At 72.2% G+C, this 111430-nt stretch carries 116 protein-coding genes (2 of these 116 cut by a window edge); 57 read left to right on the top strand and 59 right to left on the bottom strand.

Translation table 11 applies throughout. The annotated features are described in order from the left end of the window. The 4 genes from ligD to AC0HI0_RS11775 form a co-directional block, all read right to left on the bottom strand. A protein-coding gene (gene ligD / locus AC0HI0_RS11790) for a non-homologous end-joining DNA ligase (RefSeq protein ID WP_480932351.1) crosses the window boundary here: on the bottom strand, window positions 1-1271 show its 5' portion. 226 nt of this gene lie to the left of the window's left edge; the window shows 1271 of its 1497 coding nt (coding positions 1-1271); the start codon lies at window positions 1269-1271; its stop codon lies off the left edge, out of view. A gap of 10 nt (window positions 1272-1281) precedes the next feature. Next, window positions 1282-2175 (bottom strand): non-homologous end joining protein Ku, encoded by an 894-nt coding sequence (ku, locus tag AC0HI0_RS11785; RefSeq protein ID WP_480932350.1) that lies wholly within the window; start codon window positions 2173-2175, stop codon window positions 1282-1284. Between the two features lie 118 nt (window positions 2176-2293). Then, window positions 2294-3103, bottom strand: coding sequence for a non-homologous end joining protein Ku (ku, locus tag AC0HI0_RS11780; protein ID WP_480932349.1), 810 nt, complete (start codon window positions 3101-3103; stop codon window positions 2294-2296). Window positions 3104-3224: 121 nt separating this feature from the next. Continuing rightward, window positions 3225-4235: a tyrosine-type recombinase/integrase gene (locus AC0HI0_RS11775; RefSeq protein WP_480932348.1), complete on the bottom strand. Its 1011-nt coding sequence runs from the start codon at window positions 4233-4235 to the stop codon at window positions 3225-3227. A gap of 867 nt (window positions 4236-5102) precedes the next feature. On the opposite strand from AC0HI0_RS11775, the gene AC0HI0_RS11770 reads away from it, so the two are divergent. From AC0HI0_RS11770 to AC0HI0_RS11750, 5 genes are all read left to right on the top strand, one after another. Continuing rightward, the gene (locus AC0HI0_RS11770; protein WP_480932347.1) at window positions 5103-5846 is read left to right on the top strand and encodes a TnsA-like heteromeric transposase endonuclease subunit; all 744 of its coding nucleotides are present in this window, start codon (window positions 5103-5105) and stop codon (window positions 5844-5846) included. Continuing rightward, window positions 5843-7918: a Mu transposase C-terminal domain-containing protein gene (locus AC0HI0_RS11765; RefSeq protein ID WP_480932346.1), complete on the top strand. Its 2076-nt coding sequence runs from the start codon at window positions 5843-5845 to the stop codon at window positions 7916-7918. The genes AC0HI0_RS11770 and AC0HI0_RS11765 overlap by 4 nt, the downstream gene beginning before the upstream one ends. Window positions 7919-7928: 10 nt before the next feature. Next, window positions 7929-9065, top strand: coding sequence for a TniB family NTP-binding protein (locus AC0HI0_RS11760; RefSeq protein ID WP_480932345.1), 1137 nt, complete (start codon window positions 7929-7931; stop codon window positions 9063-9065). Next, window positions 9062-10159, top strand: a complete 1098-nt coding sequence (locus AC0HI0_RS11755) for a TniQ family protein (RefSeq protein WP_480932344.1) — start codon at window positions 9062-9064, stop codon at window positions 10157-10159. The genes AC0HI0_RS11760 and AC0HI0_RS11755 overlap by 4 nt, the downstream gene beginning before the upstream one ends. A gap of 271 nt (window positions 10160-10430) precedes the next feature. Then, complete coding sequence (locus AC0HI0_RS11750; RefSeq protein ID WP_480932343.1) at window positions 10431-11342, top strand: hypothetical protein; 912 nt, start codon at window positions 10431-10433, stop codon at window positions 11340-11342. A 119-nt stretch (window positions 11343-11461) separates the two neighbouring features. Here the strand turns inward: AC0HI0_RS11750 and AC0HI0_RS11745 are convergent, their stop codons facing one another. From AC0HI0_RS11745 to AC0HI0_RS11725, 5 genes are all read right to left on the bottom strand, one after another. Then, a complete protein-coding gene (locus AC0HI0_RS11745; protein ID WP_480932342.1) occupies window positions 11462-12376 on the bottom strand; it encodes a hypothetical protein in 915 nt (304 codons plus the stop codon). Window positions 12377-12513: 137 nt separating this feature from the next. Further along, window positions 12514-13905, bottom strand: coding sequence for a hypothetical protein (locus tag AC0HI0_RS11740; protein WP_480932341.1), 1392 nt, complete (start codon window positions 13903-13905; stop codon window positions 12514-12516). 356 nt (window positions 13906-14261) lie between these two features. Beyond that, a complete protein-coding gene (locus AC0HI0_RS11735; RefSeq protein ID WP_480932340.1) occupies window positions 14262-16175 on the bottom strand; it encodes a DNA methyltransferase in 1914 nt (637 codons plus the stop codon). Window positions 16176-16336: 161 nt separating this feature from the next. Next, a complete protein-coding gene (locus AC0HI0_RS11730) occupies window positions 16337-17098 on the bottom strand; it encodes an LIM domain-containing protein (RefSeq protein ID WP_480932339.1) in 762 nt (253 codons plus the stop codon). A gap of 604 nt (window positions 17099-17702) precedes the next feature. Then, on the bottom strand, window positions 17703-18134 hold the full coding sequence (locus AC0HI0_RS11725; protein ID WP_480932338.1) for a VOC family protein: 432 nt from the start codon (window positions 18132-18134) through the stop codon (window positions 17703-17705). Between the two features lie 118 nt (window positions 18135-18252). On the opposite strand from AC0HI0_RS11725, the gene AC0HI0_RS11720 reads away from it, so the two are divergent. Beyond that, on the top strand, window positions 18253-19194 hold the full coding sequence (locus tag AC0HI0_RS11720) for a helix-turn-helix transcriptional regulator (RefSeq protein ID WP_480932337.1): 942 nt from the start codon (window positions 18253-18255) through the stop codon (window positions 19192-19194). Here the strand turns inward: AC0HI0_RS11720 and AC0HI0_RS11715 are convergent. Further along, complete coding sequence (locus AC0HI0_RS11715) at window positions 19182-19682, bottom strand: MarR family winged helix-turn-helix transcriptional regulator (RefSeq protein WP_480932336.1); 501 nt, start codon at window positions 19680-19682, stop codon at window positions 19182-19184. The genes AC0HI0_RS11720 and AC0HI0_RS11715 overlap by 13 nt on opposite strands. A 111-nt stretch (window positions 19683-19793) precedes the next feature. Between AC0HI0_RS11715 and pip the strand changes: the two genes are divergently transcribed. Further along, complete coding sequence (gene pip / locus AC0HI0_RS11710; RefSeq protein WP_480934289.1) at window positions 19794-20708, top strand: prolyl aminopeptidase; 915 nt, start codon at window positions 19794-19796, stop codon at window positions 20706-20708. 111 nt (window positions 20709-20819) lie between these two features. On the opposite strand, the gene AC0HI0_RS11705 is transcribed toward pip, so the two are convergent. Together AC0HI0_RS11705 and AC0HI0_RS11700 are read right to left on the bottom strand one after the other, a co-directional pair. Beyond that, window positions 20820-21434, bottom strand: a complete 615-nt coding sequence (locus AC0HI0_RS11705; protein WP_480932335.1) for a class I SAM-dependent methyltransferase — start codon at window positions 21432-21434, stop codon at window positions 20820-20822. A 2-nt stretch (window positions 21435-21436) separates the two neighbouring features. Beyond that, window positions 21437-21700: a helix-turn-helix domain-containing protein gene (locus tag AC0HI0_RS11700; RefSeq protein WP_480932334.1), complete on the bottom strand. Its 264-nt coding sequence runs from the start codon at window positions 21698-21700 to the stop codon at window positions 21437-21439. 47 nt (window positions 21701-21747) lie between these two features. On the opposite strand from AC0HI0_RS11700, the gene map reads away from it, so the two are divergent. Continuing rightward, window positions 21748-22542: a type I methionyl aminopeptidase gene (gene map, locus AC0HI0_RS11695; protein WP_480932333.1), complete on the top strand. Its 795-nt coding sequence runs from the start codon at window positions 21748-21750 to the stop codon at window positions 22540-22542. Between the two features lie 24 nt (window positions 22543-22566). On the opposite strand, the gene AC0HI0_RS11690 is transcribed toward map, so the two are convergent. From AC0HI0_RS11690 to AC0HI0_RS11675, 4 genes are all read right to left on the bottom strand, one after another. Then, window positions 22567-23832: a DNA sulfur modification protein DndB gene (locus AC0HI0_RS11690; RefSeq protein ID WP_480932332.1), complete on the bottom strand. Its 1266-nt coding sequence runs from the start codon at window positions 23830-23832 to the stop codon at window positions 22567-22569. A gap of 219 nt (window positions 23833-24051) precedes the next feature. Further along, window positions 24052-24768 (bottom strand): SDR family oxidoreductase, encoded by a 717-nt coding sequence (locus tag AC0HI0_RS11685; RefSeq protein ID WP_480932331.1) that lies wholly within the window; start codon window positions 24766-24768, stop codon window positions 24052-24054. After that, window positions 24753-25451 (bottom strand): alpha/beta fold hydrolase, encoded by a 699-nt coding sequence (locus AC0HI0_RS11680; protein ID WP_480932330.1) that lies wholly within the window; start codon window positions 25449-25451, stop codon window positions 24753-24755. Before AC0HI0_RS11680 ends, AC0HI0_RS11685 begins: the two co-directional genes overlap by 16 nt. 61 nt (window positions 25452-25512) lie before the next feature. Further along, a complete protein-coding gene (locus AC0HI0_RS11675) occupies window positions 25513-26028 on the bottom strand; it encodes a CGNR zinc finger domain-containing protein (protein ID WP_480932329.1) in 516 nt (171 codons plus the stop codon). A gap of 199 nt (window positions 26029-26227) precedes the next feature. Between AC0HI0_RS11675 and AC0HI0_RS11670 the strand changes: the two genes are divergently transcribed. Together AC0HI0_RS11670 and AC0HI0_RS11665 are read left to right on the top strand one after the other, a co-directional pair. Then, entirely contained in the window at window positions 26228-26860 is a 633-nt protein-coding gene (locus tag AC0HI0_RS11670) for a TetR/AcrR family transcriptional regulator (protein WP_480932328.1), read from the top strand. Window positions 26861-26945: 85 nt separating this feature from the next. Next, the gene (locus AC0HI0_RS11665) at window positions 26946-27092 is read left to right on the top strand and encodes a hypothetical protein (RefSeq protein WP_480932327.1); all 147 of its coding nucleotides are present in this window, start codon (window positions 26946-26948) and stop codon (window positions 27090-27092) included. A gap of 15 nt (window positions 27093-27107) precedes the next feature. Here AC0HI0_RS11665 and AC0HI0_RS11660 read toward each other — a convergent pair whose 3' ends face one another. Then, entirely contained in the window at window positions 27108-27980 is an 873-nt protein-coding gene (locus AC0HI0_RS11660) for a pentapeptide repeat-containing protein (protein ID WP_480932326.1), read from the bottom strand. A 102-nt stretch (window positions 27981-28082) separates the two neighbouring features. Here AC0HI0_RS11660 and AC0HI0_RS11655 point away from each other — a divergent pair, with 102 nt between their 5' ends. Together AC0HI0_RS11655 and AC0HI0_RS11650 are read left to right on the top strand one after the other, a co-directional pair. Beyond that, window positions 28083-28478 carry a DUF1707 SHOCT-like domain-containing protein gene (locus AC0HI0_RS11655; protein WP_480932325.1) on the top strand — a complete coding sequence of 132 codons (396 nt, stop codon included), beginning with the start codon at window positions 28083-28085 and terminating at the stop codon, window positions 28476-28478. A gap of 24 nt (window positions 28479-28502) precedes the next feature. Continuing rightward, complete coding sequence (locus AC0HI0_RS11650) at window positions 28503-29879, top strand: amidase family protein (RefSeq protein WP_480932324.1); 1377 nt, start codon at window positions 28503-28505, stop codon at window positions 29877-29879. A gap of 27 nt (window positions 29880-29906) precedes the next feature. Here AC0HI0_RS11650 and AC0HI0_RS11645 read toward each other — a convergent pair whose 3' ends face one another. The 7 genes from AC0HI0_RS11645 to AC0HI0_RS11615 all read right to left on the bottom strand — a co-directional run bounded on the left by AC0HI0_RS11645 (window position 29907) and on the right by AC0HI0_RS11615 (window position 35443). Then, the gene (locus AC0HI0_RS11645) at window positions 29907-30782 is read right to left on the bottom strand and encodes a hypothetical protein (RefSeq protein WP_480932323.1); all 876 of its coding nucleotides are present in this window, start codon (window positions 30780-30782) and stop codon (window positions 29907-29909) included. 180 nt (window positions 30783-30962) lie between these two features. Further along, complete coding sequence (locus tag AC0HI0_RS11640; RefSeq protein ID WP_480932322.1) at window positions 30963-32201, bottom strand: SPFH domain-containing protein; 1239 nt, start codon at window positions 32199-32201, stop codon at window positions 30963-30965. A 23-nt stretch (window positions 32202-32224) separates the two neighbouring features. Continuing rightward, the gene (locus AC0HI0_RS11635) at window positions 32225-32650 is read right to left on the bottom strand and encodes an NfeD family protein (protein ID WP_480932321.1); all 426 of its coding nucleotides are present in this window, start codon (window positions 32648-32650) and stop codon (window positions 32225-32227) included. 34 nt (window positions 32651-32684) lie between these two features. Next, on the bottom strand, window positions 32685-33503 hold the full coding sequence (locus tag AC0HI0_RS11630; RefSeq protein ID WP_480932320.1) for a DUF3097 domain-containing protein: 819 nt from the start codon (window positions 33501-33503) through the stop codon (window positions 32685-32687). Between the two features lie 75 nt (window positions 33504-33578). Continuing rightward, the gene (locus tag AC0HI0_RS11625) at window positions 33579-34055 is read right to left on the bottom strand and encodes a GNAT family N-acetyltransferase (protein ID WP_480932319.1); all 477 of its coding nucleotides are present in this window, start codon (window positions 34053-34055) and stop codon (window positions 33579-33581) included. Window positions 34056-34074: 19 nt separating this feature from the next. Beyond that, window positions 34075-34869, bottom strand: a complete 795-nt coding sequence (locus tag AC0HI0_RS11620) for an SCO1664 family protein (RefSeq protein ID WP_480932318.1) — start codon at window positions 34867-34869, stop codon at window positions 34075-34077. A gap of 7 nt (window positions 34870-34876) precedes the next feature. Beyond that, window positions 34877-35443, bottom strand: a complete 567-nt coding sequence (locus AC0HI0_RS11615; RefSeq protein ID WP_480932317.1) for a DUF3090 domain-containing protein — start codon at window positions 35441-35443, stop codon at window positions 34877-34879. 131 nt (window positions 35444-35574) lie between these two features. On the opposite strand from AC0HI0_RS11615, the gene AC0HI0_RS11610 reads away from it, so the two are divergent. The 3 genes from AC0HI0_RS11610 to AC0HI0_RS11600 are packed head-to-tail and all read left to right on the top strand — an operon-like array spanning window position 35575 to window position 39019. Further along, the gene (locus AC0HI0_RS11610; RefSeq protein ID WP_480932316.1) at window positions 35575-37491 is read left to right on the top strand and encodes a dipeptidyl-peptidase 5; all 1917 of its coding nucleotides are present in this window, start codon (window positions 35575-35577) and stop codon (window positions 37489-37491) included. Next, a complete protein-coding gene (locus AC0HI0_RS11605) occupies window positions 37488-38345 on the top strand; it encodes a S66 peptidase family protein (RefSeq protein WP_480932315.1) in 858 nt (285 codons plus the stop codon). The genes AC0HI0_RS11610 and AC0HI0_RS11605 overlap by 4 nt, the downstream gene beginning before the upstream one ends. Continuing rightward, window positions 38342-39019 (top strand): dienelactone hydrolase family protein, encoded by a 678-nt coding sequence (locus AC0HI0_RS11600; protein ID WP_480932314.1) that lies wholly within the window; start codon window positions 38342-38344, stop codon window positions 39017-39019. The genes AC0HI0_RS11605 and AC0HI0_RS11600 overlap by 4 nt, the downstream gene beginning before the upstream one ends. 13 nt (window positions 39020-39032) lie before the next feature. Here the strand turns inward: AC0HI0_RS11600 and AC0HI0_RS11595 are convergent, their stop codons facing one another. Both AC0HI0_RS11595 and AC0HI0_RS11590 read right to left on the bottom strand, forming a co-directional pair. Then, entirely contained in the window at window positions 39033-40625 is a 1593-nt protein-coding gene (locus tag AC0HI0_RS11595; protein WP_480932313.1) for an outer membrane protein assembly factor BamB family protein, read from the bottom strand. Window positions 40626-40845: 220 nt separating this feature from the next. Next, window positions 40846-41349, bottom strand: a complete 504-nt coding sequence (locus AC0HI0_RS11590) for a hypothetical protein (RefSeq protein WP_480932312.1) — start codon at window positions 41347-41349, stop codon at window positions 40846-40848. A 113-nt stretch (window positions 41350-41462) separates the two neighbouring features. Between AC0HI0_RS11590 and AC0HI0_RS11585 the strand changes: the two genes are divergently transcribed. Then, entirely contained in the window at window positions 41463-42011 is a 549-nt protein-coding gene (locus tag AC0HI0_RS11585) for a DUF6886 family protein (protein WP_480932311.1), read from the top strand. Here AC0HI0_RS11585 and AC0HI0_RS11580 read toward each other — a convergent pair. Beyond that, on the bottom strand, window positions 42008-42838 hold the full coding sequence (locus tag AC0HI0_RS11580) for an NmrA family NAD(P)-binding protein (RefSeq protein WP_480932310.1): 831 nt from the start codon (window positions 42836-42838) through the stop codon (window positions 42008-42010). The genes AC0HI0_RS11585 and AC0HI0_RS11580 overlap by 4 nt on opposite strands. A gap of 191 nt (window positions 42839-43029) precedes the next feature. Between AC0HI0_RS11580 and AC0HI0_RS11575 the strand changes: the two genes are divergently transcribed. Then, complete coding sequence (locus AC0HI0_RS11575; protein WP_480932309.1) at window positions 43030-43830, top strand: pentapeptide repeat-containing protein; 801 nt, start codon at window positions 43030-43032, stop codon at window positions 43828-43830. Here the strand turns inward: AC0HI0_RS11575 and AC0HI0_RS11570 are convergent. Then, window positions 43822-46041 carry a tetratricopeptide repeat protein gene (locus tag AC0HI0_RS11570; RefSeq protein ID WP_480932308.1) on the bottom strand — a complete coding sequence of 740 codons (2220 nt, stop codon included), beginning with the start codon at window positions 46039-46041 and terminating at the stop codon, window positions 43822-43824. The genes AC0HI0_RS11575 and AC0HI0_RS11570 overlap by 9 nt on opposite strands. A gap of 137 nt (window positions 46042-46178) precedes the next feature. On the opposite strand from AC0HI0_RS11570, the gene AC0HI0_RS11565 reads away from it, so the two are divergent. The 4 genes from AC0HI0_RS11565 to AC0HI0_RS11550 are packed head-to-tail and all read left to right on the top strand — an operon-like array spanning window position 46179 to window position 49551. Beyond that, entirely contained in the window at window positions 46179-46826 is a 648-nt protein-coding gene (locus AC0HI0_RS11565) for an HAD family hydrolase (RefSeq protein WP_480932307.1), read from the top strand. After that, entirely contained in the window at window positions 46823-47827 is a 1005-nt protein-coding gene (locus tag AC0HI0_RS11560; RefSeq protein WP_480932306.1) for a phosphotransferase family protein, read from the top strand. Before AC0HI0_RS11565 ends, AC0HI0_RS11560 begins: the two co-directional genes overlap by 4 nt. Then, window positions 47827-49038: an acyl-CoA dehydrogenase family protein gene (locus tag AC0HI0_RS11555; protein ID WP_480932305.1), complete on the top strand. Its 1212-nt coding sequence runs from the start codon at window positions 47827-47829 to the stop codon at window positions 49036-49038. Before AC0HI0_RS11560 ends, AC0HI0_RS11555 begins: the two co-directional genes overlap by 1 nt. A gap of 18 nt (window positions 49039-49056) precedes the next feature. After that, window positions 49057-49551, top strand: a complete 495-nt coding sequence (locus AC0HI0_RS11550; RefSeq protein ID WP_480932304.1) for a GNAT family N-acetyltransferase — start codon at window positions 49057-49059, stop codon at window positions 49549-49551. A 37-nt stretch (window positions 49552-49588) separates the two neighbouring features. Here the strand turns inward: AC0HI0_RS11550 and AC0HI0_RS11545 are convergent, their stop codons facing one another. Continuing rightward, the gene (locus tag AC0HI0_RS11545; protein WP_480932303.1) at window positions 49589-50578 is read right to left on the bottom strand and encodes an alpha/beta hydrolase; all 990 of its coding nucleotides are present in this window, start codon (window positions 50576-50578) and stop codon (window positions 49589-49591) included. Between the two features lie 644 nt (window positions 50579-51222). Continuing rightward, window positions 51223-51438, bottom strand: a complete 216-nt coding sequence (locus tag AC0HI0_RS11540) for a hypothetical protein (RefSeq protein WP_480932302.1) — start codon at window positions 51436-51438, stop codon at window positions 51223-51225. A 55-nt stretch (window positions 51439-51493) separates the two neighbouring features. On the opposite strand from AC0HI0_RS11540, the gene AC0HI0_RS11535 reads away from it, so the two are divergent. The 3 genes from AC0HI0_RS11535 (at window position 51494) to AC0HI0_RS11525 (ending at window position 53618) form a co-directional block, all read left to right on the top strand. Then, window positions 51494-51910, top strand: a complete 417-nt coding sequence (locus AC0HI0_RS11535) for an FAD-dependent oxidoreductase (protein WP_480934288.1) — start codon at window positions 51494-51496, stop codon at window positions 51908-51910. Window positions 51911-52063: 153 nt separating this feature from the next. Then, window positions 52064-52339 (top strand): hypothetical protein, encoded by a 276-nt coding sequence (locus tag AC0HI0_RS11530; RefSeq protein ID WP_480932301.1) that lies wholly within the window; start codon window positions 52064-52066, stop codon window positions 52337-52339. After that, window positions 52332-53618 (top strand): M20/M25/M40 family metallo-hydrolase, encoded by a 1287-nt coding sequence (locus AC0HI0_RS11525; RefSeq protein ID WP_480932300.1) that lies wholly within the window; start codon window positions 52332-52334, stop codon window positions 53616-53618. The genes AC0HI0_RS11530 and AC0HI0_RS11525 overlap by 8 nt, the downstream gene beginning before the upstream one ends. Before the next feature lie 30 nt (window positions 53619-53648). Here AC0HI0_RS11525 and AC0HI0_RS11520 read toward each other — a convergent pair whose 3' ends face one another. After that, the gene (locus tag AC0HI0_RS11520) at window positions 53649-54086 is read right to left on the bottom strand and encodes a MarR family winged helix-turn-helix transcriptional regulator (RefSeq protein ID WP_480932299.1); all 438 of its coding nucleotides are present in this window, start codon (window positions 54084-54086) and stop codon (window positions 53649-53651) included. Window positions 54087-54411: 325 nt separating this feature from the next. Here AC0HI0_RS11520 and AC0HI0_RS11515 point away from each other — a divergent pair, with 325 nt between their 5' ends. Beyond that, on the top strand, window positions 54412-54654 hold the full coding sequence (locus tag AC0HI0_RS11515) for a hypothetical protein (protein WP_480932298.1): 243 nt from the start codon (window positions 54412-54414) through the stop codon (window positions 54652-54654). A 754-nt stretch (window positions 54655-55408) separates the two neighbouring features. Here AC0HI0_RS11515 and AC0HI0_RS11510 read toward each other — a convergent pair. Both AC0HI0_RS11510 and AC0HI0_RS11505 read right to left on the bottom strand, forming a co-directional pair. Then, window positions 55409-56038 (bottom strand): AAA family ATPase, encoded by a 630-nt coding sequence (locus AC0HI0_RS11510; protein WP_480932297.1) that lies wholly within the window; start codon window positions 56036-56038, stop codon window positions 55409-55411. A 43-nt stretch (window positions 56039-56081) separates the two neighbouring features. Then, window positions 56082-56924 carry a PucR family transcriptional regulator gene (locus tag AC0HI0_RS11505; protein ID WP_480932296.1) on the bottom strand — a complete coding sequence of 281 codons (843 nt, stop codon included), beginning with the start codon at window positions 56922-56924 and terminating at the stop codon, window positions 56082-56084. Window positions 56925-56998: 74 nt separating this feature from the next. Between AC0HI0_RS11505 and AC0HI0_RS11500 the strand changes: the two genes are divergently transcribed. Beyond that, entirely contained in the window at window positions 56999-58333 is a 1335-nt protein-coding gene (locus tag AC0HI0_RS11500; RefSeq protein WP_480932295.1) for a DegT/DnrJ/EryC1/StrS family aminotransferase, read from the top strand. On the opposite strand, the gene AC0HI0_RS11495 is transcribed toward AC0HI0_RS11500, so the two are convergent. After that, window positions 58314-59282, bottom strand: coding sequence for a helix-turn-helix transcriptional regulator (locus tag AC0HI0_RS11495; protein WP_480932294.1), 969 nt, complete (start codon window positions 59280-59282; stop codon window positions 58314-58316). The two genes, AC0HI0_RS11500 and AC0HI0_RS11495, sit on opposite strands and share 20 nt — an antisense overlap. A gap of 343 nt (window positions 59283-59625) precedes the next feature. Between AC0HI0_RS11495 and AC0HI0_RS11490 the strand changes: the two genes are divergently transcribed. The 3 genes from AC0HI0_RS11490 to AC0HI0_RS11480 all read left to right on the top strand — a co-directional run bounded on the left by AC0HI0_RS11490 (window position 59626) and on the right by AC0HI0_RS11480 (window position 62403). After that, window positions 59626-60678, top strand: a complete 1053-nt coding sequence (locus AC0HI0_RS11490; RefSeq protein WP_480932293.1) for a winged helix DNA-binding domain-containing protein — start codon at window positions 59626-59628, stop codon at window positions 60676-60678. Window positions 60679-60745: 67 nt separating this feature from the next. Then, the gene (locus AC0HI0_RS11485) at window positions 60746-61267 is read left to right on the top strand and encodes a TetR family transcriptional regulator (RefSeq protein ID WP_480932292.1); all 522 of its coding nucleotides are present in this window, start codon (window positions 60746-60748) and stop codon (window positions 61265-61267) included. Then, a complete protein-coding gene (locus AC0HI0_RS11480; protein WP_480932291.1) occupies window positions 61264-62403 on the top strand; it encodes an FAD-dependent monooxygenase in 1140 nt (379 codons plus the stop codon). Before AC0HI0_RS11485 ends, AC0HI0_RS11480 begins: the two co-directional genes overlap by 4 nt. Here AC0HI0_RS11480 and AC0HI0_RS11475 read toward each other — a convergent pair. The 5 genes from AC0HI0_RS11475 to AC0HI0_RS11455 form a co-directional block, all read right to left on the bottom strand. Next, complete coding sequence (locus AC0HI0_RS11475; RefSeq protein WP_480932290.1) at window positions 62400-63560, bottom strand: hypothetical protein; 1161 nt, start codon at window positions 63558-63560, stop codon at window positions 62400-62402. The genes AC0HI0_RS11480 and AC0HI0_RS11475 overlap by 4 nt on opposite strands. A gap of 200 nt (window positions 63561-63760) precedes the next feature. Beyond that, window positions 63761-64195: a hypothetical protein gene (locus tag AC0HI0_RS11470; protein ID WP_480932289.1), complete on the bottom strand. Its 435-nt coding sequence runs from the start codon at window positions 64193-64195 to the stop codon at window positions 63761-63763. A gap of 279 nt (window positions 64196-64474) precedes the next feature. After that, window positions 64475-65965 (bottom strand): glycosyltransferase family 39 protein, encoded by a 1491-nt coding sequence (locus AC0HI0_RS11465; protein ID WP_480932288.1) that lies wholly within the window; start codon window positions 65963-65965, stop codon window positions 64475-64477. Then, entirely contained in the window at window positions 65962-67287 is a 1326-nt protein-coding gene (locus AC0HI0_RS11460) for a DUF1330 domain-containing protein (RefSeq protein ID WP_480932287.1), read from the bottom strand. Before AC0HI0_RS11460 ends, AC0HI0_RS11465 begins: the two co-directional genes overlap by 4 nt. A 374-nt stretch (window positions 67288-67661) precedes the next feature. Beyond that, entirely contained in the window at window positions 67662-68651 is a 990-nt protein-coding gene (locus AC0HI0_RS11455) for a helix-turn-helix transcriptional regulator (protein WP_480932286.1), read from the bottom strand. Between the two features lie 113 nt (window positions 68652-68764). On the opposite strand from AC0HI0_RS11455, the gene AC0HI0_RS11450 reads away from it, so the two are divergent. Next, window positions 68765-69232: a VOC family protein gene (locus tag AC0HI0_RS11450; RefSeq protein ID WP_480932285.1), complete on the top strand. Its 468-nt coding sequence runs from the start codon at window positions 68765-68767 to the stop codon at window positions 69230-69232. Between the two features lie 55 nt (window positions 69233-69287). On the opposite strand, the gene AC0HI0_RS11445 is transcribed toward AC0HI0_RS11450, so the two are convergent. The 3 genes from AC0HI0_RS11445 to AC0HI0_RS11435 form a co-directional block, all read right to left on the bottom strand. Then, window positions 69288-70364 (bottom strand): CU044_5270 family protein, encoded by a 1077-nt coding sequence (locus tag AC0HI0_RS11445; protein WP_480932284.1) that lies wholly within the window; start codon window positions 70362-70364, stop codon window positions 69288-69290. After that, a complete protein-coding gene (locus AC0HI0_RS11440; RefSeq protein WP_480932283.1) occupies window positions 70357-71046 on the bottom strand; it encodes an RNA polymerase sigma factor in 690 nt (229 codons plus the stop codon). Before AC0HI0_RS11440 ends, AC0HI0_RS11445 begins: the two co-directional genes overlap by 8 nt. 84 nt (window positions 71047-71130) lie before the next feature. Continuing rightward, window positions 71131-72135, bottom strand: coding sequence for an NADP-dependent oxidoreductase (locus AC0HI0_RS11435; protein WP_480932282.1), 1005 nt, complete (start codon window positions 72133-72135; stop codon window positions 71131-71133). Between the two features lie 129 nt (window positions 72136-72264). Between AC0HI0_RS11435 and AC0HI0_RS11430 the strand changes: the two genes are divergently transcribed. Continuing rightward, window positions 72265-73155, top strand: a complete 891-nt coding sequence (locus AC0HI0_RS11430; protein WP_480932281.1) for a LysR family transcriptional regulator — start codon at window positions 72265-72267, stop codon at window positions 73153-73155. Between the two features lie 46 nt (window positions 73156-73201). Here AC0HI0_RS11430 and AC0HI0_RS11425 read toward each other — a convergent pair whose 3' ends face one another. Next, window positions 73202-73792, bottom strand: a complete 591-nt coding sequence (locus tag AC0HI0_RS11425; protein WP_480932280.1) for a darcynin family protein — start codon at window positions 73790-73792, stop codon at window positions 73202-73204. 191 nt (window positions 73793-73983) lie between these two features. On the opposite strand from AC0HI0_RS11425, the gene AC0HI0_RS11420 reads away from it, so the two are divergent. The 3 genes from AC0HI0_RS11420 (at window position 73984) to AC0HI0_RS11410 (ending at window position 75099) form a co-directional block, all read left to right on the top strand. After that, on the top strand, window positions 73984-74190 hold the full coding sequence (locus AC0HI0_RS11420; RefSeq protein ID WP_480932279.1) for a hypothetical protein: 207 nt from the start codon (window positions 73984-73986) through the stop codon (window positions 74188-74190). Further along, window positions 74166-74291, top strand: a complete 126-nt coding sequence (locus AC0HI0_RS11415; RefSeq protein ID WP_480932278.1) for a hypothetical protein — start codon at window positions 74166-74168, stop codon at window positions 74289-74291. Before AC0HI0_RS11420 ends, AC0HI0_RS11415 begins: the two co-directional genes overlap by 25 nt. Before the next feature lie 247 nt (window positions 74292-74538). Beyond that, window positions 74539-75099, top strand: coding sequence for a YbhB/YbcL family Raf kinase inhibitor-like protein (locus AC0HI0_RS11410; protein ID WP_480932277.1), 561 nt, complete (start codon window positions 74539-74541; stop codon window positions 75097-75099). 66 nt (window positions 75100-75165) lie between these two features. Here the strand turns inward: AC0HI0_RS11410 and AC0HI0_RS11405 are convergent, their stop codons facing one another. Both AC0HI0_RS11405 and AC0HI0_RS11400 read right to left on the bottom strand, forming a co-directional pair. Further along, a complete protein-coding gene (locus AC0HI0_RS11405) occupies window positions 75166-76227 on the bottom strand; it encodes a hypothetical protein (RefSeq protein ID WP_480932276.1) in 1062 nt (353 codons plus the stop codon). 269 nt (window positions 76228-76496) lie between these two features. Further along, window positions 76497-77222, bottom strand: coding sequence for a ferritin-like domain-containing protein (locus tag AC0HI0_RS11400; protein WP_480932275.1), 726 nt, complete (start codon window positions 77220-77222; stop codon window positions 76497-76499). A gap of 159 nt (window positions 77223-77381) precedes the next feature. Between AC0HI0_RS11400 and AC0HI0_RS11395 the strand changes: the two genes are divergently transcribed. Continuing rightward, entirely contained in the window at window positions 77382-77957 is a 576-nt protein-coding gene (locus AC0HI0_RS11395; protein WP_480932274.1) for a hypothetical protein, read from the top strand. Window positions 77958-77991: 34 nt separating this feature from the next. Here the strand turns inward: AC0HI0_RS11395 and AC0HI0_RS11390 are convergent, their stop codons facing one another. Beyond that, entirely contained in the window at window positions 77992-79098 is a 1107-nt protein-coding gene (locus AC0HI0_RS11390) for a S1 family peptidase (protein ID WP_480932273.1), read from the bottom strand. 487 nt (window positions 79099-79585) lie between these two features. Here AC0HI0_RS11390 and rox point away from each other — a divergent pair, with 487 nt between their 5' ends. Next, window positions 79586-81010 (top strand): rifampin monooxygenase, encoded by a 1425-nt coding sequence (gene rox, locus AC0HI0_RS11385; protein ID WP_480932272.1) that lies wholly within the window; start codon window positions 79586-79588, stop codon window positions 81008-81010. A 44-nt stretch (window positions 81011-81054) separates the two neighbouring features. Here rox and AC0HI0_RS11380 read toward each other — a convergent pair whose 3' ends face one another. Further along, window positions 81055-82023 carry a hypothetical protein gene (locus AC0HI0_RS11380; RefSeq protein WP_480932271.1) on the bottom strand — a complete coding sequence of 323 codons (969 nt, stop codon included), beginning with the start codon at window positions 82021-82023 and terminating at the stop codon, window positions 81055-81057. Between the two features lie 55 nt (window positions 82024-82078). Next, window positions 82079-83542, bottom strand: a complete 1464-nt coding sequence (locus tag AC0HI0_RS11375; RefSeq protein ID WP_480932270.1) for an MFS transporter — start codon at window positions 83540-83542, stop codon at window positions 82079-82081. 107 nt (window positions 83543-83649) lie between these two features. Here AC0HI0_RS11375 and AC0HI0_RS11370 point away from each other — a divergent pair, with 107 nt between their 5' ends. The 6 genes from AC0HI0_RS11370 to AC0HI0_RS11345 all read left to right on the top strand — a co-directional run bounded on the left by AC0HI0_RS11370 (window position 83650) and on the right by AC0HI0_RS11345 (window position 87377). Further along, complete coding sequence (locus AC0HI0_RS11370) at window positions 83650-84138, top strand: MarR family winged helix-turn-helix transcriptional regulator (protein WP_480932269.1); 489 nt, start codon at window positions 83650-83652, stop codon at window positions 84136-84138. Window positions 84139-84438: 300 nt separating this feature from the next. Next, the gene (locus tag AC0HI0_RS11365) at window positions 84439-84771 is read left to right on the top strand and encodes a hypothetical protein (RefSeq protein WP_480932268.1); all 333 of its coding nucleotides are present in this window, start codon (window positions 84439-84441) and stop codon (window positions 84769-84771) included. A gap of 36 nt (window positions 84772-84807) precedes the next feature. Further along, window positions 84808-85554: a hypothetical protein gene (locus AC0HI0_RS11360; RefSeq protein ID WP_480932267.1), complete on the top strand. Its 747-nt coding sequence runs from the start codon at window positions 84808-84810 to the stop codon at window positions 85552-85554. An 18-nt stretch (window positions 85555-85572) separates the two neighbouring features. After that, window positions 85573-85887, top strand: coding sequence for a hypothetical protein (locus tag AC0HI0_RS11355; RefSeq protein ID WP_480932266.1), 315 nt, complete (start codon window positions 85573-85575; stop codon window positions 85885-85887). An 11-nt stretch (window positions 85888-85898) separates the two neighbouring features. Next, window positions 85899-86687 (top strand): hypothetical protein, encoded by a 789-nt coding sequence (locus AC0HI0_RS11350; RefSeq protein WP_480932265.1) that lies wholly within the window; start codon window positions 85899-85901, stop codon window positions 86685-86687. Window positions 86688-86798: 111 nt separating this feature from the next. Further along, on the top strand, window positions 86799-87377 hold the full coding sequence (locus AC0HI0_RS11345) for a hypothetical protein (RefSeq protein WP_480932264.1): 579 nt from the start codon (window positions 86799-86801) through the stop codon (window positions 87375-87377). On the opposite strand, the gene AC0HI0_RS11340 is transcribed toward AC0HI0_RS11345, so the two are convergent. Beyond that, complete coding sequence (locus AC0HI0_RS11340) at window positions 87374-88621, bottom strand: MFS transporter (protein ID WP_480932263.1); 1248 nt, start codon at window positions 88619-88621, stop codon at window positions 87374-87376. The two genes, AC0HI0_RS11345 and AC0HI0_RS11340, sit on opposite strands and share 4 nt — an antisense overlap. Window positions 88622-88672: 51 nt before the next feature. Here AC0HI0_RS11340 and AC0HI0_RS11335 point away from each other — a divergent pair, with 51 nt between their 5' ends. Beyond that, the gene (locus AC0HI0_RS11335; protein ID WP_480932262.1) at window positions 88673-89239 is read left to right on the top strand and encodes a TetR/AcrR family transcriptional regulator; all 567 of its coding nucleotides are present in this window, start codon (window positions 88673-88675) and stop codon (window positions 89237-89239) included. Between the two features lie 178 nt (window positions 89240-89417). Beyond that, the gene (locus AC0HI0_RS11330) at window positions 89418-90233 is read left to right on the top strand and encodes a nitroreductase/quinone reductase family protein (RefSeq protein ID WP_480932261.1); all 816 of its coding nucleotides are present in this window, start codon (window positions 89418-89420) and stop codon (window positions 90231-90233) included. A gap of 498 nt (window positions 90234-90731) precedes the next feature. On the opposite strand, the gene AC0HI0_RS11325 is transcribed toward AC0HI0_RS11330, so the two are convergent. From AC0HI0_RS11325 to AC0HI0_RS11315, 3 genes are all read right to left on the bottom strand, one after another. Continuing rightward, window positions 90732-92279, bottom strand: coding sequence for an eCIS core domain-containing protein (locus AC0HI0_RS11325; RefSeq protein ID WP_480932260.1), 1548 nt, complete (start codon window positions 92277-92279; stop codon window positions 90732-90734). Window positions 92280-93110: 831 nt separating this feature from the next. After that, window positions 93111-93596 (bottom strand): carboxymuconolactone decarboxylase family protein, encoded by a 486-nt coding sequence (locus AC0HI0_RS11320; protein ID WP_480932259.1) that lies wholly within the window; start codon window positions 93594-93596, stop codon window positions 93111-93113. 54 nt (window positions 93597-93650) lie between these two features. Then, window positions 93651-94133 carry a carboxymuconolactone decarboxylase family protein gene (locus AC0HI0_RS11315; RefSeq protein ID WP_480932258.1) on the bottom strand — a complete coding sequence of 161 codons (483 nt, stop codon included), beginning with the start codon at window positions 94131-94133 and terminating at the stop codon, window positions 93651-93653. A gap of 175 nt (window positions 94134-94308) precedes the next feature. On the opposite strand from AC0HI0_RS11315, the gene AC0HI0_RS11310 reads away from it, so the two are divergent. Beyond that, window positions 94309-95244: an RNA polymerase sigma-70 factor gene (locus tag AC0HI0_RS11310; RefSeq protein WP_480932257.1), complete on the top strand. Its 936-nt coding sequence runs from the start codon at window positions 94309-94311 to the stop codon at window positions 95242-95244. 147 nt (window positions 95245-95391) lie between these two features. Continuing rightward, window positions 95392-95838, top strand: a complete 447-nt coding sequence (locus AC0HI0_RS11305; RefSeq protein WP_480932256.1) for a GNAT family N-acetyltransferase — start codon at window positions 95392-95394, stop codon at window positions 95836-95838. Here AC0HI0_RS11305 and AC0HI0_RS11300 read toward each other — a convergent pair. Next, a complete protein-coding gene (locus AC0HI0_RS11300) occupies window positions 95816-96691 on the bottom strand; it encodes an alpha/beta hydrolase family protein (RefSeq protein WP_480932255.1) in 876 nt (291 codons plus the stop codon). The genes AC0HI0_RS11305 and AC0HI0_RS11300 overlap by 23 nt on opposite strands. A gap of 58 nt (window positions 96692-96749) precedes the next feature. On the opposite strand from AC0HI0_RS11300, the gene AC0HI0_RS11295 reads away from it, so the two are divergent. From AC0HI0_RS11295 to AC0HI0_RS11260, 8 genes are all read left to right on the top strand, one after another. Beyond that, entirely contained in the window at window positions 96750-97847 is a 1098-nt protein-coding gene (locus AC0HI0_RS11295; protein WP_480932254.1) for an epoxide hydrolase family protein, read from the top strand. Further along, window positions 97844-98929 (top strand): winged helix DNA-binding domain-containing protein, encoded by a 1086-nt coding sequence (locus AC0HI0_RS11290; protein ID WP_480932253.1) that lies wholly within the window; start codon window positions 97844-97846, stop codon window positions 98927-98929. Before AC0HI0_RS11295 ends, AC0HI0_RS11290 begins: the two co-directional genes overlap by 4 nt. Window positions 98930-98974: 45 nt before the next feature. Continuing rightward, window positions 98975-99523, top strand: a complete 549-nt coding sequence (locus AC0HI0_RS11285) for a PadR family transcriptional regulator (protein ID WP_480932252.1) — start codon at window positions 98975-98977, stop codon at window positions 99521-99523. Further along, the gene (locus AC0HI0_RS11280) at window positions 99523-100140 is read left to right on the top strand and encodes a GyrI-like domain-containing protein (protein ID WP_480932251.1); all 618 of its coding nucleotides are present in this window, start codon (window positions 99523-99525) and stop codon (window positions 100138-100140) included. The genes AC0HI0_RS11285 and AC0HI0_RS11280 overlap by 1 nt, the downstream gene beginning before the upstream one ends. A 25-nt stretch (window positions 100141-100165) precedes the next feature. Then, a complete protein-coding gene (locus AC0HI0_RS11275) occupies window positions 100166-100606 on the top strand; it encodes a MarR family winged helix-turn-helix transcriptional regulator (protein WP_480932250.1) in 441 nt (146 codons plus the stop codon). Between the two features lie 5 nt (window positions 100607-100611). Further along, window positions 100612-101574: a zinc-binding dehydrogenase gene (locus tag AC0HI0_RS11270; protein ID WP_480934287.1), complete on the top strand. Its 963-nt coding sequence runs from the start codon at window positions 100612-100614 to the stop codon at window positions 101572-101574. Between the two features lie 81 nt (window positions 101575-101655). Continuing rightward, window positions 101656-102003 carry a YciI family protein gene (locus AC0HI0_RS11265; RefSeq protein ID WP_480932249.1) on the top strand — a complete coding sequence of 116 codons (348 nt, stop codon included), beginning with the start codon at window positions 101656-101658 and terminating at the stop codon, window positions 102001-102003. Window positions 102004-102007: 4 nt separating this feature from the next. Then, on the top strand, window positions 102008-103228 hold the full coding sequence (locus AC0HI0_RS11260) for an RNA polymerase sigma factor (RefSeq protein ID WP_480932248.1): 1221 nt from the start codon (window positions 102008-102010) through the stop codon (window positions 103226-103228). Here AC0HI0_RS11260 and AC0HI0_RS11255 read toward each other — a convergent pair. Further along, on the bottom strand, window positions 103185-104228 hold the full coding sequence (locus tag AC0HI0_RS11255) for a threonine aldolase family protein (RefSeq protein ID WP_480932247.1): 1044 nt from the start codon (window positions 104226-104228) through the stop codon (window positions 103185-103187). The two genes, AC0HI0_RS11260 and AC0HI0_RS11255, sit on opposite strands and share 44 nt — an antisense overlap. A 111-nt stretch (window positions 104229-104339) precedes the next feature. Here AC0HI0_RS11255 and AC0HI0_RS11250 point away from each other — a divergent pair, with 111 nt between their 5' ends. After that, entirely contained in the window at window positions 104340-104939 is a 600-nt protein-coding gene (locus tag AC0HI0_RS11250) for a pyridoxamine 5'-phosphate oxidase family protein (protein ID WP_480932246.1), read from the top strand. A 241-nt stretch (window positions 104940-105180) separates the two neighbouring features. On the opposite strand, the gene AC0HI0_RS11245 is transcribed toward AC0HI0_RS11250, so the two are convergent. The 3 genes from AC0HI0_RS11245 to AC0HI0_RS11235 form a co-directional block, all read right to left on the bottom strand. After that, on the bottom strand, window positions 105181-106110 hold the full coding sequence (locus AC0HI0_RS11245; protein WP_480932245.1) for a hypothetical protein: 930 nt from the start codon (window positions 106108-106110) through the stop codon (window positions 105181-105183). A gap of 90 nt (window positions 106111-106200) precedes the next feature. Continuing rightward, window positions 106201-107085, bottom strand: a complete 885-nt coding sequence (locus AC0HI0_RS11240) for an SAM-dependent methyltransferase (protein WP_480932244.1) — start codon at window positions 107083-107085, stop codon at window positions 106201-106203. Next, window positions 107082-107828, bottom strand: coding sequence for a MerR family transcriptional regulator (locus tag AC0HI0_RS11235; protein WP_480932243.1), 747 nt, complete (start codon window positions 107826-107828; stop codon window positions 107082-107084). Before AC0HI0_RS11235 ends, AC0HI0_RS11240 begins: the two co-directional genes overlap by 4 nt. 94 nt (window positions 107829-107922) lie before the next feature. Between AC0HI0_RS11235 and AC0HI0_RS11230 the strand changes: the two genes are divergently transcribed. Continuing rightward, on the top strand, window positions 107923-108423 hold the full coding sequence (locus tag AC0HI0_RS11230; protein ID WP_480932242.1) for an NADAR family protein: 501 nt from the start codon (window positions 107923-107925) through the stop codon (window positions 108421-108423). Here AC0HI0_RS11230 and AC0HI0_RS11225 read toward each other — a convergent pair. Together AC0HI0_RS11225 and AC0HI0_RS11220 are read right to left on the bottom strand one after the other, a co-directional pair. Beyond that, window positions 108413-109339, bottom strand: coding sequence for an NADP-dependent oxidoreductase (locus AC0HI0_RS11225; RefSeq protein WP_480934286.1), 927 nt, complete (start codon window positions 109337-109339; stop codon window positions 108413-108415). The two genes, AC0HI0_RS11230 and AC0HI0_RS11225, sit on opposite strands and share 11 nt — an antisense overlap. Window positions 109340-109410: 71 nt before the next feature. After that, on the bottom strand, window positions 109411-110151 hold the full coding sequence (locus tag AC0HI0_RS11220; protein ID WP_480934285.1) for a metallophosphoesterase: 741 nt from the start codon (window positions 110149-110151) through the stop codon (window positions 109411-109413). 132 nt (window positions 110152-110283) lie between these two features. On the opposite strand from AC0HI0_RS11220, the gene AC0HI0_RS11215 reads away from it, so the two are divergent. Continuing rightward, on the top strand, window positions 110284-111430 hold the 5' portion of the coding sequence (locus tag AC0HI0_RS11215; RefSeq protein ID WP_480932241.1) for a hypothetical protein. The gene runs 128 nt beyond the window's last position; the window shows 1147 of its 1275 coding nt (coding positions 1-1147); its start codon is at window positions 110284-110286; the stop codon falls past the right edge of the window.

The raw sequence follows: 111430 nt of genomic DNA, 5'->3' as shown, positions 1-111430 counted from the left end.
CGCTCGGTCAACCCCGGCAACTCCGACTCCGCGAAACCCGTCCCCACCGACCCCACGAACACCAGACCCGCCCCGTCCGGCACCCCCAACAACAACGACCCCACCAACCCCGACCGCTTCCCCTCACCCGACCGCCACCCGCCGATCACCACCTCCTGCGCCACCACCCCCGTGATCTTCAACCACCACGGAGACCGCACCCCCGGCACGTACCGCGAATCCAGCCGCTTGGCCACCACCCCCGCCAAACCCTGCTCCCGGCTCGCCGCCAACACCTCCGCACCCGCACCCGGGAACGACCTCGGCACCAACCAGTGCGGCCCCACCAACCCCAACCCCTCCAACAACTCCCGCCGCCGCACGTACGGCAACCCCACCGTCGGCACCCCGTCCAGGTGCAGCACGTCGAACACCAGGAACGTCACCGGCACCCGCCCCGCCAACCGCCGCGCCTGCGCCCCGCTCGCCCGCGACCGCCGCTGCAACGCCCCGGCACTCGGCCGCCCACCCGCGAACGCCACCACCTCGCCGTCCAACAACACCTGCGTCGACCCCAACGCCCCACCCAACCCCTGCAACTCCGGGTACACCGCCGTGATGTCGTCACCCGCCCGCGACACCAACCGCACCCGGCCACCCTCCACCCGCGCGACCGCCCGCACCCCGTCCCACTTGAACTCGAACGCGAACTCCTCCGGACGCGCCGGCAACCCCGCCGCCGCCGTCGCCAACATCGGCTCCACCGACTCCGGCAACGCCACCCAGTCCGGCCGCACCGCCTCGTGCCGCCGACGCACCATCCAGTCCTTGCCCGACCCACCCCGACCGGCCCCGCCACGACCCGGCGAATCCCGCCGGAAGAACACGAACTCACCCTCGATCCGCGACCCGTGCAGCACCACGTCCACCTCGCGGTCGCTCCACTTCACCGTCTCGTACCGGCCCCGGTCCCACACGAACATCCGCCCCGCCCCGTACTCGCCCCTGGGGATCACCCCCTCGAACGACGCGTACTCCAACGGGTGGTCCTCCGTGCGCACCGCCAACCGGATCGTCCCCGGCTCCGCCGGCAACCCCTTCGGCACCGCCCACGACACCAGCACCCCACCCCGCTCCAACCGCACGTCCCAGTGCAGGCTCGACGCGTGGTGCTCCTGGATCACGAACGTGTCATCGGCACCGAGGGGGAGCGGCACACCCTCCGCGGGCACCGGCTCCGGCGTCCTCCCGACCGCCCGCTTGCCCCGGTACTCCGACAAGTCCCCGGACATCCCGCACCCCCTACGCGGGCTTCGCCTTCTTCTTCGGCGGAGCCTTCTCCGCCTTGCCACCCGACTTCGCCCCACCCGACGCCTTCGCCGACCGACCCGACGACCTCCCCGACTTGCGCCCGGACTCACCCCGCGCCGACCGCGCCTGCTCCACGCTGCGCTCCAACGCCGTCATCAGATCGATCACCTCACCCGAGTCCTCCGACTCCGGCTGCTCCGGCAGCTCCGCACCCTCCGCCTTCGCCTCGATCAACTTCTGCAACGCCACCGTGTAATCGTCCGAGAAATCACCCGGGTCGAACGACCCCGCCATGCTCTCCACCAACGACGACGCCATCCGCAACTCCTGCGGACGCACCTCCACATCGCCGTCCAGAAAATCGAACTCCGGCTTCCGCACCTCATCCGGCCACAACATCGTGTGCATCACCAGCAGATCCTCACGGGCCCGCAACATCGCCAACGTCTCCCGCTGCCGAATCGTGATCTTCACCACCGCCAACTGACCCGACTGCTCCAACGCCGTCCGCAACAGGACGTACGGCCGCGTCGCCGCCTTGTCCGGCTCCAGGTAATAGCACTTCTGGAAATAGATCGGATCTATCTCCTCCGCCGGCACGAACTCCAACACGTCGATCGCGTGATCGGTGCTGATCGGCAGCTTGTCGAAATCCTCGTTCTCCATCACGACCAACCGGCCGTCGTCCAACTCGTAGCCCTTGGCGATGTCGGCGAACGCCACCTCCTCGCCACACACCTGGCACACCCGCTTGTAGCGGATCCGCCCACCGTCCTCCCGGTGCACCTGGTGAAACCGGAAGTCGTGCTCCTCCGTCGCCGTGTACAACCGGACACCGATCGTGACCAGCCCGAAGGAGATCGCCCCGCGCCACACGGACCTCATTCCACGTGCGTACCCGCACCCGAGGAAAACCGCACCAGCACGTCACCCGAACGGACTACCGCCAGGCACGGCGCGCCACCACCCGAACCCCACCACGCACCCCAGGACGGCCCAACCGCTACTCCTCCCGATCCCGCCCCGCACGCCCCGACCGCACCCGATCCAGACTCCGCCGCAACGCACCCATCAGATCCACCCCACCCGGCTCCCCACCACCGGTCTCCTCCGGAGCCCGCGACACCGGGATCACCGCACCCGCCGCCTTCTGCTCGATCAACCCCGCCACCGCATCCCGATAACCGTCCGCGAACACCGTCAAATCCAACTCCGCCGTCATCGAATCCACCAACGACGCCGCCACCCGGACCTCCGGCAACCGCGACTCCACCGCCACGTCCAAAAACCCGAACTCCGGCTCCCGCACCTCGTCCGGCCACAACAACGTCTGCAACACCAACACCCGACCCCGCGGCCGCACCACCGCCACCACCTCCCGCCGCCGAATGGCCACCCGCACCACCGCCACCCGGAAAGCCCGCTCCAACGCATCCCGCAACAGGCAGTACGAAGCCACCGCCGACCGCTCCGGCTCCACGAAGAACGACCGGTGCAGGAAAACCGGATCGACCTCGTCCGCCCGCGCGAACTGCACCACCTCGATCGTGCGCCCCGAGGCCACCGGCAACCCCTCGAAATCCGCCGCCTCGAACAACGCCAACCTCCCGTCCGGCAGCTCGAACCCCTTCACCACCTCGACCAGCGGCACCTCCTCGGCGCACACCGAACACACCCGCCGATGCCGAACCCGCCCACCATCGGCCCGGTGCACCTGGTGGAACCGGAACCCGTGCGACCCGGTGGCCGAGAACAACCGCACCGGGAACGTCACCAACCCGAACGACACCGCCCCACGCCACACCGCCCTCATACGACCTGCGTACACCCGTGCGAACACGGACACACCCAAGTCACCCGGACAGCCCAGCACACCCCGCCACACCCGCCCCACCATGCAGGACAACCACACCGGGGGAGCGGCGACCCCGGAACTACTCCGACCCGGCGGTCCCCTCGGCCTGACCCGGCAACCGCGACAACGACACGTACGTCCGATTCCCCGCCACCGCCGCCCGACGCTCCCGCGCCGTCGCCTCGATGTAGTTCTGCGACGTCGCCAACGACGCATGACCCAACAACGCCATGATCTCCGACGCCGACGCCCCGTCCTCCGCCAACCGCGTCGCGAACGTGTGCCGCAACGCGTGCAGGTTCGCCCCCGACGGCACCCGGTCGTGCAGCCCCGCCCACCGGAAGCACGACCGCACCAGGTACTCCAACCCACCACGCCCGATCGGCTCACCGTGCCGGTCCCGCAACAACGCCGAACCCCGGTCGAACCGCCCCTGCGGGAACCGCGACCGGCACGAACCCAGGTACTGCTCGATGATCCGGTCCATCGCCGGCTCGATCGGCACCGACCGGTCCCGGTTCCCCTTGCCCGCCACGTGCACCCGCCGCTCACCCGCCCGACCCACCACCGACGCCAGCGTCAACGTCCGCATCTCCGCCGACCGCAGCCCCGCCACCAGGCCCAACGCCAACACCAGCACGTCCCGCTCCGGCCACGGGTCACGCCCCTGCCGCGCACCCTCCGCCGCCGCCGTCAACAACCGCTCCGGGGTGTCCTCGCCGCGCAACGGCTTCGGGACCAGGGGAGGGGTCTTCGGCCGCGCCACCGCGCCCATCGGGTTGCCCGGCACCAGGTCGTCCGCCACGCAGAAGGTCATGAACTGGTTCCAGGTCGACCACGCCCGCAACACCGAACTCTTCGCGTGCGAGTCGGCGAACACCCCGAACGCCGCGCGCAGGTTCCCGGAGGTGAGGTGGGCGATCTCCAGCCCGGCGGGGGGAGTGGCGCACACGTCGGCGAGCAGGGCCGTGATCCCAGCCAGGTCGCGCCGGTAGGCGGCTGTGGTGTGGGGGGAGTCCTTCCGGGGTCGGCGGGCGAGGAAGAACGACTCCTGGGCGTCGAGAACTCGCATTGGATCTTCATACCGCACGGCACCGACAATCCGGAGCAGCGCCGATCCCGCGCCAATCCCCCGTGTTGATCATGTCACCCGATATTCAACAACTGATGGATAATGGCGATTATCCATCACGCACCCGTCCGGACGGGTGTCCGGGAGCGGCCTGAGGCGGCGGTCGGCCCACCGGGGGATGCGACCTCTCGCGGGACGCCCGTCGACGCCTCCAGGGTCGTTCTCCGCAGTGTCGTCACGTGCTCCGCCGCCGACCGGCTCGCCGGGCGTCCCGGCCGGGCCGCGAATCGCGCCGGGTCGAACCCGGCGGGCCGCAGGGCGTGATCAACGGGCGTCAGGACGGCGTCGACGGGCCATCCCGCCACACCACTGTGGAAACGTCACGTGACGTTTCTTCGGCCGGGTCACCAGGTCCTGCCGTAACGCCGATAATCGACATTATGTTAAGTAAGCCGTTCGCGGGGTGCCGAGAGCGGTTCGCCGGCTGTCCTGTCTCAGGCAACCTGGCCACTCTCAACAAAGTTGGCCAGAAGCCCGGCCGGTGGCCAACTGGCCTGAGACTGTTGATCACCGCGCCGTAGGTGGTGCTCTTTCGGGTGAATCACCTGCGCTAGTCCCTGTCAGTCCGACAGACAGCCAGACGTACGGATAAGTTGCCGGAGCGACTAGCAGGCAGACCTGGGCTCTGCCCGGCCAGTGCCAGTTCTCGCAGGAGGCGACGTGTAGAACGAACTCGAAGAGGCCAAGACCCACGCAAACCCGAACGCAGAAGGATTGATCGTGCTGGCTCAGCTCAGATTAATGGGCTCACGGTCGACTCGACCCTCCTCAGGCCGCCCCACCCTCCCTCCTGGCCCTGAGTCTGCTGCCCTTTGCGACGCGACTGTGTCTTACGTCGACCAAGCCGGGACGCGGTTCACCCACCCACTGCTCGACGCCGACACCGCCGAACTCGGCGTTGCGGCACCACACCGCCGGTTCCACGCCTATCGAGGGCAAAAGCACTTCCCCGGCCTGTGGTGGGCCGCGACGACCCGCTCCCACGTCGGCTACGAGTCGTGGTTGGAGCGGTACTGGCTCGTCGAACTTGACCACGATCCCGAGGTCGTGCACATGGTGTCGCAGCCGTTCGTCCTGACGTGGCCGAGCCCGAACCGGCGGGGCTTCACCGAGCACACCCCCGACTATCTCGCACGCACGGTCGGAGGGGGCACCGTGGTCGTGGACTGCCACCGCGCCGAACGGGTCACCGGGGACGTCGCCAGGAAGTTCGCCGCCACCCTGACCGCCTGCCGGATGCGGGAGTGGTCCTACCTGCTGCTGGTCGAGCCGCACGACATCGGCCGGTACTCCAACCTGCGCTGGTTGGCTGGCTACCGCCACCCCAGGTTCGCCGAACCCGATGTTGAGCGCGCCGTTCACCTCGACCTGGACCGGCCCCGCAGGTTGTACGCCACCGCAGAGGCGGTCGGTGACCCGATCCGGACGTTGCCGGTGCTCTACCACTTGCTGTGGCGGGGCGAACTGGCCTGCTCGCACACCGCCCCCTTGAGCGACCGCACACTGATCCACAGCGCGGCGCCCGGCGAGGTCACCGGGATCACACGGGGTGACGGGGTCCTGACGTGACCGGCGTCCGCCGGCCGGTCCTGCGCCTGGGGGCACGAGTCCGGTTCGACGACGCCGAGCACCGGGTCGTGGCGATGGACGGCACGACGGTCACTCTTCAGGACCCCGAGGGTCGCCCGCTGGCCGTGCTGCTGTCCTACCTAATGATGGCTGACGGATTCGAGATCGTGGACGGTCCCGCCCGCACATCCCTGCCCGCCACCGGTCTGATCGACGCGCTGTCACCCGAGGAACGCAGAAAAGCCGAGTGGTGGGAAGGTCATCTGCTGGAGGTCGAAACCGGTCGACACCCCGACGGCGACCGACCACCGCGGCCCGAGTACGACCCCGATCTGTCCCTAGCCGAACGGCAACAGGCGAAGGTCCGGGAGTTGGCCGCAGCCGGACACCCCACATCCGAACGCAGCCTCCGGCGACTGCGCACCCGCTACCGCGAGGCCGGACTGTGGGGCTTGGTCGACAAACGCGGCCTCAAACCCGTCAAGAGCGCGCCCACCGTCGATCCTATGATCACGGACGTGGCGCTGGAGATCATCGCCGAGCACCAGGACGGCTCGACGACCACCGGCACACGCTCGGGCTTCATCGACACCCTGGCCGACCGGCTCGATGACCGGTACGGCGACGATGCTCCCCCACTCCCCTCCCGCGCCACTCTGTACCGGCTGTTCGGCGCACTTGACTCGAACGGCATGGCGGTCAAACCGGCGACCATGCGACGACGGCACGCCAACCGACCTGCCCGGCCGTTCGTGAGCGGGCTGGCGACCCGCCCCGGCGAACTGGTCGAGATCGACACCAACACTTTCGACGTACTCGCGCGGTTCCCCGACGGCAGGGCTCGACGCCCCGAACTCACGCTGGCTGTCGACATCGCGACCCGCACCCTGCTAGCCGGGGTGTTTAGCCCTAGCGCCAAGGCCGTGGACGCCTCGGCACTGCTTGCGCGCATGGCCGTACCCGAGCCGATGCGCCCCACATGGCCGCACCTGGTGCACGCCTCTCGCAGCCGACTTCCCTATGAGCGACTCGTCGCCATCGACGAACGCTTCGCGGCGTCGGCCGCGAGACCACCCATCGTGCCCGAGTCGATCGTCTGCGACCGCGGTCGGATCTACCTGTCGACGGCGTTCGAGTCCGCCTGCGCCAGCCTGGGTGTCTCGCTGCAACCCGCTCGACCCTATACGCCGACGGACAAGGCCGTGGTCGAACGGACCTTCGACTCCATCCGCACCCTGTTCAGCCAACACGTCGTCGGCTACGTCGGCTCCAACGTCACCGAGCGGGGCAGCGACCTGGACCGGGAGCCGCTGTTCGCGGTGCGCCAACTCCAGGCCCTGTTCGATGAATGGGCCGTAACGCACTGGCAGAACCGCCCGCACGACGGCCTGGGCTCCACCTGGGTTGACGGCAAACCGCTTACACCCAACGACATGTACGCCGCGATGGTCGCCCGCGCCGGGTACGTCCCGCTCGCCCTGTCAGGCCAGGACTATTGCGAACTGCTCCCCCGCAAATGGTGCGTGATCAACGAATACGGCATCAACCACCAACGGCGCGTCTACGACAGCGCGGACCTCAACGGCCACCGGAGGAAACCCTCCGGGGTGCCGGGCAAGGGCAACGCATGGGAGGTGCGCTACGACCCGTACGACATCTCCCACGTCCACGTCCGCAACCACCACACCGGCACCTGGATCAGCGTGCCGTGGACTCGAGTCGGAATGCTCGACGAACCCATGTCCGAAGCCATCTACGCGCACGCCGCGAAGATCGCGGCCGAGAACGCGACCGACGGCCGCAAACCCCACGAATCAGAGGTGGCCCGCGAGGTGCGCAAGCTCCGCAGGCGAGCCCGCGCGGGCGAAGCAACCTCCACCGAACAACGGCTGGTCGCCCGCGACGCCACCCGGCCGGAGCGACCCGTCATACCCATCCCGCCCACCCCCGACCCGGCGATCGACCTCGATGAACTCGATCGTCGCGACGCGACACCACACCCACAACGGACCCGGTGGGACCTCGACACCCCCATGACGCCCTTCGACCCTCGCGCCGACGAGTGGAGGTGAGTCCATGACCATGCCGAACCCCGACCGGCACGACGAAGTCGAACCCCCGATCACCCTGGACGGGTGGCGCGCCCTAGTCAACAAGGACTACAAGGCCCCGGCCCTGCTGGGCCGGGACCAATATGTGCGGCTGCCCGACGACGCCAGGCGCGACCACGACGCGATGCGACGGGACTATCACCGCACACCCCGACCCCTTGGCATCCCCACCTTCCGCAAGGTGCTGCACCAGGGGCGCAAACAGTACCTCAACAACGTCACCCACGAAGGCGCCCGACCCGGCCTGGTGATCAGCGGCGAGGGCGGTGTCGGCAGCACCGCCCTGCGCGGTCTCGGAGTGGCCATCGAGGTCCGCTGGCGGGAACTGCACCCCCGCAGCGAGGACGCCGTCCCGGTCGTTAACATCAGCCTCCCCGGCGGAACTCGTCCCAAGGGGCTGCCCACCGCGTTCCTGGAGTTCTTCGGTGTCCCGTTCCGCAAGCGCGACACCGAACTCGACCTGAGCATCCAGGCATGCAAGCTGATGCGCGCCCTGCGCACCAGCCTCGTGCTCATCGACGAGATCCACAACCTCAACCACACCAGCAGGGCCGGGGCCGAGGTCTCCGACCACCTCAAGTACTTCACCGAACACGTGCCCGCCACCTTCGTCCTGGCCGGGATCGACGTCGTGGGCAACGGGCTGTTCCGCGGTCGCCGCGGTCAGCAGCTCGCCCGGCGGTTCCGGATGCTCAAAGTGGAGCCGTTCAACTACGGCAGCGCGGACGAACAGCGTGAATGGCATCGGGTGATCGAACAGTTCGAGCACTCGCTGATGCTGCACCGTCACCGACCCGGGACACTGGTCACACACGCCAAGTACCTCTTCGACCGGACCGAGGGCGTCATGACCTCGCTGTCCTCCCTCATCCGCGAGGCGGCCGTCGACGCGATCGACGACGGCACGGAAGCCATCACACGCGACCACCTCGACGACGTCCTGCTCGACCATGCGGCCGAGGCGTACGCCGCACAAGCACGACAGCGTGCTGTCGCCGCCGCACGGGCCATAAAGATCAGAAACAAATCATCACCCGAACGCACCCGGGACAAGACCGCGATGACCGACCTACAGCCGGTCGCCGAGCAGGGGACACCAGCCACATGACCGAACCTGGCTTCACCTCCGGGGTTCGACTCGACGACTCGACGACCACACTTGTCACGGCTAGGAAGCTCCCCATTGTTGTATCCCCTGTTCCTGACGAAACGGTCGAGAGCTACCTCCACCGACTCGAACTGGCGAACCACTTGCGCCGCGACATCCTGGCCAAGCGCTTCCAACGTGATCAGAACTGGATCGACCGGCTCGCCAAGCTCACCGGCCGGACTCGCGACCGCCTGGCGCACGCGTTGCCGGAGGTCGCGCACGCGCCACACCACCTCAACTCCTCGGCGCTGAACAATCATCTGGAACGTCCCCGTCGCGCTCGTCCCTGTTGCCAGCGATGCGCCGCCGCCAAGCACGCCAGCGGCCAGGTCGCATCGTGGCTCCCCGTGGCCCGTCGCGTGTGCATCCGACACCGGATCTGGATCGACTGGATCACGTGGAGCCGTACCCCGAACGTCGACATCTCCGCGCTACCCGACGTGGTGCACGCCCAACGACGTCTCGACCGGCTTATCCGTCGGTATCCGCCGACCGCTATCAATAAGGCGTTCGACGACGCCGAGGACGTCGTGCGGTACTGGTCCGAACGCGAGTCCTGGGGCGAAGAGCTACGACAGGATCGCTACAACAACCTTTGGGGACCTGCGGAATGGCGCTGGTCCGTCGGGCGAGCCAACGTCGGCATGGACATCGCCAACTTTCCCGAGATCGTGACGTTGACGGGAATGTTCCTCTCGTCAGTGTGGCGTGGCGTCGCGGCGCTGAGCGACCGCTACGCATGGGCGGACAACGCCTTCGTCACCGAGGCCGGACACCGGCTCGCCATCCCCCAATTCACTCCCGGCGGCAGCCGAGATCACCTGCTCAACTGGATCGACGACCGTCGTCAAGAGTATCGTCGGTACACACGGGCGCGGCCACTGCTGCTCGACGACCACGAGGCGATCGCCGAACTCGACTGGTACTACAATCCGCTGAGGCCGGACTGGTGGACCGAACCTGAACTGTTGAAGGGCTCGGTTCCCGCTTACCGAAGGACGCCTGTAGGACGCGCGCGCTACGTCTACTACGAAGGCAGTCTTCCAAAGTGATGTCACTGGGTTGATACTTCTGCATTCTCGGATGCGGGAGCCTGGATTGGGTCGTCACTCACGACAGAGTCGGCTCACCCCGGGGTGGCCGTACGCTGCAACTCGCTCGCTCTCGGTGACGAGAGTGGCGGATTCGGTCGGCCGCGATCTACAGTGGACCAGCCGCAGAAGCTGGCCGATGCGGGTCGCTGTACGGCACCTAGCATGAGTCGCGATCACACGTTCGGTCGGCGATTACACCGGAAGTGGATCAAAACGGAGGGTGGCCAACATGGCCTTCGATGTCGACGCGCATGCCACCGCACTTCTTGAGTTTCTGTACGACTCGCCCGATAACACCGTCTTCTCTTACCTGAACGTCAACAGGCTCGACGACGATGCCGGCAGAATGCTGGTCACCTTCCTGAGCAACCGCGGCTTGGTTCAAGACCTCGGTTCAATGGAAAGCGCAGACGCGAAGATCAACGCAGAGGGTGTCGCGGTGGTGCAGCAACTACGAGCGGAACGCATGACCCCCGCCCGCCGCCGCGGCACCCTGCGTTCGCGCATGCTGACCTGGCTGGACAAGCCGGACCAGCGGGGAGAGGCCACCGACTGGTCCGGCTTCCTCGCCAGTCCCCACATGTCCTACCACGGCAACGACTTCACTGAGAGCGAGGTGTACCGCGAAGCCGGTTACCTCAAGGAAAAAGGCTTGATCACATCCGAGAAGGTCTGGAACGCCCCAGGGGGAATGAGGCGGCCGACCATCACCACCGAAGGCCAGGACTGCCTCGTCGACTTTGGAGGGAACGTGTCCGACTACCTCAACCGCGGACAGCGGCCGAACACCACAACCAACAACATCCACATGACCGGCAGCAACGGCAACATCACCGTCGCGAGCGACAATGTCGTGCAGAACGTCAACGTGGGGCTGGACACCACCGAGGTGCTCAAGTTCGCTGGGTTCGTCCGCCAGAGCTTGCCGGTCCTCGGGGTCGAGGGGAACACGCGAGGCGAACTTGACACCCGTGCCGAGGAACTGCATCAGGAAGCGAGTTCCGCAGCCCCGGACCGGGGCAAGCTGCGCAGGCTGCTCGACGCCATCCTCGACGGGCTGCGCTCGGCCGCGCCCACCGTGATTCAGACGACTGCGATCGGCATGGGCGAGGAGGCGCTCAAGGCCATCACCGGCTCGTAGGTCGACAGTGCCCGGCGGCACGGCCTCGCGGTCACCTGTACCCCGCCGCCGGGTTACGGGACTCCTCTCGTCAAGATCGATGTCGACTCCCGTAGGCACAACCTTCTCCGGATTGCCGATCAGCCACCGAGGGCTTGGATCGCCTGCATGCCCAGACCTGCGATCATCTCCAGGGCGATCGTCGGTCCGGCTGTCTGCAACGCCCGCATGATGCTCTCAGTCAAATCCCGCATCCGCCTGCGGTCCGGGGCCCCTGCACTTGCCTGCTTGTGCAGTTCCTCGGCCTGGTCGTCGACAGCCCGCCGGACCTCCTCGTCCAGTCCGAGCACAGGCAGGGTCTGTCGGACGGCACCGGCGAAGTTGAGCACCTCGCTGGGGTCGAACCCGGAGTTGAGGTTCTGTTGGACGTTGGAGCTGGCGTTGGTGATGTTGCCGACGCTGTCGGTCATCGTGATAGTCGTGTTGTTGTGGGTCGTGTGGTTCGTGGTGGAACGTCCCCCGCGGTCGAGGTACCGATTCACGTCTCCCTCGAAGTGGATCAGACAGTCACGGCCTGCGGTGGTGATGGCGGGTCGAACGGTGCCATCTCCGGTCTGCCAGACACGCGCCGCCGTGATCAAGTCGTGCCCGTGAAGGTAGGCGGCCTCTTTCTCCACCTCGGCCTCGGTGAAGTCGCCACCCGGATAGTGCAGCCCGTCACCGGAGAGGAAACCATTCCAGTCCCTGGCGTTGTGGTTGTCCTCTAGCCATCGCAGCATCCTCGCCCACAGCGTGCCGAGGCGGCGAGCGGGGCTGTTCCGTTCGGTGAGCAACTGCTGAGCCCTAGCCAGACCGCTGCCAGTGAGGCGGCAGTCCGGGCCGTCGAACGTGGAGCAGTCCCTTGCCCATCCCGTGCCGACGAGGTACTCGACGACCAAGTGGCCATTCGCACTGTCGATTTCATTGTGCCTGAGGTAGTCGGCGACCTCGTTCTCGTCGCTCAGCCCCAGGTGCTCCAACAGCCCTCGGGCGTGGTGCTCGATGTCGATCCTCATGAGAGGCAGACCTCCGGTGCATGTAGGCCGCCTGAGCATGAAGCCGACCCTGTGGCCTGCGGAAAGTAACGTTGACCGTCAACAGCAATCGAACGTTCGTTCCCATGTCCGCCTCGACACGCAGCCGGTTCCCCGGGTCATCCTGGCATCGCGGCTGGCGGCAGGAGGCCAAGGTCGCCCAGCGCGGCCTTGAGGTCCGGGTAGGCGTAGTACTCGCCCGCGCCCGCCGACGTCTCGCACCCTGCGACGAAGTCGGCAAACAGTGGTCCGCGAGCAGCGCCAAGGTGTGAGGTGGCATGCACCAACTGCACGGCCAAGCCGGGCATGGCAGCGGCCTCGCGACACTGGCCGTTCTCGAACCACGCGGTGAGCGCATCCCCCAGTGTCCCGACCGTGAGGAACTCCGCGTGCGACACCAGCAAGCGCCCGACTTCCTCTCCGCTGCGCCAACTTCCTGCGGTCCGCAGAAGCTCGATCACCTCCAATACGAAGAACTCGCTCGACCGGACCGCGATGACCTGCCGTCGGTGGTGGGCGTCGAGTTGGCCGAAACGGCCAGGCAGACCAGGTAGGCGCTCTCGGGCAAAGGCGTTGCCGACCACTGCGAATTTTGCTGCGATCTCCGGAGGCAATGGCTCCCACGGGACTACAGTGGTCGGTGCATCAAGCAGGGCCTCGAACCGGGCAGCCAGCGCCTGATCCACCGATGTCCAGAAATAGTCGTCATCGGCCATACGCACCAACGTCCGCAGCTGGATTGCACCATCGAGTATCTGAAGGCGTTCGCGAGCCTCGCTCACGGCGTCGCGGACCATGTCACGTGCCCCCTCCGCGAAGGCGCGAAGTGCGATGGCCATCCGGTCGGCGTGCGCGTCCGCCGGCATCCGGCCGTCTGGGTCAATTTCCAGCATCGCGGCCTTCGCAGCGACCTGGATGATGCTCTTGCGGGTCGCCGACCTGACCCGGTCGTGGAAGGCCGCCCTGATGTGAGGTGGGGATGGGGCGAACAGGGGGTCGCAGATGAAGTTCTTGAACTCTTCCAGCAGCTTGCCGCCCTGTGTAGGGGGATGGACCAGGAGTGTGGACAGTGCGACCGCCAGGTGCCCGCGGGCTATCTCCGGGCGAGGGTTATAAACCTCACCGGCTGAGCGCAGCGACGGGTGTGCACAAAGGTGACGATCCTCCCGGATGCGGTCCAGTTCGCGCTTGCCGATGGTGTCGATCAACTCGAACTGCACGGCCTTGTCGACCAGCGAGGCTTCAACCTTCTGCATGGCGCGCACGCCCTCGGGGGTGAGGCCCTTCTCCTGCGCGTCAGTGACCCCCTTGCGGAACGCCTGGGCGCCTTTGTCACCTTCATCGGCGAGGCGGATCAGCTTCACGATGATGTCCGCACTCACCGCGGACCAGGTCGCCGCGATGCTCGCGCGGATCGCGCCGGCGTTGTAACAGCGCCACGCCTCTTCTACCAGTGGGCGCACGTCCGGACTCCAGACCTGTGCGACCAGTGTTTCCAGATCAACCGCCATATTCATCCTTCTCTGTCAGCCAAAGAACCGAAGGATAGAGCCTCGCATCCGTCTGCCTCCCGCAGCGACACTGTCGACCAGCACCTCCGCTGGGGCGACACAATACTGGTCAACTTCGCTGAGACGACTCGGTCCGAGTCGTCTCAGCAAAGTGACCACCCGCAGGCGAGGCGGCCGGTCAAGGGGTACATCAGCTGAGATCGGACAATGACCTGCCATCGGCGGTAGGCTTCGAGCCAGTTGAACGGACGGACAGGCCAGGTAGGCGCTCTCCGGGCAGAGGCGTTGCCGACCAGCGTTCCCAGATCGACTGTCACGTCCATCCTTTATAACTGGGGCTGAAGGATGTGAATGCGCTACCGTAGCAGAGAGGAAATCGTTTCTGCGGCCATGTCATCTACTCGTGCCTCCACTGTCGAATTCAACTCGGCTCCAACCGAAGCGAGGTAAGCCAAAAGTGAACCTCGCACTACGGATCGTACGTCGCCTGCGCCGACTGCGATTCCAGCTTCACGAAGGCGTGACAACTCTTTCTGCGCCGTCGCAAGCGCCTCGTCAATAGAGCGGTTGGGGTTGGCGGCTCCATCGATTGAGCGACGACAAATTACGATGCTGTCAAGGTTCGAAGGCTCGCGTGAACTTGCCTTGACAACGCTGGTCGCCATCTCCCCTTTTACTGGTTGAACAGCCGTAATTACAAATCCTGAGCGCCGCAACGAATCGACGACCTGAACCCATCCGCTTATGCGAGCCTGATGAAAAGTAAAGGCAAGCAGGCCACCCGGCTTGAGTACGCGAGCGCACTCCGTCCACACAGCTTCAATCGCCTTGCCAAACTGCTCCGCGTCAGCGTTCTGAACCTCGCCGTTTCGCCGTGTGGTCGCCGTTTTAGGGTATCCAGAATACGGATTCATGCCTTGCAGCCAGGCGTGGAAGAAATCGGCAAGTTCGGCATAGTGAACATTGTCCATGTACGGCGGGTCGGTAACAATGAGGTCGACCGACTCGTTGGGCAGATCTGTCTCGGCAGAATTCCTCGGGGCAATATAAGCGGCCTGATCATCGGCTGATGAAAAATCAGCCCAGGACTCTGCAATTGTTGCTGAAAGCGGCTTCGAGATGCCACTTTTTCGCTCGACCCCCCCGCCGTCGAAGATCAAGTCCACGGGTGCGGCCTTATACTCATGTGCGCGGTATAGTCGACTTTTAAGGAGCGTTGAAAAAGCGCCGGATGACTGCGGCGTCCCCCAGGGGTGGGCTTCCAGTGGAGTGCGTTCCGGCTTTAGGATGTGGTGGCTGAACATGTGCCGAACGGCGCCCGTTCCCTCTCCCTTGAAGGAGGTGAACAGGTTGTTGAATTCCAGCATTCCAGAGAATAGGGCACACAGCGCCTCGCGTTCTCGACTCGATCCTGGGAGGTCGCGAATAGCCGTGGCGATGAGAGAAAGCGACACCAGTTGACGGTCATTGAAGAAGTCCTGCCACTGGCGGAAGTTCCAGTTGAGCGCTTGATTCGTGTTATTCCCTTGCGTGAGCTCGCCCACCGGAAGCACTGCAGACGGAGGGAGTCTTTCCAAAAGTTCAGTGCACTCCCGGTAAAGGTATCGATCCCAGTCGGTAATGGGTTCGTAGGTCTTATTCCCGCCTTCGCCTGCGACCATCTTTGCATACATTTGATATTCGGGTCGACTACCGTTCAGGGCGTTAAGCATCTTGAATGTGTGACCTTTGCGGCAGGTTGCAGTCTGCCCACGCACGGCACCGCGCTGTTCAATCCTATGTCCGTTTCGGCAGACCTCGATGTTGAAGTCGTACCGACTTTCCTTGATGTCCAGGCATTCTGGGCAGACGACCTGAGCCCTAGGCACGCGCTTCGGGTATGCGTTCTTCGAGAACAGGGTGGAGTCGAAAAGTCGCACAACCGTCGCACATTCCGGGCACTTGACAGTCGCGACCCAGAAATAATAGAGGACCGTTCTTCCGTCTTCGGTACGATGCAGCCGGTCGACTTCGGAGCGGCAGGACGACTCGACTGTATTGTAAGCGGCTTGCAGTGCCTTCAAGTCCCATGGCTGGACGGCCTGTCGCTCGACAAGAGTCGCCACAGGGTTAATATCGAAGCATACTGCCCTGGCTCCAAGTTTGAGAGCCTCAACGCCCGTCACACCCGATCCCGAGAATGGATCGAAGACAACAAGACCAGTCAAATCGAGCGTCGATGCATAGGCGCGCGCGGCGTCCGTTCCCTCGGGTGTCACAGCAGATGCCAAGATGCCCCGAAAGATGGTACCGAGGCGCTTCGCCCACCACTTGTGGGTACTAGTAGCTGGACGGTGAACCTCCTTGCGCCACGACTCCTTCGTGCCAACCTCGCTAAGCATAACAGCCGGAAATGTCGACTCTAGGCTGCTGCGTTCTGGCACGCTGGCCATCACAGTCGAGTCTCATTCAGCGAGACAGTCTTGGTGTCGCCCGCACCACGAGACCGATATGCGCGGAAGCGGTGCGTTCTGCCCGCATTCGGATTCGGCGCTTTGTGTGTAACCATCTCGTTAGTCTGAAGATTGAATTCGTAGGATACGATTATATTCTCAACTTCAATGCGGTCCAGTTCGCCTACCTGAACTAGGGCCTCTGACTGCGGCCGGAAGCCTTCGGGAACTATAAGAGTTGACAGACCGGCCGTACCTGGGGTCAGCGCGAAGGGTGTCGGAACGACGTACATCTTACGGTCGCGAACTAGAATGTCGCCATACGAGCCAAAACCACGAAAAGACTTGTTCTTGTGCACGTACTCCGTGTCAGCATTGAGGAAGCTGCCGTGGCATACCACGAGATCGACGACCGGATACTCGTCGACTCCGCGTTCCGATTTCGGATAGCGGCCGAACACGTAGAAGACTTCTCGTCCGTTGTGGTTGCCCTTGGGCACCTGAGAGTTGGAGTCATAGTCGGCCTCGCGACCAGGAAACTCAAGGCCCTTAACTTCGTAACCCTCCGGGTAGTGGATGAGTCGGAAGTCCGGGTAGGTATTTCGTCCAGGCTCGTCGTACAAGAGGCCGCAAGCCTCGATGCGTGCCTGTACCCAGTTCTGGAAGTGGTACTCCTTGTCACTTGCGGATACCCGCTGCACCAAGTCGCCCTCCGCCCGAGCACGCTCACACTCTAGAAACACTTGCTCGACTGCGCTCAAAACCCGTCCTTGTCGCATCGATCCGTTTGGGCGCGCCCGTCGTGGCGCGATGCGCTGAGGTTACAGAGAGCCTCCGACAGAGTGATGCCGCACCTCCGCCTCGCTGTGGCGGCGAAGCGGGGCCTTGCCCTCAACCAATCAGACTGCTGGCCACGAGCAGCCACTGCCGATCCTGCGATCTGTTGGCGTCGTGAAGTGGGGAGTTGGGCTCGGCAAGCATGCTTCCGCTGCGACCTTCTCATCCGGCGTCCTCATACTGGGTCGACGCAGAACTGGCCAACTTCACCGAGAAGACCGGACGAGTACGCCTCAGTGAAGTTGGCCAAACCGCAGGTGACACGGTCAGTCAGGGGTTAGACCGACTGAGATCGGACACCGGCGTCCCCCGCGCCGTCCGGACGTCCGCCTGAGCGTCCGCGCGTTTCCGCGACTGCCGGCCGCTCCGCCGTCGCCCCCGGCGGCTCGCGCTGTTCCCCCGAGGTTCCGGAGCGACGGCCGTCGGACGGTTGTCCGGTTCGCAAGCCGCCGGCCCGTCGTGGACGGCTCGGACGGTCGTCCGAGCGTCCCGCCGCGATTTCCGTCCTGCTCCCCCGGCGATGTTCGATCAGGTGTTCGATTCGGTGAAGTGGGTGCCCGCCTTGATGTTGGCGAGGGTCGCCGCGTAGTGCGGGTTGGCCATCACGCCGAGGATGTTGCCGAACGGGTCGAGGACGCTCGCGGTGATGTAGCCGTTGCCGCCGTGGTCGCGGGGTGCGGCGTGGAGGGTCGCGCCGAGTTCCTGGAGTCGTTCGAGCGTGGCGTCCAGGTCGTCGACGGCCCAGTAGATGATCTGGCCCGCCGGGCCGCTCTTGACGTCCTGGGTGGCGTAGGCGCTGTTGATGATGCCGAGTTCGTGCTGGTAGTCGCCGAGGCGGTATTCGAGGTAGCCGCCGGGGACGCGGTAGTAGGGCTCGGTGCCGAGGAACCCGGTGTACCAGGCTTCGGCGGCGTCGAGGTCGTCGGCGTAGTAGCTGACGGTGGTGAAGCCTCGCAACATGGTGGGTCTCCCCCGGTTCGTGGACGGTCGTCCGCTGGTCGTTCGGTGTCTGTCGTGGACCAGTGTGCGGGGGTTAAGTGCTCACCTCTTGAGCACTTTTCCGGGGAGACTGTGGGTCATGCGTGCGGATCGTCTGGTGGCGGTGTTGTTGCTGATGCAGGCGCGTGGCCGGGTGACGGCGGCGGAGCTGGCGGCCGAGTTGGAGGTGTCGGTGGCGACGGCGCGGCGGGATCTGGAGGCGTTGTCGGCGGCGGGGATCCCGGTGTACCCGCAGGCGGGGCGTGGTGGTGGTTGGCGGTTGGTGGGGCGGGCGCGGACGGACCTGTCGGGGTTGTCGGCGGCGGAGGCGCAGGCGTTGTTCCTGCTGGTGGGGCCGGCGGCGGCGGTGTCGGGTGAGGCGAAGGCGGCGTTGCGGAAGTTGGTGCGGGCGTTGCCGGAGACGTTCCGGGCCGATGCGGAGGCGGCGGCGGACGCGGTGGTGCTGGATCCGGCGGGGTGGGGGCGGCAGGGGGTGGCGCGGTCGGGGGTGGTGGAGGTGTTGCAGGGGGCGGTGGTGCGGCGGCGGAGGGTGCGGTTGTCGTACGCGAAGCGGTCGGGTGAGGCGTCGGTGCGGGTGGTGGATCCGCTGGGGTTGGTGGAGAAGGGGGACGTCTGGTACCTGGTCGCGGGTTCGGCGGCCGGGCAGCGGACGTTCCGGGTGGATCGGGTGGTGGACGTGGTGGTGACCGAGGAGGAGGTGGTGCGGCCGGAGGGGTTCGAGTTGTCGGCCGCGTGGGAGGGGGTGGTGGCGGAGGTGGAGGGTCGGCAGACGGCGTCGGTGGCCGTGGTGGTGGTGCCGGCGCGGTTGGTGTCGGTGTTGCGCAACCAGTTCGGTCGGCATTGCGAGGTGGTGGAGGAGGTCGGGGGTCGGGCCCGGGTGCGGGTGTCGGCTCCGTCGCCGTTGATGATCGCGCAGCACTTGGCGGGGTGGGGTGCGGTGGTGGAGGTGGTGGAGTCGGAGGGGGTGCGGGTGGAGTTGGCGCGGTTGGGTGCGGAGTTGGTGGCGCGTTACGGGGTGTGAGGCGGGGTGTGAGGCGGGGTGTGGAGGTGGTCTCGGATGCGGTGGTGCATGGGTTTGTCGGCGAGGGCTTGGAGGGTGCGTTCGACGAGGTCGCTGAGGGGGTGCGGGAGTTCGGCGTCGAGTTGGCGGGTGGCGGCGTTGGTGGCGTCCCACTCGGCGTAGAGGGTGGGCAGCAGGGTTCGGGTGTGGTCGGTGAGGTGGACGATGCGTTGGCGGGCGTCGGTGCCGGGGTGGAGTTCGACGAGGCCGTCGCGGCGCATCTGGTTGGCGGTCTGGCTGATGGCGGAGTGGGTGACGCCGATGGTGGTGGCGAGTCGGCGGATGGATTGGGGGCCTTGGGTGTCGACCAGTCGGATGATCGGGGTGTAGCGGGGTCGGAAGCCGGGGAGGCCGAGGTCGGTGTAGGTGCGGGCGACGTCGCCGTCGAGTTGTTCGAGGAGGTGTCGCAGGCGGGTGCCGAGGAAGTCGGTGGTGGGGTTGTCGGCCACTCCCCTAATGTAACAGCGCTGTTGTAATTTGCCGCGCGGGTTCGTCGGCCGCGTGCTTCGTGGTGGGGTGGTGTGAGGGTGTATCCGGAGATCGAGCCTTACGAGCACGGGATGCTCGACGTGGGTGACGGGAACCTCGTGTACTGGGAGGTGTGTGGGAACCCGGACGGCAAGCCGGTGGTGGGTCTGCACGGTGGTCCGGGTACGGGCTGCTCCCCCGGTATGCGGCGGGAGTTCGACCCGTCGGCGTACCGGATCGTGCTGTTCGACCAGCGGGGGTCGGGGCGGAGCCTGCCGCACGCGGCGGACCACGGCACGGACTTGTCGGTGAACACGACGGCGCACCTGGTGCGGGACATCGAGTTGTTGCGGGAGCACCTGGGTGTCGAGCGGTGGATGGTGTTCGGTGGTTCGTGGGGGTGCACGTTGGGGTTGCACTACGCGGAGTTGTTCCCGGAGCGGGTGACGGAGATCGTGATGGTGGCGATCACGTCGGGCCGGTATTCGGAGATCGAGTGGCTCTACGGCGGGTTGGGGCAGTTCTTCCCGGAGGAGCACGAGCGGTTCCGGCGTGGTGTGCCGGAGGGGTCGGCGGACCTGGTGGCGGCGTACCACGGGTTGCTCAACGACGCGGATCCGGCGGTGCGGCAGAAGGCGGCGGACGACTGGTGCGCGTGGGAGGGGTCGATCGTGTCGATGGACCCGGATTACACGCCGGGGCCGCGGCAGTCCGATCCTCGGTGGCGGCACGCGTTCGCGCGGATCACGGCGCACTACTTCCACCACTTCGCGTGGTTGGAGGACGGTCAGGTGTTGCGGGACATCGGCCGGTTGCACGGGATTCCGGCGGTGTTGGTGCACGGCCGGCTGGACATGCAGGGTCCGTTGCGGACGGCGTGGGAGTTGGACCGGGCGTGGCCGGACGCGGAGCTGGTGGTGGTGCACGGTGCGGCGCACAGCGTCCAGGACGGCGGGATGATGGAGGCGGTGCTGGCGGCGACGGACAAGTTCGCGCGTCGCCGGTAGGTTTCGCGCGTCGCCGTAGGCGTGGTGGGGAGGTTCGCCGGTGTCGGCGGGCCTCCCCTTCGTCGTGGGGCGGCGGTGCCGCTCCCCGTCGTCGGTGTCCGGTCGGCCTGTTCAGGCGGGCTGCCAGATGTGGGTGGTGCGCTGGTCGGTGCCTTCGAGGTCGTGCGGGACGGGCACGCGGTAGGTGGCGACGTGGTGGAAGCCGTCGCGGGGGCGGTGGGCGCGTTGGGGGTCGCCGACCAGGACGGTGGCGCCGCGTCGGTGGGCGCGGTGCAGGAAGGGCAGGACGCGGGCGGCCATGTCGCGGTCGTAGAAGACGTCTCCGGCGAGGACGACGTCGTGTTCGGGGTCGGTGTCGAGCAGGTCGGCGATGACGATGTCGAGGGTGACGTGGTTGGTCTCGGCGTTGAGGGCGATGGCGGTGCCGGCGAGGGGGTCGACGTCGTTGGCGGTGACGGTGGCGGCTCCGGTGGTGGCGGCGGCGATGGCGACGAGTCCGGAGCCGGAGGCGAGGTCGAGCACGTGCCGGCCGGTGGTGGTGGCGGGGTGGTCGAGGAGGTGGCGGGCGAGGGCTTGGCCGCCTGCCCAGGGGAAGGCCCAGAAGGGCGGGTCGGGTCGGCCGGTGTGCTCCCAGAGCGCGGTGATGTCGGTGGCGGTGTGCAGCCGGATCTCGGGGGCGAGCGGGACCGGTCGGGCTGTGGTGTGGTGGTGGACGAAGTCCCGCACGGTCAGGCCGCGCCGGCCTGGCGGGGTTCGTCGAGGTCGCGGCACAGGGTGTCGAGGGAGAGTCCGACGGCCTCGGCGAGGGCGGCGACGGTGAAGAAGGCGGGGGTGGGGATCCGGCCGCGTTCGATCTTGCGGAGGGTTTCCACGGAGATGCCGGCGGCGGTGGCGATCTGGACCATGCTGCGGTCGCCGCGGGCGTTGCGGAGGGCTTCGCCGAGGCGTTCGCCGCGGGCGTGGTCGGAGGGGGTGAGTGGTTGGCGCACCATGTTGTGATAGTAATACCGGTATAACTATCACGGTTGGGAGCAGTCAGGTGATCGAGCTGAAATCCCCTTCGGAGCTGGACGCGATGCGCGTGGCCGGCCTGGTCGTCGCCGACGCCCTCGCCGCGGTCCGCGACCACGCCCGGGTCGGGGTGTCGCTGCTGGAACTGGACGAGGTGGCGGCCGGCGTCGTCCGGGGCGCGGGCGCGGGCTCGTCGTTCCTGGGCTACCAGCCGTCGTTCGCGACCACCCCGTTCCCCGGCTACATCTGCGCGTCGGTGAACGAGGTGATCGTGCACGGCATCCCCACCGGCTACCGGCTGCGCGAGGGCGACCTGGTCAGCATCGACTGCGGCGCGCACGTCGACGGGTGGCACGGCGACTCGGCGATCAGCTTCGTCGTCGGCCGGGCGGCCCCGGCGGACCTGGCGCTGATCGAGACCGCCGAGCGGGCGCTGGCCGCCGGGATCGCGGCGGCGGTGCCGGGCGCGCGGCTGGGCGACGTGTCGGCGGCGGTCGGCCGGATCGGGCGGGCCGCCGGGTACGGGATGCCGTCGGACTTCGGCGGGCACGGGATCGGCCGGGCGATGCACGAGTCGCCGGGCGTGCCGAACGAGGGCAGGCCGGGGCGCGGGCTCACGCTGCGGGCCGGGATGGCGATCGCGATCGAGCCGATGTTCCACGCGGGCGGGCGCGACGCGTACTACGAGGCCGAGGACGGCTGGTCGCTGGTGACCTCGGACGGCAGCCGGGCCGCGCACGTGGAGCACTCGGTGGCGGTCACCGACGACGGTCCGCGCGTGCTGACCGCGCCCCGCCTTCCCGCCGCGTCGGCCACTTCCTGACGGCGTGACCGACGCGGTGACCGTTCAGAGGGCGGCCGGGGGCTTGGCGTACCAGCCGACGATGACGCCGACCAGGTGAACGATGTTCTGCGTCCGCATGATCGGGGCGGAGGCGTTGGGCTCGAAGTCCGCGTCCGCCTCGGTGGCACGCCACAGCGACGTCTCGGCGACCGGCACCGCGGTGTGCCGGTCCAGTCGTCGGAAGAACTCGGTGACGTCGTCGAGTTCGACGGGGTTCTCGCGGGTCCTCAGCTCGCGGAAGACTCCGCCGAGGACCCGCCACATGCCGACCGACCCGAGCAGCGACGAACGGCGCAGCTCCTGCGACAACGTGAGTTCTCCGGCTCGGCGTTCGGCCTCCGCGTCCTCTTCGGTGATCTCCGCGAGCGCGGAGAACGCCCGGGAGACGACATCCAGGAAGTCCTTGACCTGCTCGATGACCTGACCGTCGGTCAGCGTCTGCTCCGCCTTCTTGCTGATCCGGCCGCCTGCACCGGCGATCACGGCGCGCGTGATGTCGGCTACGTGCTTGGCACCCATCAGGTTCGGGTTCTTCTGGGTCATCCGGTCCTGTTCGGCGTCCACCCGGCCTTTGAGCAGCGGGTGGTCGATGACGTCGGACAGGGTGCGGTTCGCGACCTTGTAGTTGTCGAAACGCGCACGTACTGCACTGCTGATGCCCTTGGCGTTGTCGGCCACGTCCACGAACATCTGCTGGGCTTTGATCGGGTCCGGCTCGACGTAGATGTCCAGGCCGACGTACTCGGTCTTGAGCCGGTTCATCTGGCCGATCAGCTTTTCGCGGTCGGCTTGGAGTTTGGCGGCCTTGTCCACGCTCACCTTGCGCGCCATCTCCCGATCGATTGCCCCGATGGCGTCGGTGATGCGCTTCTTCTCGATGGAGACGCCGAGGATGCGGTGCTGGCCGTCGATCGTGCGCAGCGACGAGATGCCGCCGATCGCCCACGGGACGGTGAGGTAGCCGACGGCCCCCTGCTCGTCGACCTTCTCGAAGAGGCATCCGCCGCTGTCCCTGGCCAGCAGTGCGGGTGCCACCCAGTCCTGTTTCTGGTCCAGGTACTGGCCGAACTGCCGGGCGTGCAACCGGTCGACCTTGCGGTTGTCCTTGTCCACGTTGTTCGGGTCCGGCACCGGGAGGATCGTCGGCAGGTCCAGCAGCGGCACGCGGGTGGTGAACACGGCACGACCGCCCTGCGTGGTCCTGATTGCGAGATAGGTGCTGGAATCCTGGGGCTTCGACAGGCGCAACGGATCGACGTTGATGGACATGGCAACCCCCTGACTACGGCGGCCAACTTCTTGTCGGCGGCGACAAGAAGCAAAAGTAGGAGCGTTGTTCTAAGAGTGTCAAATTCGACCCCAAAATTGCGGACAAGGTCCGGCGGCTATCGGATATCCCGCCGGGCGCACCGCAATCATGCGGATTTGGCACCCGCTTTGTTCTCGTATGCCGGGGCCGTTCGGGCAGGCCCACGGCCCGACGCCGGGTCACAGGCCGCCGGCGACGCGCAGGACCGCGCCGGTGGTGAAGGAGGCGTCGTCGCCGAGCAGCCAGGCGATCGCGGCGGCGATCTCGTCGGGTTGCGCGGCCCGGCCCAGCGGGATCGCGGAGGCGACGCGGTGCGGCCGGTCGGGCATGCCGGACAGCTCGTGGATTTCGGTGTGCACGGTGCCGGAGGCGACGGCGTTGACGCGGATGCCGCGCGGGCCCAGTTCCTTGGCCAGGCCGACGGTCATGGCGTCGACTGCGGCTTTGCTCGCCGCGTAGTGCACGTACTCCCCCGGGCTGCCCAGGGTGGCCGCCGCCGAGGACACCGAGACGATCGCGCCGCCGCGCTCCAGGTCCCGGGCGGCGCGGCGGGCGCACAGCAGCGCGCCGGTCACGTTGACGTCGATCACCCGTCGCAGGTCGGCGACGGTGGTCTCGGCCAGGGGGCCGGCCTGGCTGGTGATCCCGGCGTTGACGACCACTCCGGTGACCTGGCCGAGGGTCGCGGCGGCGTCGAACAGGGCGTCCACGTCGTCGGGCGAGGACACCTCGGCCCGCACGGCGAGCCCGCCCACCTCGGCGGCCAGTTCGCGGGCCTGGTCGGCGGCCGCGCGGTAGCCGATCACCACCCGGTGGCCCGCCGCCGCGAGCCGGCGCACGGTGGCCGCGCCGATCCCCCGGCTGCCGCCGGTCACGACCGTCAGTCGGTCAGCCATGTCACGACCTCCGCTTCCACGACGTCGAGTCCCGAGACGAGCACGTGCGGCAGCCCCGGCACGTCGACCAGCCTCGAACCGGGCACGGCGGCGTGCAGGCGGTCCTGGACGGGCCGGAACGCGGGGTACTCGTGTTCGCCGCGCACGACGAGCAGCGGCGCGGTGAGCCGGTGGGCGCGGGCGAGCACGTCCAGCGGTTCGGCGGCCGCGGTGGCGGCGGGGGTCCACCGGTAGGTGTCGAGGTGGCCGGCGTCGAGCGACGCCCGGACCACGGCCTGGACGGTCACGGCCGGGTTGAGTGCCGCGATGCGGCGCACCGGCACGGTGTCGGCGAGGGCGGTGAGCAGGGCGATGTGGCCGCCGGCCGAGCCTCCGACGACGTCGATCGGGCCGGCGTCGCAGCCCAGTTCGGCGCGCAGGGCCGCCACGACCGGTTCGACGGCGGCGACGGCGTCGGAGACCAGGGGCGCGTACCAGTCGGCCACGGGGTCGCCGTCGGGCGGGCGTTGCGGCAGCGGCAGGTAGACCCGCCACGCGTCCAGCCCGGTCAGGGGCAGCGCCCGCGCCATGCCCTGGGGTGTGCCGGGTTCGCCGATCAGGTGCCAGACCAGCACCAGTCGTCGCCCGGTCGCCGGCGGCAGCGCCACGTACGGGACGCCGGCCGCGGTCCCGGTGATCGTCATGGTCCGAACCTACGGCCCGCGTGCGTCGCGCGTCTGCCGGTGTCCGGATGCGGCGCGGGGGTCACGACGCGCGCCGTTCGCGGTGCCGGGCCACCTGGAGCCGGTTCGCGCAGCGGGTCGAGCAGTAGCGGCGGCGGCCGTTGCGGGAGGTGTCGACGTAGACGGTGCCGCAGCCCTCACGTCCGCAGCGGCCGAGCCGGTCGGGTTCCTCGCACACGACGTGCGCCAGGCCCGCTGCGGTGAACGCGCGCACGCGGACGAGGGTCGGCGCGGTCTCGGGCGCGAAGTGCAGGTGCGGCGGGCGGTCGTCGTGGGTGGAGATGTAGGGGCGTGCGGCGGTCTCGGCGAGCAGCGCGTTCGTGTGCGCCACCCGGTCGACGGTGCCCGCGAACACCGGTTCGAGCCGGCGCGCCCACGCGACGAGCCGGCGTGCCTCGGGTGCGCTCAGCGCGCCGACCGGCTTGTAGCGCTGGTCGCGCAGCACCGCCAGCAGGTCGTCGGCGGTGCTGTCCGGGGCGGCGTTGACCAGTGCGGCGGCCAGTTGCGCGGCCGTCCCGCCGTAAGGGTTGAAATGCACTGAACCATGACATCACGCTGACGGGTGTGATCACCAGATGCCCGTGCTGCGGCTGGCCCGCCTCCGAACCCGCCTACCCCGCGTCCACCCACGGCCGCGTCTCCTACGTGCGCTGCGTGTGCGGCGTGTGGCTGGTGTTGGACGCGGGACGGGTGGTGGCGACGGCCGGCGCGCCAAGATCGGCTAAGGTCCCGTCCCCGTGACGACCCGCCGCGCGACGACCCGCCGTGAACTCCTGTGCGACACCGTGATCTCCGTCCTGGCCGCCGAGGGCGGCAGAGGGCTCACGCACCGCGCGGTGGACCGGGCGGCGGGCGTGCCGGAGGGGACCGCGAAGAACTACTTCCCGACCCGGGAGTCGCTGCTGGAGGCCGCCGCCGGGCGGATGACCGACCTGCACGCCGAGGCCGTCGCCCGGCTGGCGGCCACCACGCCGCAGGACATCTCCCCGGCCGAGGTCGCCGAGCTGTACCCGGCGCTGCTGCGCCGGGCGGTCGCCGACGACCCGACCCAGCTGCTGGCCATGGTCGAGCTGTACCTGGAGGCGGTGCGGCGGCCCGGGGTGCGCGAGGCGCTGGGGCGGATGGTGGTGTCCAACGCCGAGGCCGGCGCCGGCCTGCACCGCGCGGCGGGGCTGCCGTCGTCGGCCCGTGACGCCGGGCTGCTCGACGCCTACTTCCTCGGGGTCGCGGTGTCGCTGCTCGCGCTGCCCGGCGAGGCGCTGCGCGCCACCGGTCTGGACGACCCGTACGCGCTCGGGCTCGGGCTGTTCAAGTCCGCCGTGCCCGCCGTGGCCCGCGCCCGGCCCGGCTCGCAGGCCCAGGCCGGCTGACCGGGGGCCGCCGATGGCGGTGTCACCGGTGTCGGCGCTGCCCTAGGTTGGGCACGACACCCGACCACACCCCCGGGGGCACCTTGTGACCAGCGGCGAAACGGACCCCACCGCGACACCCGTCGACGAGGGGGCGCAGCGCGATCCCGCAGAGGTCGAGGCGTCCGCTCCCGTGGAAGCGGTGGAGTTCTCGGACGTCCTGGGCAGCGGCGGGTCCCACCTCCTCCGCTGAGGGGCGGCGCGCGACTCAGTGCATGACGCGGTGGCCGAAGCGGACGCCGCCGAACTCGGCCGCCTCGCCGATCAGCGCCGAGTTCACGTCCGTCCAGCCCCGGAACCAGGACCGGGAGAACACCGCGTCCTGGTGGAACACCACCTCGCCGAACAGGGCGCGGCCGCCGAAGAACACGTCGGCGAAGTCCGCGGACCCGCCGAACTCGGCCCGCCGCAGGTCCGCGCGCCCGGAGATCTTCGCCGCCCGCAGCCGGGCCTCGCGCGCCACCTGCACCCCCGAGAACGCCAGGTTGCCGGTGAACACCGCCAGCGCCGCCGACACCGACCGGGCGAACAGCGCGTCGGTGAACACCGCGTGCCGCAGGAACCGTGCCCCGTCGAAGCTCGCCTCGCCGGTCACCGTCATCGCGCCGAACCGGGCGTCGCCGACGAACACCGCCCCGGTGAAGTCGATCTCGCCCACCCGGCAGCCCGACAGGTCGAAGTCCACCAGGATCGCGCCCGCCGCGCGCACGTCCATCCCGGGCCAGTAGTCCTCGCCCGGCCGCAGGTGCGCGACCAGCTCGCGCTGCACGGCCGTGCGCCACGGCGAGTCCAGCCCCCGGCTCACCCCGCCGCGCAGCGCCGCCGACCACGTGTCCACCACGTCCTGGCGGCGGCGCGGCAGCGTGCGGCCGATCTCGGCGAGCAGCAGCAGGCCCTCGCGCTCGCCCGCCCGGAACCGCCGGTTGGCCTCGCGCCACACCGACACCGGTGTCGGGCCGCCCCCGGTGCGGCGGCGCGCGTGCTCGTCCAGCAGAGTGTCGGCCTGGGACCGCCGGTGGTGCCGCACCACGACGGCGGCGACCACCAGCGCGACCGCCAGCCACATGACCCACGTCGGCATGACACCGATCATGCCCTGACTCGGATACGTCGGCGTACGTAGTCCCCGTCACCGCTTCGGAACGGACGCCGTGAGACGCCGCCGCGTGGAGCATCGGGTGGCATGAGCACTCCCGAAAGCGCGGTGCGGGCCTCCGACCGCGAACGCGAACACGTCGTGACCCGGCTGCGCGAGGCGGTCGGCGAAGGCCGGCTGACCCTCGCCGAGGCCGACGAGCGCATCGCCGCCGCCTACGCCGCGGTGCACCGCGCCGAACTCGCGCCCCTCACCCTCGACCTGCCCCGACCGGCCGCGCCCGCCGCCGTCCCGGACGGCCCGGACCGGGTGCCGCGGCGCGGCCCGTCCGGGCGGCGGCCGCCGCTGCCCGCCGTGATCGGGGTGCTGCTGCTGATCGCCTGGATCGCCTCGCCGCTGCCGTTCCCGTGGCCGGTGCTGCTGGTGGTGTTCCTCGTGGCCCGGCTGCGCAACCGGCACAGCGCGCGTCACCGGCCGACCTGACCCGTCCTGCCCTAGGGTGCGGCCATGGACCTGACCGACGCGTGCTTCGCGGGCGCCGCCCGACAGGCCGAGCTGCTGCGCTCGGGCGAGCTGCGCGCCCACGACCTGGTCGCCGAGTGCCTGCGCCGCATCGACCGGCACGACCGGGACCTCAACGCGTTCCGGCTCGTGTTCGCCGAGCAGGCCCTCGACACCGCGCGGCGGGCCGACGCCCGGCGCGCCTCGGGCGAGGACGCGCCGCTGCTCGGCGTGCCCGTCGCGGTCAAGGAGGACCTCGCCGTCGCGGGCCTGCCCACCACCACCGGCACCGCCGCGGTCGACCGGGTCGCCGACGCGGACAGTGCCGTCGTGGCCCGGCTGCGCGCCGCCGGGGCCGTGGTCGTCGGCCGCACCCGGATGCCCGAACTCGGGCTGTGGCCCTACACCGAGAGCAGCTGGGCCGGCGCGACCCGCAACCCGTGGTCGGCCGGGCACTCGCCGGGCGGGTCCAGCGGCGGGTCGGCCGCCGCCGTGGCCGCCGGGCTGGTCGGGGCCGCGATCGGCACCGACGGGGCCGGCTCGGTGCGCATCCCCTCGGCGTGCACGGGCCTGTTCGGGCTCAAGCCGCACCGCGACCACGTGCCGCTGGACGGGCCGGTGTGGGGCGGTCTGGTCGCCGCCGGACCGATCACCCGGCACGTGCGCGACGCCGCGCTGCTGCTCGACGTCATGGCCCCCGGCCACGGCCACGCGGCCGCCGTCGCCGCCGACCCGCGCCCGCTGCGCGTCGCGGTGTCCCTGCGCCCGTGGGGCCCCGGCATCCCGGTCGCGGGCGAGGTCCGCGACGCCGTGCTGGACACCGCCGGGCTGCTCACCGACCTCGGTCACGACGTCACCCGCCTGGACCCGGAGATGCACGACCTCGCGGGCTCCACCGGGTTCGCCGCCCGCTACCTGCACAGCGCCGCCGAGGCCGAGGCCGCGCTGGAGCACCCCGACCGGCTCGACCGGCGCACCCGCCAGGTCGCCGCGCTCGGCCGCGCGCTGCCCGCCGGGGCCGTGCGGGCCGCGCTGGACCAGGCCGACGGGCTCACCGCCCACGCCAACCGGGTGTTCGCCGACCACGACCTGCTGCTCACCCCGGTGCTCACCCGGCCGCCGCTGCGGGTGGGCGAGTGGCGGCGGCGCGGCACCGTGCCCGCCCTGCTCGCCGCCGCCCGGATGACCACGTTCCTGCCGCTGTGGAACATCGCGGGCAACCCGGCCGCCGCCGTCCCCGCCGGGCACACCGGCACCGGGCTGCCGCTGGCCGTCCAGCTCGTCGGCGCCGCCCACGCCGAGAACACCGTCCTGGCCGTCGCCGCCCAGCTCGAACGCGCCCGCCCGTGGACCGACCGCCGCCCGCCCGACCACACCGACTGACCGCGCCGACCGACCGCCCCGGGGGCTTCAGATCCCGCGTTCGGCCAGCCAGGCGAGCAGTTCGGCCAGCGCGCGCGGGTCGGTGTCGCGGCGCGCCTCGGCCAGCACGTCCGCGCGCAGCGCCGCCCACCCGCCCGTCCCGGACGCCAGGCCGTGCAGGCGCAGGTAGGTCTCCACCGACGGGTGCGCCAGGAACGCCCGGCGACGCCACCACACCGCCCGCTCCCGCCACCCCAGCCGCAGGCACTCGTCCACCGCCAGGTCCACCAGCCGGCCCGCCGCGCCCCGGCCGCCGGTCGCGCGCAGGCCCCGGCCGACCCAGTCCAGCGCGTCCTCGGTGCGCCCGGCGTCGCGCAGCACGGTCGCCACCTGGAGGTAGTGCCAGCCCGACGACAGGTCCCGCGCCAGCACCAGGACCTGCAAGTCCACGTCGCCGACGTGCTCGGCCAGCTCCTCCATCACCCGCAGCAGCGCCCACCGCTCCCGGTCGTAGCGGCCGGTCCGGCCGAACTCGATCACCGGCAGCTTCGAGAACCGGGCCACCGCCTCCGTCCGGTAGCGGGCCAGCCCCTCCGCGCCCAGCGCCGCCGCGTACGGGGCCAGCCGCACCTCCGGCGGCTCGGCGAACCCGGTCTGCACGTGCAGCAGCCAGTCCGCCAACCCCGCCGGCGTCGGCGGGTCCGAGCCGCACGCCACCGCGTGCAGGTCGAGCACCCGGTCCACCAGTTCGCACAGCGCCGCCCGGTGCGGCCGGTGCCGGGACGCGCCCGCCACCAGCAGCTCGGCGACCTCCTCGGCCACCCGCCGCGCCCCCGGGCCCGCGAGCACCAGCGCGGACAGGTCCGCCACGGCCGCCGCCAACCCGTTCCAGCGCTCGACCCACGGCAGATCGGACCGGTCCAACCAGAAATTCACTCGATCGGGTAACGGGGGCACCGGCACATCCAACCGCACCGACCCCTACCCCGGCGATGCTCCACCCCGGTGCCCGCCGGTGATCACCATCGCGGAACGAAACGGGGCGATCGGCCGAAAGCGGCCGATCGCCCCACCAGACCCGAAAAACGCGGAAACCGCGGCAAACTACTCGTGCGGCTGCTCCGCCTCGCCCGGTGCCCCGGCCGGCGTGGCACCCGCGATCCCCGGCACGCCCGAGGCACCCGTCAACCCGGCGCGCTCCACGCCCGGCTCCACCGACACCGGCCGGTGCGTGCCCAGCGGACCGGGCACCTCCTGGCGCGCCACGGCCTCCGCCGCCCGCACCGCCTCGGCCACCGCCGGGTCCGGCGCGGTGTCGAACCAGTCCGCCACCGACGGGTCGTCCTCCTCCGGCGCGGACCGCACCGGCTCGTCGGCGGGCGGCTCGTAGCGGAACACGCCGTCCTCGCCGGGCGCGCCCAGCATCCGCGCGAAACCCTCCAGCGCCTTGCCGTAGTCCGACGGCACCAGCCACACCTTGTTCGCGTCGCCCTGCGCCATCTGCGGCAGCGTCTGGAGGTACTGGTAGGCCAGCACCTCCGGGGTCGGCTTGCCCGCCTTGATCGCCGCGAACACCTTCTCGATCGCCTTGGCCTGGCCCTGCGCCTGGAGGTAGCGGGCCGCCCGCTCGCCCTGCGCCTTGAGGATCCGGGACTGCCGCTCCGCCTCGGCGGACAGGATCGCCGCCTGCTTCGCGCCCTCCGCCGAGAGGATCGCGGCCTGCTTCTGGCCCTCCGCGGACTTGATCGCCGACTCCCGCTGGCCCTCCGCGGTCAGGATCATCGCGCGCTTCTCCCGGTCCGCGCGCATCTGCTTCTCCATCGAGTCCTGGATCGACGGCGGCGGGTCGATCGCCTTGAGCTCCACCCGCGCCACCCGGATGCCCCAGCGCCCGGTCGCCTCGTCGAGCACCCCGCGCAGCTGGTTGTTGATCTGGTCGCGGGAGGTCAGCGTCTCCTCCAGGCTCATCCCGCCGACCAGGTTGCGCAGCGTCGTGGTCGCCAACTGCTCCACGCCGACGATGTAGTTGGAGATCTCGTACACCGCCGCGCGCGGGTCGGTCACCTGGAAGTAGACGACCGTGTCGATGGACACCGTCAGGTTGTCCTGGGTGATCACCGGCTGCGGCGGGAACGACACCACCTGCTCGCGCAGGTCGATCCGGGCCCGGACCCGGTCGAAGAACGGGAACAGGATGTTCAGGCCCGGCGCGGCGGTCGTGCGGTAGCGGCCCAGCCGCTCGATCACCGCGGCCGTCGCCTGCGGGATCACCAGCACCGACTTGACGGCGACGATCAGCACGAACAGCACCAGGACCGCGACGACGATCAACGTGGTGGTCAACTCAGATTCCGTCCCTTCCCACTTCAGGACCCGGACATCACCACGGCGGTCGCGCCCGAGATCTCGACAACTGTGACTTCGGCGCCCGGTTCGAGGACCGTGTGGTCCAGCGACCGCGCCGACCACACCTCGCCGCCGATGCGCACCCTACCGCCGTGCGCGTCCACTGTGGACACCACGATCGCGGTGCCGCCGACCAGCGCCTGCGCGCCCGACTTCAGCTCGTGCCCGGCGGTCAGCCTGCGCTTGAGCGCCGGCCGCGCGCCCACGATCAGGCCCAGCGCGGCCACCCCGAACGCCACCGCCGCGACCACCTCGCCCACGCCCAGCGCCGACACCCCGGCCGCGCCCAGCGCCGCGACGCCGAGCATGACCAGCACGAAGTCGCCGGAGAGGATCTCGGCGGCCACCAGCAGCACCCCGAGCACCAACCAGATCAACGCGGCCACACGACCATCCTCGCACCCCGGGAGCCCGGGGAGGTCACGGACGGTCGAGGTCCGGCTCGGTGACGAAGTCGATCAGCCGCTCCACCGCGCCGATCAGCGGCGTCTCCAGGTCCCGGAACCCCGCCACCGCGGCCAGCACCCGCCGCCAGCCCTCCCAGGTCTCGCCCCAGCCCAGCGCCGCGCACACGCCCTCCTTCCACGGCGTGCCGCGCGGCACCACCGGCCACGCGGCGATCCCGACCGACGCCGGCTTCACCGCCTGCCAGATGTCCACGTACGGGTGACCGGTGACCATCACGTGCGGGTCGCGCACCTCGGCGACCAGCCGGGACTCCTTCGAACCCGCCACCAGGTGGTCGACCAGCACGCCCAGCCGGCGGTGCGGCCCGGTGCCGAACCCGGCCACCCGCCCGGCCAGCACGTCCACGCCGTCCAGCGGCTCCACCACGACACCCTCGACCCGCAGGTCGTGGCCCCACACCCGCTCCACCAGCTCGGCGTCGTGCAGGCCCTCGACCCAGATCCGGCTGTCCCTGGCGGTGCGGGCGCGCAGCCCCTCGACCTTCACCGAGCCCGACGCCGACACCGCGCGCGCCGGGGCCGCCGGGGCCGCCGGGCGGACCAGCGTCACCGGTTTGCCGTCGAGCAGGAACCCGGCGGGCAGCAGCGGGAACAGCCGCTCCCGGCCGTGCCGGTCCTCCAGCACGACCTTGCCGTACTCGAAGCGCACCACCGCGCCGCAGAACCCCGACGCCGGGTCCTCCACGACCAGGCCCGGTTCGGCCGCGACCTCGGGCACCTTCCGCTTCCTCGGCCCCGCCAGCACGTCCCGCCCGTAGTCCTGTGATCGCACGACCCGCGACGCTAGCGGCTCACCCGGTCGGATGACCCGCAGGCGCGCCGACCGGGCCGGAGCCGGGCGGCGGATCTAGGCGTCCAGGCGGAGGATGAACTCCTCGACCTCCTCGCCGCGCCCGTCGGCGAACCCCACGTCCTCGCCGACCGCGACGAACCCGCACTTGTCCAGCACCCGCAGCGACCCCAGGTTGTCCACCGCGGCCCGCGCGTACAGCGGGCGCAGCGGGTCCGACGCCAGGTACTCGGTCAACGCCGCCGTGGCCAGGCCCAGACCCCAGTAGGCGCGGTCGATCCAGTAGGTCACCTCGGGCTCGCCGAACTGGTGGAACCGCGCCACGTGCCCCACCACCCGGCCGTCGAACTCGATCGTGCGGGTCACCACGGTGTCGTCGGCCAGGATCCGCGCCCAGCGCACCAGGAACGCCGCCCGGTCGGTCGGGTCGGCCGCGCCGAACGCCGCCATCCGGTTGGCCTCGGGGTCGAGTTGGTGCTCGAAGAACACCAGCACGTCGGACTCGGTCACCTCGCGGAGTCGAACACTGCTCACCCGGCCGATTAGACCACCGTCAGAACGCCGGCCACGGTATTGACGGCCACTCGTTCGACGGTTCGGGGTACACGCCCGCCGCCAGCAGCTTGTCCACCCGCTCGGTCAGCGCCCGCACCTCCGCGCGGGTCAGGTGCTCGTGCAGCTCCTCGCCCAACGGGCCGTCCAGCCCCGAGCGCAGCCGGCGCAGCGCCTCCACCGCGTCGGCGGGCAGCGCCTCGCCCAGCCACCCCCACAGCACCGTGCGCAGCTTGTCGTCGGAGTGCAGGCAGATGCCGTGGTCCACACCGTAGACCGCGCCGTCGTCGGCGTGCAGCACGTGGCCGCCCTTGCGGTCGGCGTTGTTGACCACCGCGTCGAACGCCGCCATCAGCCGCACCCTCGGGTGGTCGGCGTGCACCAGCACCGCCGGGTCGCCGAACCGGTCGTGCGCGCGCAGCACCGAACGCCACCCCGGCCGCACCCGGTCCACCGCGACGATGTCCACCAGGTCGTCGTCCTCGCGGGTGTCCACCCACAGCTGCACCATGCCCGGCCCGAACGGGCCCGCGCGCAGCACCGTCGGCGGCACCAGGCCGAACCCGGCCGCCTCCGACACCAGGTAGGTGGCCACCTCGCGGCCGGCGAGCGTGCCGTCGGGGAAGTCCCACAGCGGGCGCTCGCCGCGCACCGGCTTGTACACGCACTGCGCGGTCACGCCGTCCAGGCCGATCGTGCACAGCAGCGTCGCGTTGGACGCGTCGACCAGCCTGCCCCGCACCTCGATCCGGCCGCGGCCGAGCAGGTCCAGGACGCCCTCGTCACCGGGCCGCACGCCGAGGTCAGCCCTCGTCCGCGCGCCGGTAGCCGTTCTGCCGGGGGCAGACGTGGCCCTCGGGGTCCAGCGGCTCCGAGCACAGCGGGCACGGCTTGCGGCCCGCGCGCACCACCCGGTCGGCGCGTTCGGCGAACGCCCGCGCCTCCACCGGCGACAGGAACACCCGGACCGCGTCCGGGCCCTCCTCGGTGTCGTCGAGGACCACGGCCTCGTCGACCTCCTCCTCGGTGATCGCGAGCAGCTCGATGACGACCGCGCGGGACTCGGCGTCCCAGCCCAGCCCCATCGTGCCGACCTTGAACTCCTCCTCGACCGGCGGCGTGAGGGGTTCGGTGTCCCGGAGGTCGTCGGGTACCGCCTCGGGGACGTCCGCGCCGAACCGCCGGTGCACCTCCTCCAGCAGCGAGCCGATGCGCTCGGCGAGGACGGCGACCTGTTGCTTCTCCAGCGCCACGCTGACCAGCCGGGCCTCCTCGGAGGCCTGCAGGTAGAACGTGCGCTCGCCAGGTTGCCCGACGGTGCCGGCGACGAACCGGTCGGGCTGGCGGAATACGTGGATGACCCGTGCCATGACAACAACGACCCTAGGCCACGCGGACAAGATCGGCAGCCCTCCCCCCTGGCATTGCGTCATCTGTGGAGATCGGCCCGGAGCCGATCGGCGCTGACCGGCCCGGCGGGACGGGTACTAGGGTCGCGTCCGTGGTGAAGATCGCACCGTACGGAACATGGACATCGCCCATCGGGGCGGCCGACGCGGCCGCCGCCGGTGGCGGCCTGCACTGGGTCGACCTGCACCGGGGTCGGGTCTGGTGGGCCGAGGGACGCCCCGCGCAGGGCGGCCGGGTCGCGCTGGTGCGCGACGGACAGGACCTGCTGCCGCCGCCGTGGAACGCGCGCAACCGCGTGCACGAGTACGGCGGGCGGCCGTGGGTGGTGCTGGACACACCGGAGGGTGAACGCGTCGCGTTCACCAACTGGGACGACCAGCGCGTCTACCTGTTCGACCCGGACGACCCCGACCCGGTGCCGATCAGCCCCGAACCCGGGCGCCGGCACGGCGTCCGCTACGCCGACCTCACCGCCGGGCCCGCCGGCGAGGTGTGGTGCGTGCGCGAGACCGTCACCGGCGACGCCCGCACCGACGTCCGCCGCGACCTGGTGGCGCTGCCGGTCGACGGGTCCGGGCCGCGCGTGCTCGCCGCCAGCCACCACTTCATGTCCGGCCCCCGGCTGTCGCCGGACGGCACCCACTTCGCGTGGATCGGCTGGAACCACCCCGACATGCCGTGGGACGGCACGGAGCTGTGCGTCGCCGAGGTCGGCTCCGACACCCACCGGGTGCTCGCCGGCGGGCCGCGCGAAGCGGTCTGCCAGGTCGAGTGGGAAGGCCGCGACCTGCTCGCGCTGACCGACCCCGACGGCTGGTGGAACCTGTTCCGGATCTCGCTGGACGGGACGAAGCGGAACCTCGCGCCCTGCCAGGAGGAACTCGGCGGCCCGATGTGGCGGCTGGGCAACCGCTGGTTCGCGGCCCTCGACCAGGGCCGCTACCTGGTGCTGCGCTCCGGCGCGCTGGCCGTGCTCGACGAGCGCAGCGGCACGGTGACCGACGTCGAGGTCGACCTGCCGGTGTGGCAGGCGCACCTGGCCGTGTACGGCGGGGTCGTGGTCTCCGGCGCGTCCGGGCCGCGCGAGGAGGCCACCGTGGTCACCCTCGACCTGTCCACCGGCGAGCTGACCCGGCTCACCGAGCCGCCCGCGTCGCTGCCGCCCGCCGACTACCTGCCGGTGCCCGAGCAGCGGGTGTTCACCGGCCCGGACGGGCAGGACGTCCCGGCCTACGTCTACCCGCCCACCAACCCCGGGTTCGCCGGGCCCGACGACGAGCGCCCGCCCTACGTGGTGCACGTCCACGGCGGCCCCACCGGCCGGTCCGCGCCCGTGCTCGACGTCGACATCGCCTACTTCACCAGCCGCGGCGTCGGTGTCGTGTCGGTCAACTACGGCGGCTCCACCGGCTACGGCCGGGCGTTCCGCGAGCGGCTGCGCGAGCAGTGGGGCGTGGTCGACGTCAACGACTGCGCCGCGGTCGCGCAGGCGCTGGCCGACGAGGGCACCGCCGACGGCGCGCGGCTGGGCATCCGGGGCGGCTCCGCCGGCGGCTGGACCTCGGCGGCGTCGATGACCACCGTCAAGACCTACCGGTGCGGCATGGTCGCGTTCCCGATCCTGGACCTGCGCGGCTGGACCGGCGACGGCGGCGAGACCCACGACTTCGAGTCCCGCTACGTCGAGGGCCTGGTCGGGGCGTGGCCGGAGACCGCCGAGCGCTACGCCGAGCGGTCCCCGTCCAACCGGGTGGACCGGCTCAACGGACCGGTGCTGCTGCTGCAGGGCCTGGAGGACGAGATCTGCCCGCCCGAGCAGGCCGACCGGTTCGTCGAGGCCCTGGACGGCACCGGCATCCCGCACGCCTACCTGACCTTCGAGGGCGAGCAGCACGGGTTCCGCAAGGCCGAGTCGATCGTGGCCGCGCTGGAGGCCGAGCTGTCGTTCTACGGGCAGGTGTTCGGGTTCGTGCCCGCCGGCGTCCCCGTGCTGGAGCTGCGCACGTGACACCGCGCCCGCTGCGGGCGGGCGACCGCGTGACCGTGGTCAGCCCGGCCGGCCCCGTGCCGGCCGGGCTGCTGCACGCCGGGGTCGCCTGGCTGACCACCTGGGGACTGGACGTGCGGATCGCGCCGCACGCCCTGGACGTGCACCCCGACCTGCCGCACCTGGCCGGCACCGACGCCGACCGGGCCGCCGACCTGCGCGAGGCGTGGCACGACCCGGACGTGGCCGCCGTGGTGTGCGCGCGCGGCGGGTACGGCAGCCGGCGGATCGTCGACCTCCTCGACTGGGAGGCCGCCGCCCGCGCGCCGAAGGTGTTCGTCGGCTCCAGCGACATCACCGTGCTGCACGAACCGCTGTGGCGGGCCGGGGTGCCGACCTGGTTCGGGCCGATGGTCGCCTCCGCGGCGTTCGTGCACGACCCGACCGCGCGCGAACGGCTGCGCCGCGCCCTGTTCGGCGAACCGGCGGTCTTCCGCGGCACGACCGTGGTCGGCGGGACGGCGCGGGGGACCGCCGTGGGCGGCACCGTGAGCCTGCTGCGCTCGCCGCCGCCGGACGGGGCGATCGCGTGGCTGGAGGACGTCGGCGAGGACCCCTACCGGCTGGACCGGCTGCTCACCGACCTGCTGCGGGAGGGCTGGTTCGACCGGGTCGCCGGGATCGTGCTCGGCTCCTGGAGCGGGTGCGGCCCGGCCGAGGTCGTGGACGCGGTGCTGTGGGACCGGCTGGGCGGGCTGGGCGTGCCGGTGCTCGGCTCGGTCCGGTTCGGGCACTGCGCGGGCCAGCACACCGTGCCGCTGGGCGTGCCCATGCTGCTGGACGCCGACGCCGGTGTGGTATCCGTGGTGTCGTGAAGATCGAGGTCGGGGACGGCGCGTTCGACGCGCCCGTGTGGCTGCCCGCGACGGGCAGCGGGCCGGGGTTGGTGCTGGTCCAGGAGATCTTCGGGCTCGACGACTACCTCAGGTCGGTCGCCGCGGACCTCGCCGCGCTCGGCTACGCCGTCGCCGTCCCGGACCTGTTCTGGCGGGTCGCGCCCGGCTGGTCGTCCGGTCACGACGAGGCCGGTCTGGCCGCGTCGATGGAGGTCTCCGGCCGGTTCGACCCCGCGCTCGGCGTCACCGACGTGCTGGCCGTGCTCGACGCGCTGCGCCGGGACCGCGGCCGGGCCGGGGTGCTCGGGTTCTGCCTGGGCGGCTCGCTGGCCTACGGCGCCGCCGTGGCCGGCGACCCCGACGTCGCCGTGTCGTTCTACGGCTCCACCGTGCCCGAGCGGATCGACGCCCTGCCCCGGGTGGGCTGCCCGATCCAGTTCCACTTCGGCGGACGCGACCCCTACATCCCGCGCGCGGCCGTGCAGCGGGTGGTGGACGCGGTCGGCGCGCACGAGGGAGCGGAGATCCACGTCCAGGAGGACGCGGGCCACGCGTTCCACAACCACGTCGCGCCGATGTTCCACCACCCGACCGCGGCGGCCGCCGCGTGGGACCTCACGGTGTCGTTCCTGCGCCGGACCTACCCCGCCTGACCGTCCGGGCGGGTCAGAGCCCGAAGGCCAGCAGCACGCTGCCGTCCGGGTTGGGGTAGGCGGGCCAGTACCCGGCCTGCACGTACACCATCCCGTTGGCGATCACCGCGCCACCGCCGCCGCCGGAGATCGCGCCGCCCCGGCCGGGCCGCCCGTTCACGCCGGCGAAGTCGCGGACCGTGTCGAAGGTCCACAGCACCCGGCCGGTGTGCGCCGAGTAGGCGCGCAGCTTGCCGTCGTTGCTGCCCTCGTACACCACGCCGGGGCTCGACGAGACCGCCGGGCCGTGCGCCCGGCTGCACACCTCGGGGTGCTCCGCCGCGCCGCCGGTGGTGCAGCCGTCCTCCGGGTTCGGCGTCTCCCACAGCACCCGGCCGGTGGCCGGGTCCAGCGCGAACAGCTTGCCCGGGTCGGCGAAGTAGGTCGCGATGTAGAGCCGCTGCCCGTCGAAGCTGCTGCCCCACTGGATGCCGGAGATGCCGCCGCCGGGCAGCGGGACGCCGAGCTGCCGACGCCACACGACCTCGCCGGTCGTCGCGTCGAACACGTGGTAGACGCCGACCTTCTGGCCGACGCCGACCAGCTTGCGGCCGTTGACGGTGAACAGGTTCGGCGTCGCGCCGATGTCGTAGTCCAGCGCCGACCCGGTGCCCAGGCCCGGGCACCAGCCCTGCGAGGTCGGGTCGTTGCACAGACCCCGCCACGTGTCGGCCTTGGTCACCTGGTTGCGCCACTTCACCGCGCCGGATCGCACGTCCAGCGCCAGCAGCGTGTCGAAGTCGCCCGCGCTGCCCGTGTAGTTCTGCCCGGTGCCCACGTAGAGCGTGCCGGTGCGCACGTCGATGGTCGGCGAGGACCACACGCCCGCCCCGGACGGCTCGTAGCGGGTCGCGCCCGACGGCCACGTGCCCACCGCCTGCGGCTCGGGCACCGTGTAGTGCCGCCACACCAGCTCGCCGGTGCGCGCGTCGAGCGCGTCGACGTGGCCGCGGAACGTGCAGCACGGGTACGCGCGGGCGGGATCGGTCTCGCTGTCGACGTTCTCGGCGCTGGACGTGCCGATGTAGACCTTCCCGTCGTGCACGATCGGCGAACTGGTCACCGTCGCCGCCGGGTGCGCGTCGACCTGCTTGACCCACACCACCCGCCCGGTGCGCTGGTCGAGTGAGTAGACGTAGCCGCGCAGGTCGCCGAAGTAGATCCGGCCGTCGGCCACGGCCGGCCCGTCCCACGGGATCGCCGGGCGCGCGCCGGGCGCGACCTCGGGCAGGTCCGTGGTCCACCGCTGCGCGCCGGTCCGCGCGTCACGGGCGTAGAACCTGCCGTCCGGCCCGCCGAAGTAGGCGACGCCGTCCACGATCGCCGGCTGGCTGCGCACCGGCGCCTCGGACTTCTCGTAGGCGAACGCCCACTTGAGCTTGAGGTTCTTCACGTTCTGCGGCGTGATCCGCCACTCGGCCGCGTTGTGCCGCGACCCGGCCGCGTCCTTCTGCCACGTGGCCCAGTCGCCGTCCCGCCGGGGCGAGGCCGCGGTGGCCCCGGCCCCCAGCAGGGCGACCGACGACGCCACCGCGACCAACGCCGTGGCACGCTTGGGAAACCCCATCACACTCCCCCTGTCGATGGTTCGATCCCGTCAACCCTGGCAGCCTCGCGGAGGCGGCAGAATCGGCGAAAGGACCGGATCGCGTCGGGAGAAGGTTGACCGCGCGCCCACCGATCGGTTGATCCGCGTTCCCTCGACCAGCGCTACCCTCGGGGCACACCGCCGGATCCGCGACGGGCCGCCACCACGTTGCGCCGCAGCGGGACCGGGGGCGGGCACCTCACCTGCGACGGGCCTGCTCCGCCTGCGCCGCGACCGCCCGGATCTCCGCGGCCAGCCCCGGATCGGCGACCCGGTCCGCCGCGCCGGTCAGCGGGCCCAGCAGCGCCGCCGCGTCGTCCGACTCCAGCGCCTCGCGCACCAGCACGTCCACCACCGCCACCCGGCCGCCCAGGTCCCGCAGCGACCCGGCGTGCTCCCGCGCCCAGGCCGCCACCGCCCGCTCGCCGGCCCGCCGGTCCCGCTCCGCCCGCACCCGGCCCTCGGCCGTGTCGCCCAGGTCCTGGCGCAGCCGCAGGTAGCGGCGCTCCGCCGCCTGCCGGCTGGCCACGCCCAGCGCCGGGGCCAGCCGCGCCCAGCTCGTGCCCTGCGCGCGGGCCGCCTCGATCAGCCGGGGCTCCCACCCGGTCAGCTCCGCCTTCAACCGCCGCAGCAGCTCCAGCGCCGCCAGCACGTCACCCTCGCCGTCGACCGCCTCGCGCACGGTCTCGTAGTCCCCGATCACCGGCCTACTGTGGCAGGTGGCGGCGGGACGCGTCGGGGGACGCCACCGGCGGGTTGTCCGCGCCGGCGGGATTCCGGTCGACCGGGCGTCCCCGGTTCGGCGAGACTGCCGCCATGCGCCCCGCACCAGGCGAAGTGCTGCACTTCTCCGAAGACCCCGCGATCACCCGGTTCGAACCGCACGTCGCCGCGACCGCGCGCCAACCCGAGGCGTACGTGTGGGCGGTGGACCACGACCTCGCGCCCGCCTACTGGTTCCCGCGCGACTGCCCGCGCGCGATGGCCTGGGCCGGCCCCGACAGCACGCCGGAGGACCGGGCGTGGCTGGGCGCGCGGCGGGTGCACGCCGTCGAGTACGGCTGGCTCGCCCGCATCCGCACCGCCGCCCTCTACGCCTACCGGTTCGACGCCGCCGGGTTCCGGCCCTTCGGCGACAGCGCCGTGGTCGCCACCCGCCCGGTCGTCCCGCTGGGGCCGCCCGAGCGCGTCGGCGACCTGTTCGAGCTGCACGAGCGGGCGGGCATCGAGCTGCGGGTGCGGACCAACCTGTGGCCGTTCTGGGACGACGTCGTCGGCCGCACCCTGCGGTTCAGCGGGATCCGGCTGCGCAACGCCCGCCCCGCCCCGGACGAGGCAGGTGCGGACGTGCCGGGCCCGGCCTAGGCGAACTCGGCGGCGTGGTCGCGCGCCCACCGGGCGTAGGTCAGGCCGGGCCGGCCCAGCACCGCCGGGACGTCCGGCGACACCCAGCCCATCCCGTCGGCCTGCCCGCCCAGCTCCAGCAACCACTCCACGACCTCGGGCGGGTAGCGGTCGCGCCAGTGCTCCCGAGCCTGGTCGGGCGTCAACTCCTCGAACCGGACCGGGCGGCCCACCGCCTCGCCGATCAGCCGCGCCGCGTCCCGCCGCACCACCGGCTCCGGGCCGGTCGGCCGGTAGGTGCGGCCCGCGTGGCCGTCCTCCAGCAGCGCCCGCACCGCGACGGCCGCGATGTCGTCCTCGTGCACCAGCGCCGTCGACCAGCCCCCGAACGGCGCCCGCACGACGCTCTCCGCCCGCACCGACGGAGCCCATTCCCGGGTGTTCGCCATGAATTCGCCGGGGAACAGGTGCGTCCACGCCATCCCGGACGCCTCGATCGCTTTCCGGAACACCCGGTGCCACGACTCGAACGGGTCGTCGTCGGGCCGTGACGGGTCGTCGTGGCCCAGGTGCGTCACCCGCTCCACACCCGCCCGGACCAGCGCGTCCACGATCTGCGGCCCGTCGCCGTCCATCGACACCAGGTGTACCCGGGACACCCCGCGCAACGCCGGTACCAGCGACGACGGTTCCGCGAACGTGCCCGCCACCACCTCGACCCCGGCCGGCAGCCGTGCGGCCGAGGGGTCACGGGTCAGCGCCCGCACCTCGACCCCGGCCGCCCGCAACTGCCGCACCACACTGCCGCCCACGGTGCCCGTCGCACCCGTCACGAGAATAGGACCCATGAATCCAAGAAAACCATACCGGTCAAACGCGAACACGTCATTCACATTTCGCGACAGGAATGCGCCGATCGCGTTTCACGGCATTCGGGGCGCGTCGCCGGCACCACCCCCGGCGGCCCGCTGCCGACGGTCGGGAGCACGCAGAACGTGCCGCGCCGGGACCGGGCGACGGTCGGTAGGGTCCGTTGCCCATGGGCGTGTTACGGATGATCGGCTGGGCGCTGCTCGGCCTGGTGGCGGCGGCTCTGGTGACGGTGGTCGCGGTGTCGTTCGGCCCGCTCCCGCCGTGGCTGCTGGGCTTCTCGTCGTCATCGGCGCGACTGTCCCCGAACGAGCACGTGCTGGCCGAGGCCGCGCTGCGCACCGCGCTGCTCCAAGCCGTCGGCGGGATCCTGCTGGTGTTCGGCGCGGTCACGGCGTGGCGGCAGATGCTCGTCGCGCGGGGGCAGCAGCGCGTCGGGCGGCGGGTCGCCGTGACCGAGGCGTTCGCGAAGGCCGTCGAGCAGCTGGCCAAGGAGGACGCGCTCGCGCTGCGCCTGGGCGGCGTCTACGCCATGGACCGCATCGCCGACGACGACCCGGCCGAGCGGCCGAGGATCGCGGAGATCCTGTCGGCCTTCGTGCGCGACGGCGCGCCGGACACCGGCGAGCTGCCGCGCGACGTGGTGGCCGGGTTGCGGGTGCTGGTCCGGCGGGACTGGACGGTCGGCGTCGACCTGGCGGGAACCCGGCTGGCGGGCGCGAGGCTGCCCGGGGCGCGGCTGGGCGACGCCGTGCTGAGCGGCGCGGACCTGTCCGACGCCAACCTGCGCGGAGCCGTGCTGAGGGGCGCCGATCTCACCCGGACCGACCTGCGACGGGCCGATCTGTCGGGTGCCGACCTGCGCGCCGCGAGCCTGGCGGACGCGCTGCTGTCGGCGGCGACGGCGGACGCGTCGACCCGGTGGCCGGCCGGGTTCAACCCCGCCGAGCAGGGGGTCCGCTCAGCTTGAGTCGCCCACCCGGCCGGCGAGGTCGACGAGGTCGACCACGTCACGGGCCCGGGTGATGGCGTCGGCCAACGGGGCGTCCCGCTCCTCCCGCACCAGCACGCGCCCGTCGTAGGACAGGACCATCAGGTAGGCGAAGGTCGCGTGCTCGTCGTCGAAGGGCGAGCGGTGCTCCAGGTCCGCCCCGGCTTGGGCGAGCAGGGCGCGCGCATCGGCCCATTCGCCCATCAGTACGGCGGCGACCCCGGCGTTGTACCGGCTCAGCGCGAGGTGCGGGGCGCTCTTGTCGAGTTCCGCCGCGCGCAACGCCCAGGCGCGGGCGTCGGGGTACTCGCCCGCCTGGAGCTTCAGGTACGCCAGGTTGTTCGCGGACTGCCACTGGCGGTCCATCCTGAATGCGGCGTCCAGGTGCGTGAAAGCCTGACCGGTGTCCCCCTCCCCGTACTTGGCCAGTGCCGCCGAGTTGTGGCGGTGGGCCATGCGGTGACGCGCGCCGGTGTCGGCGAAGCGGTCGACCAACCAGTCCACGACCTCGGTCATCGGCCCGATCGGGATCGTGGTGCGGTGGGCGCCCAGCGTTCCGCCGAGTTCGGTGATCCGCTGCCGGGCCGCCACGAAGAGGGGCTGGTCGCCCAGGTCGAACTCGTCGGACGCGGCGCGGCAGGCCCACCGGACGGCCGTCGTCTGGCCGTAGGAGCACGTGACGGTGGTCAGGTGCAGGGCCTGCGGCACGTCGGCGTCGAGCACGGCCTCGTGGAGGAACTCGACCGTGTGGTTGGGTTTGCGGTCGGAAGGCAGCTCGCGCAGGTCGAGCAGACCTTGGTCGAGTTCGTCCTGCGACATGGACGCGCAGCAGGTGCGCAGCACCCAGCGCGGATCACCGGACACGCAGTGGAGCACCAGGTCGCCGAGTTCGCCGGTGAGCAGATTCGCGAACCCGATCCCGCTGATCAGGATGGGGGCCCGCGCGCCCAGCCGCTGCACCGCGGACAACCGGGCGTAGATGTGCTCGGCGGAGTCGCCGATCAGCCGGACCCGGTTGTTGACCAGTTCGACCAGGCCGTCGTCGATGAACTTGTCGAGGTAGCGGTTCAGGGCCCCGACCTCCAGGTCGACCAGACCGGACACCCGGCAGGCGAACCGGATCTCGTCCACCGTGGCGTGCTCCAACGAGGAGCACCAGGTGTTGAGCGCCAGCAGTTCGTCGTCGGGCATCTTGCGGACCGCGATCACCAGCGGGCGGTCGGAGTCCCTGCCGGCGACGTCGAGCGTCGACTGCACGTCGTCGATGGCCTCGGCGGTCAGGTCCATCCGGTCGGTGGCACCGGTCTGCCAGCGGGTGAACATGACGTGGCAGAACAACTGGATCTCGTACGGGTTGCCGTCGGTGAGCCGCATCAGGTCGCCCGCCACGTCGTCGACGAGTGACCGGAAGCAGCTCGTGGCGGTGAGCCCGGCGGCTTCAAGCGACAGCGTCATGCACTGCAACACCTCGGAGGTCTCGGTGAACCGCTCGACCTTGACGAACTCGAACTGCCGCAGCAGGAAGTCGAACACCTCGTTGATCTGCTCGACCAGCTCCGTCGTGCCCGCCAGCACCAGCACGTACCCGGTCAGCCGCATCCCGAGCGTGCGCAGCAGCGACAGCGCGTCGGGCCGGTCGGCGATCAGCTGCGCCTCGTCCACCAGCAGCACGACGGGCCTGCCGACCAGCCCTCCCAGGTGCACGAGGTCGTTGCGCAGCGCCATCTCCGACAGGTGCCCGCCGCCGAGCGCGTGGGCCAGGTTCTCCGGGAACTCCAGCGGGAAGTCCTCGGCCACCGGCCCGCCCTCGACGATCCGGCGGACCACGCGCGGCGTGATCTTCCGGCCGTCCGGGCCCGCCAGGTCGCACGCCGCCGCGACCGCGCCGATCAGCTCCTCGTACACCGTGGCGAAGAACCGCGCCGGGTCGGCCTGGGCGGGCACGAGGTTGACCCGCACGGCCAGGTAGCCCCGGTCGGCCGCCAGCTTCCCGGTCATGTTCAGCAGGCTGGTCTTGCCCGCCGCCCGCCTGCCGTACAGCGCCAGGTACCCGACCGGCCGGTCCACGCCCGCCTGCTCCAGCACGTAGTCGATCTTGGCCAGTTCCGCGCCGCGCCCGGCGAAGCACTCGTCGGCGCGCACCGGGTTGGCGTAGTCGTACGGATTGCGCAGTCCCGAGATGTCGACCATGCCGGGCAGTCTGCTCCCCGACCGGCCGCCCCGGACCGGGTTTCGACCGGATTCCCACCGACGGCCCGATCCGGCGGGCACCGTTCGGGCCCGAGGTCGCGGTTGCCCGCATACCGACCGGTCGGTACCCTCGGCGCGTGGCAGAGACCGAGCGGCGGATCGACGCGGTGGTGCTGGACTGGGGCGGCGTGCTCACCGTGTCCGTGCCCACCTTCATCGAGGACTGGCTGCACCGCGAGAACATCGACCGCGAGCGCTACGGCGCGACCATGCGCACCTGGATGGGCCGCGACGCCGCGCCCGACAACCCGGTGTTCCGGCTGGAGACCGGCCACCTGCCGGTCGCCGAGTTCGAACGCCTGCTCGCCGCCGAGCTGCGCGCCCCCGGCGGCCCGGCGATCCCCCCGGACGACCTGCTGCGCCGCATGTTCGGCGCCGCCCGACCCGACCCGGCGATGGTCGACCTCGTCCGCGACCTGCGCCGACAGGGCCTGCGGACGGTGCTGCTGTCCAACAGCTGGGGCGAGGGCTACCCCGAGGACCTGCTGCTGGAACTGTTCGACACCACGGTCATCAGCGGCCGGATCGGACTGCGCAAACCCGACCCGCGCATCTTCGCCCACACCCTCGACGCCATCGGCCTGCCCGCGCACCGCTGCGTGTTCTTCGACGACGCCCCCGCCAACGTCGACGGAGCGCGCGCCGCCGGCCTGCACGCCCACCGGCACACCGACGCCGCGTCCACCCGCGCCGTCCTCGCCGCACTGCTGGGAGCCGCCGCGTGACCGCCCTGCCCGGCCTGGACCTCGACCGGCTGGCCGGCCACCTCGGCACCCCGCCGCTGACCGCCGAACTCGTCCCCGGCGGCCGGTCCAACCTGACCTACCGGGTCACCGACGGCACCTCCCGCTGGGTGCTGCGCCGCCCGCCGCTGGGCCACGTGCTGGCCACCGCGCACGACATGGCCCGCGAACACCGCGTCATCACCGCCCTGGCCGACACCGCCGTCCCGGTGCCGCGCACCGAGCACCTGTGCACCGACCCCGACGTGCTCGGCGCGCCGTTCTACCTCATGCGGGAGATGCCCGGCGTCGCGCTGCGGCACCGCGACCAGTGCCCGTGGCTGACCCCGGACAAGGCCGCCGCGCTCTCGGACCGGCTGGTCGACGTGCTGGTCGACCTGCACGCCGTGGACCCGGACGCGGTCGGCCTGGGCGACTTCGGCCGCCCCGACGGGTTCCTGCGCCGCCAGGTCGCCCGCTGGGGCAAGCAGCTGGAGTCCTCGCGCAGCCGCGACCTGCCCGGCATCGACGACCTGCGCGACCGGCTCGCGGCCACCGTGCCCGACTCCCGGCGCGCCACGATCGTGCACGGCGACTACCGGCTGGACAACGTCCTGGTCACCGACGACCCGCCCGGCATCAGCGCGGTCCTGGACTGGGAGATGGCCACCCTGGGCGACCCGCTGGCCGACCTCGGCCTGCTGTGCGTCTACTGGACCGGGCTCGGCCTGGCCGACGACCCGATCACCGGCACCGTGTCCGCCCTGCCCGGCTTCGCCTCCGCCGACGACCTCGTGCGCCGCTACGCCGCGCGCAGCGGCGCGGACGTCTCCGGACTCGGCTGGTACACCGCGTTCGCCTACTTCAAGCTCGCCGTGATCCTCGAAGGCATCCACTACCGCTTCACCACCGGCAAGACGGTCGGGGCGGGATTCGACCGGATCGGCCGACTCACCCTGCCGCTGGTCCGGCAGGGACTCGCCGCGACCACAGGGGAGAACTGATGGACTTCGGCTACGACGCCACCACCGAGGAACTGCGCGCCCGGCTGCTGCGGTTCATGGACGAGTTCGTGTACCCGGCCGAACCCGTCGCCGCCGCGCAACTCGCCGACGCCGCCGACCCGTGGGCCCGCCCCGCCGTCCTGGCGGACCTCAAGGCCGAAGCGCGCCGCCAGGGCCTGTGGAACCTGTTCCTGCCCGACCCCGAGCACGGCGCCGGCCTGACCAACCTCCAGTACGCGCCGCTGGCCGAGATCACCGGCCGCAGCCCGCACCTCGCGCCCGAAGCGCTCAACTGCGCCGCGCCGGACACCGGCAACATGGAGGTGCTGGCCATGTTCGGCACCGAGCGGCAGCGCGAGCAGTGGCTCCGGCCGCTGCTCGACGGCGAGATCCGCTCCGCGTTCTGCATGACCGAACCCGACGTCGCCTCCTCCGACGCCACCAACATCGCCACCCGCATCGAACGCGACGGCGACCACTACGTGATCAACGGCCGCAAGTGGTGGTCCTCCGGCGCGATGAACCCCGACTGCGCCGTGTTCATCGTCATGGGCAAGACCGACCCCGACGCCGAACGCCACCGCCAACAGGCCATGGTGCTCGTGCCCCGCGACACCCCCGGGGTGCGCGTAGAGCGCGGAATGCACGTGTTCGGCTACACCGACGCCTCCCACGGCGGCCACGCCGAGATCGTGTTCGACGACGTCCGCGTGCCCGCCGAGAACCTCATCGCCGGCGAGGGCGAGGGCTTCGCGATCGCCCAGGCCCGCCTCGGCCCCGGCCGCATCCACCACTGCATGCGGCTGATCGGCATCGCCGAACGCGCCCTGGAACTGATGTGCCGCCGCGCCCTCGCGCGTGTCGCGTTCGGCAAGCCGATCGCCCGCCAGGGCGTGGTGCAGGAGTGGATCGCCGAATCCCGCGTCCGCATCGAACAGGCCCGGCTGCTGGTGCTCAAGACCGCGTGGCTGATGGACACCGTCGGCAACAAGGGCGCGCACACCGAGATCCAGGCCATCAAGATCGGCACGCCGCTGATGGCCGAATGGGTGCTGGACAAGGCGATCCAGGCGCACGGAGCGGGTGGCGTCAGCCAGGACTACCCGCTGGCCGAGCTGTGGGCCCAGGCCCGCACGCTGCGGCTGGCCGACGGACCCGACGAGGTGCACCGGATGTCGTTGGCCAAAAGCGAACTCAGGAAGTACAGGTAGGACGTGCGCGCCGAACCCGTGACAGGTCCCCGTCTGCTCCTCGAACCGCTGCGCGTCGAGCACGCCGAGGAGATGGCGGTCGTGCTGGCCGAGCCGGAGCTGTACGCGTTCACCGGCGGCACGCCGCCGGACGTGGACGAGTTGCGCCGGACCTACACCCGTCAGGTGCGCGGCCGGTCGTCCGACGGCGCCCAGTGGTGGCTGAACTGGGTCGTGCGCCGCCGGGACACCGGGCACGCCGCCGGATACGTGCAGGCCACCGTCGACGCCACGCGGCCGTGCGCGGAGGTCGCGTGGGTCATCGGCGTCGGGCACCAGGGCGCGGGGTTCGCGCAGGAAGCCGCCGGGCTCGCGGTCGGCCTGCTGCGCGCCGCCGGGATCGCCCGGATCACCGCCCACGTGCACCCCGACCACGCCGCGTCGGCCGCCGTCGCCCGGCGGGTCGGCCTGGTCGCCACCGACACCGTCGAGGACGGCGAACTGCTGTGGGAGAGCCTGCCGCCGACGCCGTGAGGGTCCCCGCCCGCGCGGACCGGGGACCCCGGACCGGCTACGCCTTGCGGAGGCGGGCGATCACCCCGTCGATGTCGGCGGCGAGCAGGTGCTCGCGGACGAAGTGGCCGCCGGGCTCCTCGTGCCACTCGTGCGGGATGCCCGCAGCGCCGAGCAGCGCCCGGAACTCCCGCTGGCCCGCCAGCACGTGCGACTCGTTGGCCTGGTCGAACCAGTTCACCGGGTCCGGGCTGGTGCCGGCCACCAGGAACACCCGCTTGTCCCGGTAGCTCTCCACCCGCTCCACCGGGTTGTCCGCGCTGACCCGCGCCTCGTCCCACAACGGCGCGCCGTAGATCGTGCCGCCGCCCAGGTCCAGCGCCGCCGCGGACGCGTTGGCCCAGTGCGCGACCGCGCCGAGGTCACGCCGCAGACTGGCCGGGCCGGAGTGCGAGCTGACCGACGCGAAGTGGCCGTAGTACTTCGCCGCGTACTTCAACGCGCCGAAACCGCCCATCGAGAACCCGGAGACCGCGCGACCGTCGTACTCGGCGAAGGTGCGGAAGTTCGCCTCGACCCACGGCAGCAACTGGGCGATGTGGAAGGTCTCCCAGTCGCGCGGCCCCACGTTCGTGCCGACCGGGTTGGAGTACCAGCCGGCGTGGCCGCCGTCCGGCATCACCACGATGATCGGCTTGCCCGCCGTCAACTCCCGGATGCGCAGCCGGTCGAAGGTGATGAAGTCCTGGTCCGTGCCGCCACCGTGGAACAGGTACAGCACGGGGTAGGTGCGGCCACCGGTGTGGTAGCCGTCGGGCAGCAGCACGTTGACGGCGGGGTTCCAGCCGATGGCGTTCGTGGCGAACCGGTAGTACCACATGCGCGGGTCGCCCTCGTTGCGGTCCACGATGCGCAGCCCGAAGCCGTCACCGGCCGCGTTCGCCGCCGACGCCGCCGCGACGAGACCCGCGCCGCCCAGCGCCGTGGCCGCGGCGAGCCCGCCGGCGGCCCTCAGGACATTTCTGCGGGTGGGACGGTGTTCGCTCAACAGGACCTCCTGGTCGGTACCGGCACGTGGCCGACGGCCACGCTCCGCACATGACTTGCTACCAGAAGTGGCTGGTTGCTGCGTGGACACTGGCCGGTGCCTGCCACCCGGCCGATTCCTGAGGGCCATCGGCACCCGTCACGACGACACCCCTCAGCAACCACAGATCACCCTCAGCGGTCTCTCAGCGTCTCAGCACATTCACAGGTTGTGACCGACATCCTCGGTGTCGATCACCCGCCTGCCCACGCCGACCCGAGGAGAAACCCATGTCACCGACCCCGAACCGCCGCCCGCTGCCCGCCACCCCGCCTCCCGCGCCGCCCGGCCCGTTCGCGCCGGGCACGACCTCCGCGCACCCGATCCGCCGCAGCCGGGCCGCCCCGCCTGGCCGGGGCCCGCACCTGCTGGACGTCATCCGCCCCAAGGGAGGCCGCGCCGCCCGAGGTCCGGACGCGGGCCCCGGGTTCGTCGGAGACGCTGTGGTCCGCGCCGAGCTGTCGGTGCGCGTCCTGGAGGCGCGCGGCCGGGTGCTGACCCGCTTCCTGCCCGACGGTACGCAACTGGACCTGGGCGGCCAGTGGATCGGGCCGACCCCGCACAACATCGTGGACCTGGTAGCACGCACGGCACCACGTCGGCACCTATCCCACGCCCGGCGACGCCTCGTCGACACCCCGAGCGAGCCCGCCGCCCTCCTGATCGCCGGCGCGGGCGGCGTGGAACCGCTGCTCGGCTACCGGGGCGCGGCCCAGGACACCCGGATCGTGGGCGGAGCGCAGCAGCTCGCCGAACGGATGGCCGCCGACCTCCCACCCGGCACCGTGCGGCGGGGCGAGCCGGTCCTGCGCATCGAACACGGCACCACCGCCCGCGTGCACACCCGCACCACCTCCTACCGGGCCGGCCGGCCGCATCCAGTACGAGCTGGCGCTGCCCGCCCTCCGCGACGGCCTCTTCCAGCGGATGTCGGCGGTCACCGCCCTCAAGGTCCACGCCGTCTACCCGCGACCGTTCTGGCACTCGGCCGGCCTGTCGGGAGTGGCCCGGTCCACCACCGGCGTGCTCACCGAGACCGTCGACAACAGTCCGTCCGGCGCGCCGCGTGCAGTGCTGACCGGGTTCGTCTACGGCCCCGAAGCCGTCGCGCTGCGCCGCGAAACCCCGCCGGCGCGCCGCAAAGCGGTCCTGGACCACCTGGCCGGCCTGTCCGGCGGCGAAGCGCTGGAACCCGACGAGTTCGTCGAGTTCGACTGGCTGGGCGAGCAGTGGACCCGGGGCTGCTTCTCCGGCCACCGCGCCGCCGACGAGATCGAGCACGCCCTGAGCTGACCACACTGCCGCCGAAGCCGACCAGTCCTCCCACCGGGCGCGGACGAGCCGTCACCACCGACCGTCCCCGCCGGACAGCACCGCCGGTCAAGAAGCAACCGACGCGAACACCGGTGGGCCAAGCGCCCACACCACGGCCGGTACGGTATCGCCATGACGATCTTGACCTCCACGGCCGTGGAGGGTGTCGGACGCGACGCCACGGCGTGCGTGCCGCCGCAGGTCGCCGCCGACCGCACCGCCACCGGGACCGCCATCGGGACGGCCCTTGCCACCCACCTCGCGGCGGCCCCCGCCGCAGTGCCTACGGTGGACCCCGTCAGCGCGCGGAGGGCCGGTACCGACACCGCGCCCACGACCCCGGCGACGCAGGCGTTCGAGGTCGTCACGGCGATCGCCGCGGACGCGGTGGAGGGCATCTATGGCTGAGGACGTCGTCGACCTGTGCGCGGCGCTGCTGCGGTTCGACACGACCAACCACGGCGGCGGCGAATCCGCCGGCGAGCGCGAGGCCGCCGAGTTCGTCGCCACGCACCTGGACGACCTCGGCGTGCCCGCGTGCGTCCTCGAACCGGCCCCGCGCCGCTCCAACGTGCTCGCCCGCATCCCCGGCAGCGAACCGGGGCTGCCCGCGCTGCTGGTCCAGGCCCACCTGGACGTGGTGCCCGCCGACCCGGCGGAGTGGAGCGTCCCGCCGTTCGCGGGCGTCGAGCGCGACGGCTACTTGTGGGGCCGGGGCGCGGTCGACATGAAGGACATGATCGCCATGGTCCTGTCCGTCGTCGGCGACTGGTCGCGCGAGGGCCGAGGGCCGCGCCGCGACGTCGTGCTGGCGTTCGTCGCCGACGAGGAGGACAAGGGTGACTATGGCGCGAACTGGCTGGTGGAGCACCAACGCGACTACTTCGCCGGCGTCACGGCCGCGATCAGCGAGTCCGGCGGCTACTCCTACCGGGTCGGCGACCGGCGGCTCTACCCGATCGGCACCGCCGAACGCGGCACCGCCCACCTGCGGCTCACCGCGCGCGGCCGGGCCGGGCACGGCTCGCGCCGCAACACCGACAACGCCGTGGTGCACCTGGTCGGCGCGCTCGCCCGGCTCGCCGCGCTGGACCACCCGGTCCGGCTCACCCCGACCGTGCGGGCGTTCCTCGAACGCACCGGCCGCGCGCTGGGCGTCGAGGTCGACCTGTCCGACGTGGACGGCACGCTCGCCCGGCTCGGCCCGGCGGCGGCGCTGGCCGAGTCGACCGTCCGCAACAGCACCACGCCGACCGTGCTCAGCGCCGGCTACAAGGTCAACGTCATCCCCGGCACCGCGACCGCCGAGGTCGACGTGCGGACCCTGCCGGGCACCGTCGAGGAACTGCTGGCCTCGGTCGACGCCGTCCTGGGCCCGCACGTGACCCGCGAGTTCATCGAGGACCAGGCGCCCGTGCAGGCCCCGATCGACTCGCCGTGGTTCGACGCCATGGCCGACGCGCTGCGCGGCGAGGACCCGGACGCGATCGTCGTCCCGTACTGCATGGGCGGCGGCACCGACGCGAAATCGTTCAGCCGCCTGGGCATCGACTGCTACGGCTTCGCCCCACTCGCGCTGCCCGAGGGCTACGACTACCGCGCGATGGCCCACGGCGTGGACGAACGCGTGCCCGTCGAAGGGCTGCGGTTCGGCGCCCGCGTGCTGGACCGGTTCCTGTCGGCCTGACCGGCCGGACGCCCCGGCGGCACGGGCCCGCTAGAGGTACGGGTCGGTGATCTCGTGCAGCCGGGTCAGCGCGTCGCGCAACGCGGCCATCCGGCGCTGCCCCAGGTGGGCGGTCCACTCGGCCTCGACCTCGGCGATCACCGCACCGGCGATCGGCATCGCGGTCAGACCCCGCTGCGCGAACCGCACCAGCCGGGCGCGCGCGTCGGTCGGGTCCGGGGTGCGCTCGACGTACCCGGCGCGTTCGAGCTGGTCGACCAGGAATCCCGCGGTCTGCTTGGTGACCTGGGCGGCCTCGGCGAGTTCGGTCAGCCGCGAGCCGTTGGGGCCGATCCGCTGGAAGAGGCGCGCCTGGGCGGTGGTGATGTCGTCGAACCCGGCCTCGGCCAGGGCGGCGAACACCCGGTTCTCCAGTTCCCGGTAGGGGATGTGGAGCAGCAGGCCGATGTTGAGGTCCGCCAACGTCACTCCTTCGCGATGGTCAGAGAAGCTGATCAAAATTAGTCAGTGTATCGGACCAAATCCGGTGCCGGTCGGGCCATGCATCGACAAGCCCTATGGCACGCTCCGGACCAGCGGCGGAGCGCTCTCACCGAACCCTCCGCCACGCCTCGCCAGCCGACCGGCGGCCCCGCCCGCCCGATGTCCGAAGTGGACGGTCCGCGCCATGCGTCTCCCCACGACCACGATCCTCGGGCGGCGAAATCGCCGTGCTGCACCGGGTCCGACCGCGCTCCGTGGAGCCGCGCGAACTCGCCGCCTCGGTCTACCACACGGCGCGGGACGTGACCGGGTGTCCCGTACCGCCGTACATGACGGCCGGGCCGCCGCGATCTTCGTGCGGCTCGACGCCGTCCACCTGCATCCGGAACTGCCCACCGAAGGCGTCGACCGGACCGCCGTGCGGCACCCGCGTGCGCTCGCGACATCGACGGCCGAGGAACTCGCGTCGCACGGCCGGACCGTGGTGACCGTCGACCACCCCGGCGACTCCAGCGAGATCGAGTACCCAGGGACGGGCGGGTGCGGACCCTGACGCCGGGCATTGACCCGCGCGTCGACCTCGCGGCCCTCAAAACCGTGATCGCCGCCCGGATCACGGACCCCAAGGCGGTGCTGGACGCGCTGTTCGCCACCGACGGCGCGTGGCCTCCGGCCCCCGGTTCCATCGTCTCACGGCCCACCGACAACGCCGGCGGGCCGAGCGCGCCGGAGGACATCGGCGATGCCGCCGAGCCCGGCACGGAGCTGTGCCCGGTACGGAGCCGGGCACCGGGGCGGTGGTGGTCGGCGGGGACGTGCCCGAGGGCTTGGCCCTGGACCTGGAGCGGGTCGGGATCATGGGGCACTCGGGCGGGGCCATGGCCCAGACGCTGTTCGAGGACCGGCGGATCCGGGCCGGGGTCAACCTGGAGGGCTACCTCGACCACATCCCCGCCGGGTCCGGCGGGCTGCTCCCGGTCGCGGCGGCACAGGACGGACCGGCCGTTGCTACTGCCGGGCATCGACGGGTTCCGCGACGCGCGGCTGGACCGGACGTGGCTGCCGCTGTCCCGGCTGCCACCACCGAACTGGTCCGACTCGACCACGCCCGGCACTGGGGGCCGTCCGACTACGCCGCCCTCGCGCCGCAGTTTCGCGACGCCGGCCTGATGACCGCCGGGGACCGCGCCGCGCTGGTCGGCACCGGCGACCCGCTGCCGCAGGTGCGCCGGCACGTCGTGGACTTCCTCGCCCGCCACCTGCGGGCCGCCGACCAGGAACCAGCCGTCGACCAGAACCAGCCGCGATCAGAACCGGATGTGCTTCACGCCGACCCACGCGCGGCGCGCCCGGCCCCTCAGCGGGCCGTCGGTGTTCGGCGTCAACACCAGCCCGGCCGACTCGGCGATCCGGTCGGCGACCTGCGGCACCGTGATGTCGTCGGTCCACAGGTGCTCGGCGAACTCCGGCCCGCTCAACCGCTCCAGGCACCGGTCCAGCGCCCGCACCGCCCAGCTCTCCCGGCGCAGCGGCGCGTCCTTGCCCAACACCACCTGCGTGACGTGCCCGAACACCCGCTCCCGCAACCGGTCGAGCACGACTTCGCGGGACGCCAGCAGGGCGAAGTGCCGCACGTCGTGGCCCCGGTCGCGCAACCGGCCCACGATCTCGTCGAAGTAGGCGGTCTCGATCACCGTCATCGGCGCGATCACCGTGCCGTCCTGTCCGGACAGCGCCAGGTCCAGCACCTCGAACACGCCCTGCCGCCACGCCGGGAGGTCCTGGAAGTCGCCGCGCAGCGCGGGCGGCGTCATCCGGTGCAGGCCGAACCCGACCACCTCCGGGTCGCAGACGTGGCTGCCGGGCAGCCGTCGCGCCAACTCGTGCGCCGTCTGGGTCTTCCCACCGCCGAACGGGCCGTTGATCCACAGGAGCATGCCTCCTGACTACCACGAAGCGGCCCGGCCCCGACCGACACCGTCACGGCCGTCGCGCCAGGCGGACCAGCTTGAGCGCCAGGTGCAGTTCCAGCCGCGCCGCGCCGTCGGACAACGACCGCCCCGTCACCGCCTCGATCCGGCCCAGCCGGTAGTACAGGCTGGTCCGGTGCAGGTGCAGCGCCTCGGCGGTGGCCCGCGCGTCGCACCCCGAGTCCAGGTAGCCCTCCAACGTCGCCAGCAGCACCTCCGACAACCCGGCGAGCACCCCGTCCGGCGAGGCACCCAGCAACAGCCGGTACGCGCCCAGGTCCGCCCAGCGCGCCACCCCCGGCAGTGCCGGGTCCAGCCGGGACAGCTCCGCCGCCGCCAACGCCTGCTGGTAGGCGTCACCGGCGCGGTCCGGCGGGTGCGGGTCGCTCACCCCGGCCGGACCGGACAGCTCCGGCACCGGGTCCGCCGCCGGCACCGTGCGCACCGAACGCGGCTCCAGCGCCACCACGACCCGGATCGGCGCGCGCTCGCCCACCCGGATCCCGGCCGCCAGCGCGGGCAGGTGCCCCACCACCGCCGCCGGGTCCACCTCGCCCAGCACCCACAGATAGCCCACCAGCACCCCGTTGTGCCGCAACGGGAATCCCACCCGCTCCTGGAACCCCAGCTCCTCGTTCGCGGGCACCCGCACCGGACCGGCCGACGACGACGCGCCGTGCCGCTCCTGCCACGCCGCCACCTCCGGCGGCACCCGCCTGGTCAGGATCGCGCGCACCCGCGCCGGGTCCACCTCGTCGGTCTGCGCGCTGTGCGCCACCACCCGGCCGGACACGTCGTCCACCGAGACGCCGCGCCCCAGCACCCGCGACAACTCGTCCAGCAACTCCTGCATTTCGACAATTGTAGGAAACAATCGCGACCTCGCGCGGTCGCCGGCCACCGTCGCCGGACCCTAGCGTCGCTCGCGTGACCAACAGCAGGATCGCCCCGTGGGCCTCGCCCCGCGCGCAACACCGCCTGGCCGAGGTGGAAGCCGCCGTGTCCGCCGACCTGAGCGCGGCCGGCGTCACCGACACCGTCCGCAAAGCCCTGCGGGCGCACGCCACCCAGGTCGACGACGACGGCATCGTGCTCTACGCGGGCACCAACGTGCTCAGCCCCGCTGCGGCCGCCGCGAACCTGCCCTCCGTGTCCAGCCGGCCCAGCATGGGCTGGCCCGGCGAGAAGTACCAGGTCGGGCTCGACCACCTGGACACCCTCGAAGTCCTGGCCCCGCTGCTGGTCGCCGACCTGATGGAAGGCGCCCACGCCGAGGTCCGGCTGCAGAGCGCCACCTTGGCCAACCTCGCCGTCTACACCGCCTTCGCCCGCCCCGGCGACAAGATCGCGGTGCTGCCCGAAGTCGCCGGCGGCCACGCCAGCCACCACCCCCAGGGCGTCCCGGCGGTGCGCGGCCTCACCGTCGTGGACCTGCCCTACGACCCCGGCCGGCTCGACCTCGACTACGCCGCCCTGCCCGGCTTCCTGCGCGTGCACCGGCCCCGCATCGTCGTCATCGGCGCGAGCATGATGCTGTTCCCGCACGACGTGGCCGCCGTCCGCGCGGCGTGCGACGAGGTGGGCGCGACCCTGCTCTACGACGCCTCGCACATGGCCGGACTGGTCGCGGGCAAGGTCTTCCAGCGCCCCCTGCACGAAGGCGCGCACGTGCTCACGTTCTCCACCTACAAGTCCTTCGGCGGCCCCTCCGGCGGCTGCGTGGTCACCCGCGACCCCGACCTGGCCGAACGCGTCTCCACCGTCGCCTACCCCGGCATGCTCGCCAACTACGACGCCGGCCGGCTGGGCGCGCTCGCCGTCACCGCCGCCGAACTGGCCGAACGCGGCGGCACCTACGCCTCGGCGTGCCTGGCCAACGCCCAGGTCCTGGCCAGGTCGCTGCACGACAACGGGTTCGCCGTCGCCCGCCGCGACGACGAGTTCACCCGCTCCCACCACATCGCGATCGACGCCCAGGACCTCGGCGGCGGCGACCAGGCCGGGCTGCGGCTCGGCGCGGCAGGCGTCTACCTCAGCGGCATCGGCCTGCCCTGGCAGCGCCCCGACGAGGGGCTGCGCGGCCTGCGCATCGGCACCCAGGAGATCACCCGGCGCGGGTTCACCCCCGCCGACCAGCCCGCGATCGCCGAGCTGATGCGCCGCGCGCTGCTCGACCACGAGGCACCCGACCGCGTCCGGGCCGACGCCGTCGCGCTGCGCCGCGAGGTCAACGACCGGGAGGTCACCCGGCGAACGCCGTGACCAGCTCGTCCCGCCCGCCGGCGCCGGTCTTGCGGAACACCGCCTTGAGGTGGTCGTTGACCGTGTGCACGGACAGGCCCCGGCGGCGGGCGATGTTCTTGGGCGCGGCACCGTCGTAGACGTCGGCCAGCACCTGCCGCTCGCGGGGCGTGATCCCGTACCACTCGCAGAACGCGGGCAGCAGGCGCGACCCGGCCGCCGCCTCGAACAGCACCGCGACCTCGTCGCGCGAGAGCCGCTGCCCGTGGAACGCCAGCCACCGCCCGTGCCCCACCGAGGGCCGCACCACCACCGGGTCGCCCCGGCGGGCCAGCAACGACAACCCCTCGATGAACGCCTCGCCGACCCACGGCGCCGCCACCTGGTCACCGCGCAGCCGCTCCCGCCACGCCGCCGCCGGAGCCGTCGCCGAGCGCACCCGGTGGTCCGGGCCCAGCACCAGCACCGCCGGCGGCAGCGCCGGGGCCTCGGGCACCAGCGGACCGGACGTCACGTAGGCCCGCAGCACCGCGGGCAGCTCCCGCGCCAGCTCCACCGCCCGCCGCACGTCGTCGCCGGCGAACCCCCGCCCGTCGAACCGCAACAGCCCCAACGCGCCCCACACCCCGCGCTGGTCCTCCAGCATCACCCGCAGCTCCGGCACACCGCACGCGTCCGCCACCGTCCACCGCACGCCCGGACCGCGCGCCACGACCAGCTCGCCGCGATGGCTCGCCCGGTAGTAGCCCAGCAGCAGCTCCCGCCCGAACTCCGGCGAACACCCGTGCCAGAAGCTCACCGGGCCCGTCTCCAGACCGGTCGACGGGGTCGTGCCCGCCAACCGCAGCCCGTCGTGCGGCACCCACGGCGCGACCGCCTCGGACACCAGCCGCCCCAACTCGACCGCACCCGCCTGTTGCCGCACGCCGTCCCGCAGATCGCACGACAGTCGTTCCCCCCACGACGTCACGATCCCGAGTGTGACCCGAACGGGCACCCGCCGACACCGAACTCCACCCGAACGTGCACCCCCAAAATTCGGGATGTCCCGCGACCGGCCCGCTGCGGCACCGTCGTCGCATGCACCGAATCGAACCCACGAGCCTCCAGGACCAGCCGCACCGGGGTCGGGACGAACGGCGCAAGCGGGTCCGCCGCCGCCGTGCGGTCCAACGCGCCGAGCGCGATGTGGCACGCGGACGACACGACCCCGTGGTGGTTGCGGTATGAAGACACTCCCCTGATGGAGTCCCCGCGACGGAGGCACCCGACTTGCCCACCCAGGACGCCCGCACGTGCTCCGGGAGCCTCCGGTGATCACGCTGCGCGGCCTCAACCGCGCCCTGCTGCACCGGCAGCTCCTGCTGGAGCGCTCGGACCTGTCCGTGCCCGACGCGGTGGACCACCTCGTCGGGATGCAGGCCCAGGAACCACCCTCGCCGTACTACGGCCTGTGGTCGCGCCTGCGCGACTTCGCCCCCGAGTCACTCGGTGACCTGGTGGCCGACGGCAAGGTCGTCCGCGCCCCGCTGCATCGCGCCACCATCCACCTGGTCACCGCGGCCGACCACGCCCGCGTCGAACCCGTGCTGCGGGCCATGGTGCGCCGCCGGTTCGGCTCGTCGCCCTTCCGCGCGGTGCTCGCCGCACGCGACCCCGACGACCTCGTCCGGGAAGGCGCGCGCCTGCTCGCCGAACAGCCCCGCACCCGCCCCGAGCTGGGCCGGGAGTTGGCGCGGCGGTGGCCGGAGCTGGACGCCGAATCGCTCGGCCACGCCATCACCTACCTGCTGCCGGTGGTCCAGCTCCCGCCGCGCGGCGTGTGGGGCAAGTCCGGGCAGGCGGTGTGGGCGGACGCCACGCGGTGGCTCGGCGCGGTCGGCGACGAGCAGGACCCGGCCGGGTTCGTCCGGCGCTACCTGGCCGCGTTCGGCCCGGCGACGGTGAAGGACGTGCAGGTGTGGTCGGGCCTGACCCGGCTCAAGGACGTGCTGCGCGGCATGGATCTGCGGGTGCTGACCGACGAGTCGGGCCGCGAGCTGTACGACGTGCCCGACGGCCCGCTGCCCGACCCGGACGCCCCGGCCCCGGTGCGCTTCCTGCCCGAGTTCGACAACGTGCTGCTCGGCCACGACGACCGGACCCGGGTCATCTCCACCGAGGACTACCGGCGGGGGATCGTGATCGGCGGGCGGCCGACGCTGCTCGTGGACGGGTTCGTGCACGGCGTCTGGAAGCTCTCGAAGGGCCTTGACGTGCAGGTCTTCCGCCCGCTCACGGCCGGTCAGCGCGCCGACGTGCTCGCGGAGGGTGCCCGGCTGCTGGAGTTCGCGGGCGTCGGGGGCGAGGTCCGGATCACCGCCTGAACCACCTCCGACCCGTGTTTGGACGATCGTCCAGTACGATCGTCCAAACACGGGTCGGAGGTACGGGATGACCGTTCGGGAGCGGCTGCTCGCGGCAGCCGCGCAACTCATCGCGGAGAAGGGCTGGGGCGCGGTCAGCACCAGGGTGCTGGCCGACCGGGCGGGCGTCGGGTCCGGCGTGGTGCACTACCACTTCGACTCGACGCAGGCCGTCCTCGTCGAAGCCGCGACCGGCGCGCTGCGCGCCGCGCTCGCCGCACTGCCCGACCTGCTGGCCGCCGCGACCACCCCGGCCGAGGCGCTCGACGCGATCCTCACCGCGCTGGAGGAGACCGACGGCCAGGAGCTGTTCACCGAGACCTACCTGGCCGCCACCCGCAACGACGACCTGCGCCGCGCGGTCGGCGAGGTGCTCGCCGAGTTCCGGCACACCGTCGCCGCCGTGCTCGCCACCCACGACGTGCCCACCCCCGAGGCCACCGCCGCCGTGCTCGCCGCCGCCGTCGACGGCATCGTCCTGCACCGCGCCCTCGACCCCGGCCTGACCCGCGCGGTGGTCGCGCCCGTCCTCGGGCGGGTGCTGCGGTGAAGGTCGTGATCAGCGGCGCGGGCATCGCCGGCCTCACCCTCGCGGGCCGGCTCGGCGCGCTCGGCCACACCGTCGAGGTCGTGGAGAAGGCCCCCGGCCCGCGCCCCGAGGGCTACATGATCGACTTCTTCGGGCCGGGCTACGACACCGCCGAGCGGATGGGCCTGCTGCCCCGCGTGCACGAACTCGGCTACCGGTTCACCGAGGCCGGCTACCACGACGAGACCGGCCGCCGCCGCGCCGGGCTCAGCTTCGAGCGGTTCGCCCGGGCCATGGGCGGCCGGATGACCAGCATCATGCGCCCCGACGTCGAGCACGTCCTGCGCACCGCGCTGCCACCGGGCGTCGCGGTCCGGTTCGGCGCGGCCGTCACCGACGTCGACAACCGCGCGGACGGCGTGTCGGTCCGGCTCGCCGACGGCACGGCGCTGGACGCGGACCTGCTGGTCGGCGCGGACGGCATCCACTCGACCGTGCGCGGCCTGGTGTTCGGCGCCGAGGCCGAGTTCTTCCGCTACCTCGGCTTCCACACCGCGGCGTTCGTCTTCGACGACCCGGGGATCCACCGCCTGGTCGCCGGCCGGTTCTGCCTCACCGACACCGTCGCCCGGCAGGTCGGCTGCTACGGCCTGCGCGACGGACGGGTCGCCGCGTTCACCGTGCACCGCACCCCGGACCCGACCCGGCCCGACGACCCACGGGCGGCGGTGCGCGCCGCGTACTCGACGCTGGGCTGGATCGTGCCGCAGGTGCTGGAGCACTGCCCGCCGGAGATCTACTACGACCAGGTCGCGCAGATCGAGATGCCCCGGTGGAGCACCGGCCGGGTGGTGCTGGTCGGCGACGCGTGCGGCGCGGTGTCGCTGCTCGCCGGACAGGGCGCCTCGCTGGGCATGGGCGGGGCGTTCGTGCTGGCGGAGAACGTGACCGACCTGGCCGCCTACGAAAGCCGGTGGCGGCCGGTCGTGGTCGACAAGCAGCAGGTCGCCCGTGCCGGGGCACGCTGGTTCCTGCCGTCCACGCGGCTGCGGCTGCGCGCCCGGCGGGTCGCGATGCGGCTGGCGAAGCTGCCGTGGGTGGACCGGCGGATCGCGGTGAGCCTGGTCGGCAAGCCCACCGCGCTGGTCGACGACTAGCGGCGCAGCTCCTCCAGCGCGCGGTCGAGCTGGGCCTCGGCCCGTTCGGCGCGGGCGAGCGTCTGGACGCGCGCCTCCTCCAACGCCGCGACCCGTTCCCGCGTGACGCGCTCGGCCTCCTCCAACCGGCTCTGGTGGGCCTGGCGCGCGGAGTCCAGTTCGCCGCGCGCGCGTTCGAGTTCGGCACGGGCGTCCGAGGCGGCTTGGCCGGCCCGTTCGGCGGCGGCCCGAGCCTGGGCCGCTGCCTCGGCGTCGCGCCGGGCGGTGTCGGTGATGCGTTCGACCTGGGCGGCGGCCTCCTGGCGGGCACGGTCGACGTGGGTGTCGGCTTCGGCTCGGGCCCGCTCGACCTGCGCGTCGGCGTCGGCCGCCGCCCGCGCCACCGTGGCCTCGGCTTCGGTCCGGGCGCGGTCGACGTCCTCGCGGGCGGTCGTCTGGGCGGCCTCGATCTCCTTGGCGGCTTGACGTCGGGCGCGTTCGGCGTGCGTCACCGCGTCGGCCTGGGCCTGGTCGACCTGGGCGGCGCAGTCGCGCCGGATCTCCTCGATCACGGTCGCGGCCTCGGTCCTGATGGTGGCGATCGCGCTCTCGGCCCGTTCGACCGCGGCGGTGGCCTCGGCCCGTGCCGCGTCGCGCTGCTCGTAGGCCGTGGCCGCGTCCTGCTCGGCCTGTTCGGCGGCCCGGACCGCGTCCTCGGTGGTGGCTTCGGCTGCCGCGCGGGCCTGTTCGGCGTCCCGCCGTCGCCGTTCGGCCTTCGCCACCGCGGCCTCCGCCTCGGCGACCTTGCGCGCCGCCTCGGCCTCGACGGCCTGCACCTGGCTCTCGGCGACGCTCGGATCGGCGATGGCCGCCAGCTCTCCGACGGCCCCGGTCAACGTCGCCGACATCTGCTCGGCGAGCACCCGGAACCGCTCCAGCAACTCTTCGGCCCTGATCTTGCCGGACGTAATCCCATGCGGGCCTTTCGTCACGGTGACGACCTCTGCGTCCTGCTCGCCTTCCTGCGCCAGCCGCTGCCGCTCCCGCCACGCCCGCCACCGGGTGTGTTCCGGCAGGTCGCAGTACTCGGCGGGCCGGCCCGGCCCGGCGCCCCGCAACACCGGACGCGTGCAGCCGGGGTAGTTGCAGGTCGAGGCGGAAGTCTCGGTCGTCGTCACGGCAATACCGTAGCACAATAACGTCATGTCAAACGTTATTATGCGCAACGCAACGCTATGAACCTGCGGTTGGGTGACTTCCGATAAGTAAACGTTATCGGAAGTCAGGATTTCGCAGCACGGCCGGCGCGTCGGGGCGGGTCCGCGTGTGACGCGCAGTAGAACTGTCAGCGCCTGAGCTGGACATACACAGCAATGTGTCAGTGGATGCGCGCGCCAGATCTCAGTGGCCGATCCAGACGATGTGCACGATGGCCGCGACTGCGGTGGGCTACATCCCCTCCCCTGCCGCCACGGAGGGTCGGAGGCGCACGATCTGTAACGGTGTTGTGGTTGGGTGAAAGCTGGCGCTCCAGCAGCACAGTTCGCGCATCAGTGCCTCCTCGACGGACGACACTCAGCCCGACGAGTCCCGCGATCCAGATCGGCGTGAGCGCAGGACCGAGGATCATGATCAGGTCTGGGAAGAACGCAACGCGGTTGTACCCTCCCTCCGCTGCGGCGAGTCGTGGGTGATCGAGCAGGTGGTGCCCGATGCTCAGCACGATCACCGACGTGCCGACGCTGGCGGCGGCCAGCACCTGCGCGCGCCGCGTGCCGCCGAACTCCGCCTCCATCATCGCGGCGAGCAGCACGACGAGGACACCGCACAACACCGCCCTACACCCTGATGGCCCAGGCCACGTCACCGAACACGCTCGCGGCGAATCGGGCCGGCAACGGCACCAGCGCGGACTGGTCGACCTAGCCCAGACCCTGGCGCTCGCCGAGTATCCGGAAGTACGTCTCGTCGGGCGGGGGTGAGGCCGTGCCAGCCGGCGAACTCCTGGACCAGGACGGCATACCCGCCCGCGACTGCGGCGATCGGCCGCCACTCGACCCGGGCTGGGTGCGAGCCTCTCCATCGGAGGTCGTCATGTCCCACTCAGGTAGCGGTAGCCCGGCCACAGCTCGTGCCACCGCGCGCGCAGCCCTCGGCACACCGCGATCGGCTTGCCCTGCTCGGAGTTCGCGACCTCGAGCCTGTTGTCGACTCGGTCCACCTCGTCGCAGCCGGTGAAGCTCCCGGCCAGCTCGTCCGGCTCGAACCCGACGGCGAGCACGACATCGGCCGACTCCGGCGGCGGTCCCCACCCGTGCAGCTCGTTGTGCCCGCTATACACGGCGGGCAGGTCCGTGCCGTAGCGTTGGAGCGCGCCGGCCTCCCCGAAGTTGTGGGTGAGGACGACGGCCCGCGCCCGGTCCCCGGCGGGCAGCTCGCGGTGCGCCCGGGAGACCTGATCGGCGAGTTCGGGCCAGCCGACGCTCTCAAACGAGATGTTGAACGAGATGCTGTTGAGCGGTTGTGACGCCAGCGTCTGCCGCGGCAGCACTGGCAACGCCACCAGCGCCTGGAGGGCCGTGCTGAGCGCCAGCGCGACGACGAGCGCCGGCCGCCGCCACGACGCGCGCGACATCCACCCCTCGGTCACCACGCAGCCGGCAGCGAGCAGCGCGAGCAGGAACCCGCCGGCGTAGTCCGGTCGGCCGCCGCCGAGCACGAGCAGCACGCACATCGCCGGGAACGCGACACCGACCGCACGGAGCCGGGGATCTCGTATCAGGCGCACCAGTCCGGCGATCCAGATCGGCGTCAGCGCCGGGCCCAGGATGAGGAGCAGGCTCGGCCCGAAGATGACGCGGTTGACCGGTCCGTCTGCCGCACCGAGCACTTCCGCCATGTGCAGCTGCGGCAGGTCGTTCACCAGCTGGTAGGCGAGGTTCGGCGCGCCGATCAACAGCCCCAGTCCGATTCCCGCGTACAGCCACTTGTCCCGCAGCGGCTTGCGCGGTCCGGTCACCACCATGCAGAGCAGCACGGTCACCGGCAGCAGAAGGACGACGTACTTGCTGTAGATCGCGATACCGCACACCGCGCCCGCCGCCAACCACCACCGCCCGTCCTGACGCAGCACGGCGCGCAGCACGAAGAGCATGACGCCGCACCAGCCGACCATGTCCATGGTCGACGTCACGAACACGTGCCCCAAGCCGAGCACGAGTGCGGACGTGGCCAGGCACACCGCGCTCAGCACCTGTGCCCGTGCGGTGCCGCCGAGTTCGGCGGTGATAAGCACGCCGAGCACCACCACGGCCACCGCGCACAGGATTGCGGGCACCCTCATGCCGGTGACGGTGTCACCGAAGAGCTGCGTGGACACGTTGACGAGCAGCGGCACTAGCGGGGGTTGGTCGACGTAGCCCCAGGCGGCCCCCCGCGTGCCGAGCAGCCGGTAGTACAGCTCGTCGACGTTGTAGCCGTACTGACCGGAGAACGCCAGGAGGACGACGGACAGCCCGGCCGTCACGGCGGCGACCGGTCGCCACGTCACTGCGGCGGCACGCCCGGTCTCGATCGCGTTCACCGCGGGTCACCGGCCCCGTGCACGATCACGGGCTCCATGTCGACACCGTCGCGCAGGTGCCCGATCGCCCGGTACTCGGGCGAGGCGTGCCACTCGCGCACGTGCTCGACGCTGGGGAACTCCATCACCGACAGGTGCACGGGTACCCACTCGCCTTCCAACACGTCGACTTCCCCACCGCGCAAGGCGAACCTGCCCCCGTACCCGCGCATCGTGTCCAGCACCCTGGCGCGGTACTCGGCCATCGTTATGGGGGCGGCCACCGACTTCGCGTTCCCGATCACGTAGGTGGGCACAACTCGCGCCCTGTACTGGACAGGGACACCGATGCCGCGAGCAGCGGCGACGCGCGCGGCGGACTCGCCCCCGGCGGACTCCCGGCTGTCCACGAACACCGAGCACCTCGCCACCGCCTCGGCGTGCAGCTCCCGCGGGTCGAGGGTCGAGGTGCCGACGGCGTTGACGTGCGCGCCCTCGGCCAGGTACTCCGCCCGTACGAAGGGTTCCTTCGCCGAGGTCTTGGTGCACACGCGCACGCGGCGCGGCTTGCGCACCACCGCCACCGCCTCCGGGTGGCTGCGTGCCTGCACACCGGAGCCGAGGGTGGCGAGATCATCGGCGTTCGGCGTGGCGAGCGCGTCCGTCGCGACTGCGGACACCGCCGCAGTCCGTACAGCGGTGAGCGCTGTGGCGTCGAGCACCGCCGGCGGAAAGCCCGTCTCCGGGTGGAAGACGACCACCACACCGACGTGCGCGGGCATGCCTCGGGCGTGGTTGTCCGGTCGCGGGATCGTCCGCAGCGGCTGGGTGACACGGCCGTCGCTGTACCAGCGCATCGCTTCGGCCATCAGCCCGATGGCGTCCGTCATCGGCAGCGCCTCGCGTACGGCGGCGGCGTCCAGGAACAACATCGGTCCCCTTACTGTTCGTCGCGGGTGAAGACCGACCACACCACCCGGATCGGCCTGGTCGAGGAGATGAACGAGAGACCGTGGGCACATTGCGGCGGTGTACCCGGCGGGCAGCAGCTGCATGATCAGCGGCACGGGAGACGGGTGGCTCGCGATCGTCGGCGAGCGCGGGATCGGTCCCGCGCCGTCGGGTTTCGCGAGGCCGTGGTGTGCGTTGGCCACGACGAAGTGGCTGACCTCGTCACCGCGCAGGGCGTCCGCAGCGAACTCGTATTGGTCGTAGAGCCGCACGCACAGCTCGTCGTTCGGTGGCGCGAGGCGGCACCACAGCAGGCGCTCCGCCACCCGCACCGACTCGTCGTCCCACGTGAATCCGGGCTTCAGCTCGAACAGCACGATGTGCCGGATCACTGCTCCCCCTGGTATGTCGCAGGGCTGCCCCTACCTTCCCGGAGCAACCGGAGTCAATGCCAGGCCCTTAACCCCTCGGTGAAGTAGCCCGAGCCGGCTGCAGCGCTCGCCCTGCGGGAACCTCCACATCGCCGGCGGCATGGCGCCCGCGGCGTTTCAGAATTCTGCATCTGGGCGTTGAGCAGCGGTGATCGCACACCGTGAGCTGCAGGGGCATGATCGTGAGATGTGGCGCTACAACTGCTGTACCTGATCCTCGTCCGACGGTGACGCGGGACCGCGACCACGTGGCCGATACTTTGGTATCCGCATAAGACGGACTGAATCGTTCACTGACACTGTCATGCGCATGGCAGTGACACTTTTCCTGCGCGTCAGAAGGATTCCGCAGCGCGGCCGGCGCGTCGGGACAGCTCCGCGAACGCCGCACGCAGCTCCGGCGGGGAGACCACCTCGATCTCGGTGTCGAAGCGGGCCAGCGCCGCCGCGAGCGCGGGCCACGACCAGGACCCCGTCGTCAGCCTGGTCCGGGCGGCACCGAGTTCCTCCGCCACCCCGTCGCCGGCGAACGGGGCCACCTCCGCCACCGGCAGGTCGAGGATCACCTCCCCCCGGCAGGGCCAGTCGTCCGCGCCGCCCGAACCCTTGAACCGGGCCGACAGGAACGCGGCCACGTCGCCACCCGGCACCTCCCGGGGAGCGAACCGGGGCCCGGTCGGGACACGTGGTGCCATCCGGTCGGCGCGGAAGGTCCGCCAGTCGCCCCGGTCGGGATCCCAGCCGACGACGTACCAGCGCCCGGCCCGCACCACCAGGTGGTGCGGCTGCACCCGGCGGGGCGGGCGCGGCTCGGCGTCCTCGGGGCGGCCCGGCGCGCGGTAGTCGAACCGCAGCTCCTCCCCCGCCCGGACCGCCGCGCTCAGCGTGAGCAGGACCCCGGTGTCGACCTGCGGGGTGCCGCCACGCCCGGCCGCGCTGATCTCCAGCGCGTCGACGCGCTGCCGCAACCGCGACGGCAGCACCTGCCGCACCGTGGCCAGTGCCCGTGCCGCCGCCTCCTCGATGCCCGCGCCCGTCCCGACGGCGATCCGCAGCGCGACGGCCAGCGCGACCGCCTGTTCCTCGTCGAACAGCAGCGGCGGCATCTGGCTGCCCGCTTCGAGCCGGTAGCCGCCGTCGGGGCCCTTCACCGCCTGCACGGGGTAGCCCAGCTCGCGCAGCCGGTCGACGTCGCGGCGCACCGTCCGCTCGCTGACGCCCAGCCGCTCGGCGAGCAGGCCGCCCGGCCAGTCGCGGCGGGCCTGGAGCATCGACAGCAGCGACAGCAGCCGGCTGGAGGTCGTCGTGGACGAGGCGATCGGCATGGTGTCACGGTGCCACAGGTAGCGGACGTTCCCTGACCGGTACTGCCGGCATCGTCGGTCTCGTCGCCGGAAGCCTCCGGCACCGCAGACCTTTCGTGAAGGACCGGAACACCATGTCGCTCAACGCTGTCGCCCACCTGAACTTCCACGGCCAGGCCCGCGAAGCCCTGGAGTTCTACCAGTCGGTGTTCGGCGGTCGGCTCACCGTCGCCACCTACGCCGACTTCGGGATGCCCGCCGAACTGCCCGGCGCCGCCCACGTCGTGTTCGGCCAGGTCGTCGCCGACAACGGCTTCCGGGTCATGGCCTACGACGTGCCCGGCGCGCACGCGCCGGCTGACCGGAACGGGCCCACCACCCGTCGCGAGAACGGCACCACGATCACCCAGGAGCCGTTCTTCCTGTCCGTCCGGGGCGCGAACGTCGAGGAGGTCACCCCGGTGTGGGAGGGCCTGGCCCAGGGCGGGACCGTGATCGAGGCGTTCGGCCCCGCCCCGTGGGCGCCCGCGTTCGGGATGCTCGCCGACCGCTTCGGCGTCACCTGGATCGTCGACGTCGCGGCCGAGCACACCCCGGCCTGATCCGCACCGCGAGGTGTGCGGCCGGCACCGGCCGCACACCTCCACCCGGACGGGCCTACGCGGCGGGTTGGACGCCGATGCCGTCGACCACCGCCGTGGTGATGGACGAGTAGCTGGTCACCGTGCCCTTGGGGATCCCGGCGAACAGCGAGTCCGAGACCTTCCGCTCCCCGATCACCTCGCCGGTGCCGGGGTCGAGGATGATCTCGTGGCGCTCACCCTCCTCGGAGATGCCCAGCGCCACCCCCCGGTGGCCGTCGAGGTCGACGGCGTGGTCGGTGACGTCCAGTCCGGGCAGGTAGGTCAGCGCGCGCAGCAGGTTCGCGCGAGCGGCGGCGGGCATCAGGCCGGTGCGCAGCGCGTCCGCCGCGTAGATCAGGGCGTGCTGGTCGCCGCCGCTGTCCGCGCTCAGCCGCTCGTACAACCGCTCGGGGTCGGTGGGCAGGCCGGCGAGGAACTGCGGCTTGGGGAACTGCCAGTTCCCGCGCTCGGGCATGCCCCCGGCGAACTCGCCGCCCTTGGCGCGCTGCTCCGGCCACGGACTGCCGTCGATCCCGGCCACCCCGGCCTCGCGGGCTTCGGCCTCGGTGCCCTTGACCCACTTGCGGTTGCCGGTCTCGCGGCGGCGCAGCAGCCACTCGCCGGCGGGGTCGGCGGGGATCCAGGTCTCCAGGAGGTGCTCGTTGAGGAAGGAGAAGCTCCGGCTCTGCGCGCCCACCGTCTTCACCCACCAGGCGTGGGTCGCCCGGTAGCGGTACTGGCCGTCGGCGAGCACCGGGTCCTCGGCCCGTGCCGCGAGGTCGGCGGCGCTGGTCAACGCCTCCCGCGCCTGGGCGGTCGCGCTGGTGGCGGAGAACAGCACCGTCTGCGCCACGACGACCCCGGCCGCGAGCAGCACGACCGCCGCCGCGGCGGCGACCCAGCGGCGCAACGGCCGTCGTCGCGGACCGTGCCCGGTCGCGACCAGGCTCAGCCTCGGTCCGGCCTGACCGTCGGCGGCGGCCATCAGGTTCTCCCGCACGGCGGTCAAGCCTCGCTGATCGGTCTTGATGTCGGTGTACAAGCCGGCCAGCGCGCGGTCGAGCTCGTCATCGGTCCACGTCTGCTCCACGGCCAAGTCCTCCTCACGCATCGTCGTCCTCCGTCCCACTGGTCACGACCGGGCTGCGTGACCGCAACCACCGGCGGACCCGGTGCAGGCGCGAGTAGACCGTGCCCACCGGGATGTCCAGGGCCTGCGCCACCTCGGTCGAGGTCAGCCGCCCCCACGAGGTCAGCAGCAGCACGTCCCGGTCGCCGGGTTCCAGCGCGGCCAGCGCGCCCGCCAGCTGCCGGACCTGTTGCTGCGCGGTGACCCGCTCGGTCGTGCGGACCTCGGGCGACTCGGTCTGCGCCCGGTCCGCCTCCGCCATCCGGGCCCTGGCCTGCCAGCCCCTGACCTCCTGCCGGACGTGCCGGCGGAGCAGGTTGCCGGCGATCCCGAACAGCCACGGCCGCACCCCGGCCCGCGTCGGGTCGTAGGTGTGCCGTTGTTGCAAGGCCACCAGGAACGTCTCCGAGACGAGGTCGTCGGCCACCTGGTCGCCGATCCGGCGGGCCAGGTAGCCGTGCAACGACTCGGCGTGCGCGTCGAAGAGGTGGCCGAACACGGTTCCCGGATCCGGGCCGGCCAGGTCCTGGCCCGGGGGATCCTGCCCTGAGGGATCCTGGCCCGGGGAGTTCGGCGCGGAGGGGTGCGGTGGATCGAGGCCGGGGACGTCCGGGGCGTCTTCGGCCGGCGGTGCCTGGTCGGGCTCCGCCGAGTTCGCGGTCATCCTTGTCACGCCTCTACTTGCCCGGGGGCCGCCGCGCCCTTCACGGGGGCGGTCGGCCCTCGGTCGGTCCGGGACGGGTGGGCGTCATTCCGGTGTGGCGCGGACGAGCATCTTGCCGGTGTTCTCGCCGCGCATCATGCCGAGGAACGCGTCCACGATGGTGCCGAACCCGTCGCTCACGGTCTCGTCCGCGGTGACCTCGCCGCTGCGCACGTGCGGGATGAGGAACCGCTCGAACTCCTCGCGGGCGTCGCCGTGGTCGCGGACCAGGAAGCCTTCCAGCCGCAGGCTCTTCCCGACGACGTCGAAGAGGTTGTGCGGCGCGGCGGGCGGGGCGTCCGGGTTGTCGTACTGGGCGACCGCGCCGCACCAGGCGATCCTCCCGTGGTCGCGCAGCACGTCGATGGCCGCCGCGAGGTGGTCGCCGCCGACGTTGTCGAAGTAGACGTCGATGCCCTGCGGTGCGGCTTTCGCGAGCGAGGTGGCGACCGGGCCGTCGTGGTAGTCGAAGGCGGCGTCGAAGCCGAGCCGGGTGGTGAGGTGGTCGACCTTGGCCGGCGAGCCCGCGCTGCCGACGATCCGGCCGGCGCGCAGCAGGCGCGCGATCTGCCCGACCGCGCTGCCGACGGCACCGGCGGCCGCCGACACGAACAGGTCTTCGCCGGGTTGCAGCCGGGCGATCCGGGTGAGGCCGACGTAGGCGCTGAGCCCGGTTCCGCCGAGGATGCCGAGGAAGGCGCTGAGCGGGACGCCGTCGACGGGGGTGATCACCCGCACGTCGGCTTCGGCGAGCAGGGCGTGCGTGGACCAGCCGTGCCGGTGGAAGACGGTGGTGCCGACGGGGAGGGCGGCCGCCTTCGACTCGATCACGCGTCCCAGGGTGCGGCCTTCGAGTCCGAGGCCGCGTTCCCAGCCGTCGGCGTCCATCAGTTCGCGCATGTACGGGTCGACGGACAGGTAGGTGTTCTCGACCAGGACCTGACCGTCGGCGGGGCCGGTCAGCGGTGTGGTGACGAACGCGAAGTCGTCGCGGTGCGCCTCGCCCCGGGGACGGCGGACCTGGCGGACGGCGGTGGCGGTGCGGGTCACGGGGATCTCCTTCGCGGGAACGGCCTGGTGGGCACGGTAGGCGGGAGGCCCGGCGGCGGGGCAGGTCGCCGCGTTGCTGGTCCACGCGTTTCCATGAATCCGGTTCATGCGGGCGGTTAGCCTGGGTGGGTGAGCGCCACCGATCTGAGCCCCGGCGAGTTGCGTCTGCTGCTCGCCGTCGAGCGCACCGGCAGCTTCACCGCTGCGGCCGCGGACCGGGGGCTGACCCAATCCGCGGTGTCCCACGCGGTGCGGGTGTGCGAGCGGAAGATCGGTGCCGTGCTGTTCGAGCGCGGTCGGTCCGGTGCGCGGGCGACCAAGGCGGGGCTGCGCGTGCTCGTGCACGCCCGCCAGATCCTGCGGCAGCTCGACGTGCTGGTGGCGGAGGCGCGTGGCGCGGCGACGGGGGCGTTGACCGGGCCGCTGCGCATCGCGGCCTTCCGCAGTGCCGCCGGGCACCTGTTGCCGCCGGCGCTCGATCGGCTGACGGCCGCGCACCCCGGGCTGAGTCCGAGGGTGTTGGTCGTGCCGGAGGTGGGCCGGGGCACCGCCGGCGAGGTGGCCGACGGCCGCGCGGATGTCGCGATCGCGACGCTCGCCGAGGAGTCGAGCCCGCCGGGCGGGCTGGTCGCGGGCGAACTGCTGCGGGAGCCGTACCTGCTGGTGCACCCGGCGGGGCACCGGGAGCCGCGTGGTTTCCCGTTGATCGACTGGGCGGAGAACTGCTCGTCTTACACGCGGACGTGGTGGGCGCGCCAGGACTGGCTGCCCGAGGCGACCCTCGACGTGGCCGACGACGGTGTGGTGCTGTCGATGGTGGCGCAGGGCATCGGCATGGCCATCCTGCCCAAGCTCAGCCTCATGGCCACCCCGCCGGGCGTCACGGTCACCGCGCTGGGTGACGGCGGGCCGACTCGCCGGATCGTGTACGTGGCCACCCACGCCACTGCACAGTCGCTGGCGGTCCGCCGGCTGGTCGCCGAACTGCGCGCCACGGCGAAGCCGCACGCGATGACCTGACCGGGTGCCGCCCTCGCCCGGGGCGGCACCCGGTCAGGTCGGGGTGTCAGGTGGCGATGGTGGCCGCCGGTGCCAGGTCGTAGGTGCGGGCGTAGCCGTTCTCGACACCTACGAGCAGGTCCACGACCTCGAAGTAGCGGTCCCAGAAGGGGTTTCGCGCAGCGCGTCGACCAGCGGGCGAGAGGTCCTGCGGGCCGAGCACCGGGACGCTGTCGACGCCAGTCCACGAGCGGTCCAGCAGCAGTCCGGCGGCCGTGGCGGCGACGGCGACCATCGGGGCCGTGCGGTCCGGGGCGGCGGTGTCGGTGAAGACGCCGTGCTCGCGGATCGAGTCGGCCTCTTCCGGGGGGTTCTCGTAGAACGACGGGTTGGCCAGGGTGCGGTAGGCGGCGATGAGGTCGTCCACGGCGAAGGTCGCGGTGACCAGCCCGGTGTGGGCGGCCTGCGGGGTGCCTCGGCCGAGTGCGGAGACGCCGGCGACGTGGGCGGCGAACGCCCGCGCGGCGGGGCGGGTGAAGCCGCGACCTGCCTCGTCGGGTGTGCGCGAGCCGTCCGGCGGCACGAGCCAGAACACGGCGTCGGCCCCGGCGAAGGCGTGATCGACGGTCGCGGGGTCGCCGTGCGAGCCGGTGACCACCTCGACCCGTTCGCGCGGCGGCGCACCTTCACCGTCCAGACCTCGGACCTGGTAGGCGCGGCGATGGTGCCGGGCGTGCTCGCGTCGACCAGGCGGTCGGTCGGCACCGGGCGTTTCGCTGCGGGTGCCGACCGAGGAGTGGGAGGCGGGTCCGGCGCTGCGCGAGGGGCCGGACCGACCTGGAGGTCGGGGTGATCGACCACGTCTACCCGGAGACCCGGGTCGAGGAGCTGGTCATGCTGCGGATGGCGGTCGGCGTGCGGGCCGGGCACCTGGCGGCGATGGCGTTGGCCGCGCTCGGGGACGTGGTCTGCCTGGTGCCGACCGCGTTGCCGGGCGAGCCTGCGTCGCCGCGGCGTGGGCGTTGGGGCTGGTGGACATCCCGCTGCCGCCGTTGATGACCGGCATGGCCTGGCACCCGCGCCACACCGCCGACGGGGCCGACCGGTGGCTGCGCGACACCGTGCGTCGGGTGCTGCGTCCGGGCCGGGACGAATAGCCGCGTCGACGCCGGCCGGAAAGTCCGGAGGCTCGCCGCGGCTGGTGTTCGGGGGTCACGATCACGGCCAACGTGGTGCGGCGCGAAAATCGACCAGGCACAACACCGGGTGGCGGGAAATGCGGTGTTGGCCGCCGGAATCCGGAATGCCTACGCTGGTTCCACCGCACGCCGCACATCTTCACCACGGACGGACCAAAGGAACCACCAGTATCCTCGGGAGCCTCCAGTGAGAAGCACGCGAATTGTGCTCTGCGCCTTGCTCATGACCGGTGCCGGCGTGGTGCCCGCCGCGGCGTCGCCGGTGTCGGCCGATCGGAACGCGTTCGCCTTGTCGAGCGCCGCCTTCGCCAACGGCGGCACGATCCCCAAGGTGCACGAGTGCACCAGCGGCGGCGGCAACGACCCCGCCAAGAAGAACGAGTCCCCGCCGCTGGCCTGGTCGGGCGCTCCGGCGGCGGCCAAGAGCTACGCGATCGTCATGCGCGACCTCGACAACGCCAACCTCATCCACTGGGTCATCTACGACATCCCGGTGGCCGCGAAGTCGTTGCCCCAGAACGTCCAGCACGTCTACCAGCCGGCCGTCCCGGCGGGATCCCGGCAGGTGTACTACAAGGGGAGCGCGAGCCTGTACGGCTACCAGGGCCCGTGCTCGCCCTCGACGGTGAACACCTACGAGTTCGTCGTGCACGCGCTGAACCAGGCGTCGCTGACCAGCCTGAACTCCAGTTCCTCGACCCAGACCGCGGCCAGGGCGATCACCGCGGCCTCGATCGGCTCGGCGAGGATCACCGGCGAGTCGTGACCCCGACCGTGCGCGCCGCCCCGTCGTCGGGCCGGGCGGCGCGCACGCGGGGCCGGGCGGTTCGGGTCAGTGCGAGGTCCGGCCAGGCCACAGCAGGGCGTGGTAGTCGTTGGGGTCTGTGGTGTGCGAGCAGCCGACGATGGTGCCCCGGTCGTTGATCCCGATGGCCGCGCCGCCGACGTGGCCGGCCGGAACCGGCAGTGCGGTGATGGCGGCGTCGGCTCCCCAGCGCGCTGCTTGCGGGTCGGTTCCCGGGGCGCCGTAGGCGGCTCCGACCACCGTGCCGTCGTTGCCGATCCGGTAGACGAAGGCGCCGTTGCCGCCGGGGAACGGCGGCAGGATCGTGAAGCGGCCGTCCGGGTCCAGCCGGGCCGGGCTGAGCGGCGTGTAGGACTGGGTGACGATCGCGCCCCGGTCGTTGATCCCGATGCCGACGAGTTCCGCGAACGGGGGCCGGGTGCCCAGGTCGGTGATGGTGCCGTCGGCGGCCCACCGCACGACGTGGTTGTTGTTGCGGCTGTCCTTCGCGGAACCGACCGCGATGCCGTGGTCGTTGATCGCGCCGGCGAAGCTGCCCAGGCCGCCGGGCAGGCCGGGCAACGCGGTGGCGCTGCCGTCGCGGTCCCAGCGGACCGCCTGCTTGGGCTGGTCACCGGTCCACACCACGCCGACGGCGGTGCCGCGACGGTTGATCCCCGTCGCGTTGCCGTGGTCGCGGCCGAGCCTGTCCAGCGCGGTGACGCCGCCGTCCGGGGCCCAGCGGACCGGCACGGTGTTCCGGTCGGGCGGGGCGGCGTCGCCCACGGCCACGCCCCGCGCGTCGACGCCGGCGGGGCGGGCGATCGTGGTGCCGGGCAGGACGCCGAGCGCGGTGACCGCGCCGTCGCGGGTCCAGCGCACCGGGGTGATGTGCTCGAAGCCGTCGGGTGAGGAGTACCCGAGGATCACGCCGGTGTCGTCGACGACGGTGGCGCAGTCGGCTTTGTCGTGGGGCAGGGCGGGCAGCGGGACGAACCGGGGCGCGGCCCCGGCTTGTGCGGTGCCGAGGACGGCCAGCGCGGCGGCCAGTGGAACGGCCGCCGCCAAGCGGAGGACGGGTAATCGCCTGGAGGTGGTGCGGGTGCCCATGGGGTTCCTTCCGGGAGCGGGCGGGGTCACGTCGGAAGCGCGGTCGCGGCGCACGCGGACGCCGGCGGCCAGGCTCGCGGACCGGTCGCGCGGACCACTGCCAACCTCCCAGGGCGGCGGGCCCGGTGGTACCCGCCGTCGGACGCGCGTCGGTCGGCGGGTGGCCGTCCGACCGGGTGTGCCCGACGCCGCCGAACGACCCCCGGCCGGCTCAGGCCGGTCGGGGTGTCGCGCCGGGCGGCACGGGAGAGCGCCCGGCCAAGCCGTGATCACCGCCGGGAGGTGGTCTCGTCGCGGGCGGCGGGCAGCAGGTCGTCGTGCGGGTCGCGGGTCGACCTGACGGCGGCCTTGAACTGCCGCATCACCTCGACGGCGAACCCGCGCCGGGTCGTCCCGAGCGCGCGCAACGCGGGGCCGTGGTCCCAGCACACCGCCGTCAGCGCGCCGAGCAGCAGCAGCCACCAGACGCCGTGCACGGCCCGGGGCAGTTCGCCGCGCAACCGCAGGCAGTGGAACGGGACGTGGCGGCGTTCGTCGGCCAGGATGCGATCGGCGACCTCGGCCACGAGCGGGTCGCGTGACCCGTCGCGCAACGTCCGGTAGTAGCCCAGCGCCACGACCTCGGCGATCAGCAGCACCATCAGCTCCAGCCGCAGCCCCAACGCCCGGCGCAGGCGCACGAACACCGCGTCGCTCCAGTGGCTGTCGAGCGTCGTGGCACCGGCCGAACCCAGCAGGAGCGCCAACCCGCGGGCGTGGTTCTGCTCCTCGGCGACGAACATCCGCACCGCCGCCGCGTAGACCGGGTCTCCGGCGCGGGACGCCTTGGCGATCAGGTTCGCGCCGTCCCCCGCTTCCCCCACTTGGAAGCGCCGCACACTGGCGACCACCGCCGCCGGCATCACGGCACCGCGCGCGAAGTCCGGGTCGCCGGTCGTCCGACGCCGGTCCGCCTCGTTCTCGAAGTCCCGCACCCACTCGGTGAACGCGGTCACGTCCGCTTGTCTGGTCACGTTGGAGGGACGGGCGGCGCGGAGGTGGCGTTGCCGGGTGTCCGTGAAGATCGAGTGGAGCTTCCGGGGAGGAATCCGCCGCGCGGGGCCGCACCCGGATGGCCGCTTCGCGGGCGGCGGCGACCGGGGGACACTGCTGCGATGTCGGCCGCTTCCGAGGTGATCGGGCTCGTGACGGGCGTCCTGGGCCTGCTCGTGGGCGTGGTGTCGCTGTACCTGCAAGTCCGGTCCGAGGCGCGGTCCGGCAACCGGGGCGCGGTGCCGCCCGACCCGCCTGCCCGACCCGCCGGCGGGCAGCCGCCGCTCGCGGTGCCCCGGTACGCGCCGCCGGCTTCCCCGCCGCCCGTGTCCGGCGGGTTCCCGTCGGTGTGGGTGATGGCCCTCTACGGCGCGCTCGGCGGGGCGAACTACGTCCTGGTCGCACTGTCCCTTCTGGACAGTCCGGTGCGGCAGGTGGTGTCGGGGGTCGTCGCCCTGGGCGGCGGCACCGCGATGCTGTTCTACGTGCGGCACCGGTTCCGGGAGTGGACCCGGCCGCTCGGCTTCGCGTTCGGGGTGCTGGGCGGCGCGCCGCTGCTGGCGCTGCCGTTCGCCTCGGACCCGCCGGCGACGCCGGTCGCGCAGCAGTTGGCGGTCTGCGCGGTGGTGGTCGGGGTCACCGTGCTCGTGGTGGTGGTCGACAAGTACCGCGAGGGGCGTGGGCGGCAACGGTCGTGAGACCGCCGCGTGCCGCCCACGCCCCTGCTCCGCCTTACGGGTTCAGGGTCACGCTGTACGCGGACAGCGCCTCGCCGACCGGCTGGAAGTACGAGGTGCCACCGCTCTTGCCGGACGTGATGCCCAGGCCGACGCTCCCGGAGAACAGGCAACCGCCGGAGTCACCGGGGTTGACCAGGGCGTTGGTCTGGATCAGCTCGTGCACCGAGCCCTCGGAGTAGTTCACCGTGACGTTGAGCCGCTGCACCGAACCCGAGGTGAGCCGCGTGGTGCTGCCGCTCTTCTGGATCCGCTGCCCGACGGTCGCCGGCGCGTGCGAACTGATCTTCTGGCTGGAGCCGTTGTAGAGGCTGACCGCGCCCGGGGCGCTGCCGGAGGTGTTCCGGATCAGGCCGTAGTCGTTGGTCGGGAAGCTCGCGCCCTGCGACGGCCCGACGTTCCACTGGGACACCGCACGGGTGCAGTGCCCGGCGTCGACGATGTAGTTCTGGCCGCCCTTGTTGGTGTTGAAGCCGACCGAGCAGCGGGTGCCGCCGCCGGTGATGGCCTCGCCGTTGAGGATGGCCAGGTGCATCTCGCCGGCGACCCGCTCGACCCGCACGCGGTCGCCGAGCCGGTCGGCGGCGCGCAGCAGCCCGGCGAGGTCGCCGCCGGTCGCGGCGTCGGACACGCTGAGCACGACCTGGTTGGTCTTCGGGTCCAGCCCGATCGAGGTGTGCGTCACCGCGGGCACCGACTCCAGCGTGCTCTGGGCCGACGCCAGCGCCTGCGTGGAGTGGCGGACCAGCTTGGCCTCGGCCCCGGACGCGCGGACCTGGTCGGCGGCGGCCGTGTCGAGCACGTTCACCACCGGCTTGCCGTGGGCGTCCAGGTAGGTGCCCGCGACGCGGGCACCGAGCCTGCCGCTGATCTGGTCCAGGGTGCGCACGCTGACGTCCTGCGTGCGCAGGATCTCGGCCGCCTCGGCGGGCGGGATCCCGTCCCTCGTGGTCATGTCGGCGATCGCGGACTGCGCGACCTCGGTCGCGTAGCCCTCGACACCGGCCGCCGGGGCCGCCGTGACACCGGCGGTCAGGGCGCCGGCGACCAGGGCGATGGCGGACCGGGCGACGAGACGCCGCCCCTTGACGATCTTGCGCATACCGGCAACTCACTTTCACAGGGAAGCGCGGGGGGACCGCGCCGATCAGTGGGTTGTGCCGGGACCTTCGCGTGGGCCCGGCACCGGACAATTCCGGCGCATCCCAGACTGTTCCCCGCGCACCCCACCCCGGTACCGCCTTTAGTCGCAAAGACCGCGACCGAGTGCCGGGGAACTGTTAAAATGTAAAGTTTCGCGGCCGTCTTGAATGGGCATGGCGCGGTCGACGCGAATTAACCGCGAATAACGCTCGGTTCCGCGTGCTGGTCGGACCGGGGATCGGCGGGGAGCCGGCGGCCATTCGACGGGCACCCGGGCGGCCGGTGCCGAAGGCGTCCGGAGAGCGCAGGCCACCCGGCGGACGGTGGCGCTCTCCTCCCACTTCAACGTATAGCGCACCCCGGGTCTTGCGGCAAGACCCCGGTGGTGCCGCAGACTCTCCCGCCGGACCGGGGAAATCGCCGGATCGCGGAAAAATGGGGGTTTCATGATTGACGTGATCGTGGCCGGCGGCGGACCGACCGGTTTGCTGCTGGCCGGCGAGTTGCGGCTGCGGGGCGTGCACGTGGTCGTGCTGGAGCGGGACGCGGAGCCGACCCGGGTCGTGCGCGCCCTGGGCCTGCACGCCCGCAGCATCGAGGTGATGGACCAGCGCGGTCTGCTGGAGCGGTTCCTCGCGGTGGGCACGCGGCACCCGCTCGGGGGTTTCTTCGCCGGGATCGGCAAGCCCGCGCCGGAGGGGCTGGACACCGCGCACCCGTACGTGCTGGGCATCCCGCAGCCCGCCATCGACCGCCTGCTGGCCGAGCGCGCCGTGGAACTCGGCGCGGAGATCCGGCGCGGTCGCGAACTGGTCGGGTTCGACCAGGACGAGGACGGGGTGGGCGTCGACCTGGCCGACGGCACGCGCCTGCGCGCCCGGTTCCTGGTCGGGTGCGACGGCGGCCGCAGCACGGTGCGCAAGCTTCTCGGCGTCGGCTTCCCCGGCGAGCCGTCGAGGGTCGACACGCTGCTGGGCGAGATGGAGATGTCCACCCCGCACGACGAGCTGGTCGCGGTGATGACCGAGGTCCGCAAGACCCAGCTGCGGTTCGGCGCGATGCCGCTGGGCGACGGGCGGTACCGGGTGGGCGTGCCCGCCGAGGGGGTCGCCGAGGACCGCCGGCTGCCGCCGACCTTCGACGAGGTGAAGCGGCAGCTGCGGGCGGTCGCGGGCACCGATTTCGGGGTGCACTCGCCGCGCTGGCTCTCGCGCTTCGGCGACGCCACGCGGCAGGCCGAGCGCTACCGGGTCGGGCGGGTGCTGCTGGCCGGCGACGCGGCGCACGTCCACCCGCCGACCGGCGGGCAGGGGTTGAACCTGGGCGTCCAGGACGCGTTCAACCTGGGCTGGAAGCTGGCCGCCGAGGTGCGCGGCGGGGCACCGGAGGGGCTGCTGGACAGCTACCAGGCCGAACGGCACCCGGTGGCCGCCCGGGTGTTGGACAACACCCGCGCGCAGATGCACCTGATGTCCACCGAACCCGGACCGCGGGCGGTGCGCCGGCTGGTGGCGCGGCTGATGGACTTCGAGGAGGTGAACCGCTTCCTGACCGCGCAGGTGATCGCGGTCGACGTCCGCTACGACTTCGGCGGTGGCCACGACCTGCTCGGCCGGCGGCTGCGGGACGTGGCGCTCAAGCGGGGCCGGCTCTACGGGCTGATGCACGAGGGCCGGGGGCTGCTGCTCGACCAGACCGGGCGGCTGTCCGCCGACGGGTGGGCCGACCGGGTCGACCACGTCGTGGACGTCAGCGAGGAACTCGCCGTGCCCGCCGTGCTGCTGCGGCCGGACGGCCACGTGGCGTGGGTCGGTGACGACCAGGACGACCTGCGCGCCCACCTGCCCCGGTGGTTCGGCGCGGCCGGGTGAACGCGCGCCGGCCCGGCGGTCGGTCCGCCGGGCCGGCGGCGCGGTCAGGCGCCCTGGTGGGCGTCGAGTTCGGCCCGCCGCCGGTCGAGTTCGGCGAGGACCTGGTCGACGGTGTCGCGGTGCTGTCGCAGCCGCACGACGGTGTGGTCGAACGCGGCGCGCAGCTGGTCGAGGTTGGCGGCGTCGACCTCCACGTGGTCGTCGTGGACCCGGTTGCGCTGCCCGACGACGAGCCGGCGGTCCACCCGGGGCAGTTCGTGGGTCATCCGTTCGAGCCACTGGGCCAGGTCGCGCTGGCTGTCGCCGAGGCGCTCGGTCCAGGACAGCCGGCGGCGGGCCTCGCGGTCCGGGTCGCGCCGGTCCCAGGCCGCGCTGACCATGGTGGTGATGCCCTGGGCGAGGGCGCGGCAGGCGACCTCCAGGCGGGGCAGGACCTCCAGGCCCACCGCCGAGATCTGCTCGGAGACGTCGGCGTCGGGGTCGAAGCCGACCCACGCCCCGTCCGCGACGTGCTCGCCGGCGATGTCGTAGGTGGTGGCCATCAGGTGGGCGATGGCCGCCCGGACCGCTTCCACGTCCCCCGGGTCGAGTTCGGCGGAGGTGAGGCGGTGCGGTGAGGACTCGACCGGGACGGGTGCCGGCCGGTGCCGTTCGGACCCCGGCCAGGCGCGGTCGCCGCCCTTGCGCCGGTAGTGCTGCTGCATGGCCTGCTTGGAGCGCTCGCCGTACGCGGTGCCCAGCTGTTCCCAGGTCCACCCCCGGTCCATGATCGCCTCGATCAGCGCGACCTCGGCCCGGTCCAGGTCGTCGCGGACGGTGGGGACCAGGCGCAGCGCGGCGGCGGCGGTCTCCGGCGGCTGCGGTTCGCCGGGGGGCGGCGCGAGACCGGGCGGGGTGGCGGAGCCGGCCGCGAACAGCAGTTCGTCGACGAAGCGGCTGCGCCGCCGGCCGTCGAAGTAGCGGGACACCAGTTCCCGGGTCGGGTCGGGCTCGGTGCGGTGATCATCGGCCATGGCGTCAACGTATCGGTTGACGGCTGATCGCGTCAACCGATACGTTGACGTCGACTCACACGGCGGCGTGCGGGACGTCGGCGGCACCGTGCTGCGCGTCCTCGGGCCGCCCCTTCTTCGGCAGCAGGAACGTGATGGCGAGGAACGCGACCAGCAGGCACGTCTGGACGACCAGGGCGTGCTGGAACCCGCCGGTGAAGTCGCCGGTCTCGGCCCGGGCGAAGAACACCGAGCCGAACACCGCCACGCCGACCGAGCCGCCGATGGACTGCACCGCCGACAGCACGCCCGAGGCCGAGCCGATCTCGTCGTCGTCCACGGCGGCGAGGATGAAGCTGAACAGGGCGGCGATGACCATGCCCGCGCCGACCCCGGCGACGGTCACGCCCGGCACGACGTCCCAGACCGAGAACCCGGCGGCGTCCAGGCCGTCGAGCTCGAACCAGAGCAGGGCCCCGCCGGCGAGCTGCACCAGCGGCCCGACCTGGAGCACCTTGCGGCCGATCCGGTCGGCGAGCACGGCACCGCTGACCGCTCCCCCGATCGCGGTGCCGACGGCGAGCGGCAGGTTGCCCAGCCCGGCCTCGCCCGCCGTGAACGCCCGGCCGATCTGGAGGTAGAGGGTCAGCACGAGCTGCGTGCCGACCAGGCCCGCGAAGAACAGCGCGATGCCGCCGAGCCCGACGGTGAAGGCGGGCTTGCGCAGCAGGGCCGGGGTCACCAGCGGCTGGCCGCCGGTCGCCGTGACGTGGCGCTGCCGCAGCGCGAACAGGGCGAACCCGACGGCCGACCCGGCCAGGGACAGCCACGTCCACAGCGGCCAACCGGCTTCCTGGCCCTGGTTGAGCGGCAGCACCAGCAGCGCGCAGGACGCCGCGACGAGCGCCGCGCCGACCAGGTCGACCCGCACGGCGCGGTCCCCGGACTTCCTCGGCACGACCCTGGCCGCGATCACCATGGCCGCGATTCCGACGGGCAGGTTGACCAGGAACACCGACCGCCACCCCAACCCGAACAGGTCCGCCTCGATCAGGCCGCCGCCCAGGACCGGCCCGACGATGCCGCCCAGGCCGAGCACCGGGCCGAAGATCCCGAAGACCTTGGTGAGTTCGCCGCCGGAGAAGTTCTCCCGCAGCAGGCCCAGGCCCTGCGGCAGCAGCATCGCCCCGGCGGTGCCCTGGAGCAGCCGGAAGACGATCAGCGACGTGATGTCCGGCGCGAGCGCGCACAGCAGCGAACCGGCGGTGAAGGCGGCCAGGCCGAACAGGAACACCCGGCGTCGCCCGTAGCGGTCGCCGAGCCGTCCGCCCAGCACCAGCCCGGCGCCCAGGGTCAGGGCGTAGCCGCCGATCACCCACTGCAGCCCGACCGGTCCGGCGCCCAGGGACTCCTCCAGCGCCGGACCGGCGACGTTGACGATCGAGGCGTCCAGCAGGTCCATGATCTCCGCGACGAGCACCACCGCCAGGATCAGCCACCTCCACCGGTGGGGCCCGGTGGTCAGGGCGGGGTCGCTCATCTCGATACCTCCATCGTGAAGTAATTCCACCATGAAGGTAAAGTGGTGGCGGTAGGTTGTCAAAACGCGCGGTCGGCGCGGCGGAAGAGGGAAGGTGACGGCTCCGCATGGAGGAACCGGTGCTCGACGGCGTCGCCGCGCGACGGGAACGGCTGATGGAGGAACTGCGGGTCTACGGCGGCCACTACACCGAACTCGGCCGCCGCTTCGCCGCCTGGCTGGGCCTGCACTCCACCGACGCCGCCGCCCTCCTGGAGATCGCCGCCGCCGAGGAGCGCGGCGCGCCGCTCTCGCCGGCCCGGCTCAGCGAGCGCATCCCGCTGTCCACGGGCGCGACCACCGCCCTGCTCAACCGGCTCGAAGCCGCCGGGCACATCACCCGCACCCGGGAGCACGCCGACCGGCGGATCGTCACCCTGCACAGCGGCGCGCACATCCAGCAGCGGGCGGACGAGTTCTTCGGCCCGCTCGCCCGCCGGCTGGACGCCACCATGGCGCACTACCCGGCGGAGTTCCTGGAGCGGTTCGAGTCGTTCGTGGCCGACCTGAACACCACCATGGACGCCCACCTGGCCGAGCGCGACACCGACGCCTGACCGCGTTCACCACGAATTCACACAGCGGTCGCAGGGCACCTCCGGCGCACGTCGCACGGTGAATTCCAATGCGAATGTCATGCGGTTCCCGGTGACCGCCCGTGCGCAATCCGGCCAGGTATTCCGCACTCTTCGGGCGCGATCGGGTGATCGACGACCCGATGTGCTGGAAATACCCATTCGGGCAGCGGGCGGGCGCTATGTTCCTGCGTGGCCGTCACGCCGGACCGAGCGGAGTCCTCCATGACCAGCGCCCGTGACAACCGCAACCGACTCACCACGGCGCTCACCTGCGCGGCCATGGCCGAGGTGCTGCTGGCCACCGCGCTGCTCGTCTGGTGGACCGGCCGAATAGCCGCTGACCAGGCGGTACTCGACCGTTCGGGCGCGACGCCGTTCGTCGCGTCGGCGATGGCGGTCCTGCTCGGGGCGATGGTCGCCGCGGTGCGCGGCGCGCGGCTGCCGCGCGGCTCGCGGGCCGGCGTGGTGTTGTTGCTCGCGGTGGTGTTCGCCGCGCTCGGCGTCGTCGCGCTGATTCAGGTGCAGAGCGCGCCGGGTATCGGTTTCCTGCTGATCGCGGCGTGGTTGCTGGTCATCCCACTCGGAATTCAGATCAGGCGCGCCGGTTCCTGACCGACCGGGGGCGCGCCGGAGGAAAAGGCGGACAGGGTGAGCGACGACTTAATGGGCCGACTCGCGCGAATACAGGAGTACGCGACCACCGTGCGGGAACTGCTCGACGGCGCCCAGGCGCACGCGCCCGCGCGGGCCGAGGGTTCGGACGGCTCCGGCACGGTGCACGTCGTGCTCGGCCCGGACGGCCTGCCCGCGTCGTTCCGGGTGGACACCGGCTGGGACCGGCGGATCACGCCCTCCGCGTTCGGCGGCGCGGTCGTGGAGGCGTTCCAGACCGCCGTGGCCGACCGGATGGAGGCGTGGACGAAGTCGCTCGCCGCGGACGGGTGGCAGCGGCGCGCCGACCGGGTCGACGCCGGGCGGCCCGACGCCGCGAACGCGCCGGGACGGATCCCGCCCGCGCTCCGCGCGCCCGTCGGGAACACCGGAAACGTCGCGTCGCGCCCGCTGGGCGAGGTCGTGGAGGACGTCCTCAAGGCGTTCGACACCGCGGAGGCGTTCGCGACCCCGCCGGCGCCGAGCGGCGCGAGCGGGGCGGACCGCAGCGGGAAGCTGACCGTGACGCTGTCGGCCACCGGCCTGACCTCCTGCGCCGCCGACGAGCGCTGGGTGGCCTCGCAGAGCGCCGCGAGCCTGATGACCGCGCTCGGCGAAGCGCTCGCCGCCGCCAGGCGCAAGCTCGCCGTCCCCCCGGCCAACCCCGAACCCGGCCGTCCGCTGGACCGGTTGTTCGCCGAGGCCATGGCCTACCTGTCCGACCCGCGCAAGCTCGCCGACTGAACCGGGAAGGAGGCGGGCATGGCCCCGCCGAACACTGAGCAGGTCAAAGCCGCCACCGACGCCCTGCGCGGCGAGGCGGGGGTGTGGGACGAGCAGGCGGCCCGGATGGGCGGGCTCGTGCCCATGGTCGACGCGCTGCGCCTCGACCGCGTCGAGGCCGGGCTGTTCCAGGTCGTCTTCGACACCTACCACCAGGTGATGGACCAGGTCGTCGAGCGGTCGCGGGAGGGGGCGCGCGCGATGACCGACATCGGCGCCACGCTGCGCTCGGTCGCGACCACCTACGACGACGAGGAAGCCGCCGGGGTGCACCGGATGAACGACATCTACTAGGAGGGCCCGTCGTGGGTTTCAGCGAGGCGCAGTTCGCCGAGACGGTCAAGAAGATCAACGAGGGGATGGCGGGACTCTCGGCCAGGATCGGCGAGGTGCCCGGGGCGGCGAGCGCCGCCGTCGACCACTGGTACATCCCCGGCTTCGTCAAGGACGCCATCCTGTGGTGCGCCCGGAAGATCACCGAGCTGGCGCAGTGGATCTGGGACAAGATCACCGACGTGCTCAAGGGCGTCGCCGCGCCGGTGTCGTTCTTCGCCTACGCCTTCGACTGGCAGGACATCCGGGGCGTGGCCAACGGCGTGACCGGTCAGCTCAAACCGGAGGCGATGCCGGCCGCGACGTCGTGGGCGGGACCGGCGGCCACCGCGTACAAGGGCGTGATCAAGCCGCAGGGCGACGCCGCCGGGAAGATCGGCACGATCGCCGACAAGACCGCGACCGCGTTGCAGGTGTGCGCCGGGGTCGGGTTGACCTTCTACGTCGCGATCGCGGTGATCGTGGTGAAGTTCATCGCCGCGATGGTCACGGCCATCGCGGCGTTCGGCTCGGCGGTGTTCTCGTGGGCGGGCGCGGCGCTGGTGGTCGAGGAGGCGGGCGTGAACAGCGGGCTGATCTGGGCGGCGGTCGGCGCGTTGACCGCCGCGCTGGGCACCCAGGCGCAGCAGCTGATCGGGCTGCACGGCGAGGCGGTCGACAACAGCTGCTTCCCCGGTGGCCGGTGGCCGAACCCGACCACCGGGTCCTTCGCCGACGGCTCGGTGACCGACGGCGACGCGAAGTGGTCGCTGGACCGCTGACCCCGTGCGGGACCGTCCACCCGGGACTGTCGTGGGGCGGACGTAGGGTCGCGGCATGACGTGCGGCAGTCGGGAGCCCGGGACGCGGACGACCTCCGTGGCGGTGGTCGGGTGATCCTGCGGACCCGGCCGCCGCGACCGGTCGACGTGCTGTGGGCGTACCTGCGCGCCGGGTCGTTGGCGGCCCTGCCGGACCTGGTCGACGTCGCCAAGCTCGACTACGGCCACGTCGACTCGTCGGTGGCCGACCGGTCCGGCTCACCGGACGGTTTCGAGCTGTTCTGCCTGGACGAGGAGTGGGGGCCGGGCGGCCTGGAGTTCAAGCTCTACTTCGAGCGCGGCGTGTTCTACAACGACGCGATCCGGGCGTACGGGCCGGACCTCGACCTGGTCGGGTTCCTGGCGGGCGCGGACCCCGGCCGGGCCGAGGTGTACGTGTACCGCGACCTGGGCGAGGGCGCGATCCTGTTCGACGCCGGACCGGTGGTCCGGTTCGAGGGGACCGGCGAGCGGTTCCGGCTCGCCGGCGTCCAGGGCCGGTACGCGCCCGGCCGCGAGGAGATGGCCTCGGCGGACCGGCGGTCGGTGTCGACGCTGCTCGAACCGCTCGGCGCGGTCGCCGACGCCGGCCTGCCCCGGATGGCGGACCTCCGCGCGGCGGCGGCGCGGTTCACGGGTGCGCCGGGCTAACGCGTCACCGGTTCGGGGGGCGTGGTGCGCAGGCGGGCGATCAGCACGGCGGGCACCAGGACGGCGGCGGCGACCAGGAACGCCACCACGTAGGCGGTGTCGGTCGGGGCTCCGGTGGCCGGGACGGTGAACGCGGCCAGGGCGAACGCGGCCAGCTGTCCCCCGATCGCGCCGCCGATGGTGCGGGCGACGGCGTTGACGCTGTTCGCCGCGCCCGAGTGCTCGGCCGGGCAGGCTTCGTTGACCAGGCGCGGCAGTGCCGCCATCGCCAGGCCGTAGCCGACGCTGCTGATCAGGTACACCGCGCCGACCTGCACCAGGCCGCCGTGCGCGAACGCGAGCAGTGCCGCGCCCCCGGCGGCCAGCGCCAAGCCGACGACGAACGGGACGCGCGTGCCGAACGCGCGGCCGATCCGGACCACCGACCAGCTCGCCGGGATGGTGATCACCGTGCCGGGCAGCAGCATCAGCGCCGCGCCGGTGACGGACGCGCCGAAGCTGTGATCGGCCAGCCGGGGCAGCAGGGCGTAGAGCATGAACTGGTTGACGCCCAACAGGAACGCGCCGAGGTGCGCGACGGCCAGCGGCCGGTGGGTGAGCAGCGCGCGGCCGCTGCCGGCGGTCGGGCGCGGCCCGGGGCGGCGCGCGGGGACGGACGTCGCGGTCGCCACCAGGGCCGCCGCCACGACCACCGCGCCGACGACGAACAGCCACCGCCACGAGGCGTGGTCGGACAGCAGACCGCCGAGCAGCAGCCCGACCCCGGCGGTGCCGGTGAACAGGCTGGCGAGCAGGGCGACGCCGAACGGCACGCGGTCGGGCGGCACGGCTTCGCGCACCACGGCCAGCGACAGCGGCAGCAGCGCGAGGCTGACGCCCTGCACCGCGCGGCACGCGATGAGCGTGCCGATGTCGGGTGCGACGATCGCGCCGAGCGTGCCCGCCAGGTGCAGGGCCAGCGCCCACAGCAGCACCCGCTTGCGGCCGTACCGGTCGGCCAGCCGCCCGGCGGGCGGGGTGAGCAGGGCGCCGGCCAGCAGCGGCGCGGACAGCACCGCCCACGACGCCGCGGCTGGTCCGGTGTCGAGGTCGCGCTGCACCGCGCCGATCGCCGGGACGAGCATCGTCTGCATCAGCCCGTAGGACAGCACGGCCAACGAGACCGCGGTCAGCACGGCCGTCGGGGGCCGCTGCACCGTCACGTCCATGAACTCCCCTCCCGAGTTTGCGAACGCCGTTCGCAAAACCCGACGCTACACTTTTGCGAACCCTGTTCGCAAAGAGGAGGACGTCACGTGCCAGGCGACCCGCCGCGCCCACCCGGTCGCCCCCGCGTGCTCAGCCGCGCCGGCATCGTCGAGGCCGCCCGGCGGGTCGCCGACCGCGAGGGCCTGGCCGAGCTGACGGTGCGCCGCGTCGCCCGCGAACTCGGCGCGGGCCCGGCGTCGCTGTACCGCCACATCACCGACCGCGACGAACTGCTGGGCCTGCTCGCGGGCGACCTCGCCGCGGGCTACCCGCTGGTCGACGCGCCCGACCTGGCCCCGGTCGACCAGGTGGTGGCGCAGTGGCAGTCGATGCGCGGCTACCTCACCGAGCACCCCTGGGGGCCGCACGTCATCGCGGGCGGCGAATACGCGCTGGACGACGCCCGCCCCATCGCCGAGCACTGCGTGGCCCAACTGCGCGCGGCCGGTCTGTCCGACGTGGACGCGCTGCGCGCCTACCGGACGTTGTGGCACCTGCTGCTGGGACTCCTGCTCAACGCCCACCCGTTCGGCCACCTGCACGGCCACGCGCCCGAGGACGCGGACTTCGGCTGGGCGGTCCGGTCCTTGATCGCCGGCGCCCGCCGCAGGTGATCACCCGGTCTGCTACCGTTGCGCCCGTGACTGCCGGGTCGGCCTTGGGCCACTACCGAGACGGGCACCCGGCTCAGGTTTGAGCACGGGGCGGGCCAGGGGCCCGCCGTTTTCTCCGGACACCGCGCCGAAGCCGCGGACGACGTTCGTTCCAGTCGATCCGGAGGAGGGAAAACCTGTGGCAGTGGATTTCAACAAGCAGATCATCGAGGAGTTCCGGGCGAACCGGGGCAAGGTCGGCGGGTGGTTCGAGAACGCCCGGCTGATCCTGCTGACCACGACCGGGGCCCGCAGCGGCCGCCCGCACACGATCCCGCTCGGCTACCTGCCCGACGGCGACCGGATCCTGGTGATCGGGTCGGCCGGCGGCTCCGACAAGCACCCCGCCTGGTACCACAACCTGCTCGCCGACCCGGTCGCGACGGTCGAGGACGGGGTGTTCACCTACCAGGCCAAGGCCGCCGTGCTGGCGGGCGAGGAGCGCGACCGGCTGTTCGCGCGAGCGGTCGAGTCCGACCCCGGCTGGGGCGAGTACCAGGCCAAGACGCGGCGGGTGATCCCCGTGGTGGCGTTGCAGCAGACCGTTCCCGGGCCACCGGACGTGAAATCGCTCGGCGAAGGGCTGCGCGTCGTGCACGACGCGTTCCGCCGTGAGCTGGCGACCATCCGCGCCGAGGTCGCGGCGGCCGGTCCCCGGCTGGGCGCGCAGCTGCGGGTCAACTGCCTGACCTTCTGCCAGGGCCTGGAGTTCCACCACCGGGTCGAGGACAGCGGGATGTTCCCGGCGCTCGGCGGGCGGTACCCGGAGATCGCGGCCGTGCTCGACCGGCTGCGCGAGCAGCACGAGCGGGTCTCGGTGCTGCTCGCGCAGCTGCGGGAGGTCGTCGGCGGTGACGGTGACGGCCTGCTGGAGCGGGTCGACGGGCTGATCGCCGAGCTGGAGGAGCACCTCGCCTACGAGGAGGAACAGCTGATCCCGCTGCTGGACTCCTGATCGTTGCGGGAGGACGCGGGCCGTCGCAGACGGTGGCGAGGACGCCCGCCGGGCGTCCTCGGCCGCGCCGAGGTCGGTGCCGCAGGCGCAGGTCGTGGTGACACCGACGGTGCGCGTCAGCTCGTGCCGGTAGCGCGCCACCAGCTGCGCCGCTCGCGAGCCACCGCCGCGACTCCGACAACACCAACGATTCCGGCAGCCGCTGGTTGTTCCCCGGCACGCGAGCAAGTCAACCGCTCCACGTCCGAACGCTGCTGCCGCTCATTCGCCAACTCGGCATTCCCGCCCAGGCAATCCGGGTGGCAGCCCTACGCCAACTCGTCCTCCAGACACCGGCACCTGGAAGACCTACGCCCCAGGCGATCACAGCCGGTGAACCCAACCAGGAATACCGAACACTCGAACAACGAAGCCTGCCAGTCCCGACCCCCGGAACCCGGGAGGCCGTGGGCGGGCTGGTGTTCCGCAGCCTGCGCCGGTTCGTGACCGACGGCGCCCTCATCGCCCTGGTGCGGTAGGCGCGGTCTCCCTCTTGGTGCCGGAATCTTCCTCGTCACTGTCCGAGTCCGAGTTGTACCCGTCGACGCCGTGCGCGGTCATGCCCGTGGTGCCCGGGTTGCGCAGGCGGCTGGTGTAGGTGGCGCCGATCTTGGCATCCTTGATCCGTTCGTAGAACTGTACGGCCAGCTCTTGGTAGTTGTCGACCGTGACGTCGTTGAACTCGACAACCCTGACGTTGTAGTACCGGCGCGTGCTGAACTTCCCCGGACGAACTTTGTCGGAGCCCCCCGGATACAGGTGGACGTAGCAGGTGATGCAGGGCCGCTTGGTCCCGGCGATGAAGTCCGGCACCTTCCGGACGAGCTTGACGAGTCGGCGCTCGGCATGCAGGCCCTTGTCGGGGTGCTTGTCGATCTGCGTCTTCTCGACTCTCTGCGGAAGTCGGACATCGACGTCCAGTGCCTGGACCACCTTCTCGTAACGCTTGATCATCCCCTCGTCGTTCTCCCCGCCGTCGAGAAGCCGGTGCTCGGCCTTGTCGCCGTGTCGGTGGGACCGGAAGTCCTTGGGACGCTCCGACGTCGACGCGGCCGGTGCCCTCCGGGCGGCGCGGTTGGCCGTGATCATCGTCCGCAGCATGGCCTTGGTGTCGCCGTGGAACTGGTGCTTCAGGTCGTTCAGGGCGTTGTTGGACTCGATCGTGTTGGCCGCCAGGTAGAGCCTGTACTTCCCTGCGTTGAACACGTCCTTGTCGATCGCCGACTGGACCTCCACCGGCCCGGGGTCGTGTTCCCGGTTCGGCTGCAGACCCCTGTTGTGCTGTTCGGCGAGTGTTTCCAAGTGCTTCTTGGCCACAGTGGAGATCCACCGCAGCGCCTGTTCCTCCCTTCGTCCGTCGAAGCCGACCGGGGCGATCGCCGACGACCCGTCTTCAGCCGTCCGGGCCGCCGTGAAGTCGGGCTGTGCGCCCATGCGCTCCGAGCCCGTGTCGAGCTGCCAGCCGTCGGCGGCGAACAACTTCCTGAGCACGGCGAGGAACCTGTCACGGTTCTCCCGCAACCCGGTCCTCGGTCCCTTCTGCTCCGTCTTCGCCTTCTTCCTCGGAGGCCCGGTGCGCTGAACGACGGCACCGGAGTGCGCCCCACCGGAACGTGACCCGACGGCGCGGCTCACCGGCAGCGGCGCGTTCATCACCCGCGTCGCCGTCTGCTCCGCGTGCCGCTCGAAGCGGTCGGACGGGTCGCCTACCCGCAGCCCGTCGCCGTGGTCGGTACCGTCCACCGGTCCCCGACGCTGCTGCACGACGTGCGTCAACTCGTGCGCCAAGGTGTGGTCGTCGCCCCCTCCGTCGCCGATGACCACGTGGTTGCCCGAGGTGTAGGCGGCCGCGCCGATCCCGGCGGCGGAACGCCGGGCCGCGGTGTCGGTGTGCAGGCGCACGTCGGAGAAGTCCGCGCCGAGCCGGGCTTCCATCTCGGTACGCTTGTCGTCGTCGAGGGGACGGCCCGGTGATCGCAGAACATCGGGCACGGCCGAGCGCTGCACCGGCCCGTTGTCCTCGCGCAGGTCGGTGCTGTCGCGCCGCCGGGCTTCGACGAGGCGGACCACGGCGGCGTTGCCGACGATGCGTTGCAGGTGCAGGATCGCCTGCGGGGTCTGCGGCATGGCCGGACGGAACGGCATCGCCGCAGCGGCGGCGGTCCGGATGGGCGTCCGCCCCGGTTGTGATCGGGACGTGCCGGCCGGTTCCCGGTCGCGTGCGTGCATGAGCCCTCAATTCCCGATGGCAGGGTGGACGTGACAACCGCGTCTGACGCTGCCGGCCGAGACCACGTGGCAGGAAGAGCGGCAAGGGCACGGGTAAGGGCACGGTTCATTCCCTCCCCGTGAACCGTGGGCAAGCGGTGCGATCGATCGACGCCACCCGGAACACTCCACATGATCACCAGCGCGACGACCGCACCCTGGCCAGCCGATTCCGGCGTCAGCGCGGCGCCCTCGACGCCAGGGCAGCGATCAGCGGTCACGACCGCCACGGCAGGTTCCGGGCCTACTCCGGCCGTACCCCCTCCAGGCACCGGCACCCGTCATCGCCGACGCGCTCGGCTTCCACAACAAGCACGTCACCCGAGTCCGGACCGACGCAGGCGGCACCTGGAAGACCTACGCCCCCGGCGATCACGGCCGGTGAACCCCAACCAGGAATACCGAACACTCGATCAATGAAGCCTGCCAGTCCCGAACCCCTGGTCGTGCGCCCGTCGGACAGGCGGCAAGAACAGTGCGAGGTTCATAGCGCCTCCTTGAGTCCGCCGGTGAAGGCCGGCCCGGGGCGCGGATGGCCCCAGGCCGGATGGTGGCCGGTCTGCCGCGAGGTCAGTCGGCCATGTCGGCGAACTGGCCGGGCTGGTAGGAGCCGCCGGGGTTGCGCACGATCACGTTGAGCCGGTTGTTGGCGTTGATCATGGCGATCAGGGAGACCAGGGCGGCGATCTGGTCGTCGTCGTAGTGCTTGCGCACCTGGTTCCAGGTCTCGTCCGACACCGGGTGGCGGGTGTCGGCGATGCGGGTGCCCTCCTCGGTGAGGGCCAGTGCCGCACGTTCGGCGTCGGTGAAGACCGCGGACTCGTACCAGGCCGCGACCAGGTGCAGGCGGTCGGCGCTCTCGCCGGCGGCGGTGGCGTCCTTGGCGTGGTAGTCGACGCAGAAGCCGCAGCCGTTGATCTGGCTGGCGCGCAGCATCACCAGGTTCTGGGTGGCCTGCGGGAGCGGGGAGTCGACGATCGCCAGGGCGACGTTGTAGATCCGCTTGGCGATCTTGGCGCCGAGGGTGTTGTCCAGCAGGCTGAAACGGGCTTCCATGGTTCGTGTCCTTACTCGGGGGAGGGAGATTCCGCGCGGAGGGTCGATCGGGCGCTATCCGAGGCCGCCGGGCGCGTAGTCGCCGCCGGGCTGCCGAACGATCACGCTCATGCGGTTGGTCGCGTTGATCAGGGCGATGAGCACCACCAGATCGCGCAGCTGGTCTTCGTCGTAGTGCTTGGCGGCGTCCGTCCAGGCCTCGTCGCTGACGCCGCCTGCGGCGTAGGCGATGTGGGTGCCCTCCTCGGTGAGCGCCAGCGCCGCGCGCTCGGCGTCGGTGAACGTCGTGGATTCGCGCCAGGTGGCGACCAGGTTGATGCGGGTGGTGCTCTCACCGGCGGCCGCGGCGTTCTTGGTCCAAACGTCGGTGGCGTAGGCGTCGCCGTTGATCTGGCTGGCGCGCAGCAGCACCAGCTTCTGGGTCGAGCCCGGCAGGGCCGACTCGGTGAGGATCGTCTTGCTCGCCGCGCCGAACTGGGCAGCGGCCTTGGCCGCGGTCGCCTCCGGGTTGCCGAACAGGTTCAAACGGGCCGTCATCGTGTGTGCTCCTTGCGTGTCGTCGGTGCGGTGAATCGACCAGGAGGTGCCGGCGACCCGAGCAGCGTGACAGCGCAGCCGCGTGACCCATGTCACTGTCGACGGGTGTCACGCAGCCTGCGCGGTCGGCACCTGGTGTGCGGCAATGGGAAGATCCAGCACGGATGGAGCCGGGATGAGCGAGCGCAGTGACCGAGCCGCGGAAACGGAGCCGCAGGCCGAGGGCGGACGTGCCGATCAGGCCACCGCGTCGTTCATCGCCCACCGGAACCTGTTGTTCACCGTCGCCTACGAGATGCTCGGCTCGGCCGCCGATGCCGAGGACGTCCTGCAGGAGACCTGGCTGCAGTGGGTGAAGATCGACCAGGACGCCGTGCAGGACCCGCGTGCGTACCTGGTCCGGGTCACCACCCGCCAGGCGCTGATGCGGCTACGTGCGCTGCGTCGGCGTAAGGAGGCCTACGTCGGCCCCTGGCTGCCCGAGCCGTTGCTGACGGCGCCGGACGTCGCCGAGGACGTGGAGTTGGCCGAGGGCGTGTCGATGGCAATGCTGCTGGTGATGGAGACCCTCACACCGACCGAGCGCGCGGTGTTCGTGCTGCGGGAGGTGTTCGGCCTGGATTATGACGAGATCGCCGCGGCCGTCGACAAGACTTCTGTCACGGTTCGGCAGATCGCGCACCGGGCCCGGAACCACGTCGCGGCGCGGCGCCCGCGCGAGGCGGTGTCCCAGGCCCAGAACCGCGCGGCGCTGCACGCCTTCCGACGAGCGGTCGACACCGGGGACCTGCAGAGTCTGCTCGACCAACTCGCCCCGGACGTGGTCTTCCTGAGCGACGGCGGCGGGGTCGTCCAGGCCGCGCTGGAGCCGATCGTGGGCGTCGAGGCGGTCGCCGCCTTGCTGACGGTGGGGCTGGGCCGGCTCGCGGGCGTCGCGTCGGTGGAATCGGCGCAGATCAACGGGCACCCGGCACTGATCATGCGGATCGGCGAGCAGGTCGAGGGCGTCCTGGCGGTGCGGACCGAGGACGGCCTGATCACCGGGCTGTACTTCGTTCGCAACCCCGAGAAGTTGTCGCGCCTTGAGCAGGAGACTGCTCTGCACCGCTGAACGTGTTCCCTCCGGCCGACTCCGGATCCTAGGACCACGGGGGTTCCTCCGGCCCAACGGCGACGACGTCTTGTCCGGGCCGGCGTGCACTACCGTCGTCGTGCGGCGGATCGCGTCGCGGCGGGTGTCCGTTGTGGAGCGTGCGGTGTGATCGAACTGGACCTGTCGGACGACGGCGTCGCGCGGGCGGTGCACCGGATCGGGTTGCGGGCCTACGCGGTGGAGGCCGCGCTGATCGGGTCGACGGGGATCCCCGCGCTGTCGGAGACGTGGCGGGAGATGCGCACCTGGCCGTTGCGGTGGCTGGGCGTGCACGTCGACGGCGGGTTGGCCGGGTTCGTGGCGTGGTCGCGGGTGGACGGCGTCCTCGACATCGACCGGCTGTGCGTGGACCCGGACCACTTCCGGCGCGGCCTGGGCCGGTCGCTGGTGTCGGCGGTGCTGGCCGGGGGCGGCCCGGCGACGGTGGCCACGGGCGCGGCGAACGTGCCCGCGATCGCCCTGTACGAGGGGCTGGGTTTCCGGCGCACCGGCACGTTCGAGGCGTTGCCGGGTCTGGTGATCGCCGAGTTCAGCCGGCCAGGAACGCCGTGAGCATCGGCAAGAATCCCGGTGCGATCCGATCCTCGCGCGGCAAGCCGGGTGTCGGTTCGCCGGTGAACAGGCTGTGGTCGGCATCGGGGAACACCGCCAGGCCGGTGGTGTGCGGCGCGAACGCGGCCACGCTCTCGGGCACGGGGATGATGTCGTCCGCGCCGCCGAACAGCGCGAGCAGCGGCACGTCAAGGCGCGGCAGCAGGTCGACCGGGTCGACGTCCATGCTGCGGGCGAAGAACGCCAGCCGCGCGGGCAGGTCGTAGATCAGCGACACCTGCGGGTACCAGGCCCGGTCGCGCAAGCGCTCCTGGTCGGCGAGGACGTGCTCGGGCGGGTCGCCGGCGCGCAGGCGGCGGGTGCGCTCGTCCACCCACGCCATGGCCTCGTCGGCGAACACCCCGTCCCGCTCCAGGGACCGGGCGATCCGCCACCGCTCCTGCGCCGCCATGGACATGCCCGGGCCGGACACCGTGACGACGTGGGCCACCGGTCCGCCGGTCGCGGCGAGCAGCGACACCCAACCGCCCTGGCTCCAGCCGATCAGCCCCACCCGCGCCGGGTCGACGCCGGGCCGCGCGCGCAGCACCTCGACGGCGGCGAGCGCCTCGGCGGCGCGGTCGGCCAGGGACTGGTCGCGCCAGTTGCCCGGTGACGGCCCGCAGCCGGGCTTGTCGTGCCACAGCACGGCCGCGCCGCACGAGGCGACCCGGCGCGGCCACTCGCCGTGGTCCTCCAGCGCGGAGTTGCCGGAGCCGTCGACCAGCACGAGTCCCGGCAGGTCCGGCCCGTCGGCGGGGCGGCGGACCCGCGCCCGCAACTCCCCCACCGCGGCGTCTTCCTCGATCCACACCGGGGCAACGGTAGTGGAAGCCGATCTAGGACGTGAGCTGTCCTAGTCGGTGTCTAGCGTGGTGTCCGTGACCGAGATCCGACCGTTCCGCATCGACATCCCCCAGGCCGACCTGGACGACCTGCACGAGCGCCTGGACCGCACCCGGTGGGCACCGCCGCTGCCCGGCGACGGGTGGCGGCGGGGCGTGCCGGCCGACTACCTGCGCGGGCTGGCCGAGTACTGGCGCTCCGGGTTCGACTGGCGCGCCCAGGAGGCGCGGCTCAACGCCTTCCCCCAGTTCGTCACCGCGATCGACGGGCTGGACGTGCACTTCCTGCACGTGCGCTCGGCGAACCCGGACGCGTTGCCGCTGCTGCTGGTGCACGGCTGGCCGAACTCGTTCGTGGAGTTCGTGGAGGCGATCGGTCACCTGCGCGAGTTCCACCTGGTGGTCCCGAGCGTCCCCGGTTTCGGGTTCTCGCAGGCGCCCGGCGAGGGTTTCGACGTGGCGGCCGCGGGCCGGGTGTTCGCGGCGCTGATGGCGCGGCTGGGGTACGGCCGCTACGGGGTGCAGGGCGGCGACCTGGGTGCGTACATCGCGCCGGAGGTGGCGGTGGCCGCGCCGGACAACGTGGTCGGGGTGTACGTCAACGGCGGGCTCGGTTTCCCCGACGAGGACGACGACGACCTGACCGAGGAGGAGGCGGGGTTCTTCGCGCAGATGGCGCAGTGGTCGCACGGCACGGTCGACCACCACGCGCTGCTGCGGGTCGCGCCGCAGACCTTCGCCTACGGCTGGAACGACTCGCCGGTGGGCCTGTTGGCGTGGCTGACCCAGAAGCTCAAGCAGTTCACCCCGACCGCCGAGGTGCCCGAGCAGGTCGTGGACCGCGACCTCATCCTGGCCAACGTGACCCTCTACTGGTTGACCGGCACGTCCGGGTCGTCGTCGTGGTTCATGTACGGCAACGAGCGGTTCCGCTGGCCGCGGGGGCAGAAGGCGGTGCCGACCGGCCTGTACAGCGGTCCGCCGGGGGTCCGGAGGCTGGCCGAGCGGCACAACGACATCGTGCACTGGCCGCAGGCGCGGCCCGGCGGGCACTTCGTGGCCATGGAGGTGCCGGGCGTGTTCGCGGCGGACCTGTCGGTGTTCTTCGCGAAGGTGGGCCGGTGAACGTCGTCGCGCGCCGGATGGCCCGGCAGCACCTGACCGTGCCGGGCACCACGCCCGCCGAGGTGGTGCGCGCGATGTGCGGCGCGCACGCCCAGGTGCTGTCGGCGGCGGAGTTGTCGATCGGGCTGCGGATCCCGGGGATCACCCGGGACCAGGTGCGCGACGCGCTGTGGGTGGACCGGACGCTGGTGAAGACGCGCGGGCCGCGCGGGACCGTGCACCTGCTGCCCACCGAGGACCTGCCGATGTGGCTGGGCGCGCAGGAGCCGCTGCTCGACCGCACGTCGGTGCTGACCGACGCACGGGTGGACGAGGTGGTGGCGGCGATCGCGGACGCGTTGCGCGACGCGGAGCTGACCGCCGACGAACTGACCGCCGAGGTGGTGGCGCGGACCGGTCCGTGGGCCGGTGAGCGGGTGATGGAGGCGTTCCAGGACAAGTGGCCGCGCTGGATGGCCGCGATGGTCCCGGCGACCTACCGGGGTGCGATGTGCTTCGCGCCCAACAAGGGGCGCAAGACCGCGTACACGAGCCCGCAGCGGTGGCTGCCCGGTGTCGCGCCCGACCCGGAGGGCGCGGTCCGGCTGCTGCACCACTACCTGCACTCCTTCGGCCCGGCGACGCCGGCGCACTTCGCGCGGTGGCTGAGCGCGCCGCAGCGGTGGGTGAACGACGTGTTCGCGCGTGCCGACGTCGAGGAGGTGCCGGGCGGGTTCGTGGTGCGTGGCGACGTGGAGTGGCCGGACGAGCCGCCGCGCGGGGTGCTGCTGCTCCCCTACTTCGACTCGTTCGTGGTGGGCAGCCACCCGCGCGCGGACCTGTTCCCGGGGGCGGCGTGGCAGCGGGCGCTCAACCGGGGCCAGGCCGGGAACTACCCGGTGCTGCTGGTGGACGGCGTGGTCGCCGGGGTGTGGCACCAGAAGCGGTCGGGCAGGCGGATCACGGTGACGGTGGAGGCGTTGGGCGCGTTGACGGCCGTGCAGCGGCGCGGGTTGGACGCGGCGGTCGAGCGGGTCGGCGAGTTCCTGGAGGGTCGGCCGGAGCTGGTGCTCGGTCCGGTGACGGCGGGTCCGCACGCCTGACCCCTGGTGTTCCAGTACTGGAGTTCTAGTACTAGAGTAGTCGGCATGGTCGCGTTGACACCCGCCGAACTGACGCTGCTCGGCCTGCTCGTGGAGCAGCCCCGGCACGGTTACGAACTGGACGAGGTGATCGCCGCGCGCGGGATGCGGGAGTGGACCGAGATCGGGTTCAGCTCGATCTACTACCTGCTGGGCCGGCTGCGCGACCGCGGCCTGGTCGCCGAAGCCGGCTCCGACGCGGGCCCGCCGCCGAGCCCGGGGGCGGGTCGGCGCAAGGTGTTCGCGGCGACCGACGAGGGGCGGGCGGCGTGCGCGGAGGCCGCCGAGGAGGCGATCGCCGTGCCCCGGCCGGTGTTCCCGCCGGTGCTGGTCGGCCTGGCGAACCTGCCGGCGGTCCCACCCGACCGCCTGCTGCCCGCGCTGGACCGCCGGGCCGCCGCGCTGGCCGAGCGGGAACGCGAGGTGCGGGCCGCCGCCGAACGGCCCGCACCGGACTTCGTCCGCGCGATCTTCGACTACTCGCTGCGCCAAATCGCCGCCGAACGAGCCTGGCTGTCGGACTACCGGGCCTCGCTGGGGACAGGAGAACGCTGATGCCGCCGTACGACCTCAAGCGCGAACTCAAAGAGTTCTACGCGCCGAAGAACACCGCGTGGGCGTTGGTGGACGTGCCCGAACAGCGGTTCGTCGCGATCGACGGGACCGGGAACCCCAACACCGCGCCCGCCTACGCCGAGGCCGTCGAGGCGCTCTACGCGGTGGCGTACATGCTGAAGTTCGCGGCCAAGCGCGAGGGCCGGGACTTCGTGGTGGGGCCGCTGGAAGGGCTGTGGTGGGCCGACGACCCGGCGGCGTTCACCGTGCGCGCCAAGGACTCGTGGCACTGGACGATGCTGATCGGCCAGCCGGACTGGATCACGCCCGAGGCGGTCGAGGAGGCCGTCCGGGCGGCGACGGCGAAGAAGAAACTGCCCGCGATCGCCGACGTGCGGTGGCTGGTGTTGCACGAGGGGCGCAGCGCGCAGGCCCTGCACATCGGCTCCTACGACGACGAAGCGCCGCTGCTGGCCGAGCTGCACGACCGGTTCCTGGCCGCGAACGGGCTGGACTTCGGCGGCCTGCACCACGAGGTGTACCTGGGCGACCCGCGCCGGACCGAGCCCGCGAAGCTGCGGACGGTGCTGCGCCAGCCCGTCCGATCGTTGGTATGACCAACGAGTGGTTAGACTGCGCCGCATGGATCCCAGGGGTGCACCCGCGCGGCTGCGCGGCACGCCGAGTTGGCTGCTCAACCAGGTCGCCGTGCTGGCCCAGCGGCTGGTGGCGGACGGGTTCGGCGCGGAGGGCGCGCGCCGCTACCACTACTCGCTGCTCGCGGCGCTGGAGGAGTTCGGGTCGGCCAGCCAGGCCGACCTCGGCCGGCGCGGCGGGGTCGACCGCAGCGACGTGGTCGCCACGGTGAACGAGCTGTCCGAACGGGGGTTCGTGCGGCGCTCCCCCGACCCGGAGGACCGGCGGCGCAACGTCGTCACGCTCACCGAGGCGGGGGCGGCGCACCTGCGGCACCTGACGGACGTGCTGGCCGCCGCGCAGGACGCGCTCCTGGCCCCCCTGGCGGCCGAGGAGCGGGAGGAACTCGTGCGGATGTTGACCAAGGTCCGGGAGCACCACTCGTGACGACGATGCGCGCGGTCGTGCTCAGCGGGCCGGGCCCGGTGGAGAACCTGGCGGTCGTGGAGCTGCCGGTGCCCGAACCGCCGGACGGGTGGGTGCGGATCAAGGTCGGCGCGTTCGGCCTGAACCGCTCCGAGCTGCACACCCGGCTCGGCCTGGCGCAGGGCGTGGTGTTCCCGCGCGTGCCGGGCATCGAGGCGGTGGGCGTGGTGGACAGCGACTGCGACCTGCCGCGCGGGCAGCAGGTCGCGGCGATGATGGGCGGCATGGGCCGGGTGTTCGACGGCGGGTACGCCGAGTACACGGCGGTGCCGCGCGAGCTGCTCGTCCCGTTCCGCTCGGACCTGCCGTGGGAGGTGCTGGGCGCGGTGCCGGAGACGGTGCAGACCGCGTACGGCTCGCTGACCACCGGCCTGGACCTGCGGGCCGGGCAGACGCTGCTGATCCGGGGCGGCACGTCGGCGCTCGGGTTCGCCACCACGACCCTGGCCCGCGAGATCGGCGCGACGGTGCTGGCCACGACCCGCAGCGGCAGCCGGCTGGACGTGCTGCGCGCGCACGGCGTCGACCACCCGCTGGTGGACGACGGCAAGGTCGCCGACCAGGTCCGGGCGCTGTACCCGGACGGCGTGGACGCGGCGTTGGAGCTGGTCGGCACGCCGACCCTGCCGGACACGCTCGCCGCCACCAGGGTGCACGGCACGGTGTGCTTCACCGGGATGCTGTCCAACGAGTGGACCGTGCCGGACTTCTACCCCATCGGCTACCTGCCCAAGGGCGTGCGGCTGACCGCGTACGGCGGGGAGAGCTCGGACCTGCCCGCCGAGGTGTTGCAGCGCCACCTCGACCGGCTGGCGTCCGGCGCGGCGTCGACCGGCCCGGTGACCGCCTACCCGATGGCGGACATCCGGCGCGCGCACGACGATCTGGAGCACAACCGGCAGGTCGGCAAGCTGGTCGGGCTCCCCTAGGGAAATTCCTCCCCCGGCGGTGTCGATCCGGGCGCGGGCCGTTCGTGTAGAGGGCGACGGAACCACTTCCGAGGAGGCGTGATGGCGCACTACCTGCTCAACGTGATCGAGCCGTCCGGTACCGGCCGGCCCGAGCCCGCCGTGCTGGACCGGATCATGGCCGACGTCGGCGCGGTGGACGCCGACATGCGCGAGGCCGGCGTCTGGGTGTTCGCGGGCGGCCTGCACGGGCCGGAGTCGGCCACGACGCTGCGGCCCGCCGGCGACGACGTGCTGATCACCGACGGGCCGTTCCTGGAGGCCAGGGAGCACGTCGGCGGGTTCACCGTCGTGGACGTGCCGGACCTCGACGCGGCGCTGGAGTGGGGTCGCCGGCTCAGCGTGGCGACCACGCTGCCGACCGAGGTCCGGCCGTTCCGGGCCGGCTGAGCCGGTGACGTCGGTCGAGGAGGTCTTCGGCCGGGAGTACGCGCGCTCGGTGGCCGTCCTGGTCCGCGTCTTCGGCGACGTCGACATCGCCGAGGAGGCCGTCCAGGACGCGTTCGCCGAGGCGGTGCGGCGGTGGCCGCGGACCGGCGTGCCGCCCGCGCCGGCCGGCTGGATCATCACCACCGCGCGCAACCGGGCGGTGGACCGGCTGCGCCGGGAGGCCCGCCGGGACGACAAGCACGCCCAGGCCGCGCTGCTGCGCGCCCGGGACGAGCCGGCCGAGGAGGACGCCGTGTCCGACGACCGGCTGCGGCTGATCTTCACCTGCTGCCACCCGGCGCTGGCCCCGGCGGCGCGGGTGGCGCTGACGCTGCGGCTGCTCGGCGGGCTCACCACGGCGGAGATCGCGCGGGCGTTCCTGGTGCCCGAGTCGACCATGGCGCAGCGGCTGGTGCGCGCCAAGAACAAGATCCGGGACGCCCGCATCCCCTACCGGGTGCCCGGCGCGGCCGAGCTGCCCGACCGGCTCGGCGGCGTGCTCGCGGTGGTGTACCTGGTGTTCAACGAGGGGTACGCGGCGTCCTCCGGCGACGACCTGGTGCGCGACGAGCTGTGCGCGGAGGCGCTGCGGCTGGGCCGGCTGCTGGTGGCGCTGATGCCCGACGAGCCGGAGGCGGTGGGCCTGCTCGCGCTGATGCTGCTGGTGCACGCCCGGCGGCCGGCCCGCACGACGCCGGACGGGGCGCTGGTGCGGCTGGCCGACCAGGACCGGACCCGCTGGGACGCCGGGGCGCTCGCCGAGGGGCGCGAGCTGGTGCGGCGCTGCCTGCGGCGCGGGCGGCCCGGCCCGTACCAGGTCCAGGCCGCGATCAACGCCGTGCACAGCGACCCGCCGCCGACCGACTGGCGGCAGGTCGTCGCCCTCTACGACCTGCTCACCACGTTCACGCCGAGTCCCGTGGTGGCGCTGAACCGGGCGGTCGCGGTGGCCGAGGTCGACGGGCCGGCGGTCGCGCTGGACCTGGTGGACGGGCTGTCCCTGGACTCCCACCACCTCTTCCACGGCGTCCGGGCGGAACTGCTGCGCAGGCTCGGCCGCACCGCCGAGGCGGTGCGGGCCTACCGGCGGGCGTTCGCGCTGGCCGGCAACGCGGCGGAACGGGACCTGGTGGCACGGTTGCTCAGCGAAGCCGGCGGATCAGTCCCGCCACCTCCGCCGGGGTGAACTCGGCGGCGGTCGCGCCGATGCTCAGCTCCAGCACCGACCAGCCGGGCACGCCCGTGCCCCGGGTGTGGGTGGGCAGCTCCACGCCGGTCTCCTCCAGCAGCCGCCGCGCCGCCGCCGAGACGACCTCCCCGGCCACCGGCAGGACGACGTGGAACAGCGACGCCTGCGGCACCTCGGGGCGGGTGCGGGCGTAGCCGTCGGCGTTGATCGCGGCGGCGATCGCGCGGGCGTGGTCGACGAACTCGGCCATCCGGGGCAGCACCTCGTCCAGGCCGATCAGCGCGGCCACCGCCTCGGGCCAGGCGTCGGCCAGGTTGCCGCCCAGCCGGGTGCGCCACACCGACGCCTCGCCGATGACGTCCTCCTCGCCCGCCAGGACCGCGCCGCGCACCCCTTCGAGCCCTTTGTAGAGCGACACGTAGACGGTGTCGAACAGGGCGGCGATCTCGTCGAGCGGACGGCCGTAGTACGGCTGCGACTCCCACAGGCGCGCGCCGTCGAGGTGGGCCGCCGCGCCGTGTTCACGGGCCCAGGAGGTCTGCGCGACCAGGTCGTCCCACGCGGGCAGCAGGCCGCCGATCTCGCGCTGCGGCAGTTCCAGCAGCAGCGCGGACAGCGGTTCCCGGATCTGCCGCAGGTCGTCCAGGGTGATCAGCTCGTAATGGTCGCCGACCGGGCGGTGCACGAGGTGGTGCACGGCGGCGTGGCCCTGCTCCTCCCACCTGGCGAGGTGCGTCTGCGGGTGGGCGGCGAACGTGCGGCGGCCCCGGCGGTCGGCGTGCACCCGCAGCGCGGTCTGCTGCGCCATCGTCCCGGACGGGAAGTACCGGGCGGCGGGTTTGCCGAGCAGCCCGGCGATCCGGCGTTCCAGCTCGGCGACCGGCGCGGTGGGCGCGGTGCCGGGCGGCACCCGGTCGAGCATCCGGCGCAGCAGCAGGTGCGGGTCACGCCGAGACCGGGAGTGCAGGACGAGGGACCGCCGGATCTCGGGTGCCATGATCGGAGTCTCGCCGGGTCGCGGGCCGCCCGGCAACGGGTTTCCCGCACCGCGCGTCCGGGACGTGGGATGACCAGGCCATTCCCGGCCGGCTGCGGTGATACTGGCGGCATGGGGAAGGTCTACGAGCGGATCGACGGCCGGTTGCGGGCGTTCATCGAGGCGCAGCCGGTGTTCTTCACGGCCAGCGCCCCGCTGGCGGCGGACGGGCACGTGAACGTCTCGCCCAAGGGGCGGGCCGGGTCGCTGCGGGTGCTCGACGAGCACCGGGTGGCCTACCTCGACTTCGGCGGCAGCCACGCCGAGACGATCGCGCACCTGCGGGAGAACGGCCGGATCACGCTGATGTGGTGCGCGTTCGAAGGCCCGCCGAAGATCGTGCGGGTGCACGGCACCGGCGAACCGGTGTTCCGCGACGACCCGCGCTTCGCCGAGCTGGTGTCCGGGTTCGGGGACGCCGACGGGCCGGCGCTGCGCGCGGTCGTGGTGGTGACGGCGAAGCTGGTCAGCGACACGTGCGGGTACGCCGTGCCGTTCATGGACTACCGCGAGGAGCGGACGCTGCACGCGGACTACTTCGGCCGCAAGTCGGAGCCGGAGTTCGCCGAGTACTGCGAGCGCAAGGACCACAACGCGGTGAGCATCGACGGCCTGCCCGCGATCCCCCTCCCGCTGCCCGACCGGCCCTGGATGGTTGATTCCGAGGGGTAGGCACCTGGAGATGGGGCGAGGGTGTCGACGTGCGGGTTGTGACGGCCGGCCTTGACATACTCGCGTCCGCACTTCACGTCAGGACCGGCGACCTGTTGGAGGCCGCTCGGGTTCACCTCCGAGGCCAGGTGGCTGCGGCACGCCCGCGTGCATTCCGGGGCGCCTGTTCCGGTGCCTGTCCCGACGGCCGGGCTACAACAGGCGGCTGCGCAAGGCGTCCGGGCTGGTCGGACTCACGCATCTAGCCGGCCAGCGGGAGCACGGCGGCCACGTCGTCGTCGGCCACGTCGGTGACGGTGATCGTCAGGTGGGCGAAGGAGGGCGCCAGGGCGGCCAGCGCGGTCGCCCGGTCGCCCTCGATCTCGTCGTCGTCGATGAGCAGGCCGCGCAGCGCCAGGGTCTCCAGGCCGGGCAGGATCGGGGACTCGGCCAGGGTGACGAGGGTGGCGTAGTCGCCGCCGTCGAACTCCGCGTCGCCCAGGTCGAGGTGGCGCAGCGCGGGGTAGCGGGCCGGGTCGAGCGCGGTCAGCTGCTCGACGGGGCAGACGGAGCCGAAGACGTCGGCACCGATGTCCAGCGTCAGGGTCACGACGGCGGGCGCCTTGTGCGGGAAGACGGCACCGTCGGCGAACACCGCGCCGCGCAACCGCAGTCCGGTCAGCGCGGGCAGCGCGTCGCCGTCGATGTCGTCGAACAGCAGCCCGCCTTCGACGGTGAGTTCGCGCAGTGCGGGCAGCGCGTCCCACAGCCGGTTCGCCGTGTCGTCCACGAGGCCGTCGTGCAGCCACGACGTCGGGTCGATCCGGCCGCCGGTCGAGGTGGTGGCGTGCTCGAACAGGCACTCGAAGTCGTGCCCGAAGTACAGGTCGGTCAACTGCTCGCGGCGCGTGGCGGCCAGGGCCCGCGCGGCCCGGCGCGCGGAGTGGTGGAAGTCGGTCAGGTGCAGTTCCAGCCGGCGCAGGTGCGCCGAGGCGGGGTCGGTGAGCAGCGCCTCGATCAGCGCGGCCTCCCACTGCTCCGGGTCGCCCGCGTCCGCGCCGAGGCGTGCCACCAGCGCGCCGCGCTCTCCGGCGGTGTCCGGGGCCAGGCGGAACACGGCCTCGTCCAGCCGGTCGTCGGACCAGGTGAGCTGCCAGGAAGCGTCGGTGCGCAACCCCTCGAAGTCGATCACGGCGGCATCGTAGACAGCGGGTCCGACACCGTGCGCCGCCACCCGGCCCTTCTGCCGGCGGATGCCCTCGGACGGCGACCGGACCGGTGCCTACGGGTTCTTCACGGCGGTGGTGAACCCGGCCTGGGTGGGGCGCGCCGGGCCCTGGACCAGGTCCGGGTGCAGGAGCGGGCGGTCGTAGCGGGCGGTGACCGCGTCCACCGGGACGTCCTCGGCGGTCCAGCCGCGCCCGCGCAGGGTGGCCGCGAGGTCGGCGCGGGGGCCGCCGCGGACCACCTCGTCCATCCGGATGCCGACGCGTTCGCCGCCGTCCCGCAGCGCGCGCGGGTCGGCCACGGCGACGGCGTGTTCGGCGGCCAGGGTGCTGCCCGGCGCGGACAGCCGGTCGACGGTGTCGACCAGCGCGCGCTCGGCGTCCGGGTCGAGGTAGTGCAGCAGTCCTTCGACCAGCCACGCGGTGGGGGTGCCGGGGTCGAAACCGGCGGCGCGCAGGGGGGTCTCCCAGTCGCCGGCGAGGTCGGCGGGCACCGGCACGCGGGCGCAGCGCGGCGGCGCGGTGAGCACCTGCTCCTTGAACGCCAGCACGTCCGGCCGGTCCAGCTCGAACACGGTGGTGCCGGCGGGCCAGTCGAGGCGGAACGCCCTGGCGTCCAGGCCCGCCGCCGGCAGCACGACCTGCGGGGTGGCCGGGGTGAGCGCGTCGTCGAGGAACCGGGTGCGCAGGCCGACGTAGTTCGCGCCCAGCAGCAGGAGCACCTGCTGGTCGGTGAGCGCGCCGACGTCGTCGGGCCACCGGGTGGGCAGCGGGACCGGGGTCGGAGCGGCGCGCACGAACGCCTCCGCGAACGGGTCCTCGACCAGCCGGTCCGGCCGGCTGGTCTCCACGGCGCGCGCTGCGGCGGCGGCCACGGCGGTGAACGCGGTCGTCGACAGCGCGGTCGCCGACAGCGGGGTGTTGTCCGGGGCAGAGGTCATCGGGTCGTCCTCACGCGATCGAGGTAGTCGAGCACTTCGGCGATGCCCGCCGGGTCCCAGCCGATGCGGGTGCTCAGCTGCGCGCCGATCCGGTCGCCGTGGTCGCGCCACAGGTCGGCCACCCGGGACCGGACGCGGTCGTCGCCGGCGGGCTGGAACGCCTCGCCGATCTCGGTCCACCGGGCGGCCAGCCGCCGCACGCCGGGGTCGGTGACCGGGGTGCCGGCCCGCTGGTGGCGGCGCAGGTCGCCGAGCAGGCCGACCCACTCGGCGCGCAGGTCCTCGACCTGCCGGCCGCCCAGCTCGGTCCGGCGGGCGGCCAGGGCGTCGCGCTGGTCGGCGGACAGGTAGGCGTCGAACAGGGCGAGGGTCTCCAGCGCGGTGAGGAACCCCTCGACCGGCGGGACGCCGTCGGCCAGGCCGGTCAGCAGGGTCCGCACGCGGTCGCGCAGCTCGTCCAGGCGGTGCGCGCGGGCGTCGAGGTCGGCCAGCTGGGCGGTGAGCAGGTCGCGCAGGCCGGGCACGTCGTCGTCCAGCGCCGGGCCGATCCGGTCGAGCGGGACGCCGAGTTGGCGCAGCGCGCGGATGCGGTAGAGGCGGCGGACGTCGTCCTCGCTGTAGCGGCGGTGGCCCGCCGCGTTGCGCGCGGCGGGGGTGAGCAGGCCGATGTCGTCGTAGTGGTGCAGCGTGCGCACCGTGATCCCGCAGGCCCCGGCCAGTTCGCCCGCGCTCCAATAACGCATGGTGGGGACGTTAGGACCTCACGCCACGTGAGGCACAAGACCGGTCACGCGGCCGGCGCGACGACCCGGCGCAGTGGTCTGGGATCGTGTGCCGGTGACGAAGTACGTGTTCTTCTGGGGCCACACGCCCGGCGCGCCCGACCGGGTCGGCAAGGAGTGCCTGAGCCAGTGGTGGGAGGGCGAGTTCACGGCGGACGGCCGGACCTACCGCACCGCCGAGCACTTCATGATGGCGGGCAAGGCCGACCTGTTCGGCGACGCCGAGGTCGCCGAGCGGGTGCTGGCCGCGCGCACACCGGGCGAGGCCAAGGCGCTGGGCCGCCAGGTCCGGGGGTTCGACAACGCCACCTGGGAGGAGCACCGGCTGGACGTCGTCGTGCGCGGGAACCTGGCGAAGTTCACCGCGCACGACGCGGCGCGGGACTTCCTGCTCGCCACCGGCGACCGGGTGCTGGTCGAGGCGAGCCCGGTGGACCGGGTGTGGGGCATCGGGTTGGCCGCCGACGACGAGCGGGCCGCCGACCCGGGCTCCTGGCAGGGCCTGAACCTGCTGGGCGAGGCGTTGATGGAGGTGCGCCGCCGGCTCAGGGCGTGAGCACGATCTTGCCCCGGGTGCGGCCGGTCTCCAGCAGTTCGTGCGCCCGCGCGGCCTGCGCGAGCGGGAGCACGGCGTCCAGTTCGGTGCGCAGCGCGCCGCGCTCGACCAGGTCCGCGAGCGCGAGCAGGCCGTGCCGGTCCGGTTCGCACAACACCGCCGCCACCCGCACGTCGGCGGGCGCGGCGGCGCGCAGGGCGTCGAGGGTGCCGCCGAGGATGGTCACCACCATGCCGCCGGGCTTCACGACCGGCAGCGAGCGCACGCCGACGTCGCCGCCCACGGTGTCGAAGGCGAGGTCGACGTCCCGGACGACGGCGGCGAAGTCGACCGCGGTGTAGTCCACGACCTCGTCCGCGCCCAGCGAGCGCACGAACTCGTGCTTGGCGGCTCCGGCGGTCGCGATCACGTGCGCTCCCCGGGCCTTCGCGATCTGCACCGCGAGGTGCCCGACGCCGCCCCCGCCGGCGTGCACCAGGACCCGCTGCCCGGGCCCGACGCCGGCGGTCTCCACCAGGCTCTGCCACGCGGTCAGGCCGACCAGCGGCAGGGCCGCGCCGTGCGGGTGGTCCAGGGCGGCGGGCTTGCGCACGAAGTGGCGGGTGGGCGCGGCGACGAACTCGGCGTACGCGCCGGCCGGGCGCGGGAACAGCGGCATCCCGATCACCTCGTCGCCCGGCCGGAACAGGGTGACGCCGACGCCGACCTCCTCGACCACGCCGGAGACGTCCCAGCCGAGCGTGAACGGCGGTTCGCCGAGCACGCCGCCGTGCGCGCGGGTCTTGGCGTCGACCGGGTTGACCCCGGCCGCGCGGACCCGGACCAGGATCTCGGTGGGGCCGGGCGCGGGCCGTTCGGCGGTGATCCCGTGCAGCACCTCGGGGCCGCCCAGCCGGTCCTGGCCGATCGCGCGCATGGTGGTCATGCTTCGATCCTCATCGAACCCCGGCGCGGCGTCCAGTCGCCGGGCGGTGTCCCGGGGGACGGTCAGGCCGGGCTGGTCGGCACGACGCGGTAGTGCGTGGTGAGCCGGCCGTCGGCCAGCACGTGGAACGCGAGCGCGGGCGGCAGGTCGCGGTCCACCACCCGGTCGGACTCCCACGGGAGCAGCAGGGTCGACACGACGCCGGGCGCGACCAGCACCGGGCGGCCCGCGAACGTGGACGCCGCCCCGGTGTGGGCGTGGCCGCACAGCACGGCCAGCGCGTTGTCGTGCCGGGCGAGCACCTCGGCGAACCGGTCGGCCTCGCCCAGCCGGATCCGGTCGATGCTCGGCTCGTGCACGGTGACCGGCGGGTGGTGCAGGCACACCAGCGTCGGCGCGCCCTCGGCCAGCACCTCCTCCAGCCACGTCAGCGTGGCGTCCTCCAGCAGCCCGTCCGCGCGGCCCGGGATGCTCGAATCGCACAGCGCGAACACCGTGCCGCCGATCTTCGCGACCCGGTTGACCGGGCCGTCGCCGGGCGCTTCGCCGAGCAGCACTTCGCGGAAGTTTCCCCGCACGTCGTGGTTGCCCGGCAGCAGCAACACGGGGACCTTCGTGGACACGAGGTGTGCTCGGGCCAGTTCGTACTCGGAGGTGAGGCCGTGGTCGGCGATGTCGCCGCTGACCAGGATCGCGTCCAGCGGTCCCGGCAGGGCTTCGAGGTAGTCCACGACCCGGCGGGCGCGCTCGGTGGCGCGCGGGTCGCCGTCGAAGTGGGTGTCGCTGAGGTGCGCGATGACCATCACGGCGTCGAGCGTAGTTACGCACCCCCGCGATCGCGGTCGGAGTCGCGCGAAGCGCCCCCTCCCGCACCTGTGACGATCTACGCTGACGGGGCGGCGAGTGGCGCCGATCACTCCGGAGAGGGGGCGGTCGTGCTGGTCGAAGCCCAGCGGAACCGGGGAGCGGTCAGCCGGGTCACCGGGCTGGCCCGCAGCACGCCGGGGCGGCTGAGCCTGTTGGCGCTGCTGCTGATCGCGGCGACGCTGCTGGTGGGCGCGTTGACGGCGGCGTCGGTGCAGCGCCGGTCGGACGCGTTGGAGGCGTTGGCGGACCGCAGCGAGCCGCTGGCCTACGCCGCCCAGGAGGTCTACCGGTCGATGGCGGACGCGGACGCCACGGCGGCCAGCGCGTTCCTGTCGGGCGGCGTCGAGTCGCCGGAGTTGCGGCAGCGGTACGAGGCGGACGTGGCGCGGGCCGCGGCGGCCCTGTCCACCGCGACCGGCGAGATCACCCGCTCCCCCGCACTGGCGGGCCCGCTGTCGACGCTGTCGGGCCAGTTGCCGGTCTACACGGGCCTGGTGGAGACCGCGCGGGCGCACAACCGGCAGGGCAACCCGGTCGGCGCGGCCTACCTGCGGGAGGCGTCGCACCTGATGCGGTCGGAGATGCTGCCCGCCGCGCAACAGCTCTACGGGACCGAGACCGACAACGTGATGCGGGACCTGGACGGCGCGGGGACGTTGCCGTGGCTGGAGTTCCTGCTGGGCGGGGCGCTGATCACGGCGCTGGTGCTCGCCCAGCGGTACCTGACCCGCAAGACCAACCGGGTGTTCAACGTCGGGCTGGTGGCGGCCACGGCGGCGTGCGCGGTGTCGCTGCTGTGGGTGGTGATCGCCTCGTCGCTCGTGGTGGCGCAGGCGTCCGGCAGCAAGGACGACGCGACGATGTCCGACGTCGTGGCGCGCGCCCGGATCGCGACCTTGACCGCGCGCGGCGACGAGACGCTGACGCTGGTGGCACGCGGCAGCGGCACGACCTACGAGGAGCGGTTCAAGACGGTCTCCGGGGAGCTGAAGGCCCTGCTGGACGAGGCCGGTGCGCCGGGCTCGTCGGTGCTGACCACGGCGACGACGAACTTCGGGGACTGGCAGAAGGCGCACCTGCGGGTCCGCGAGGCCGACAACGGCGGCGACTTCGCCGGTGCCGTGGGGCTCGCGCTGGGCAAGGGCGAGTCGGCGGTGGCGTTCGACGCGTTGGAGAAGGACCTGGTGGGCGCGTTGAGCCGGTCGCGCGGCGAGC

This window comes from Saccharothrix sp. NBAS 001 (genome assembly GCF_056640475.1).
This window is presented reverse-complemented; position numbering and strand designations above follow the sequence as displayed.

Excerpts from the sequence above, each read along its gene's own strand:
- ku (WP_480932350.1), bottom strand. The coding sequence starts at position 2,175 with ATGAGGTCCGTGTGGCGCGGGGCGATCTCCTTCGGGCTGGTCACGATC.
- ku (WP_480932349.1), bottom strand. The coding sequence starts at position 3,103 with ATGAGGGCGGTGTGGCGTGGGGCGGTGTCGTTCGGGTTGGTGACGTTC.
- AC0HI0_RS11760 (WP_480932345.1), top strand. The coding sequence starts at position 7,929 with ATGCCGAACCCCGACCGGCACGACGAAGTCGAACCCCCGATCACCCTG.
- AC0HI0_RS11755 (WP_480932344.1), top strand. The coding sequence starts at position 9,062 with ATGACCGAACCTGGCTTCACCTCCGGGGTTCGACTCGACGACTCGACG.
- AC0HI0_RS11750 (WP_480932343.1), top strand. The coding sequence starts at position 10,431 with ATGGCCTTCGATGTCGACGCGCATGCCACCGCACTTCTTGAGTTTCTG.
- AC0HI0_RS11745 (WP_480932342.1), bottom strand. The coding sequence starts at position 12,376 with ATGAGGATCGACATCGAGCACCACGCCCGAGGGCTGTTGGAGCACCTG.
- AC0HI0_RS11740 (WP_480932341.1), bottom strand. The coding sequence starts at position 13,905 with ATGGCGGTTGATCTGGAAACACTGGTCGCACAGGTCTGGAGTCCGGAC.
- AC0HI0_RS11725 (WP_480932338.1), bottom strand. The coding sequence starts at position 18,134 with ATGTTGCGAGGCTTCACCACCGTCAGCTACTACGCCGACGACCTCGAC.
- AC0HI0_RS11720 (WP_480932337.1), top strand. The coding sequence starts at position 18,253 with ATGCGTGCGGATCGTCTGGTGGCGGTGTTGTTGCTGATGCAGGCGCGT.
- pip (WP_480934289.1), top strand. The coding sequence starts at position 19,794 with ATGCTCGACGTGGGTGACGGGAACCTCGTGTACTGGGAGGTGTGTGGG.
- AC0HI0_RS11700 (WP_480932334.1), bottom strand. The coding sequence starts at position 21,700 with ATGGTGCGCCAACCACTCACCCCCTCCGACCACGCCCGCGGCGAACGC.
- AC0HI0_RS11690 (WP_480932332.1), bottom strand. The coding sequence starts at position 23,832 with ATGTCCATCAACGTCGATCCGTTGCGCCTGTCGAAGCCCCAGGATTCC.
- AC0HI0_RS11685 (WP_480932331.1), bottom strand. The coding sequence starts at position 24,768 with ATGGCTGACCGACTGACGGTCGTGACCGGCGGCAGCCGGGGGATCGGC.
- AC0HI0_RS11680 (WP_480932330.1), bottom strand. The coding sequence starts at position 25,451 with ATGACGATCACCGGGACCGCGGCCGGCGTCCCGTACGTGGCGCTGCCG.
- AC0HI0_RS11660 (WP_480932326.1), bottom strand. The coding sequence starts at position 27,980 with ATGCCGACGTGGGTCATGTGGCTGGCGGTCGCGCTGGTGGTCGCCGCC.
- AC0HI0_RS11655 (WP_480932325.1), top strand. The coding sequence starts at position 28,083 with ATGAGCACTCCCGAAAGCGCGGTGCGGGCCTCCGACCGCGAACGCGAA.
- AC0HI0_RS11650 (WP_480932324.1), top strand. The coding sequence starts at position 28,503 with ATGGACCTGACCGACGCGTGCTTCGCGGGCGCCGCCCGACAGGCCGAG.
- AC0HI0_RS11615 (WP_480932317.1), bottom strand. The coding sequence starts at position 35,443 with ATGGCACGGGTCATCCACGTATTCCGCCAGCCCGACCGGTTCGTCGCC.
- AC0HI0_RS11595 (WP_480932313.1), bottom strand. The coding sequence starts at position 40,625 with ATGGGGTTTCCCAAGCGTGCCACGGCGTTGGTCGCGGTGGCGTCGTCG.
- AC0HI0_RS11585 (WP_480932311.1), top strand. The coding sequence starts at position 41,463 with ATGCGCCCCGCACCAGGCGAAGTGCTGCACTTCTCCGAAGACCCCGCG.
- AC0HI0_RS11580 (WP_480932310.1), bottom strand. The coding sequence starts at position 42,838 with ATGGGTCCTATTCTCGTGACGGGTGCGACGGGCACCGTGGGCGGCAGT.
- AC0HI0_RS11575 (WP_480932309.1), top strand. The coding sequence starts at position 43,030 with ATGGGCGTGTTACGGATGATCGGCTGGGCGCTGCTCGGCCTGGTGGCG.
- AC0HI0_RS11570 (WP_480932308.1), bottom strand. The coding sequence starts at position 46,041 with ATGGTCGACATCTCGGGACTGCGCAATCCGTACGACTACGCCAACCCG.
- AC0HI0_RS11555 (WP_480932305.1), top strand. The coding sequence starts at position 47,827 with ATGGACTTCGGCTACGACGCCACCACCGAGGAACTGCGCGCCCGGCTG.
- AC0HI0_RS11530 (WP_480932301.1), top strand. The coding sequence starts at position 52,064 with ATGACGATCTTGACCTCCACGGCCGTGGAGGGTGTCGGACGCGACGCC.
- AC0HI0_RS11525 (WP_480932300.1), top strand. The coding sequence starts at position 52,332 with ATGGCTGAGGACGTCGTCGACCTGTGCGCGGCGCTGCTGCGGTTCGAC.
- AC0HI0_RS11510 (WP_480932297.1), bottom strand. The coding sequence starts at position 56,038 with ATGCTCCTGTGGATCAACGGCCCGTTCGGCGGTGGGAAGACCCAGACG.
- AC0HI0_RS11505 (WP_480932296.1), bottom strand. The coding sequence starts at position 56,924 with ATGCAGGAGTTGCTGGACGAGTTGTCGCGGGTGCTGGGGCGCGGCGTC.
- AC0HI0_RS11485 (WP_480932292.1), top strand. The coding sequence starts at position 60,746 with ATGACCGTTCGGGAGCGGCTGCTCGCGGCAGCCGCGCAACTCATCGCG.
- AC0HI0_RS11455 (WP_480932286.1), bottom strand. The coding sequence starts at position 68,651 with ATGCCGATCGCCTCGTCCACGACGACCTCCAGCCGGCTGCTGTCGCTG.
- AC0HI0_RS11450 (WP_480932285.1), top strand. The coding sequence starts at position 68,765 with ATGTCGCTCAACGCTGTCGCCCACCTGAACTTCCACGGCCAGGCCCGC.
- AC0HI0_RS11445 (WP_480932284.1), bottom strand. The coding sequence starts at position 70,364 with ATGCGTGAGGAGGACTTGGCCGTGGAGCAGACGTGGACCGATGACGAG.
- AC0HI0_RS11440 (WP_480932283.1), bottom strand. The coding sequence starts at position 71,046 with ATGACCGCGAACTCGGCGGAGCCCGACCAGGCACCGCCGGCCGAAGAC.
- AC0HI0_RS11405 (WP_480932276.1), bottom strand. The coding sequence starts at position 76,227 with ATGGGCACCCGCACCACCTCCAGGCGATTACCCGTCCTCCGCTTGGCG.
- AC0HI0_RS11395 (WP_480932274.1), top strand. The coding sequence starts at position 77,382 with ATGTCGGCCGCTTCCGAGGTGATCGGGCTCGTGACGGGCGTCCTGGGC.
- AC0HI0_RS11390 (WP_480932273.1), bottom strand. The coding sequence starts at position 79,098 with ATGCGCAAGATCGTCAAGGGGCGGCGTCTCGTCGCCCGGTCCGCCATC.
- rox (WP_480932272.1), top strand. The coding sequence starts at position 79,586 with ATGATTGACGTGATCGTGGCCGGCGGCGGACCGACCGGTTTGCTGCTG.
- AC0HI0_RS11380 (WP_480932271.1), bottom strand. The coding sequence starts at position 82,023 with ATGGCCGATGATCACCGCACCGAGCCCGACCCGACCCGGGAACTGGTG.
- AC0HI0_RS11375 (WP_480932270.1), bottom strand. The coding sequence starts at position 83,542 with ATGAGCGACCCCGCCCTGACCACCGGGCCCCACCGGTGGAGGTGGCTG.
- AC0HI0_RS11370 (WP_480932269.1), top strand. The coding sequence starts at position 83,650 with ATGGAGGAACCGGTGCTCGACGGCGTCGCCGCGCGACGGGAACGGCTG.
- AC0HI0_RS11365 (WP_480932268.1), top strand. The coding sequence starts at position 84,439 with ATGGCCGAGGTGCTGCTGGCCACCGCGCTGCTCGTCTGGTGGACCGGC.
- AC0HI0_RS11355 (WP_480932266.1), top strand. The coding sequence starts at position 85,573 with ATGGCCCCGCCGAACACTGAGCAGGTCAAAGCCGCCACCGACGCCCTG.
- AC0HI0_RS11320 (WP_480932259.1), bottom strand. The coding sequence starts at position 93,596 with ATGGAAGCCCGTTTCAGCCTGCTGGACAACACCCTCGGCGCCAAGATC.
- AC0HI0_RS11315 (WP_480932258.1), bottom strand. The coding sequence starts at position 94,133 with ATGACGGCCCGTTTGAACCTGTTCGGCAACCCGGAGGCGACCGCGGCC.
- AC0HI0_RS11310 (WP_480932257.1), top strand. The coding sequence starts at position 94,309 with ATGAGCGAGCGCAGTGACCGAGCCGCGGAAACGGAGCCGCAGGCCGAG.
- AC0HI0_RS11285 (WP_480932252.1), top strand. The coding sequence starts at position 98,975 with ATGGTCGCGTTGACACCCGCCGAACTGACGCTGCTCGGCCTGCTCGTG.
- AC0HI0_RS11280 (WP_480932251.1), top strand. The coding sequence starts at position 99,523 with ATGCCGCCGTACGACCTCAAGCGCGAACTCAAAGAGTTCTACGCGCCG.
- AC0HI0_RS11275 (WP_480932250.1), top strand. The coding sequence starts at position 100,166 with ATGGATCCCAGGGGTGCACCCGCGCGGCTGCGCGGCACGCCGAGTTGG.
- AC0HI0_RS11270 (WP_480934287.1), top strand. The coding sequence starts at position 100,612 with ATGCGCGCGGTCGTGCTCAGCGGGCCGGGCCCGGTGGAGAACCTGGCG.
- AC0HI0_RS11265 (WP_480932249.1), top strand. The coding sequence starts at position 101,656 with ATGGCGCACTACCTGCTCAACGTGATCGAGCCGTCCGGTACCGGCCGG.
- AC0HI0_RS11255 (WP_480932247.1), bottom strand. The coding sequence starts at position 104,228 with ATGGCACCCGAGATCCGGCGGTCCCTCGTCCTGCACTCCCGGTCTCGG.
- AC0HI0_RS11250 (WP_480932246.1), top strand. The coding sequence starts at position 104,340 with ATGGGGAAGGTCTACGAGCGGATCGACGGCCGGTTGCGGGCGTTCATC.
- AC0HI0_RS11240 (WP_480932244.1), bottom strand. The coding sequence starts at position 107,085 with ATGACCTCTGCCCCGGACAACACCCCGCTGTCGGCGACCGCGCTGTCG.
- AC0HI0_RS11235 (WP_480932243.1), bottom strand. The coding sequence starts at position 107,828 with ATGCGTTATTGGAGCGCGGGCGAACTGGCCGGGGCCTGCGGGATCACG.
- AC0HI0_RS11225 (WP_480934286.1), bottom strand. The coding sequence starts at position 109,339 with ATGCGCGCGATCGGCCAGGACCGGCTGGGCGGCCCCGAGGTGCTGCAC.
- AC0HI0_RS11220 (WP_480934285.1), bottom strand. The coding sequence starts at position 110,151 with ATGGTCATCGCGCACCTCAGCGACACCCACTTCGACGGCGACCCGCGC.